This is a genomic window from Desulfobulbus oralis, assembly GCF_002952055.1.
GTDB classification, from domain to species: domain Bacteria; phylum Desulfobacterota; class Desulfobulbia; order Desulfobulbales; family Desulfobulbaceae; genus Desulfobulbus; species Desulfobulbus oralis.
On the sequence record NZ_CP021255.1, the window covers coordinates 403,046 to 518,388 of the forward strand.

The 115,343-nt window shown below is 59.7% G+C and carries 88 protein-coding genes, 4 tRNA genes, 1 other RNA gene, 10 pseudogenes and 2 riboswitches (2 of these 105 running past the window's edge); of the genes and pseudogenes, 55 read left to right on the forward strand and 48 right to left on the reverse strand.

The window, feature by feature from the left end; translation table 11 throughout:
- Positions 1–2,286, forward strand: partial view of an MFS transporter gene (locus CAY53_RS01610; RefSeq protein WP_104935661.1) — the 3' portion only. Its footprint begins 1,683 nt before the window's first position; 2,286 of the gene's 3,969 nt are visible here — the last part of the coding sequence; the start codon falls outside the window, past its left edge; its stop codon occupies positions 2,284–2,286.
- Positions 2,287–2,520: 234 nt separating this feature from the next.
- Here CAY53_RS01610 and CAY53_RS01615 read toward each other — a convergent pair whose 3' ends face one another.
- The 5 genes from CAY53_RS01615 to galE all read right to left on the reverse strand — a co-directional run bounded on the left by CAY53_RS01615 (position 2,521) and on the right by galE (position 6,976).
- The gene (locus tag CAY53_RS01615; RefSeq protein ID WP_146106364.1) at positions 2,521–3,534 is read right to left on the reverse strand and encodes a hypothetical protein; all 1,014 of its coding nucleotides are present in this window, start codon (positions 3,532–3,534) and stop codon (positions 2,521–2,523) included.
- Positions 3,535–3,624: 90 nt separating this feature from the next.
- Positions 3,625–4,638: a hypothetical protein gene (locus CAY53_RS01620; protein ID WP_104935663.1), complete on the reverse strand. Its 1,014-nt coding sequence runs from the start codon at positions 4,636–4,638 to the stop codon at positions 3,625–3,627.
- 197 nt (positions 4,639–4,835) lie between these two features.
- Positions 4,836–5,033 carry a hypothetical protein gene (locus tag CAY53_RS01625; protein ID WP_104935664.1) on the reverse strand — a complete coding sequence of 66 codons (198 nt, stop codon included), beginning with the start codon at positions 5,031–5,033 and terminating at the stop codon, positions 4,836–4,838.
- Between the two features lie 19 nt (positions 5,034–5,052).
- Positions 5,053–5,940 (reverse strand): bifunctional 5,10-methylenetetrahydrofolate dehydrogenase/5,10-methenyltetrahydrofolate cyclohydrolase, encoded by an 888-nt coding sequence (locus tag CAY53_RS01630; RefSeq protein WP_104935665.1) that lies wholly within the window; start codon positions 5,938–5,940, stop codon positions 5,053–5,055.
- A gap of 16 nt (positions 5,941–5,956) precedes the next feature.
- Entirely contained in the window at positions 5,957–6,976 is a 1,020-nt protein-coding gene (galE, locus tag CAY53_RS01635) for a UDP-glucose 4-epimerase GalE (protein ID WP_104935666.1), read from the reverse strand.
- A 149-nt stretch (positions 6,977–7,125) separates the two neighbouring features.
- On the opposite strand from galE, the gene CAY53_RS01640 reads away from it, so the two are divergent.
- The 5 genes from CAY53_RS01640 (at position 7,126) to xseA (ending at position 11,409) form a co-directional block, all read left to right on the forward strand.
- Positions 7,126–7,311 (forward strand): tautomerase family protein, encoded by a 186-nt coding sequence (locus CAY53_RS01640; RefSeq protein WP_104935667.1) that lies wholly within the window; start codon positions 7,126–7,128, stop codon positions 7,309–7,311.
- On the forward strand, positions 7,301–9,346 hold the full coding sequence (ligA, locus tag CAY53_RS01645) for an NAD-dependent DNA ligase LigA (RefSeq protein WP_104935668.1): 2,046 nt from the start codon (positions 7,301–7,303) through the stop codon (positions 9,344–9,346). Before CAY53_RS01640 ends, ligA begins: the two co-directional genes overlap by 11 nt.
- A complete protein-coding gene (locus CAY53_RS01650) occupies positions 9,336–9,623 on the forward strand; it encodes an acylphosphatase (protein WP_104935669.1) in 288 nt (95 codons plus the stop codon). The genes ligA and CAY53_RS01650 overlap by 11 nt, the downstream gene beginning before the upstream one ends.
- 60 nt (positions 9,624–9,683) lie before the next feature.
- Positions 9,684–9,968: a hypothetical protein gene (locus CAY53_RS01655; RefSeq protein ID WP_245874834.1), complete on the forward strand. Its 285-nt coding sequence runs from the start codon at positions 9,684–9,686 to the stop codon at positions 9,966–9,968.
- A gap of 88 nt (positions 9,969–10,056) precedes the next feature.
- On the forward strand, positions 10,057–11,409 hold the full coding sequence (xseA, locus tag CAY53_RS01660; RefSeq protein ID WP_104937390.1) for an exodeoxyribonuclease VII large subunit: 1,353 nt from the start codon (positions 10,057–10,059) through the stop codon (positions 11,407–11,409).
- A 104-nt stretch (positions 11,410–11,513) separates the two neighbouring features.
- Here xseA and CAY53_RS01665 read toward each other — a convergent pair whose 3' ends face one another.
- The 6 genes from CAY53_RS01665 to CAY53_RS01685 all read right to left on the reverse strand — a co-directional run bounded on the left by CAY53_RS01665 (position 11,514) and on the right by CAY53_RS01685 (position 15,452).
- Positions 11,514–12,320, reverse strand: coding sequence for a hypothetical protein (locus CAY53_RS01665; RefSeq protein ID WP_104935670.1), 807 nt, complete (start codon positions 12,318–12,320; stop codon positions 11,514–11,516).
- A gap of 22 nt (positions 12,321–12,342) precedes the next feature.
- Positions 12,343–12,756 (reverse strand): pyridoxamine 5'-phosphate oxidase family protein, encoded by a 414-nt coding sequence (locus tag CAY53_RS01670; RefSeq protein ID WP_104935671.1) that lies wholly within the window; start codon positions 12,754–12,756, stop codon positions 12,343–12,345.
- Positions 12,757–12,947: 191 nt separating this feature from the next.
- Positions 12,948–14,204 carry an ISL3 family transposase gene (locus tag CAY53_RS01675; protein WP_104935672.1) on the reverse strand — a complete coding sequence of 419 codons (1,257 nt, stop codon included), beginning with the start codon at positions 14,202–14,204 and terminating at the stop codon, positions 12,948–12,950.
- A gap of 100 nt (positions 14,205–14,304) precedes the next feature.
- Positions 14,305–14,493: a MarR family transcriptional regulator gene (locus CAY53_RS13840; RefSeq protein WP_342752455.1), complete on the reverse strand. Its 189-nt coding sequence runs from the start codon at positions 14,491–14,493 to the stop codon at positions 14,305–14,307.
- Positions 14,494–14,522: 29 nt separating this feature from the next.
- On the reverse strand, positions 14,523–14,657 hold the full coding sequence (locus CAY53_RS13670) for a hypothetical protein (protein ID WP_281261038.1): 135 nt from the start codon (positions 14,655–14,657) through the stop codon (positions 14,523–14,525).
- A gap of 28 nt (positions 14,658–14,685) precedes the next feature.
- A protein-coding gene (locus CAY53_RS01685) for an IS5 family transposase (RefSeq protein ID WP_245874835.1) occupies positions 14,686–15,452 on the reverse strand; the annotation gives its coding sequence in 2 pieces (ribosomal slippage) (positions 14,686–15,119 and positions 15,119–15,452; 768 coding nt in all).
- Positions 15,453–16,086: 634 nt separating this feature from the next.
- Between CAY53_RS01685 and nadC the strand changes: the two genes are divergently transcribed.
- Positions 16,087–16,923 (forward strand): carboxylating nicotinate-nucleotide diphosphorylase, encoded by an 837-nt coding sequence (gene nadC, locus CAY53_RS01695; protein WP_104935674.1) that lies wholly within the window; start codon positions 16,087–16,089, stop codon positions 16,921–16,923.
- 273 nt (positions 16,924–17,196) lie between these two features.
- Positions 17,197–17,832 (forward strand): RNA 2',3'-cyclic phosphodiesterase, encoded by a 636-nt coding sequence (thpR, locus tag CAY53_RS01700; RefSeq protein ID WP_104935675.1) that lies wholly within the window; start codon positions 17,197–17,199, stop codon positions 17,830–17,832.
- On the opposite strand, the gene CAY53_RS01705 is transcribed toward thpR, so the two are convergent.
- Positions 17,811–17,885 (reverse strand) — tRNA-Cys (locus tag CAY53_RS01705). The two genes, thpR and CAY53_RS01705, sit on opposite strands and share 22 nt — an antisense overlap.
- 60 nt (positions 17,886–17,945) lie before the next feature.
- Here CAY53_RS01705 and rnc point away from each other — a divergent pair.
- Positions 17,946–18,677, forward strand: coding sequence for a ribonuclease III (gene rnc / locus CAY53_RS01710; RefSeq protein ID WP_104935676.1), 732 nt, complete (start codon positions 17,946–17,948; stop codon positions 18,675–18,677).
- 39 nt (positions 18,678–18,716) lie between these two features.
- Here the strand turns inward: rnc and CAY53_RS01715 are convergent, their stop codons facing one another.
- The 6 genes from CAY53_RS01715 to CAY53_RS01740 form a co-directional block, all read right to left on the reverse strand.
- Complete coding sequence (locus CAY53_RS01715) at positions 18,717–19,982, reverse strand: NCS2 family permease (protein WP_181040359.1); 1,266 nt, start codon at positions 19,980–19,982, stop codon at positions 18,717–18,719.
- A gap of 249 nt (positions 19,983–20,231) precedes the next feature.
- The gene (locus CAY53_RS01720; RefSeq protein WP_104937391.1) at positions 20,232–20,888 is read right to left on the reverse strand and encodes a Dph6-related ATP pyrophosphatase; all 657 of its coding nucleotides are present in this window, start codon (positions 20,886–20,888) and stop codon (positions 20,232–20,234) included.
- 121 nt (positions 20,889–21,009) lie between these two features.
- A riboswitch (cobalamin riboswitch) is annotated at positions 21,010–21,192 on the reverse strand.
- 172 nt (positions 21,193–21,364) lie between these two features.
- Positions 21,365–21,883, reverse strand: coding sequence for a FecCD family ABC transporter permease (locus CAY53_RS01725; RefSeq protein ID WP_104935678.1), 519 nt, complete (start codon positions 21,881–21,883; stop codon positions 21,365–21,367).
- The gene (locus tag CAY53_RS01730; RefSeq protein ID WP_104935679.1) at positions 21,814–22,560 is read right to left on the reverse strand and encodes an ABC transporter substrate-binding protein; all 747 of its coding nucleotides are present in this window, start codon (positions 22,558–22,560) and stop codon (positions 21,814–21,816) included. The genes CAY53_RS01725 and CAY53_RS01730 overlap by 70 nt, the downstream gene beginning before the upstream one ends.
- A gap of 69 nt (positions 22,561–22,629) precedes the next feature.
- Positions 22,630–22,773 carry a helix-turn-helix domain-containing protein gene (locus CAY53_RS01735; RefSeq protein ID WP_104935680.1) on the reverse strand — a complete coding sequence of 48 codons (144 nt, stop codon included), beginning with the start codon at positions 22,771–22,773 and terminating at the stop codon, positions 22,630–22,632.
- A gap of 36 nt (positions 22,774–22,809) precedes the next feature.
- Positions 22,810–24,279: a sigma-54 interaction domain-containing protein gene (locus tag CAY53_RS01740; RefSeq protein WP_104935681.1), complete on the reverse strand. Its 1,470-nt coding sequence runs from the start codon at positions 24,277–24,279 to the stop codon at positions 22,810–22,812.
- Between the two features lie 188 nt (positions 24,280–24,467).
- Positions 24,468–24,661, reverse strand: a riboswitch (cobalamin riboswitch).
- Here CAY53_RS01740 and CAY53_RS01745 point away from each other — a divergent pair.
- A complete protein-coding gene (locus tag CAY53_RS01745; RefSeq protein WP_104935682.1) occupies positions 24,654–25,175 on the forward strand; it encodes a VWA domain-containing protein in 522 nt (173 codons plus the stop codon). Its footprint overlaps the riboswitch before it by 8 nt.
- A gap of 14 nt (positions 25,176–25,189) precedes the next feature.
- Here CAY53_RS01745 and CAY53_RS01750 read toward each other — a convergent pair whose 3' ends face one another.
- Together CAY53_RS01750 and CAY53_RS01755 are read right to left on the reverse strand one after the other, a co-directional pair.
- On the reverse strand, positions 25,190–25,852 hold the full coding sequence (locus tag CAY53_RS01750) for a hypothetical protein (protein ID WP_219842702.1): 663 nt from the start codon (positions 25,850–25,852) through the stop codon (positions 25,190–25,192).
- Between the two features lie 19 nt (positions 25,853–25,871).
- On the reverse strand, positions 25,872–26,540 hold the full coding sequence (locus tag CAY53_RS01755) for a vitamin B12 dependent-methionine synthase activation domain-containing protein (RefSeq protein ID WP_104935683.1): 669 nt from the start codon (positions 26,538–26,540) through the stop codon (positions 25,872–25,874).
- A gap of 524 nt (positions 26,541–27,064) precedes the next feature.
- On the opposite strand from CAY53_RS01755, the gene CAY53_RS01760 reads away from it, so the two are divergent.
- From CAY53_RS01760 to cbiR, 6 genes and pseudogenes are all read left to right on the forward strand, one after another.
- On the forward strand, positions 27,065–29,689 hold the full coding sequence (locus CAY53_RS01760) for a cobyric acid synthase (protein ID WP_104935684.1): 2,625 nt from the start codon (positions 27,065–27,067) through the stop codon (positions 29,687–29,689).
- Positions 29,686–30,690: an adenosylcobinamide-phosphate synthase CbiB gene (gene cbiB, locus CAY53_RS01765; protein ID WP_104935685.1), complete on the forward strand. Its 1,005-nt coding sequence runs from the start codon at positions 29,686–29,688 to the stop codon at positions 30,688–30,690. The genes CAY53_RS01760 and cbiB overlap by 4 nt, the downstream gene beginning before the upstream one ends.
- 131 nt (positions 30,691–30,821) lie before the next feature.
- Positions 30,822–31,451 (forward strand): annotated as a pseudogene (locus tag CAY53_RS13845) (nicotinate-nucleotide--dimethylbenzimidazole phosphoribosyltransferase); the annotation flags it as partial.
- A gap of 68 nt (positions 31,452–31,519) precedes the next feature.
- Positions 31,520–31,861: a nicotinate-nucleotide--dimethylbenzimidazole phosphoribosyltransferase gene (locus CAY53_RS13675; protein WP_219842703.1), complete on the forward strand. Its 342-nt coding sequence runs from the start codon at positions 31,520–31,522 to the stop codon at positions 31,859–31,861.
- Positions 31,861–32,592 (forward strand): adenosylcobinamide-GDP ribazoletransferase, encoded by a 732-nt coding sequence (cobS, locus tag CAY53_RS01775; RefSeq protein WP_219842704.1) that lies wholly within the window; start codon positions 31,861–31,863, stop codon positions 32,590–32,592. The genes CAY53_RS13675 and cobS overlap by 1 nt, the downstream gene beginning before the upstream one ends.
- 10 nt (positions 32,593–32,602) lie before the next feature.
- A complete protein-coding gene (gene cbiR, locus CAY53_RS01780; protein ID WP_104935687.1) occupies positions 32,603–33,517 on the forward strand; it encodes a cobamide remodeling phosphodiesterase CbiR in 915 nt (304 codons plus the stop codon).
- A 278-nt stretch (positions 33,518–33,795) separates the two neighbouring features.
- Here cbiR and CAY53_RS01785 read toward each other — a convergent pair whose 3' ends face one another.
- A complete protein-coding gene (locus CAY53_RS01785) occupies positions 33,796–34,218 on the reverse strand; it encodes a universal stress protein (RefSeq protein WP_104935688.1) in 423 nt (140 codons plus the stop codon).
- Positions 34,219–34,753: 535 nt separating this feature from the next.
- Here CAY53_RS01785 and CAY53_RS01790 point away from each other — a divergent pair.
- The 5 genes from CAY53_RS01790 (at position 34,754) to CAY53_RS13310 (ending at position 41,753) form a co-directional block, all read left to right on the forward strand.
- Positions 34,754–35,095: a hypothetical protein gene (locus tag CAY53_RS01790; RefSeq protein WP_104935689.1), complete on the forward strand. Its 342-nt coding sequence runs from the start codon at positions 34,754–34,756 to the stop codon at positions 35,093–35,095.
- 2 nt (positions 35,096–35,097) lie between these two features.
- Positions 35,098–39,303, forward strand: a complete 4,206-nt coding sequence (locus CAY53_RS01795; RefSeq protein ID WP_104935690.1) for an acyl-CoA dehydratase activase-related protein — start codon at positions 35,098–35,100, stop codon at positions 39,301–39,303.
- Positions 39,304–39,432: 129 nt separating this feature from the next.
- Positions 39,433–40,065, forward strand: coding sequence for a YkgJ family cysteine cluster protein (locus tag CAY53_RS01800; protein WP_104935691.1), 633 nt, complete (start codon positions 39,433–39,435; stop codon positions 40,063–40,065).
- A gap of 192 nt (positions 40,066–40,257) precedes the next feature.
- Complete coding sequence (locus tag CAY53_RS01805) at positions 40,258–40,572, forward strand: hypothetical protein (RefSeq protein ID WP_104935692.1); 315 nt, start codon at positions 40,258–40,260, stop codon at positions 40,570–40,572.
- Complete coding sequence (locus tag CAY53_RS13310; RefSeq protein ID WP_104935693.1) at positions 40,569–41,753, forward strand: aminotransferase class I/II-fold pyridoxal phosphate-dependent enzyme; 1,185 nt, start codon at positions 40,569–40,571, stop codon at positions 41,751–41,753. The genes CAY53_RS01805 and CAY53_RS13310 overlap by 4 nt, the downstream gene beginning before the upstream one ends.
- Positions 41,754–41,773: 20 nt before the next feature.
- Here CAY53_RS13310 and CAY53_RS13850 read toward each other — a convergent pair.
- Positions 41,774–42,124, reverse strand: a pseudogene (locus CAY53_RS13850) (DUF4194 domain-containing protein); the annotation flags it as partial.
- Positions 42,027–43,130 (reverse strand): annotated as a pseudogene (locus CAY53_RS13855) (DUF3375 domain-containing protein); the annotation flags it as partial. The pseudogenes CAY53_RS13855 and CAY53_RS13850, both read right to left, overlap by 98 nt.
- Positions 43,131–43,188: 58 nt before the next feature.
- Here CAY53_RS13855 and CAY53_RS01825 point away from each other — a divergent pair.
- A pseudogene (locus CAY53_RS01825) lies at positions 43,189–43,617 on the forward strand (Fic family protein); the annotation flags it as partial.
- Positions 43,618–43,917: 300 nt separating this feature from the next.
- Positions 43,918–44,657 (forward strand): IS5 family transposase gene (locus CAY53_RS01830; protein WP_245874840.1). Its coding sequence is split into 2 segments (ribosomal slippage): positions 43,918–44,251 and positions 44,251–44,657, totalling 741 coding nucleotides; the frame shifts between segments, so codons are not numbered across the junction.
- Between the two features lie 271 nt (positions 44,658–44,928).
- Here CAY53_RS01830 and CAY53_RS01835 read toward each other — a convergent pair.
- The 3 genes from CAY53_RS01835 to CAY53_RS01845 all read right to left on the reverse strand — a co-directional run bounded on the left by CAY53_RS01835 (position 44,929) and on the right by CAY53_RS01845 (position 47,096).
- A complete protein-coding gene (locus tag CAY53_RS01835; protein WP_104935672.1) occupies positions 44,929–46,185 on the reverse strand; it encodes an ISL3 family transposase in 1,257 nt (418 codons plus the stop codon).
- Positions 46,186–46,372: 187 nt separating this feature from the next.
- On the reverse strand, positions 46,373–46,606 hold the full coding sequence (locus tag CAY53_RS01840; RefSeq protein ID WP_011369119.1) for a DUF2188 domain-containing protein: 234 nt from the start codon (positions 46,604–46,606) through the stop codon (positions 46,373–46,375).
- 55 nt (positions 46,607–46,661) lie between these two features.
- Positions 46,662–47,096 (reverse strand): hypothetical protein, encoded by a 435-nt coding sequence (locus CAY53_RS01845; RefSeq protein WP_104935695.1) that lies wholly within the window; start codon positions 47,094–47,096, stop codon positions 46,662–46,664.
- A gap of 150 nt (positions 47,097–47,246) precedes the next feature.
- Between CAY53_RS01845 and CAY53_RS01850 the strand changes: the two are divergent.
- A pseudogene (locus CAY53_RS01850) lies at positions 47,247–48,012 on the forward strand (IS5 family transposase).
- A gap of 196 nt (positions 48,013–48,208) precedes the next feature.
- On the opposite strand, the gene CAY53_RS01855 reads toward CAY53_RS01850, so the two are convergent.
- The 3 genes from CAY53_RS01855 to CAY53_RS01865 are packed head-to-tail and all read right to left on the reverse strand — an operon-like array spanning position 48,209 to position 54,487.
- Positions 48,209–51,445, reverse strand: a complete 3,237-nt coding sequence (locus tag CAY53_RS01855; RefSeq protein ID WP_104935696.1) for a DEAD/DEAH box helicase — start codon at positions 51,443–51,445, stop codon at positions 48,209–48,211.
- Positions 51,438–53,264 (reverse strand): phospholipase D family protein, encoded by a 1,827-nt coding sequence (locus CAY53_RS01860; RefSeq protein WP_104935697.1) that lies wholly within the window; start codon positions 53,262–53,264, stop codon positions 51,438–51,440. The genes CAY53_RS01855 and CAY53_RS01860 overlap by 8 nt, the downstream gene beginning before the upstream one ends.
- Positions 53,258–54,487 (reverse strand): DUF6361 family protein, encoded by a 1,230-nt coding sequence (locus CAY53_RS01865; protein WP_104935698.1) that lies wholly within the window; start codon positions 54,485–54,487, stop codon positions 53,258–53,260. The genes CAY53_RS01860 and CAY53_RS01865 overlap by 7 nt, the downstream gene beginning before the upstream one ends.
- A 461-nt stretch (positions 54,488–54,948) precedes the next feature.
- Between CAY53_RS01865 and CAY53_RS14030 the strand changes: the two are divergent.
- Both CAY53_RS14030 and CAY53_RS14035 read left to right on the forward strand, forming a co-directional pair.
- Positions 54,949–55,046: pseudogene (locus CAY53_RS14030) on the forward strand (IS30 family transposase); the annotation flags it as partial.
- Positions 55,047–55,265: 219 nt separating this feature from the next.
- A complete protein-coding gene (locus CAY53_RS14035; protein ID WP_425430773.1) occupies positions 55,266–55,565 on the forward strand; it encodes a transposase in 300 nt (99 codons plus the stop codon).
- Between the two features lie 17 nt (positions 55,566–55,582).
- On the opposite strand, the gene ssrA is transcribed toward CAY53_RS14035, so the two are convergent.
- From ssrA to htpG, 6 genes are all read right to left on the reverse strand, one after another.
- Positions 55,583–55,942, reverse strand: a transfer-messenger RNA (tmRNA) gene (ssrA, locus tag CAY53_RS01875).
- A 13-nt stretch (positions 55,943–55,955) separates the two neighbouring features.
- Positions 55,956–56,417 carry an SsrA-binding protein SmpB gene (gene smpB / locus CAY53_RS01880; protein ID WP_017865518.1) on the reverse strand — a complete coding sequence of 154 codons (462 nt, stop codon included), beginning with the start codon at positions 56,415–56,417 and terminating at the stop codon, positions 55,956–55,958.
- A 1-nt stretch (position 56,418) separates the two neighbouring features.
- Entirely contained in the window at positions 56,419–58,245 is a 1,827-nt protein-coding gene (locus tag CAY53_RS01885; RefSeq protein ID WP_017865519.1) for a GspE/PulE family protein, read from the reverse strand.
- An 81-nt stretch (positions 58,246–58,326) separates the two neighbouring features.
- On the reverse strand, positions 58,327–58,947 hold the full coding sequence (locus tag CAY53_RS01890; protein WP_017865520.1) for a protein-L-isoaspartate(D-aspartate) O-methyltransferase: 621 nt from the start codon (positions 58,945–58,947) through the stop codon (positions 58,327–58,329).
- Between the two features lie 45 nt (positions 58,948–58,992).
- Positions 58,993–59,370, reverse strand: a complete 378-nt coding sequence (locus CAY53_RS01895; protein ID WP_017865521.1) for a hypothetical protein — start codon at positions 59,368–59,370, stop codon at positions 58,993–58,995.
- Positions 59,371–59,446: 76 nt separating this feature from the next.
- Positions 59,447–61,324 carry a molecular chaperone HtpG gene (htpG, locus tag CAY53_RS01900; RefSeq protein WP_104935700.1) on the reverse strand — a complete coding sequence of 626 codons (1,878 nt, stop codon included), beginning with the start codon at positions 61,322–61,324 and terminating at the stop codon, positions 59,447–59,449.
- 169 nt (positions 61,325–61,493) lie between these two features.
- Between htpG and hemG the strand changes: the two genes are divergently transcribed.
- Both hemG and CAY53_RS01910 read left to right on the forward strand, forming a co-directional pair.
- A complete protein-coding gene (gene hemG, locus CAY53_RS01905; RefSeq protein WP_245874842.1) occupies positions 61,494–62,900 on the forward strand; it encodes a protoporphyrinogen oxidase in 1,407 nt (468 codons plus the stop codon).
- A gap of 12 nt (positions 62,901–62,912) precedes the next feature.
- The gene (locus tag CAY53_RS01910; protein ID WP_104935701.1) at positions 62,913–63,599 is read left to right on the forward strand and encodes a CBS and ACT domain-containing protein; all 687 of its coding nucleotides are present in this window, start codon (positions 62,913–62,915) and stop codon (positions 63,597–63,599) included.
- Positions 63,600–63,681: 82 nt separating this feature from the next.
- Here CAY53_RS01910 and CAY53_RS01915 read toward each other — a convergent pair whose 3' ends face one another.
- The 4 genes from CAY53_RS01915 to CAY53_RS01930 form a co-directional block, all read right to left on the reverse strand.
- On the reverse strand, positions 63,682–65,856 hold the full coding sequence (locus CAY53_RS01915; RefSeq protein WP_104935702.1) for an adenosylcobalamin-dependent ribonucleoside-diphosphate reductase: 2,175 nt from the start codon (positions 65,854–65,856) through the stop codon (positions 63,682–63,684).
- A gap of 150 nt (positions 65,857–66,006) precedes the next feature.
- Positions 66,007–67,488 (reverse strand): LPS export ABC transporter permease LptF, encoded by a 1,482-nt coding sequence (lptF, locus tag CAY53_RS01920; RefSeq protein ID WP_104935703.1) that lies wholly within the window; start codon positions 67,486–67,488, stop codon positions 66,007–66,009.
- Positions 67,481–68,848: a M23 family metallopeptidase gene (locus CAY53_RS01925; protein ID WP_104935704.1), complete on the reverse strand. Its 1,368-nt coding sequence runs from the start codon at positions 68,846–68,848 to the stop codon at positions 67,481–67,483. The genes lptF and CAY53_RS01925 overlap by 8 nt, the downstream gene beginning before the upstream one ends.
- A 20-nt stretch (positions 68,849–68,868) precedes the next feature.
- A complete protein-coding gene (locus CAY53_RS01930) occupies positions 68,869–70,374 on the reverse strand; it encodes an Rne/Rng family ribonuclease (RefSeq protein ID WP_104935705.1) in 1,506 nt (501 codons plus the stop codon).
- Between the two features lie 318 nt (positions 70,375–70,692).
- Here CAY53_RS01930 and recC point away from each other — a divergent pair, with 318 nt between their 5' ends.
- From recC to CAY53_RS01955, 5 genes are all read left to right on the forward strand, one after another.
- On the forward strand, positions 70,693–73,938 hold the full coding sequence (recC, locus tag CAY53_RS01935; protein WP_104935706.1) for an exodeoxyribonuclease V subunit gamma: 3,246 nt from the start codon (positions 70,693–70,695) through the stop codon (positions 73,936–73,938).
- Positions 73,925–77,446, forward strand: coding sequence for an exodeoxyribonuclease V subunit beta (gene recB / locus CAY53_RS01940; protein WP_104935707.1), 3,522 nt, complete (start codon positions 73,925–73,927; stop codon positions 77,444–77,446). The genes recC and recB overlap by 14 nt, the downstream gene beginning before the upstream one ends.
- Positions 77,433–79,283 carry an exodeoxyribonuclease V subunit alpha gene (recD, locus tag CAY53_RS01945; protein WP_181040361.1) on the forward strand — a complete coding sequence of 617 codons (1,851 nt, stop codon included), beginning with the start codon at positions 77,433–77,435 and terminating at the stop codon, positions 79,281–79,283. Before recB ends, recD begins: the two co-directional genes overlap by 14 nt.
- A gap of 24 nt (positions 79,284–79,307) precedes the next feature.
- Positions 79,308–79,383, forward strand: a tRNA-Lys gene (locus CAY53_RS01950).
- Positions 79,384–79,395: 12 nt separating this feature from the next.
- Positions 79,396–79,473 (forward strand) — tRNA-Glu (locus CAY53_RS01955).
- Positions 79,474–79,702: 229 nt separating this feature from the next.
- Here CAY53_RS01955 and CAY53_RS12855 read toward each other — a convergent pair.
- Complete coding sequence (locus CAY53_RS12855) at positions 79,703–80,158, reverse strand: hypothetical protein (RefSeq protein ID WP_181040362.1); 456 nt, start codon at positions 80,156–80,158, stop codon at positions 79,703–79,705.
- A 567-nt stretch (positions 80,159–80,725) separates the two neighbouring features.
- Here CAY53_RS12855 and CAY53_RS12415 point away from each other — a divergent pair.
- Positions 80,726–81,184: a hypothetical protein gene (locus CAY53_RS12415; RefSeq protein ID WP_146106365.1), complete on the forward strand. Its 459-nt coding sequence runs from the start codon at positions 80,726–80,728 to the stop codon at positions 81,182–81,184.
- 41 nt (positions 81,185–81,225) lie between these two features.
- Here CAY53_RS12415 and CAY53_RS13335 read toward each other — a convergent pair.
- Positions 81,226–81,444 (reverse strand): annotated as a pseudogene (locus CAY53_RS13335) (IS4 family transposase); the annotation flags it as partial.
- A gap of 65 nt (positions 81,445–81,509) precedes the next feature.
- Between CAY53_RS13335 and CAY53_RS01970 the strand changes: the two are divergent.
- Positions 81,510–82,276 (forward strand): IS5 family transposase gene (locus CAY53_RS01970; RefSeq protein WP_245874843.1). Its coding sequence is split into 2 segments (ribosomal slippage): positions 81,510–81,843 and positions 81,843–82,276, totalling 768 coding nucleotides; the frame shifts between segments, so codons are not numbered across the junction.
- A gap of 14 nt (positions 82,277–82,290) precedes the next feature.
- Here CAY53_RS01970 and CAY53_RS13340 read toward each other — a convergent pair.
- Together CAY53_RS13340 and CAY53_RS01985 are read right to left on the reverse strand one after the other, a co-directional pair.
- Positions 82,291–83,216, reverse strand: a pseudogene (locus tag CAY53_RS13340) (IS4 family transposase); the annotation flags it as partial.
- 267 nt (positions 83,217–83,483) lie between these two features.
- A protein-coding gene (locus CAY53_RS01985) for an IS3 family transposase (RefSeq protein ID WP_104935711.1) occupies positions 83,484–84,652 on the reverse strand; the annotation gives its coding sequence in 2 pieces (ribosomal slippage) (positions 83,484–84,379 and positions 84,379–84,652; 1,170 coding nt in all).
- Between the two features lie 182 nt (positions 84,653–84,834).
- Here CAY53_RS01985 and CAY53_RS01990 point away from each other — a divergent pair.
- The 6 genes and pseudogenes from CAY53_RS01990 to CAY53_RS14040 all read left to right on the forward strand — a co-directional run.
- Positions 84,835–85,254: a hypothetical protein gene (locus CAY53_RS01990; protein WP_104935712.1), complete on the forward strand. Its 420-nt coding sequence runs from the start codon at positions 84,835–84,837 to the stop codon at positions 85,252–85,254.
- A 120-nt stretch (positions 85,255–85,374) separates the two neighbouring features.
- Positions 85,375–90,396: a sacsin N-terminal ATP-binding-like domain-containing protein gene (locus CAY53_RS01995; protein ID WP_104935713.1), complete on the forward strand. Its 5,022-nt coding sequence runs from the start codon at positions 85,375–85,377 to the stop codon at positions 90,394–90,396.
- Positions 90,397–90,460: 64 nt separating this feature from the next.
- Positions 90,461–91,030: a hypothetical protein gene (locus CAY53_RS02000; protein ID WP_181040364.1), complete on the forward strand. Its 570-nt coding sequence runs from the start codon at positions 90,461–90,463 to the stop codon at positions 91,028–91,030.
- The gene (locus CAY53_RS02005) at positions 90,928–93,126 is read left to right on the forward strand and encodes a hypothetical protein (RefSeq protein ID WP_181040365.1); all 2,199 of its coding nucleotides are present in this window, start codon (positions 90,928–90,930) and stop codon (positions 93,124–93,126) included. Before CAY53_RS02000 ends, CAY53_RS02005 begins: the two co-directional genes overlap by 103 nt.
- A 9-nt stretch (positions 93,127–93,135) precedes the next feature.
- Positions 93,136–95,811 carry a DEAD/DEAH box helicase gene (locus tag CAY53_RS02010; RefSeq protein ID WP_104935716.1) on the forward strand — a complete coding sequence of 892 codons (2,676 nt, stop codon included), beginning with the start codon at positions 93,136–93,138 and terminating at the stop codon, positions 95,809–95,811.
- A 29-nt stretch (positions 95,812–95,840) separates the two neighbouring features.
- Positions 95,841–96,026, forward strand: a pseudogene (locus CAY53_RS14040) (hypothetical protein); the annotation flags it as partial.
- A gap of 247 nt (positions 96,027–96,273) precedes the next feature.
- Here the strand turns inward: CAY53_RS14040 and CAY53_RS02015 are convergent.
- A pseudogene (locus CAY53_RS02015) lies at positions 96,274–96,837 on the reverse strand (DUF4113 domain-containing protein).
- A 398-nt stretch (positions 96,838–97,235) separates the two neighbouring features.
- On the opposite strand from CAY53_RS02015, the gene CAY53_RS02020 reads away from it, so the two are divergent.
- Positions 97,236–97,982: a 16S rRNA (uracil(1498)-N(3))-methyltransferase gene (locus CAY53_RS02020; protein ID WP_104935717.1), complete on the forward strand. Its 747-nt coding sequence runs from the start codon at positions 97,236–97,238 to the stop codon at positions 97,980–97,982.
- Here the strand turns inward: CAY53_RS02020 and murJ are convergent.
- Positions 97,955–99,568 (reverse strand): murein biosynthesis integral membrane protein MurJ, encoded by a 1,614-nt coding sequence (gene murJ, locus CAY53_RS02025; RefSeq protein ID WP_104935718.1) that lies wholly within the window; start codon positions 99,566–99,568, stop codon positions 97,955–97,957. The two genes, CAY53_RS02020 and murJ, sit on opposite strands and share 28 nt — an antisense overlap.
- A gap of 163 nt (positions 99,569–99,731) precedes the next feature.
- On the opposite strand from murJ, the gene fusA reads away from it, so the two are divergent.
- The 5 genes from fusA (at position 99,732) to CAY53_RS12430 (ending at position 106,794) form a co-directional block, all read left to right on the forward strand.
- On the forward strand, positions 99,732–101,804 hold the full coding sequence (fusA, locus tag CAY53_RS02030; protein ID WP_104935719.1) for an elongation factor G: 2,073 nt from the start codon (positions 99,732–99,734) through the stop codon (positions 101,802–101,804).
- A gap of 421 nt (positions 101,805–102,225) precedes the next feature.
- On the forward strand, positions 102,226–103,464 hold the full coding sequence (locus CAY53_RS02035; RefSeq protein ID WP_104935720.1) for a hypothetical protein: 1,239 nt from the start codon (positions 102,226–102,228) through the stop codon (positions 103,462–103,464).
- Positions 103,465–103,723: 259 nt separating this feature from the next.
- On the forward strand, positions 103,724–105,193 hold the full coding sequence (locus CAY53_RS02040; protein WP_104935721.1) for a hypothetical protein: 1,470 nt from the start codon (positions 103,724–103,726) through the stop codon (positions 105,191–105,193).
- A gap of 1 nt (position 105,194) precedes the next feature.
- Entirely contained in the window at positions 105,195–106,097 is a 903-nt protein-coding gene (locus CAY53_RS02045) for a phosphoadenosine phosphosulfate reductase family protein (protein WP_104935722.1), read from the forward strand.
- Between the two features lie 61 nt (positions 106,098–106,158).
- A complete protein-coding gene (locus CAY53_RS12430; RefSeq protein ID WP_146106368.1) occupies positions 106,159–106,794 on the forward strand; it encodes a hypothetical protein in 636 nt (211 codons plus the stop codon).
- A gap of 273 nt (positions 106,795–107,067) precedes the next feature.
- Here CAY53_RS12430 and tnpA read toward each other — a convergent pair whose 3' ends face one another.
- Positions 107,068–107,511 carry an IS200/IS605 family transposase gene (gene tnpA, locus CAY53_RS02050; RefSeq protein ID WP_104935618.1) on the reverse strand — a complete coding sequence of 148 codons (444 nt, stop codon included), beginning with the start codon at positions 107,509–107,511 and terminating at the stop codon, positions 107,068–107,070.
- Positions 107,512–107,974: 463 nt separating this feature from the next.
- Between tnpA and CAY53_RS02055 the strand changes: the two genes are divergently transcribed.
- A protein-coding gene (locus tag CAY53_RS02055; protein WP_245874844.1) for an IS5 family transposase occupies positions 107,975–108,714 on the forward strand; the annotation gives its coding sequence in 2 pieces (ribosomal slippage) (positions 107,975–108,308 and positions 108,308–108,714; 741 coding nt in all).
- A gap of 423 nt (positions 108,715–109,137) precedes the next feature.
- The gene (locus CAY53_RS02060; RefSeq protein ID WP_104935672.1) at positions 109,138–110,394 is read left to right on the forward strand and encodes an ISL3 family transposase; all 1,257 of its coding nucleotides are present in this window, start codon (positions 109,138–109,140) and stop codon (positions 110,392–110,394) included.
- A gap of 33 nt (positions 110,395–110,427) precedes the next feature.
- On the opposite strand, the gene CAY53_RS02065 is transcribed toward CAY53_RS02060, so the two are convergent.
- Positions 110,428–110,504: transfer RNA gene (locus CAY53_RS02065), tRNA-Asp, on the reverse strand.
- Positions 110,505–110,689: 185 nt separating this feature from the next.
- On the opposite strand from CAY53_RS02065, the gene CAY53_RS13345 reads away from it, so the two are divergent.
- The 6 genes from CAY53_RS13345 to traI all read left to right on the forward strand — a co-directional run bounded on the left by CAY53_RS13345 (position 110,690) and on the right by traI (position 115,092).
- Positions 110,690–111,085, forward strand: coding sequence for a hypothetical protein (locus tag CAY53_RS13345; RefSeq protein ID WP_245874845.1), 396 nt, complete (start codon positions 110,690–110,692; stop codon positions 111,083–111,085).
- Positions 111,055–111,546, forward strand: coding sequence for a site-specific integrase (locus CAY53_RS13350; RefSeq protein WP_245874846.1), 492 nt, complete (start codon positions 111,055–111,057; stop codon positions 111,544–111,546). The genes CAY53_RS13345 and CAY53_RS13350 overlap by 31 nt, the downstream gene beginning before the upstream one ends.
- Before the next feature lie 372 nt (positions 111,547–111,918).
- Positions 111,919–112,143, forward strand: coding sequence for a type II toxin-antitoxin system RelB family antitoxin (relB, locus tag CAY53_RS02080; protein WP_104935723.1), 225 nt, complete (start codon positions 111,919–111,921; stop codon positions 112,141–112,143).
- Entirely contained in the window at positions 112,127–112,396 is a 270-nt protein-coding gene (locus CAY53_RS02085; RefSeq protein WP_104935724.1) for a type II toxin-antitoxin system RelE family toxin, read from the forward strand. The genes relB and CAY53_RS02085 overlap by 17 nt, the downstream gene beginning before the upstream one ends.
- Before the next feature lie 36 nt (positions 112,397–112,432).
- Positions 112,433–112,786 carry a plasmid mobilization protein gene (locus CAY53_RS02090; RefSeq protein ID WP_104935725.1) on the forward strand — a complete coding sequence of 118 codons (354 nt, stop codon included), beginning with the start codon at positions 112,433–112,435 and terminating at the stop codon, positions 112,784–112,786.
- A complete protein-coding gene (gene traI / locus CAY53_RS02095) occupies positions 112,783–115,092 on the forward strand; it encodes a TraI/MobA(P) family conjugative relaxase (RefSeq protein ID WP_104935726.1) in 2,310 nt (769 codons plus the stop codon). The genes CAY53_RS02090 and traI overlap by 4 nt, the downstream gene beginning before the upstream one ends.
- A gap of 67 nt (positions 115,093–115,159) precedes the next feature.
- On the opposite strand, the gene CAY53_RS12440 is transcribed toward traI, so the two are convergent.
- Positions 115,160–115,343, reverse strand: the end of a protein-coding gene (locus CAY53_RS12440; protein ID WP_146106369.1) for a hypothetical protein. It continues 230 nt past the right edge of the window; the window shows 184 of its 414 coding nt (coding positions 231–414); its start codon lies off the right edge, out of view — the gene reads right to left on this strand; it ends in the stop codon at positions 115,160–115,162.

Below are 115,343 nucleotides of genomic sequence, written 5' to 3' on the forward strand. Positions count from 1 at the left end.
GGCAACAGCGGCGTGCTGCGGCTTTTGCGGGCCGCGCCCGAGTGCCGGGTGGTGCTGGTGCGCACGCGGGGCCTCTGGGGTTCGTCCTTCAGCTATGCCACCGGCCGGCCGGATACCCTGAAGGGCCTGGCCAAAGGCGCCCTGCGGCTCTTGGCGAACGGCCTGTTCTTCATGCCCCGCCGTCCGGTGCAGATCAGCTTTACCGAAGTGGCTCGGGAAACGCTGCCCCAGGACAATGCAAAAGCCCTGAACCAGGCGCTGGAAAGCTGGTACGAGGCGGAACCGGAAATTGGCGTCAGGATTCCGTACTACTTCTGGCAGGGGAGTCGGGCCCAGCCGCTGCCCCAAAGGCCGGCAGGCGCTCCCGCGGCGGCGGCCGAGGCGCCGGAGGCTGTGCGGCAGCAGGTGTACAGGCTCGTTGCCGCATGCGTGGACGGAGCCCCGCCGCTGTCGCCGGAAACCCGGCTTGCCGCGGATCTGGGTATAGACAGCCTGAGCCTGACCGAGCTCGCCATGCAACTGGAGGAGCTGGCGGGCCACAGCGTGACCCGGCTGGACCTGCTGGTTACGGTGGCAGACTGCGTGCGTGCCGCGACCGGGCAACTCTCCGGTGACGAGCCCGCGCCGGAGGCGCCCCCCGCCTGGTTTGCCACGGCCCGGGGCACGGCCCGGCGGCTCGATGTGCCAGAGGCCGGCAACCTGCCGCAGGCCATCTTGCGACAGGCACGCCGCAATCCGGCAGGACTCGTGCTCGCGGATGCCGACAGTGCCATGAGCTGGCGCGGTTTCTGGCTGAAGGCCACGGCCATGGCGCTTTTGCTCCGCCGTGAGTGCGCCCGGGAGGAGCGCGTGGGGCTGCTCCTGCCCGCCTCGACTGCTGCCACGCTTGTGTGGCTGGCCGTGCTCCTGGCCGGCAAGACGCCGGTCATGCTCAACTGGACGACCGGCCCGGCCAACCTGCGCCACTGCGTGCGGCTGGCCGGTCTGCAGACAATCCTCAGCGCCCGCCGGCTGCTGGACAGGCTGGCAGACCAGGGCTTTGACGAAATGAGCGACCTGGGCGCCCGCCTGCTCTGTCTCGAAGACGCGGCCAAAGGCCTGAGTCTCCCGCTCAAGGTCTCGGCCTTTGTCCGCAGCCGCCTGGCGCTTCTGGGGATCGAATCTCTGGTGCTGCCGTCCCGGATGCCGGAAAGCGCAGCCATTCTCTTCACCTCCGGTTCCGAATCCGCGCCGAAGGGCGTGCCGCTTTCCCACGAAAACATTCTGGCCAACTGCCGGGACATTGCGCAGGTCCTCGTCATCACCAGTCACGATCGGATGCTGGCCATGCTGCCGCCCTTTCACTCGCTGGGGCTCACAGTCAACATGGTGCTGCCGCTCTGCTTCGGCCTGCCTGTAGTGCTGCACCCGAACCCGACCGAAGCCGCCCGGCTGGACCGCATCTGCCGGCGCTGGCGGCCCAGCATCACCGTGGCGCCGCCCAGCTTTCTGGACGCCATGCTGCAAAAGGCAGAGGCAGGCGACCTCGAGTCCCTGCGGCTGGGTGTCGTGGGAGCGGAAGCCTGCCCGGCCAGACTCCATGCGGCCTTTGCCGAAAAGACGGGGGGCGTGCTGGTCGAGGGTTACGGGGTCACCGAATGCGCGCCGGTCATCAGCGTGAACCGGCCTGAAGATCCGCAGTGCGGCACCATTGGCCTGCCGCTGCCTTCCGTGAGCACCGCCATCGTCACCACCGAAGGGGCCATGCGCCGGGTGAAGCCGGGCGAGACCGGAATGCTGCTGGTACGCGGTCCGAACGTCTTTGCCGGCTATCTGAGCGCAGCGGGCCTGCCTGCGCCGGCTTCGCCCTTTGTGCTCTTCGAGGGCCAAAGCTGGTACCGCAGCGGCGATCTAGTGCGGGAGGACGGGCATGGCTGCCTGAGCTTCGCCGGCCGCCTGGGCCGCTTTGTCAAAGTGGGCGGCGAGATGATTTCGCTCCCGCAAATGGAGCGGGTCTTGCTGGATTTTGTGGCTGCCTGGCAGGCCGGCAGGCTGAGCGAGGCTGCACACGAGGGCGCCGGCCCATTGCTGGCCGTGGAAGCGGTGGAGCGGGACGGACAGCCGGAAATCGTGCTCTGCACGGCCCTGCCGGTGAGCGTGGCAGAGGCCAACCAGGCCCTGCGCGCCGCAGGACTTTCGGCCCTGTACAGTGTACGCCGTGTGCTGCAGGTGGCAGCGCTCCCTGTGCTCGGCAGTGGCAAAACCGATTACCGGACAGTCAGGCGACTGATTGCCGGGCAGGCTTGAAGCACAAGGCGCCGCTCATGTGCCCGGAACGCATGTTCCGGGCATGGACTTCCGGCGCTCGAGGGCCATGTGGGTGAAGCTGAATACAGTGCCACAGGCAAAATCACCATGCCCACCTGAATTTATTTTCTCTTTCTCCTCTTTACGCCAGGTCTGCACAAAACCATGAACATCAAATAAGGATGGGGCATTCATTCTGGTTACCTTGCACTTTGCCATATCATCCTCACTGAATTATTTACCCATATGTCCACTGAGTATTTTAATAGCAAAACTCCGTCCTTTCTGCACTGACCGTATGCTTGGCATAAAGCTGTACCATACAGGTTCTTTCTCTATAAATCCTTTATATCCATATCCAGTAAAAAATGTATTACACCAAACGGATTCGTAAACATTTGGATCTAATCCAAAATCATAGTGTCTGAATAATTTGTCATCACGCAATATATCAATATCTCCAGCATAATGTATACGAAGCGCTTCTTCAAATTTTAAAGTTGTTCGTTCTTCCTCATCTGTCATACGTATGCCCAAGCCAAATCCATAATTTGTTGCAAGTTCCATAAACATGTCAAAACGCTCAAGCCAGGATGGAATCTGGAAGCCGGGTCGTTCAGCAGAAAGAATTGACTTTTGTGTATCTTGCTCTTTGGAATTAAGTAGATTGTTCCATCCTGCCATCCCGCTTCGTTGCTGGCGTCTTAAAGAAAAGGCATAACGATAGGGCTTTTTCGCTCGAATCCGCGGGTAGAAATCAAAATAGGCAAACCTGGATTTGAATAAACCGCCATATTCAATGTTTACCGAATAGGTGGGCCCGTAGCCCGTGCCTACAGGTGCAGGCGCAAACCCGGTGAACTCTTCAAAGCGAATGGTCTTGTAGTGCACGTTGTCGTGTCGTATTTCGATCTCTCCGGTCACATTTTCCCGTAGTTCACGCTCAAAGTCTGCAATGGGCGTATCTCCAGGCTGAAAGGCCAGGATGATATTGTACCTGCCTTCCTTTTCAAAGCGTAAGGCTATCATCTCAAACTGCACGGGGAAGACGGCATCCCTCCTGCCCTGGGCTGCCTTCTCTGCCCGTATCTTTACCCATTTCTCCTTTTCAGCCTGTTCCTGCATACTTTCCTCTGCAGTCGGGCCTTTTGTCGGCACAACAGGGTCAGCAGAACCAGGGACATATGCACAGCCATTTGCAAAAACAAAAGGCAAGAGCATGAACAGAGCAATCATCAGTTTGCGCATAGCCTCTCCCGCGCTTTTATCAGCCCGCTAAAGAAAGCGACAACGCCCACAGCGTATAGCTAAATTGAATCCTATGTCATCCGCCTTGCATCATTTACCCATATGTCCGCTAACTATTTGAATACCAAAGCTCCGTCCTTTCTGCACTGACCGTATGCTTGGCATAAAGCTGTACCATACAGGTTCTTTCTCTATAAATCCTTTGTATCCATATCCAGTAAAATATGTATTGCTCCAAACGGATTCGTAAGCAGTTGGATCTAATCCAAAATCATAGCGTCTGAATAAATGGTCATCACGTAATATGTCGATATCTCCAGCATAATGTACACGAAGCGCTTCTTTAAATTTTAATTCCACTTCTCTTTCCTCATCTGTCATACGCATTCCCAAGGCAAAGCCATAATTTGTTGCAATCTCCATAAACATGTCAAAACACTCAAGCCTGGCTGGAATCTGAAAGCCAGGTCGTTCAGCAGAAGGAATCGGGTTTCGTATATCCGGCTCTTTGGAATGTGATAGTTTGTGCCATCCTGCCATCCCGCTTCGTTGCTGGCGTCTTAAAGAAAAGGCGTAACGATAGGGCTTTTTCGCTCGAATTCGCGGGTAGAAATCAAAATAGGCAAACCTGGATTTGAATAAACCGCCATATTCAATGTTTACCGAATAGGTGGGGCCATAGCCCGTGCCCACAGGTGCAGGCGCAAACCCGGTGAACTCTTCAAAGCGAATGGTCTTGTAGTGCACGTTGTCGTGTCGTATTTCGATCTCTCCGGTCACATTTTCCCGTAGTTCACGCTCAAAGTCTGCAATGGGCGTATCCCCAGGCTGAAAGGCCAGGATGATATTGTACCTGCCTTCCTTTTCAAGGCGTAAGGCTATCATCTCAAACTGCACGGGAAAGACGGCATCCCTCCTGCCCTGGGCTGCCTTTTCTGCCCGTATCTTTGCCCATTTCTCCTTTTCAGCCTGCGCCTGCATAATTTCTTCCGCAGTCGGGCCTTTTGCCGGCACGACACGAGTAGCCAAATCAAGGACATATACGCAGCCATTTGTAAAAACCAAAAGCAAGAGCATGAACAGAGCAATCATCAGTTTGCGCATAGCCTCTCCCGCTCTTTTTATTTATGGCAAGCGCTCGGGGGCAGTCATCGCCGCGCCGGGCTCCTGTTCTGGAAAAGCCCTGAGCCTGGGACCGCCTCACCTGGCTTTGGCTGTTGTGCGCGGACAGGCCCCGGATACGCTGCACTGCCGCGCTCCCGGCGAACAATCGCGAATGCCCCCGCCTGCCGCTGTCCCGTTCAGGCGGCAGAGGATTCACCCCTGTCCTCCGCCCTGCCCGCTTCCGGCTCCTCATCCTCCAGCACATAGCCAAAACCGCAGCAAAAGGGACATTCCTCGTGAGTCAGCATGAAGCGGCTCTCGCCATGAAAGGTGCTGAGATTGCCGCTGCCGCCGCAGTTGGGGCACAGCTTTCTTGCCCTGTCCGCTGTATCCATATCCGCCTCCCCGGGGCTTCTATTCCGCCAGACCATGGGCCCGCTCGGCTGCCAGCACCGTGTTCACCATCAGCATGGTAATGGTCATGGGGCCGACGCCGCCTGGCACCGGCGTAATGGCTCCGGCCTTTTCCACCACTGCCTCGAAATCCACATCGCCTGCCAGGATGGCCCTGCCGTTCTCGCGCACACCGATGCGGTTCACGCCCACGTCGATCACCACGGCGTTTTCCCTGACCATATCGGCGGTAATCATCTTCGGCCGGCCGGCAGCCACAATGAGAATATCCGCCCGCCGGGTGTGGGCCGCCATATCTCTGGTTGCCGTGTGGCACAGGGTCACGGTTGCATTGCCGCCCGGGCCCTTCTGCATGAGCAGTGCAGCCACCGGCTTGCCCACGATGTTCGAACGGCCCACCACCACCACTTCGGCGCCCGCGGTTGCCACCCCGCTGCGCTGCAGCATTGCAACGATGCCGTGTGGCGTGCAGGGCAGAAAGCAGGGCTCGCCCAAAAGCATCCTGCCCACATTCACCGGGTGGAAGCCGTCCACGTCCTTGGCCGGATCGATGTGCGCCAGGACCCGGCTTTCGCTGATGTGGCGCGGCAGGGGCAACTGCACCAGGATGCCGTTCAGGGCCGGATTGGCGCTGCAGGCGGCGATGAGCGCCAGAAGCCCGGCCTCGGTGGTTGCAGCGGGCAGATTGTGCTGCTCGGAATGAATGCCCAAATCGTGGGCTGTTTTGTTTTTGGCCCGCACGTAGGACTGGGAGGCGGGATCCTCTCCCACCAGAATGGTGGCCAGCCCCGGCACAATGCCCTGCGCTTTCAGCGCCCGTACCCTGGCGGCCAGCTCTTCCCGAATCTCTGCGGCAATCTCCGTGCCGCGAATCAGTCTTGCAGTCATCTTCCCCCCGTCAGCGTCAGCGGGCCGGATAGCCCTCCGGGTTGTTTTTCTGCCAGTTCCAGGCATGGCGGCACATGTCTTCAAGGCCATATTCGCTCTGCCAGCCCAGCTCCCTGCGCGCCAAAGCGGCATCGGCATAGCAGACGGCCACATCGCCCGGCCGGCGCGGGGCGATGTGGTAGGGAATCTCGATGCCCGTGGCTGCCATGAAGGTCTGCACCATGTCCAGCACCGAATGCCCCCTGCCGGTGCCCAGATTGTACACGGCAACGCCGGGCCGGCCGGCGGTGTGCTCCAGCGCGCAGACATGCCCCCTGGCCAGATCCACCACGTGCAGGTAATCGCGGATACAGGTGCCGTCCGGCGTGGGATAGTCGCCTCCGAACACCGCCAGTTCCTTCAGCCGGCCGGCCGCCACCTGGGTGATGAAGGGCATGAGGTTGTTGGGAATGCCCCGGGGGTCTTCCCCGATGCGGCCGCTTTCATGGGCGCCCACCGGATTGAAATAGCGCAGCAGCACCATCTGCCAGCGCGGCTCGCTTGCGTGCAGATCCTGCAGAATCTCCTCGATCATCAGCTTGGTGCGGCCATAGGGACTGGCAGCCGAAGTGGGGAAATTTTCCAGAATGGGCAGGCGCTCCGGCGTGCCGTACACCGTGGCGGAGGACGAAAAGACCAGATGCCAGACCCCGCAGGCCGCCATGACCTCGCAGAGATTCAGGGTGGCGATCAGGTTGTTCTGATAGTAGAGCAGCGGCTTGCGCACCGACTCGCCCACTGCCTTCAGCCCGGCGAAGTGGATGACCGCATCCATGTCCGGGTTCTGCGCAAAAAGCCTGCGCAGACCGGGCTTGTCCAGAAGATCCAGCTCGACAAAGCCCAGACTCCGGCCCGCCAGCTCCTGCACCCGCTCCAGGGCCACCCGGCTCGAATTGCAGAGGTTGTCCACCACCGTCACCCGGCAGCCGGAGTGCAACAGTTCCAGGCAGGTGTGACTGCCGATATACCCGGCTCCGCCGGTCACAAGCACATGCATGATTCACTCCTCGTTCATCCGCCCGCCGGACAAGAAGGCATCGACGTGCAGGTGAAATATGGTGTATATAGGGCACAGGCCCAGAGTACAGAGGGAAACGGGCTTTGTCTTCAAAATTGTACAGCGGGCACCCGCTGGAGGAGGATTGTATGCCGTACGTCAGCATCCGGGTCGCCGGGACCCTGACCAGAGAACAGAAGGCCCAGATCGCCAGCGAGGTGACCGAGACCATCCACCGCGTGGCGAACAAGCCCAAGGAAAACATCATGATCATGATCGATGAACTGAGCCGGGAAAACATTGCCAAGGAAGGCAAGCTGCTCGATGGCAAATAGGGCCCCGGATTCCGGCCGCGAGGCGGCGGCGCAGCGTCTGGCCACGTTGCGCCGCGAACTCCACCGGCATGCCCACCACTACTATGTGCTGGACGATCCGCTGATCAGCGACGGCGAATACGACCAGCTGTTCCGGGAGCTTCTGGACCTCGAAGCCGGGTTTCCGGAGCTGGTCACCCCGGATTCGCCCAGTCACCGCGTGGGCGGCGCTCCCCTGACCGCTTTCCGGCAGGTCGTGCACAAGAGCCCGCTTTTGAGCCTGGACAATATCTTCAACGAGATGGAGCTGGCCGATTTTGCCGGCCGGATGCGGCGTGCCCTGCCTGCCGCCACACTCGGGTTCATGGCGGAACCCAAGCTGGACGGTCTGGCCGTAGAGCTGGTCTACGAGCAGGGGCTGCTGGTATCCGGCTCCACCCGGGGCGACGGCGTGACCGGTGAAGACATCACGGCGCAGCTCAAAACCGTGCGCGGCATTCCCCTGAAATTGCAGGGGCCCGGCGAGCGCTTGCCCGAACTCCAGGTGCGGGGCGAGGTTTTTTTGTCCAAGAAGGGCTTTGCCGAACTGAACCGCCAGCGCGGTCAGGCGGGGGAGCCGCTTTTTGCGAACACGAGGAATGCGGCTGCCGGTTCCCTGCGCCAGCTCGATCCGGCGGTCACAGCCAAAAGGCCGCTGGCCTTTTATGTCTACGGCGCGGGCAACCCGGAAGCCCTGCAGGTGGATTCCCAGGAAGCGCTTCTGCAGGCCCTGGGCCGCTGCGGCTTTCCGGTGAATCCGCTGGTGGCCCTCTGCGACACGGAAGGGGCAATGGCGGCCCATTACCGCAAACTGCAGGATCTCAGGCCCAGCCTGGACTACGACATTGACGGCATGGTCGTCAAGGTGAACGCCTACGCCCAGCAGGAACGTCTGGGCGCAACCGCCCGCGCGCCCCGCTGGGCCGTGGCCTGGAAATTTCCGCCCAGCCAGATGACCACGACGGTCGAGGCCGTGGAATTTCAGGTGGGCCGCACCGGCGTGATTACGCCCGTGGCCGTGCTGACGCCGGTCAGGATCGAGGGCGCCATGGTGCGCAGGGCCACCCTGCACAATCAGGACGAGATGGCGCGCAAGGACATCCGCCTGGGGGACAGGGTGTTGGTGCAGCGGGCAGGCGATGTCATTCCCGAAGTGGTCAAGGTCATGGCCGAGGCGCGGGACGGCAGCGAAAAGGCGGTGGCCTTCCCCACGCTCTGCCCGGCCTGCGGGCAGGCGCTCGAACGCAGGGCAGACGAGGCTGCGGTGCGCTGCGTCAACCCGGAATGCGGCGGCCGGCTTTTGCAGCGGCTCATCCACTTTGCCGGCAAGAGCGGCATGGACTTCGAGGGTCTGGGCAAAAAGCAGGTGGAGCTTCTGCTGAACAAGGGGCTCCTGACGGACGCGCCCGGCTTCTTCACGCTGGACATGCAGGCCCTCGCCGCTCTCGAGGGCTGGGGCGAAAAATCCGCGGCCAAGGTCCTGGCCGCCATTGAACGGCGGAGGACAGTGCCACTCGCCCGTTTTCTCATGGCCCTGGGCATCAGACATGTGGGCGCCAGCACGGCGGAACTCCTGGCCGATCGCTTTCCCACGCTGGAGGCGCTGCAGGCCGCCAGCACCGCGGATCTGCTGGATCTGGACGGCATCGGCGAGGAGGTGGCGGCCTCGGTGCACGCCGCCTTCCATGATCCGGCCATGCTGGCGCTCCTGAAACGCTTTCACGCAGCGGGCCTGCGCATCGCCGGGCAGGAGTCGGGCACCAACACAGCGGCCAGGGCCCTGGCGGGCCGGGTCTTTCTCTTTACCGGCACACTCCCGAGCCTCAGCCGCGATCAGGCCAGGCAGATGGCCAAAGCCGCAGGGGCGCAGGTGGCCACTGCCATCAGCCGGCGCGTTACCGATCTGGTGGCAGGAGCGAAGGCGGGCGGCAAGCTCGCGGAAGCCGGGCGGCTGGGCATCCCCGTGCTGGACGAAGCCGCCTTTCTCGAACTGGTGGAGGGCCAGCATGGCGAATAAGCGCATACATGCCAGCGTAACAGGCCGGGTGCAGGGCGTATGTTTCCGCTATGCCACCCGGGAAGAGGCGCTGCGACTGGGGCTCAGGGGCTGGGTTCGCAACCGGGCCGACGGCTCGGTGGAACTGGAAAGCGAAGGCGAAGCGGCAGCAGTGGACGAACTGCTGGCCTGGCTGCATCACGGGCCGGCCACGGCCCTGGTCTGGCAGGTGAGCTGCCGGGAAATAACGAGTGCCCAGCCCAAGGAGCTGGATTTTCAGATACGGCCTACTGTATAATAGTGCTGACGCACTTTTGGCCGCAAAAATGCGATCTCAACCTTTGTGCAAGGGAATGGCATGACTCAGCTCGAAAAAAACAAGACAGCCCAGGTGCGCAGGATCCGCCGGCCCGTGGGAGAACCGCTGGGAAAAATAAGCTGTCCACGCTGTGGCAACAGCACCCGCTTTGTGGAACAGCTCGAAAGCGTCCTGGTCACCACCACCTATCTGCAAAACGATGACGGCTCCTTTACGCCCCTGGAACAGAACAGCGACGCCGAAGGAGAACTCAGCTTCCTCTGCGGCGAATGCGGCTACGACATGACCCCCTTTCACGGGCATTTCAGGGAAATGGTCTTCTGAACCGGCTCCCGGCCCAACTGCAAAAAGGCCCCTGCCTGTGCCGGGCAGGGGCTTTTTTGGCGCCCTGCCCCAATCCCCTGGAATCCGCATGGACGACAGCCTGGTACTCTCGGTCAGCGCCCTGACCAGGAACCTCAAAAGCCTTGTGGAAGGCCGCTTTGCCTTTGTCCGCGTGGCGGGTGAAATCTCGAACCTGAGCCGCCCGGCTTCGGGCCACCTGTACTTCACCCTGAAGGACGAGCAGGCCCAGTTGAAGGTGGTGCTCTTTCGGATGCAGCGCCGCTATCTGGCCCACGACCTGCAAAACGGCCAGGAGGTGCTGTGCGCGGGCCGGCTCTCCGTGTATGAGCCGCGGGGCGACTATCAGCTCATTGCCGATACCGTCAGCTTCCGGGGGGCTGGCAATCTGGCCCAGGCCTTTCAGACCCTCAAGGCCCGGCTCGCGGCCGAGGGGCTTTTTGATGCGGCCGTCAAACGGCCCCTGCCCTTTCTGCCCCGGCACATCACGCTCGTCACCTCGCCCGAGGGCGCGGCCCTGCACGATTTTATCCGCATCGCCCGCCGCCGCTTTCCCGGCCTGCACATTGCCGTCTATCCGGTGCCGGTGCAGGGCGAACAGGCCGCCCCGGCCATGATCACCGCGCTGACGCGCATCCGCAGACAGATACAGACGGATGTGATCGTCCTCTGCCGTGGTGGCGGCTCCACGGAAGACCTGTGGGCCTTCAACGACGAGGCGCTGGCCCGGGCCATCCGCGAGGCTGCGGTGCCCGTGGTTTCGGCGGTGGGCCACGAGATAGATTTTACCATTGCCGATTTCGCGGCCGACCTGCGTGCGCCTACGCCCAGCGCGGCCGCGGAGCTGCTGGTGCCGGAACAGGCGGCGCTGGTCAAGGCCGTGGCCCTGCACCACTCGCGCCTGCTGCGGCTGATGACGCAGCGACTGGATGCCTGGGAGGCGCGGCTGCGGCTCTTCCGGCAGCGGCTTTTCACCATGCCGCATCCGGTGGAGCGTCTGCAACTCGAAGTGGCACGACTCAAAGCCCGCATGGAGCGCAGTCTGGGTCGCCTGCTGGCGGAGCATGACCACCGCCTGCGCGAGGTGGTCCAGCGCCTGCAGCGCTGCGATCCACGCCTCGCCCTGGCCCGGCAGGAACAGCGCCTGAGGCTGGCGCATAACCGGCTCTGGGCTGCCGGCCGCAAGACGCTTGTGGACAAGGAACAGCGGCTGGGGCGCGCCGCAGCGGTCCTGCAGGCCGTGAGTCCGCTGGCCACCCTCTCCCGTGGCTATGCCATCGCCAGACGGCTTGGGGGACAGCGCATCATCAGAAGCGCCCGCGAAACCCAGCCCGGCGATACCCTGGAGCTGCTTCTGGCCCATGGCGCCCTCCAGTGCCGGGTAGAGGCACTGCGGCCGGTTCGGGACCCCGGGGCCGCCTGAACGCGGGCAGCCCCGCATGCATCCTTCCGCACCCTGTCGCGCTCTGGCCGCAGGCCCAGTTTGCCGTTTTCGCCGGGCTTTGGTGGGAGCATCCCACGTTACGCTTACGGAAACAAGGATCCGGCTGTCATATCCAGGTAGTTCAGGCCGGCGTAATCGGGATACGCTTCCTTCACTTTCGCCACAAAATCATCCCTGCCGGAGCTGTGCGCCGCCAATTCCCGTACTTTTTTTACATAGGCGATCTTGGCAGCCACATCGGCCTGGACTTCCGGCCTATGGTGGCTCGACAATATCAACTGGTACCCTTTGGCCTGCATGTTTTGCAGGGAGGCAAGCACGGCGTCCATGTGATCCTGCCCCGCGAGGATGGAATGGGTATCGGCTCCCAGCATGTGCGTATATATGGCGTTGATGGCCTCTATTTCGATATCGTAGCTGTCTCCCGCGTCGATGATTTCAAAGATTATGCCGCCCACGGTGTTGGCGCCCGGTTCGAGGGTGGCGTCTATGGGCGGTATTTCCCTATTGAAGCCGGGGCCGAACGCCTGTCCCAGTTGCTCGGTGAGCGCCTTGGTGGCGCCGTTGGTGATGGCCTGGATGGCGCCGCTGGTGGCGTGGCTTTTTGCGTCGCCGTACCACTTGCCGCCGCTTGGGTGGGCGGAAATCAAAACATCCGTCAACGGCTTGCCGAGAGTACCGATATATTGCTTCCATTCCGCGATGTTGACGTCAAAGGCCGGGGACTCGATGGCGACAAGGTTCTTTCCGGTTTCCAGCACAAAGCATTCATCCGCCATTGCATCGGCAGTCTGGTAGGCGTGAAGTTTCATTGTGCCGAAATCGTAAATCTGGACAAAGCCGTGCTCCAGCTCCTTGTCGCTGAGCGTGTACGTTTTCAGATCTTTCATTTTGCGATCTCCGCTTCCTGGGTTAAAAAGAGCCGCTGCGGGGCGGTTTGCCGGAAAAATCGGCAATGGTGTAGGCGCCGTGCTCAATGCAGAACGTCGTGAAGTCCGGGTTGTCGGCCGTGCCGTAAAGGCTTTTGATCAACGGCCGCTCAGACAGGATGCGCTCTTTCACGGCGCGGTTGTCCTCAAGGGAGACTTTGCCGCTTACACGCAGCCAGGTCATATCCTGCCTGACCGCGCATACTTGAACGGCAGGGTTGGCCTGAAGCTGCCTGAACACGTCTTTGCTTCTGGCCGTGCAGAACCACAGCTTGCCGTCCTGCTCGAACTGATACTGAAACGCCCTCACGCGCGGTTCGTTACCGCTGACCGTGGCGACAAAGCACATGGGAGTTTCTGCCAGAATACCGGTGATTTCTTTTACCGCATCGTTCATAAGTACCTCTCTTGTCATGGTGGACGAGTCAGTCCTGCTGCAAATTCCGTAAAACCGCCTCCAGACTTCGGACACAGGCGGCCTGCTCCGCTGCACTCATACTGCCCCAGACTTTCCGCAGCAACCCGGCGGAAACCTCCTCCTGAATCCGGCGCATGGCTGCCCCTTTTTCAGTAAGAAAAACCGGCTCCTCAGCAGAATCTGTGGGTAGCTTTTGGGACAGGTAAGTCACCAATTCCGTGATACAATGCTATTTCTAAGCCATCATACGTCCGAAAACCATAGGATTGTTTTGTGATCACTTTGGCCTTGTTGTTCAAACCCTCCACACACCCGAGAGCGATCTCGCCTTGTGCTTGAAACCAGTTGAGCAAAAGAGGGCGATGAACCCTCAACATTTTGGCGACCTTCTTCATAGAGTTGAGCCTGGAGCGCATGGTTCTTGTGCACCAGGCATCAAGAAATTTGCCGGCCCAGGCCGGGGAACTGTACGCCCAGAATCGCTGAAAATCTTCCTTAAGCAGGTAAGCGCGGACGGTTCTGAGGTTGCAGGCAAGCAGTTCTCCGAGTTTGTCCACCTGGGTGTCGGTCAGGTTTTCAGGCCGTTTCAACAGACACCAGCGGCTTTTGGCCAGGAGCGGTTCTTTTCCTTGGCTTTTCAACTCGTTGGCCTCATGCGCCCTGATCTCGTCAATGGCCTTGCTCAGGTGGGACATGATATGGAAACGGTCAAGAACGTTGAGCGCATCAGGAGCTTTCTCCGCAATGACCCGCAGGTAGGGCTTCCACATATCGCTGCAAATAAACCGCAAGTGTTGACAGCTCTGTGGCCCGAACCAGTCGAAAAATCCCCGGAAGGTCTTGGTGGTACGGTCGCGGCCGATCCAGAGCAGCCGCCTTTTCCCCTGGTCAAGCTGATAGACCAGGGTGACAAACTTATCCTTGCGTCGGCGCCAGCAGATCTCGTCGGCGCCGATGGCCAGGACATTCGTCAAATCGCGATGCGCCAGCCCCCACTCCACGGCCATCCTGACCGAGCGGAAAACATTCTCCCACGAGGTGTGGAAGGCCCTTGCAAGCTCCAGCCAGGAAAGACGCTTCGCCCATCCGGCGAGGAACCACGCATAGGTGGTGGTCAGGTGGCTTTTCCCCTTTGCCCAGGGAACCCGCTCGATCTTGACGCCGCAATCGGGGCAGTTGACTCGTCTCATGGCATAGAGGAAGAAGACCGCGATTCCCCACAGGGGGACAAACTCAAACCGGCGCTGGGCCTGGGTATCGTAGCCAGGACAAACTTTGCCACAGCCGGAGCAGACTGGCCGGCTCCCTTTGCGTGGCCGGATCTCCAATTCCAGCATCAGCCGCCCTGCCAGCTCATGCAAGCTGGCAGGGCCATACACAAAACCTTTGTGGACCTGGATCCGATTCAGTATAGTTTTGATTTGCATCCCGTTTCTCCTCCCTTGGCTTTGGGAATATTCGTCGATCTCCACAATGCCAAAAAGGGAAACGGGATGCTCTCTTTTCAGGTTCCGTCAGGGAATATTTTCAGCCACCCAACAGCCTCATCGGCCCTGACGGGAACCCACAGATTCTGCTGAGGAGCCGAAAAACCAACTGCGCCCGCGCATCATCCGGGTCTGGTGCGCGGCGACAATAGCCCCGTTCTTCCAGGGTGCTGATCAGCCCGGTCACAGTATTCTTCTTCCTGTCGATGCGTTCTGCCAGCCTGTTCATCTGCAGCGGGCTTTCTTTGAACAGGGCATTCAGGACAGCGCCGTGAGCCGGCAGAACGTCTGTGATGCCTCGGCGGCCAGGGCATTGAGAATAAACGTGTTGGCCTGTTCGCGTATGGCCGAGGCAAGAGCTATAATGGCGTCAGGCTTGTAATGGCTTTGCATGTGCGCCCCTATTTAGGCTCAGGCCTCATTAATCGAGATAGAATATGACGGAAGCCGCGAGGCATAGAGCTGAAAAGAAGGTATGTGCGCAGCGGTCATAACGCATGGCTATTCTCCGCCAGTCCTTGATCCTGCCAAACATGATCTCGATCTTGTGCCGCTGTTTATACAGATCTTGATCGTACGAGCAGGGTCGCTTCCGGCTCCTTCTGGGCGGGATGCAGGGCGTAATGCCTCTGGCACGCAGGGCATCACGGAACCAGTCGGCGTCATAACCACGGTCCGCCAGCAGCGCCCTGACCTCGGGCAAAGCATCTATGGCATCCATAAGCAGGGCGGCTCCTTTGTAGTCGCTTACCTGGCCTGCCGTGAGCTTCATGGCCAGGGGCCTGCCGTGGCCGTCGCAAAGGGCATGGAGTTTGGAGTTCAGCCCGCCCTTTGTGCGGCCGATGCAGCGGGAAAGAGCCCTTTTTTGAGCAAACTGGCGGCGGTACGATGCGCCTTGAGGTGGGTCGCATCGATCATCACCTGGCCATCCTGTCCCGCTGTTTTTGCCAATTCGGTAAAAATGTTGTTGAAGATGCCCATCTGGCTCCAGCGCAAAAAACGATTGTAGAGCGTCTTGTACGGGCCATACTCGCGCGGCGCATCTTTCCACTGCAGGCCATGCTTGATGACATAAATGATGCCGCTGATGACTTTCCGGTCATCGACCCGCGGAATACCATGTGAACGTGGGAAGAAGGGCTTGATACGTTCGAGTTGTTCGGCAGAAAGGTAGAAAAGTTGGCTCATGGCGTCCTCCTTGAGCACAACTAACCAACTTTTCTGCTTTTTGGCAATTAATGAGGCCTGAGCCTAGTTCGATGGCGAACAAAACCGTTTCGCTTCATTTAGGTCGCCCACGAACAAATGTCAAGCGCAAAAATTATTCTGGGTCCAGTGCCCCGCGGAAAAAGCCGCAGCAATACGCATTCCAGGCCCCGCAATACGCCTCCATACGGCCCGCCCGGCAGTACATTTCCGGGCGGGGTGCCGCCGCCGGACAAACCTGCATGGCCGATGCCGCCCGGGCTGTCATACCCGGCAAAGTGTTTGTGCCGTATGGGCATGCGCTGCGGGCTTCGGCAACAAAAGCCCCGCATGCAGAGGAAGCGGAGTCTGACCGCGCAACGCGCCAGGGGCCTGGCGCGGGAAAATGCTTAGAATTTGCCCGGAAACTGTGCTACAATGGGGTCCTGATATGGATCTCGCTGTTTTTAATAAACTTTTTTCAAAGCCTCTCTCCTGCCCAGATGATTTTCTGAGTGCCCGGGGCAACACAAAAAAGAGCCTGACAGCGCCGGCTTCTTCCCTTTCTTTTGACGGTTGCGGCAAATTGGGAAAAACAACCTGCCCCCGCAGCCTGTTTTGGCTTCCACAATCTCCTATGGATACCCTGTTACTCGACCCGATTTTACGGCATTTTCTTACAGAAGACCTGGAGCACGGCGACATCACCACTGACGCCATCTTTGGCGAGGCCGACACGGCCAGCGCCAGCTTCATGGCCCGTCACGACATGGTGGCCTGCGGCATGGCCAGCATAGCCCCCCGCGTGTTCGCGCTCGTGGACAGCGGCGTGCGATGCACGGGCGCCGTGGCCGACGGCGCTCTGGCGCGCCAGGGTGATGTGCTGCTCCGGATCAGCGGTCCCACCCGCGCCATGCTGAAGGGCGAGCGGGTGGCGCTCAATCTGGTGCAGCGCATGAGCGGCATTGCCACCCGCACCCGCTCCTTTGTGGACAAAATTCAGGGCTGCAGGGCTGCCATTGTTGATACCCGCAAGACCACGCCCGGCCTGCGCATGCTGGAAAAATACGCCGTGCTGGCGGGCGGGGGCCGCAACCATCGCTACAGCCTGAGCGACGGCGCTTTGATCAAGGACAACCACATCGCCGCCTGCGGCTCCATCAGCGAGGCGGTGCGGCGGGTGCGGCAGACCGTGCCCCACACCATCAATATCGAGGTGGAGACCACGACCCTGGCTGAAGTGGCGGAATGTTTGCGCCTGAATGTGGGGCTTATCATGCTGGACAATATGGCGCCCGCGCTGATGCGGGAGGCGGTGCAGATGATTGCGGGCCGGGCGCTGGTCGAGGCCTCGGGCGGGGTCAATCTGGACAATGTGCGGGCCATTGCGGAAAGCGGCGTGGACATCATCTCCATCGGCGGGCTGACCCATTCGGCCCCGGCCTGCGATATCGGCATGGACTGGGATGCGTAGAGGCCGCGCGCAAGCGCTCAGTCCGCATTCATAAACTTTCAAAAATGCTCTTGCCGTCCATCTGTGGGAACAGGCCCTGCGCTGCCATGGTCAACCTGATCGGCAGGACCGTTGTGGATCCTGACGAGGTCCTGGCGGGGGGATTTGCCAGGTTGCCCCCTAGGAAGGAACATCCCGGGCCAGCCCATCCGTCCACTCGTTGCGCCAGGCTCGCCGTATCCCTGCCGCCGGGGCAGAGGCCCTGACGCGACACATGCCCTGCCTTTTCCGCCCATGCAAAAACGACTCTTCATAGCCCTGGACATGCCCACGGCCCCGCGTGCCGAGCTGGCCCGGCTGTGTACCGGCCTGCCCGGCGCACGCTGGACGCCGGAAAACCAGATGCATCTGACGCTCTGCTTTCTGGGCGAAACCGAAGGCAGCGCCTTTCTGGATCTCCGTGAAGCGCTCGCAGACATCAGGGCACAGGCCTTCTCGTTAGGCCTGCGGGGTCTGGGCTTTTTCCCGCCCCGGGGGACGCCGCGGGTGCTGTGGGCAGGCATCGAGGCCAATCCCGCCCTGCTGCACCTGCAGGCAAGGGTCCTCGCCTGTGTGCGGCGCCTCGGTCTGCCGCTGGAACAACGGAAATTTCTGCCGCATATCACCCTGGCACGCCTGAGCGAGGCCAGCCTGCCCAAACTGCAGGGCTACCTGTCCACATACGCGCTTTTTTCCGTGCCAGCCTTTCCGATGCAGAGCTTCTGCCTCTACTCCAGCCTCTTGGGCAGGGCCGGCGCCACCCACCTTGTGGAGGCCGAATACGAACTGGGCCCGGCCTGCTCTGCGACCGACCCTGACAGAAACAAAAAAAGCGGTCTCCGTACGAATACGAAGACCGCTGAATCCGCTGGAGGCGACGAGCGGAATTGAACCGCTGAATAAAGGTTTTGCAGACCTTCGCCTTACCGCTTGGCTACGTCGCCAGAATCATGGCCGGAACCATAAACAATTGACTTCCATTTGACAAGCAAAAAGAAAATCCCATGCCCAGTACCCAGACAGCCCTGCTGCAGGATCATGAAACCAGCCTGAACACGCTGCAGGCGCGCATCAGCTACCACTTTGCCGACCAGCAACTCCTCTTGCGCGCACTCATTCACAGCTCCTTCGCCTTTGAACATCTCTACGTGGGCCAGCACAACGAAACCCTGGAATTTCTGGGTGATTCGGTGCTGGATCTGACTCTTGGCTCCATGCTCATCACCCGCTACCCCGAATTGCGCGAGGGCAAGCTCACCCGCATCCGGGCCGCAATGGTGAACGAGCACTGGCTGGCCGGCATGGCAAAAGACATCCAACTGGACCGGCACCTGCTCCTGGGCCGGGGCGAGGAAAGCAGCGGGGGCCGGGAAAAATCCTCCATTCTGTCCAGCGCCTATGAGGCGCTCCTGGGCGCCATGTACCTGGACGGCGGTTACGATACGGCCCTGGCCTTTGTGCGCCGCCAGTTCGAGGGGCATCTCAATACCCAGAGGGACAACCTCCTCATGAGCGATCCGAAAAGCGCCTTGCAGGAATTCCTGCAGGACCGCCACAACGAGGGGCCGGTTTATACCCTGTTGACTCAGGACGGGCCGGCCCATGCCCGCGTGTTCACGGTCTGCGCCGCCTTCCACGGCGAGGAGCTGGGTCGTGGCCAGGCGGGCAGCAAAAAGGCGGCGGAGCAACTGGCTGCCCGAAGCGCGCTGGCCAGGCTGCTCGGTACCGGGCAGTGAGGCCGGGCCGGGCGCCGCCGGGTGATCCCGCAGGCTCTCCTACCCTGGAACAAAGATGTAGCGCAGGACGAACACAAGTGTCAGGACGTACATCCCCGGTTTCAGTTTTCCAGTGTTGCCGCGCAGCAGGTTGAGCAGAACGTAGCTGATAAGCCCAAGCTGAATGCCGTCGGAGATGCTGTAGGCCAGGGGAATAAAGGCCATGCACAAAAAGGCTGGAATGGCTTCGGCGTCGTCTTGCAGATCGATGCCTTTTATGGATCTGAGCGCATACAGGCCAACGATGACCAGGGCCGGACAGGTCGCCGCTCCGGGAATGGCCAGAAAAAGCGGCGCGAAAAAGAGCGCGAACATGAAGCCGGCGGCCGCTGTCAGGGCGGTCAGGCCGCTGCGTCCGCCCGCGGCAATGCCCGAGGCGCTTTCCAGGTATGAAGTCACGGTGCTGGAACCGAAGACCGCGCCCACTGTCGTACCGATGGCGTCTGCCATGAGCGCCCTGTTGATGCCCCTGATGCGCCCGTCGGGCAGGAGCAGGCCGGCCTGCGGCGCAAGGCTCATAATCATGCCCAGGGTGTCGAACAGGTCGATAAAGAGCAGGGTAAAGACCACGACCGCCATGTCGAGGGAAAATATCAGGGGCAGCTCCGTTTCCATCTGGCAGAAAATGGGCGCGATGGAGGGCGGGCCGCTCAGGATGCCGCTGAATCTGGTGATGCCCAGCGGAACGCCCGCCAGGGCCGTGCCCAGCAGACCCAGCAGGAGCGCGCCCGGAACCTTCCAGAGGAGCAGGAGTCCGGTCAGCACAATGCCCAGCAGCGAAAGCAGGCCCGGCCCGCTGGTGATGTTGCCGAGCATGACCAGCGTCGCCTCGCGGGACACGATAACCCCGCCGTTTTGCAGCCCGATAAAGGCCAGATAAAGACCGATGCCCCCGCCAATGGCGCAGCGCAGCGAGGGCGGCAGGGAGTTGACAATCGCCTCCCGCAGATTGGTGACGGTCAGGATGATGAACAGCAGGCCCTCGATAAAAACCGCGCTCAGCGCGAAGCGCCAACTGTAGCCCATGCCCAGGCAGATGGTGTAGGCGAAAACGGCATTCAGCCCCATGCCCGGGGCCAGGGCAAATGGCATTTTGGCGTACACGGCCATGACCAGCGTGGCGATAATGGAGACCAGAGCCGTCGTGGTGAACAGCGCCCCCCTGTCCATGCCCGTGCTGCTCATGACAGATGGATTGACGGCCAGAATATAGGACATGGTCAGAAAGGTCGTCAGCCCGGCCAGTATTTCCGTCCGGACTTGCATGGTCTTCCGGTCAAAGCCAAACAGTTTGTGCAGAAAGGTGTCCACGGCAGCGAAAGGTGTGCATACTTTGTTGAGGGATATGGGCTTTGCAGGGCCCTGCCTGTTGCTCTGTGATCTGACCCGCGTCCCCGCTCTGGCGGCGCTGTCGCCGGATGGGGCGGCCCTGCGCGGGCAGCGGCAGGCCTATGACCAGGCCCTGCAGGTTGCGTGCATTACCGCAACTCGAAGGCCACAGGAACCAGCGCCTTCTCACAGCCGCACAGGCAGCACGCTGCACGCCCCCTGCCTGAACGGCCGCCCCAAACGGGGCACAAGCGGGTAGCGGAACAGCGGGCCGTCATACACAAAGCTGTGATACTCGCCGTTTTCACCGCAGATATCAGCGCCCCTGCGGGCGATTTCGTCGGCCAGCGCGCGGGAAAGCGTCCGCCCCAAAAAGCTCTCATCCAACTGCGAGCGCCTGATCACGGTGATGGCGGCCTTGAAACCGCTGTCCACGAATTCGTACACCACACGCTTCCGGCTTTCCCGCCACAGGGGAAAGACACTCTCGATGCCGGCGTCCCGGCACAGGGCGTCGCACCAGTCATAATGCTCCTGGATGTCAATATCGCCAAAAGCGCAGCTCTCCACGCCTGCCCGCCGAAAATCCCGCAGTGCAGCCAGCATGTCCTGCCTGTACCCGTCGCCCTCTCCAACCGGGACCAGCCTGAGCGGGATGGCCATGGCCTCCGCAACCCGCTTAAGGATGTCGGGCTTCAGCCCGTGAAACCAGGAACAGCCCAAAGCCGCCCGGTAGGTGGTCAGCAGGGCGGCAGGCTGGCAACCCCGCCGAATCATACGGTACAGGGCCAGCGCGCAGTCCTTGCCGCCACTGTACGACATGACAAAGCGTTTTTCACTCATGCTCCGGCCAACTGGTTCTGGTTGCAGGAAAGGGCAGCCACTTGCATTGCGGCCGGCCTGAAGCCCTCCCGGCTTTTTTACGGCCTCGCGGGCCGGCATGGCCAGCAAAACCCTGCGCCCCACCCACAGGCTTGAGGAGATCGGTCTTCCGACTTCCGGGTCCGTCTGCCTTCCGCGCCTGCCCACAGAAAGGCAGTGGCTGTTTTGCAGAGTTCTTCCCCGGTTCCGGCGGCGCTTCCGTACCGGATTCAGGTCGGCTTCCCCGGGCCTGAACGAAGCCCCCATCCCATGCTGTCCTGCAGCAGCGGCGCGCAGGCTCAACCATGCAAATGGCGTACCACGCCAGGCACCCGTCCCGCGCCTTACACAGGCTGTCCGGGCCGCATCATGCCTGTCTTTGCGACGCACAGGCCAAAGCGGAACGCAGGCGACCGGTTGCCGCCCGCCCTGTCCCCGGAGGGTGGCCCACCAAGCCCCTACAGCAGCTCGCCGCTGCTGTTGCTCCGGAACAGGGTCCACAAAAAAAAGGGCCCGCCCACCATGGCCGTGATGATGCCGATGGGCAGTTCCGCCGGGGCCAAGATGCTGCGCGATACGAGGTCGCAGACAACCAGGAAACAGCCGCCCAGCATAAAGGCGTTGGGCAACAGGATGCGGTGGCTCCAGCCAAACCAGAGGCGGCAGAGATGCGGCGCCATCATGCCTACGAAACCAATGGGCCCGGTCACCGACACGATGGCCCCGACCATGATGGAGGAGACCGCAAAGGCCGCAATCTTGGTTTGGCGCACCGCCACCCCCCGGCTCGCGGCCAGCTCCTCGCCCGCAGTCAGCAGATCCAGCTCCGACGTCATGGCGCGGATGAGGAGGAGGGCGGCCATGACGATAAAGGCCAGATCCGCTATGCGGGCAGGCTCCACCCCGGTCAGGGAACCCATGAGCCAGCGCATGATGCGCTGGGCGTCATGGGCGTCGCTCCAGTACTGGATAAACATGACCAGACTGGAAAAGACAGTCTGGGAAAGGCGAGTTGGCCCTTGTACACGTTTTCGCCGCCCGCCGCCTCGATGAGTTCATTATAGAAGCCGTCACGCCCGATGATGTGGATTTCCATGATGGCACCCAGGTCCTGATACGAGTGCATGACGGCAAAGAGCACGCGGGGGCGTCTTTTGCCTGCGGCCTTTGCCCGCGCCGTCTTCAGCGCCTCGTCAAAGCGGCCGAGGATCGCTTCCGCCTTGGCCTCCTGCCCGGTTGCCGCGCCCAAATCGGCAATGGCCCGGAGCAGACCCGGCAGGGAGCGCGTGTCCAGCAGCAGCACCGGGATGCCCAGTTGCTCCAGAAGAGCTTTGATCGTGGTCTTGTCCACGGGCAGCACGGCCAGATCGGGCCGGATGCGCACGACCGCCTCGAGGTTGACATCGCCAAAGCCGCCCACATGGGGCTTTGCCGCTGCCTCGGGCGGATACCGGCAAAACTGGGTGACGCCCGCCACCTTTGGCCCCAGGCCCAGGGCATAGAGGCTCTCTGTGACGCTCGGGGCGAGCGACACAATGCGTTCGGGCGCGGCAGGCGGAGCGGGCGGCGTGAAGGCGCGCACCAGGGCCTGACGAGCCAGACCCGTCAGCAGCAGCAGGGCCGAAAGGCAAAAGCAGAGAAGCGGTTTGCGCATGTCTGCCTCGGAGCGTCGTGGGCGCCGGTCAAAGGAGGGCCTGCCGCCATGAAGAGCGTCCCTGCGCCGTCACTGCGCGTTTTCCCGGGGCTCTTTTTCGTGACCAGAAAACAGGCCGCGCTCCCGCAGTTTGCGGTAGAGCTTGCTGCGGGAGATGCCCAAGGCCTTGGCGGTCTTGACCTTGTTGCTCGGAGCGCCGTGGGCGCCGGTCAAAGGGGGCCTGCCGCCATGAAGAGCGTCCCTGCGCCGTCACTGCGCGTTTTCCCGGGGCTCTTTTTCGTGACCAGAAAACAGGCCGCGCTCCCGCAGTTTGCGGTAGAGCTTGCTGCGGGAGATGCCCAGGGCCTTGGCGGTCTTGACCTTGTTGTATTGAAAAGTCTCCAGGGTATCCTGCAAAATCTTCCGTTCCGCATGCGCCCCGGCCTCGGCAAGCATGCCCGACACGCCTCCGGCGCCGCCTTGCACCGCTTCCCCGGCCGCGCCGCTTCCCTGGATCTCGCGCACAAAACGTACAGGCAGATGCCGCATGGTCAGGATGTTTTCCCCCTCTTCCAGCGCGTAGACCCCGTAGGTCAGGACATTCTTGAGTTCGCGCACGTTGCCGCGCCAGAAATTCTGCTGGAAGGCCCGCAGCACCTCGTCGTCAAGATAGATGCCGCGCGCCCGCTCCTTGCCCACGCACTGGGAAATGCAGTGGTGCACCAGCATGGGCAGATCGTGAATACGCTCGCGCAGGGGCGGCACGACCAGCTCAAAAACACTCAGACGATGGTAGAGATCCTCACGGAACAGGTGCTGCATCACCATGGCCCGCAAATCCCGGTTGGTCGCGCAGAGCAGCCGGAAATCCGAACGCAGCGCGCCCCTGTGGGCGATCTTCTGGATTTCGCCGCTTTCCAGCACCCGCAGCAGCTTGGCCTGCACCGGCAAGGGCTGCTCGCCGATTTCGTCCAGGAAAATGGTGCCCGTATCGGCCAGCTCAAATTTGCCCTTCATGCCCTCGGCCCTGGCCCCGGTGAAGGCGCCCTTGTCGTAACCGAACAGCTCGGATTCCATGAGTTCATGTGGAATGGCCGCGCAGTTCACGGAGATGAAGGGCCTGTCGGCCCGGGGACTGGCCATGTGCAGGGACTGGGCCACGAGTTCCTTGCCCGTGCCGGACTCGCCGGCAATCAGAATCGGCTCCTGGCTGAGGGCGAAGCGCCGCCCGAGGCGGCGCAGGTTTTTCATGGCCGCGGAACCGCCCACCATGCATTCAAAGGTGCACAGCCCGTTAACGCCCAACTTGCATTGACCGGACCAGGTATTCAGCGTCTGGGCCGCATCCATCAGGGCCAAAACCGCGTCCCGGCCCATCCGGGGCGAAAGGCTGAGCACGAGCACCCCCCGCAGATCGCCTGTACGGCTGACCAAAGGGTAACGCAGGGACACGCCCAACCTGCTGGTGTTCGTCACGCTGGGGCAAATCACCATTTCCTGGGCGCGCAGGCACTCCATCACGCCCCGGTAACCGGTCAGAAAATAGTCGGAGACATGGCGGCCCGCCACATCCTCCGGCAGATCGAACATATCGAGATAGGCCTTGTTGCAGTAGATAAAACGGCCGTTGATGGAGAACAGGGCCAAACCAATGGGCAGGACATGAAAAAAGGGATTGGATTTGGCGCTCTCTATAAAGGTGATGACATCCACGTCACAGATAATGGGCGAGTCTTGCATGACGCCTCCTGTGTCAAGGTTGCAGCCGCCATGAAGGCTCCAGGCACCTGGTATAAACGGCGCACGGCAAAGGCTCGGCGGGCGCTTCCAACTCTCGAAGAGCAAACAAAAAAAGCGGTCTCTCTCCCTGAAAGAGCCCGCTCTCCGTTTTTTTCGCCAGGCTGTTCCAGCCCATCCCTGCAGGCCGGAAAAGATCCTATGACAAGGCAGGTCTTCTGGCTTCCGGATCGATATCCTGCCCGCGTCTGCCCATTTCAGCCGGAACAGTGACTGATGCAATCGTGCGGGTGTATTCCCCGGTTACAGCGGCGGTTCCGCGACGGTTTTACACCGTCTTCCCTTTTCAGCCCCTCTGCAAGGCGCCTTGTGCCTTTATGTTTAACTGGCTGACCGCTGTCTGGCAAGCCTCATTTCAAAAAAGCGCCCTGCGGCACAGGCCCCCCGGGCAGCGGTGGAGCGCCCTGAACCTGCTCCTGCAGGTCATCGGCTTTTTCGACAACAATATCGTGGAGATCCTCCGCAGGCACGACCGGGTGTCGCCGCGCATCAGAATCGTTAGCAATGGCGGCACCCTGTGCGGCAACGCGGTGCAGTACGCCATGCAGCAGTTCACCGGGTCCCGGTCGTCGCGCAAGATCATCATGATGATCACCGACGGCGATGCCAACGACACCGAGGAGTTTCACGATGCCATCGTGCGGGCAAAGCAAGCGGGCCTGGAATTTCTGGGTCTGGGCATTCTGGACGAACACATCACCCGCTACCTCGATGAGGAGGAGTGCTGCGTCATCGAGGACCTGCGCCGGCTCGCGCCGGAAATCTTCCGGATGCTGCGCGCCAGGCTCTGCGGCGGGACGGGGTGGAACCCTTCCGGCACGAACAAGTTCCGGACCTGAAGCCAGCCCTGTCCTCAGCCGCCCCGATAGGCGGCCTGGCGGCCCCGACAGGCCGGCTGCGGACAGAGGCGGCAGTTGTAAAACTTTTTCTCTGTCTCAAAGAAAACGCCCGACTCGCTGTACTCCGGCTTCATCATGAAGCTGGGCAGGAGTGCCACGCCGAGCCTCTCGGGCACCGGGGCCAGGAGCCGGAACAGCTCGCCCTGCTGCTCGATGGGCCAGGCGGCCAGCGAGCCCGGGCTCATGAGCGAGAGCTGCCGCATGCCGTATTCCTGCAGCAGTTTCTCCTCCAGAAGCTTCAGGTACTGGGCGGGCGCAATTTCCCGCAGGAAGGCGGAAACCACCACATCGAACCGGGATTCCAGCCCCAGGGCCCATTCGTGGAGTTCCCTGCCCTCCGTCACCAGATAGGGAAAGACGCGGCCCAGGCCAGCCATATGCTGCACCATGAGCGGACTGGTCAAAATGACGTGGTCCATGCGCATGCGGTCCGCATCCAGGGCCTTGAGCGCGGAGAGTCGGGCCGCCGCCTTCGGGCGGGCCACGTCGACTGCCGCTGCCGCCAGCCTCTCCAAACGCCTGATCAGGGCTGTTTTGCCCTCGAGCTTCAGCTCCTTGACAAGTGCAGGCATATCAAGGCCAAGGGGCACGCCTGCAACGCTTACGATCTGTGCCACGCGCCCGTCCTCCACGCTCTCAGCCCGCCTGACAGGCCGCCTTGCGGTTGCGGCAGTTTGCCTGCGGGCAGAGCCGGCAGTTGTAGTACTTCTGCTCCGTCTCGAAAAAGATGCCGGAGACGCTGTACTCGGGCTTCATCAGGAAGGCGGAACTCAGCGTCAGCTGCAGTTCATCCGGAACCGGGGCCATGAGTTCGAAGAGTTCCGCCTGCTGCTCGATGGGCCAGAGCGCCAGCGAGCCCGGGCTCATAGCGGAAAGCTGCCTGATGCCGTACTGCTCCAGCACCCTGGCCTCCAGGGCGTCCCTGTACTGCAGGACGGTCTTTTCCCGCAACGCGCTGGCCAGCATCCGATCGAAGACCGAGCCGAGCGCCTCGCTCCAGGCGGCCAGCTCCGGCCCTTCCGTGGCCAGATACGGGAAGGCCCGGGCCAACTGCCCCATGTTTCTGACCATAAGCGCACTGGTAAAAATCACATCGCCGATCTTCGTATGCTCACCGTCCACCACAGCCAGCGGAAACAGCCTGGCCACGCCCTGCGGCCTGGCCAGGGACCTGACTTCCCCGGCCAGCTTTTCCAGGCGCTTCATAAAGGCCGGCCTGCTGTCGATACGCAGGCTCCTGCCGAGAGCGGGCAGGTCAAAGCTCAGCGGCAGCCCTGCCACCACAACACTGTCCTGCAAGGCCATCTTCAGTCCTCCCTGGCGGTATCGAGCTTTAAGGAGCAGCTCTGGAATCCTGTATGCAATATCCATACAAAGCAGGCGCGCAACGCAGGTGCGGGCATCATCCGGCACTGTCAACAATACGGAGAAAAGAGGCGCCAATGCGCTGCCTTCGGGCCTGGTTCCGGCGCGCATGGGGCCGGAACCAGCCGCTGCACACAGGGATACCCAGAGTGTAATCGTTTGGCGACATGTTTTTTCAAGGGCCTCGATACAGTACAATTGCCCGTAACTTCCGGATAAAAAGGCAGAGCGCCCGGAACAGGCGGCCTTCGGCACCGGGACAGTGCGTCCGGAAATGAAACACAATGTCTCTTCTGTCCCGATCCAGAGACAGGCCGCCGGACAGCCAAAAGCATCGCCGCTCCGGCGACTGGCGCTGGCAAAGAGCGCATCCGGCGGGTATGGTAGAGCGCAGCCGGGCCGGGAGCCCGGCATACAATGGCGTCACGAGCAAACGCCGGACAGCCCTGAGCATGAGGACGGCTATGAACCCAGAAGAGCACGGCGGCGATTTACGTGGCATGGCAGCCATCTCCGGGAGGGAACCAGGGGCATTGCTGGATTTCAGCGTGAACATCCGGCCCGAGGGCCCGCCGGAATTCCTGTTTGCGGCCATGCTGAGGGCGCGTGCCACCCTGAGCGCCTATCCCTCGCCCCACGCCGAGGAGGCCCTGGAGGCCGCCGCGCACCATCACGGCATTCCGGCCGCCCGTTTTCTTTTCGGCAACGGCAGCAACGAACTCATCCATGCCTGTGCCCGCATGCTCAAAAAACGGGGCGTGCCCGCTGTCTGCATCGTGGAACCGGCCTTCAGCGAGTACGCACTGGCCTGCCGCCGCGCCGGACTGGAACTCTGCCACGTCTGGGGCGGTCTCGCCCGGGCCAAAGGCTCAGGCCCTGCCAACGAAGATGGGGGACTCGCCCGGCTGCTCGCCAGTGCACCGTCCGGGGCAGCGGTCTTTCTCGCCAACCCCGGCAACCCCTCGGGCATCTTCCGCAATCCGGACGAATATCTGGCCTGCATGCGCCGGCGCCCGGATCTGCTCTGGATTGTGGACGAAGCCTTTGTCGAGTACGCCGGGCCAGAGGCAGACTGTTCCCTTGTGCGCCGGGCGCCGGAAAACAGCCTGGTGCTGCGCTCCTTGACCAAGTTCTACGCCGTGCCGGGTCTGCGTATCGGCTATCTGGCCGCTGCCCCGGAACTGATCGCGGCCCTGCGCGCCGAAATCCCCATCTGGAACCTCAACGCCTTTGCCCTTGCCGCAGCCGTCGCGGCCCTGACGGACCGCTCCGGTTTTGCGGAGCAGTGCCGCCGGGAGAACGCCGCCCGCCGCGACGATCTCGCCAGGCGTCTGGCCGCCTTGCGCGGCGCCGAGGTTTTTCCTTCCGCAGCCAATTACCTGCTCTTCCGCCTGCCAAAAGCGCCCCGGGATCTGCGCGAGCTCCTGCTCCGCCGCTTTGGCATCGCCCTGCGGGCCTGCGCCAACTATCACGGACTGGAAGACGGCACCTGGTTTCGCGCCGCCGTCCGCCTCCCCGAGGAGCACCTGCGCCTGGTCAGCGCCCTGCGCGCGGTTCTCTCCGGCAGGGCCAGCGTGCGTCCCGCGCCCGCCGGAGCAGCCGTTCCCGCCCTCATGCTGCAGGGCACGACTTCGGATGCAGGCAAAAGCGTTCTGGCCGCCGCGTACTGCCGCATTTTTCTGCAGGACGGCTACAGCGTCTGCCCCTTCAAGGCGCAGAACATGGCGCTCAATTCCGGGGTCAGCCCGGCGGGCGAGGAGATGGGCCGCGCCCAGTTGCTGCAGGCCCAGGCCGCCCGCGTCACCCCGGACGCGCGCATGAACCCCATCCTGATCAAGCCGCACGGCGGCGGCATGGCGCAGCTCGTCGTGCGCGGGGTCTCCACCGGCCACATGCCCATTCTGGAATACGGCAGCAAAACGGACGAACTCTGGCGCACGGTCACCAGGGCCTACGACGAACTCGCCCATGGCCGCGACCTCATGGTGCTGGAGGGCGCGGGCGGCGCCGGCGAGGTCAACCTGAAAAAACACGATATCGTGAACATGCGCATGGCCCGCTATGCAGGGGCACGGGTGCTGCTCGTGGGCGACATCGAGCGCGGCGGCGTATACGCCTCCCTGCTCGGCACCTGGATGACCTTCACCGATGCCGAGCGCCGTCAGCTCCTGGGCTATATCGTCAACCGCTTCCGGGGCACGCCTTCGGTCCTGGGCCCGGCACACGACTACCTCCTGGAGCATACCGGACTGCCCGTTCTGGGCGTCATTCCCTATCTGAGCGATCTCGTGCTGCCAAAAGAAGACACGGCCAGCCTGTCCCGGCAGGAAAACGGCGCTGCGGCCGGGCCGGAAACCCTGGACATCGCTGTGCTCATGCTGTCCGGCATCTCCAATTTCACGGATTTCCAGCCCTTCGAGACGGAACCCAACCTGCGCCTGCGCTACATCCGCAGCCTGCAGGACTGGGGCGCGCCGCACGTGGTCATGCTGCCCGGCTCCAAGAGCGTGATGCGCGGGCTCGAGGAACTGCGCGAATCCGGGCTGGCGGACAAACTGCTGGCCCATGCCCGCGGCGGCGGCTGGGTCTTTGGCATCTGCGGCGGCCTGCAGATGCTGGGCAGGGCCGTGTTCGACCCGGAGGCGGTGGAATCGCCCCGGTCCGAAGCGCCGGGCCTGGGTCTCATGGATCTGCGCAGCACCTTTGCCGCCAAAAAGACACTCATCCGCGTGGAACGGGCGCAGACCCCCCTTGGCCTGGCCTCTGGCGGCTATGAGATCCACCACGGGGTCACGGAAAACGGCCCGGAGGCCCTGCCGCTCTTCCGGCGACACGACGCCTCCGGGGCGGACAGAGGCATCTGCGGCTATGTGACCGGCCGCTGCTGGGCCACGTATCTGCACGGCATTTTTGACGATGACGCCTTTCGCCATGCCTGGATCGAGCATGTCCGCGCCAGTCTGGGCCTGCCCGCCCTGAGTGGCCAGGCCGGCGTCTACAGCCTGGAAAAGGCGCTGGACCGGCTGGCGGACACGGTCCGCGAACACTGCGACCTGCAGAGCATCTACCGCGCGCTGGGGTTGAAATGACGCTGGCCGCGACGCTGCTGCTCCCCGCCGCGCTGGCGCTGGACCGGCTCCTGGGCGAGGCGCCCGCCCGCATCCACCCCGTCTGCCTGATGGGCGCCCTGGCCAGCCGCCTGGAGGCCCTGCTGAGACACGGCCCCAACAGTGGGCGCATGTTCTGGGCCGGAGTGGCGGCCGGCACGCTTGTCGTCCTGCCCGCGGCCGGGGCGGCGGCAGCCCTGGTTCTGCTGGCGGAAAGGTATGGCGGCGCGCCGGGGGGCTGGGGCGCGGCGGCTTTTGCGGTCTATATCTGCCTGGCGCCGCGCTGTCTGCAGGAAAGCGCCCTGCGCGTTGCAGGGCACCTGGAACAAAAGGATCTCGGCGCCGCGCGCGAGGCCCTGGGCTGGATTGTGGGCCGCCAGACTGCAGAGCTCGACGCGCACGGCGTGGCCCGGGCCTGCGTGGAGAGCGTGGCGGAAAACCTGACCGACGCGGTGCTGTCCACCCTGTTCTGGGCCGGCATCGGCCTGGCGCTCCTGGGCTATCCGGGCGCTGCGGCCCTGGCCCTGGCGCACCGTGCCTGCAACATGCTGGATGCCATGTGGGGCAGGAAGAATGACCAATACATCCGTTTCGGCACCTTCGCGGCCCGCATGGACGACGCCCTGAATTGCATCCCGGCCCGGCTGGCGCTGCCCTGTATCGCCCTGGCCGCGCGCTTCAGCCCGGAGCTGCGTCCGGCGGAGAGTCTGCGCGTGGGCTGGCAAGACCGGCACGGCCACGAAAGCCCCAATTCCGCATGGAGCGAAGCCCCCTTTGCGGGCGCCCTCGGCCTGAAGCTGGGCGGCCCCGCCATCTATGGCGGCATGACCACCCAGCATCCCTGGATTGGCGAGGGCACACCGGATGCGACGGCCGGCCATATCCGCCTGGCCGTCCGCCTGATGTGGCATGCCGCCCTGACCTTTGCCGCATTCGCGGTGCTGGCGCTGGGCGCTGTCTCCCTGATTGGAGCCTCAGGCTGACAGGATGCCGACAACCCGGCGCCGAAAGGCAGGCGCAGGACGGCTCCGGCGGGTCTGGCACATAACTTGCTATTTTCCAAAGAGCAAGCAAACCCGCTTTTCCGCGTTGCACTCCGAAGGAGCGTGCCCCCATGCATAACCTGGTCATCCCGCCCTTTTCCGAAGAGGCCGCACAGGCCGCCCAAAAACGTCTCGACGCGCTGGCCAAGGTGCCCCGCAGCCTCGGGCGGCTGGAAGAGCTGGCCGTGCGGCTGGCCGGCATCACGAACAGGGAGCGCCCCTCCTTTGCCGGCAAGGGCCTTGTGCTCTTCGCCGCGGACCACGACATCACCCTCCAGGGCGTGAGCGCCTCGGGTTCGGAAGTCACGGAAATCCAGGTCCGCAACTTTCTGCAGGGCGGCGGCGCCATCAACGCCTTCTGCCGCAGCGCCGGGGCCAGCCTGACCGTGGTGGACGTGGGCGTAAAAGGCGAGCTGGAGGGCGCCGAAGGCCTGGTCCGGCGCAAAGTCGTGCATGCGGCCCGCGATTTCAGCATGGGCCCGGCCATGAGCCCCGGGGAGGCGCTGGCCTGTCTGCAGGTGGGCATCGACATGGCCCGCGAGGAGGCAAAAAAAGGCAAAACCCTGCTCGCCGCAGGCGAAATGGGGGTGGGCAACACCTCGCCCTCATCGGCCATTACCGCGGTGCTCACCGGCGCCGGCGTCGAGGTGGCGACCGGTGTCGGCTCAGGCATCCCCTCGGAGCGGGTGCGCAAAAAGGCCGAACTGATCAGGCAGGGCATCGAGCTGAACCGTCCGGACCCAGGCGATGCCCTTGACGTGCGGCCAAGGTGGGCGGCCCGGAAATCGGCGCCATGGCGGGCTTCATGCTGGGCGGCGCGTCGCTGCGCATTCCGGTGGTGGTGGACGGCTTCATCGCCGGGGCGGCAGCGGCCATTGCCATCGGCCTCAGACCCGCTGTCCGCGACATGCTCGTGGGCTCGCACGCCTCCTCCGAGCCCGGGCACCGCGTGCTCATGGACTTTCTCGGGATCCCCTCCTATTTCGATTTCGGCCTGCGTCTGGGCGAGGGCACGGGCGCGGTCCTGCTCTTTCCCATCATCGATGCCTCGACCCGCATCCTCTCTGAAATGCCGACGCTGCACGAACTGGCCATCCGGAGGTATTACTGATGTTCCGCGACGCACTGTGCTTTTTCACCCGCCTGCCCCTGGGTGCGCCCTCCGCCACCGCATCGTTTCAGGGTGTCGTGGCCTGGATGCCCGCCGTGGGCCTGATCGTGGGCCTGATCATGGCCGGCACGCTGTGGCTGTGCGCGACGCTGCTGCCCACGCCGCTCTGCGGCCTGAGTGCCTGCCTGGTCTGGATTGCCGTCACCGGGGGGCTGCATCTGGATGGCGTAGCCGACTGCGGCGACGGCCTCTTTGTCGAAGCGTTGCGGGAACGGCGGCTCGAAATCATGCAGGATTCGCGGCTGGGCGCCTTCGGCGTCATCGCGCTGTTTTTCGTGCTGGCGCTCAAAAGCACTGCCCTGGCCCTTCTGGGCTCGGGCTTTGTCCAGGGCGCATACGGCTTCTGGACGCTGCTTGCCGTCTGCGCTCTGGCCGCGACCCTGGGCCGTTGCGCGGTTTTCGCGGCGGCGCGGCTGCCTTCGGCCCGGCCCGGGGGCATGGGCGCCGCAGCCAGCGCGGGCATAAGCCGGCGACACGAGCGGATCGCGCTGGCCGTGGTGCTGGCCCTGTGCCTCGTCACCCCCAGGGGTTTCAGGGCCCTGCTCGCCGCGCTGCTCGTGGCCTGCTGCCTGCTCCTTGTCGCGAAAAGGCGTCTGGGCGGGGTCACGGGCGACGTCTTCGGCTGCCTCGTCGAAATCACGGAGTGCGCCACGCTGCTGGCTTGCGTCTGAAGGCGGCTGCATGGAAAAATACACCCTTCCCCACATCAGGCTGGGCGGCACCTCCTTTCTGCTCCACGAGGAATACGTTCCAGCACTGCGCTTTGCCGCCGCGCGCTGCGAAGACATTGCCCTGCTCCTGCTTCAGGCCGGCCAGGACGGAGAACTGCTGCCCGGCCCGGAGGAGATCCGGGAAATCGGCAGGATCTGCGCGGGCGAAGGCACGAGCCTGCACGTCCACCTGCCCACCGACGTGGATTTCAGCACCGCCCAAGGTACTCGCCACGCGGTCAGGAAAGTGCAGATCGCCATCGAGCGCGCCGCGCCGCTCGCTCCGCACAGCTTTGTCCTGCACGTCGCTCCGGTCACGCAACAAGACGCAGCCAGGGCATGGGGCATGCGGCCGAACGCGGTGCCGGAGGCGCAGCGGCAGTGGATCGCCCGGGCCCTGGCCGGGATTGCGGCTTCGCTGCCCGCGCCGGAAATGCTGGCCATTGAAAATCTCGAGACCTTCCAGCCGGACTTCTGGGACTGCTGGCTGGAAGACAGGCCCTACTCGCGCTGCCTGGATGTCGGGCATCTCTGGAAAGACGGCCAGGACCCAGCACCCATACTGCAGGCCTGGTTTTCCCGGGTGCGGGTCATACACCTGCACGGCCTGAAACCGGAAAAGGGCCCGACCGCCGCCGCAGCGCCGGCCTGCGCAGCGGTAACCCTAAACGGGCGGTTCCGGCGCCTCTTCGGGCCCCATCCAAGGGACCACAGTTCCCTGCGGCTCATGCCGGCGGATGCCATCGACGCCTGCATGCATCCGCTCTGGAAAAACGGCTATGCGGGCACGCTGGTGCTGGAGGTCTTCGACTTCGAGGCATTCAAGGCCTCGCACGCTGTCCTGCTGCAATCATGGGAACGCTATGCGGCCCAGCCCCGGCAATAGGGGCGCGCGATTTCGATCAGGCCGGGCCCCGTGCACAGGGCCCTGACCATCCGGCAATGCGGGCCTGGCGCAGCGAACCGGCGCGGGTCTCAACAACCTGGGCCGTATTGGCAAGGAGCGCGGTCAAAGCGAGAGCAGGGATGCGCGCTCCGGCCTACAGGACAGCCGTATGCATGCGGCGGAAGCCTCCGGGCGACCATGGGGCCACGAAGGCCAAGGCACGGGCCCAAAAGGGCATGAACGCAACAGATCATGCCCTTTAACGTGCTGTCAGGCCGCTATCTCCGGACGACGAGCAGGGGGATGTCCGTCTCGCGCAGCACGCGCTCGGTGATGGAGCCAAACAACATGTCCTCCAGACCGTCCCGGCCATCGGTGAACATGACGATGAGGTCAACCTTTTCCTCGTGCGCCACCTTGACGATGACGGTCGCAACGACGCCGAAGTCGATGCGGGTGTGGTGCCTGATGCCGGCCTCGTCCAGCTTTTCGAGCAGGGGGGCCAGCGCTGCCCGGCCCGCGCTTGTCTCTTCGTCGACAAGCTCCTTGCGGGCTGCTCCCCCCACAAGGGAGGGCACGGGATTGGTGATGTGCAGAAGCACGATCTCGCCATCGCAGATCCCCATGGCGTGGGCCAGAGCCTTGTGGGTCCGGTCGCCGCTGTGCTTCATGCTGACTGGCACGAGAATTTTCTTGTACATGATGCTTTCTCCCCTTGAATTGACTGATACCGCGGCTTCGCGCTATGTGCTTCCATGCCGCAGCCACGGCCGGTCTGGACAAAAGAATTTCTACAGTGACGAGCGGGCGGCGCCATGTTCCAGGCGCCCGGACAAAGCCGCCAGGGCAACATAGCATGAAAGCCTTCATTTGACCAGAGCGGGGAAAGGAACGCAAGGCAGCCACCCGGCGGATTCCCGTTGCCAATGCCCCAAAGGGGGCTGAAAGGGCTGGGGGCAAAGAGCGGAGTTCCGGCGGCCTGGACAGTGTCAACGGGCCCTGGGCCGGAAAGATCCGCGCATCCCGCACCACCGTACACAGGCAGTATGCATCGACATCGAAGCGTTGGCGGGCATGCCCTCTTTTGGGCGGAGCGGCAGGCGGAAAGGCCCGGAATTTTTTTCCCGCCGGATCGGAAATGTGCTTGGGCGGCAGCCCCCGAGTGGGATATATTCCATCCTCTAGGCTCCCTGTCCGGGGCCTTTAACAAGCAATGGAAACAGGAGTCCCGCCGCCATGCGTGCCCGCATCGTCAGGTATGACAAATATATCTCCGGCCTGCTCGAGGCAGACAGTACGGAAACCAGTTGGCAGCAGGTTCGTGAAGACCTGCTGGTCCAGATTGGCTTCTTCCAGCACGAGCGGCTGATTCATCTGCTGGTGACCATCTGCTTCGCCCTTCTGGCCATGATGGGCCTTTTCCTGCTCCTCATCCACAACAGTCTTGCCAGCATCCTCCTCCTGCTCCTCTTCATGGTGCTCCTGCTGCCCTATATCAACCACTATTACATCCTCGAAAACAGGACCCAGAAGCTCTACGAATATTACGACGCCATCAGTAAAAAAATACAACAGTGACCATGTCGCAACCGCATTTTCACGTTGGTCTTGATATCGGCTCCACCACGGTCAAGGCCGTGGTGCTGGACGACGCCGAGGCGATCGTGTTCAGCGAATATACCCGGCACAATTCCGCAGTGCGGCCCTGCGCCACCGGGATTCTGGAAAAGATTGCGGATTTCGTGGACAGCGCTCCGGCCAGCATGAGCATCACCGGTTCCGGCGGTCTCTCGCTGGCCGGCGAACTTGGCCTGCCGCTCATTCAGGAGGTGCTGGCCTCCAACCTGGCCATCCGCAAGGAGATTCCCGACGCCGATGTCATCATCGAACTGGGCGGGGAAGACGCCAAAATCACCTTCCTCACCGGCGGGCTGGAACAGCGCATGAACGAAACCTGCGCCGGCGGCACCGGGGCCTTTATCGACCAGATGGGCGCCTTCATCGGTACGGATGCGGCCGGATTGAACGCGCTGGCCCTGCGCTACGGCACGATTTACCCCATTGCCTCCCGCTGCGGCGTGTTCGCCAAAACCGACATCCTGCCGCTGCTGAACGAGGGCTGCGCGCGCGAGGACATTGCCGCCTCCATCATGCAGGCCGTGGTCAATCAGACCATCAGCGGTCTGGCGCATGGACGGGCGATCCGGGGCAAGGTCGTCTTTCTCGGCGGCCCCCTGTTTTTTTTATCCTTTCTGCGCGAGCGCTTCCAGGCCACGCTGAAGGAGATGCGCGAGGCCGTGTTCCCGGACAGCGGCCAGTATTTCGTGGCCCTGGGCGCCGCCTATTACGCCAAAAACGGCGCCTCCGGCCCGCTGAACCTGGAACACTGTCTGACCCGGCTGAAGCACGCCGCCCCGGGCGGCGGCACGGGCCGGCTGGCCCCGCTCTTCGTGACAGGAGAGGAACGGGAGGCCTTCACCGCCCGCCACGCAAAGAGCGCCGTGGTCAGGCGGCCGCTCTCCGAGGCCTCGGGCAGGGCCTGGCTGGGCTTCGATTCCGGCTCCACCACCATCAAGGCCGTGCTCCTGGACGACGAGGGCCATCTGCTCTACTCCTTCTACGATGCCAACCGGGGCGATCCGCTCAAGGCCGCGCTGGCCATTCTGGAGGAGATCTACCGCAGGATGCCGGCCGGCCTCAGCATCGGCGGCGCGGCGGCCACCGGCTATGGCAGCGCGCTCCTGACCGCGGCCCTGCATCTGGACGTGGACGAGGTGGAGACCGTGGCCCATTTCACGGCGGCGCGCTTCTTCGAACCGGAAGTCTCCTTCGTGCTGGATATCGGCGGCCAGGACATCAAGTGCATGCACGTCAAGGGCGGCTTTATCGACAGGATCAGCCTGAACGAGGCCTGCTCGGCCGGCTGCGGTTCCTTTATCGAAAACTTCGCGGAATCCTTGCATATTCCGCTGCAGGACTTCGTGGAGGCGGCGCTCGCCGCACCGGCGCCCGTGGATCTGGGCACGCGCTGCACGGTCTTCATGAATTCCAAGGTCAAGCAGGCCCAGAAGGATGGCGCGGAACTCGGCGACATTGCCGCCGGGCTCTCCTACGCGGTGGTGCGCAACGCCTGCTTCAAGGTCATCAAGCTGACCAGTACTGCCGAAATGGGAGAACACGTGGTGGCCCAGGGCGGGGCCTTTGCCAACGACGCGCTCCTGCGCGCCCTGGAGCTGGAGCTGGGCCGGCCCGTGCTCAGACCCGCGATCTCCGGCCTCATGGGCGCTTTCGGCGTGGCCCTGGTCGCCAGGGCGCGGGCTGCGGAGTGGGGCAGGAGCGCCGTCCTCGGGCCGGAGGAGCTGGCCGCCTTTTCCATGCGCACGAATGTGGCGCGCTGCCACCGCTGCACCAATGCCTGCCTGCTCACCGTCACCACCTTTGCCGACAGGCGGCGTTTTGTTTCAGGCAACCGCTGCGAACGCGGCGCGGGCGTGGCCAAGGTTGCGAGTCCCAACCTCTACGCCTACAAGGCGCAACGGCTCTTCGAACCCTACACGCCGCTGGAGGGCGCGCCCCGGGGCCCGATCGGCATTCCCCGGGCGCTGAACATGTTCGAGGACTATCCGCTCTGGTTCACCCTGCTCACCAGGCTGGGCTACCAGGTGCTGCTCTCCAGCCCATCGTCCAGAGACATCTACTACAAGGGTTACGACACCATTCCTTCGCAGACGGTCTGTTATCCGGCCAAGCTCTCCCACGGCCACGTGCTGGACCTGATCGAGCGGGGGGTGAAGGCCATCTTTTTCCCCTGCCTGCCCCGGGAGCAGAAGAATCCGGACAGCGCGGCCGGCACCTTCAACTGCCCCGTGGTTGCCGGCTACCCCGAGCTTTTGCAGCGCAATATCGGCCAGTTGGAAGAACAGGGCGTGACCTTTGTCTGCCCTTTCCTGCCGCTGGACCGCAAAATGCTGGCCCGCCGCCTGCACGGAATCGACTTTTTCTCAAAAATTCCCCTGGCCGAGCTGGAGGCGGCCGTGGCGGCAGGCTTCGCCGCCCTGGACGCCTTCCATGCGGACATGCGGGCGGCTGGCGAGGCCGTGCTCCGGCAGTTGGACGAGCAGGGCAAAATGGGCGTGGTGCTGGCCGGGCATCCCTATCACATCGATCCCGAGGTGCATCACGGGGTGGCCGAGCTGGTGGCCTCCTGCGGTCTGGCCGTGCTGACCGAGGATTCCGTGGCCCACCTGATGCCCGATCCCGGACCGCTTCGGGTCGTGGATCAGTGGGCCTACCACTCCCGCCTCTACCGGGCCGGGGCCTATGCCGCCAGCGTGGACAATCTGGCGGTGCTGCAACTCCTGTCCTTTGGCTGCGGACTGGATGCCATCACCTCGGACCAGCTCGAGGAAATCCTGACCCGCAACGGCCGGCTCTACTCCCAGATCAAGGTGGACGAGGGCACCAACCTGGGGCCGGCGCGCATTCGCGTGCGCTCCCTGTTGGCCGCCATGCGCGAGCGCCACCACAAGCATCCGGCCTGTGCGCCCGGCAGCCTGCCGGATATGGGTCTGCCGGCCTTCACCCAGGAGATGCGCAAGACCCACACCCTGCTCATTCCCCAGATGTCGCCCTTGCACTTCCAGTTTACCGAGGCGCTCTTCGCGGCCGAGGGTTACAGGGCCGTGCAGTTGCCCCACGTGGACCGGGCCGCCATCGATCTGGGCCTGCGCTACGTCAACAACGACGCCTGCTTTCCGGCCATCGTGGTCATTGGCCAGCTCCTGCAGGCAGTGCAGAGCGGCAGGTATGATCCGAACCGGGTGGCCCTGGTCATCACCCAGACCGGCGGCGGCTGCCGGGCCACCAACTATTTGGGTTTCCTGCGGCGGGCTCTGGTGCATGCCGGCCTGGGGCAGGTGCCGGTGGTCCCCCTGGCCATGGGCACCCGGGGCCCGGGTCTGCGCATGAGCGGCTCCATGCTGCGCCGCTTCATCATGGCCGGTCATTACGGCGACGCTCTGGCCAGGATGATTTACCGGGTGCGGCCCTACGAGCGGGAGCCGGGTGCAACGGACCGGCTGGCAGCCAAATGGGCCAAGCGGGCGAGCGCGAACATCCTTTCGGGCAATTTCCTGCGCTTCGAGCTGAACATGGTGCGCATGATCCGCGAGTTCGACCGTCTGCCCCTGCGCGAGACGCCGCGGCGGCCCCGGGTCGGCCTGGTGGGCGAGATTCTGCTGAAATACCACCCGGACGCCAACAACAACGCCGCCGGCATTGTCGAGGCCGAAGGCGGCGAGGTGGTGAGCACCGACATCATGGATTTTATTTTCTACTGTTTTTACGACAACATCTTCGACTACCGGCATCTGGCCGGGCAGCGGAAGGATTCGCTGGAGGCCCTGGCCAGCATCGCCTTTCTGGAACTCACCCGCATGGGCCTGCGTCTGGCCTTTGCCCTCAGCACCCGCTTCAGCGCGCCGCTCAGTTTCAAACAACTGCGGAGCAAGACCCGGGATCTGATTTCCCATGGCCACCAGTCCGGCGAGGGCTGGCTTTTGGCGGCCGAAATGGTGCGCATGCTGGAGTCGGGCATCCGCAACATCCTCTGCATGCAGCCCTTTGGCTGTCTGCCCAACCATATCGTGGGCAAGGGGCTGATCCGGGAGCTGAAACGGCGCTACCCCGACGCGACCATCACCGCTCTGGATTACGATCCGGGAACCAGCGAGACCAACCAGATCAACCGCATCAAGCTGATGATGCGCTCGGGACAGTTGCGCTGAGGCCATGGCGCGGGCCAGAACAGGGGCAGCGCCAGGCAGATGCTGGCCTGGCGGAGAAAATGCGGCAAGGCCGGACATCAAGCGGCAGCCGTTCCGCCCCACACGCCTTTTTGAGGATCGCTCTGCAGAATGAATGACTCGCCCGACCTGAACAGTGATGTCCTTTTTTACCGCGATCTATGGCACCGCCGTTTCCGGGAGCCCAGGCCGCTTACCTTGCAAAACGGCGTGCTGAAGAATGCCTATTGCCCGGACTGCGGCTTTTGCTGTGGCCCCCAGCCCGAAACCGAGCCCTTTCCCATGGCCCTTCTGGAGAGCCAGATTTCTGCACGTACGGCAAACGATTTTTACCTGCTGGACCGCCACACCGCCTCTCTTGACCAGCGCGGCTGCAAGTCGCTGGGGCCGGCGGGCTGCCGTCTGCCCCAGGAACTCCGTCCTGTGGCCTGCAACATCTTTCCGGTCGTGCTGGTGCAGGAAGGTCTCTATCTGTACCGCATCTGCCCGGCCGTGACCCTGAACCCCAAGGCGGAGCTGCGGGCCATGGCCCGCAGCGTCCAGGTCTGGCTGAATGCCCTGCCCCAGGCGGCAATCCGCCGCATCGCCATATCCCGAACGGCCGCGGAGCTTGCGGGCAAGTACCTGGATCTGCGGCTCAGGGTGCAGGGCAGCTCATGCCTGCCGGCAGCCCCGGCGGCAGAGCCGGCAGGCCCCAAAGACTCCCCCGGCCCCGGGGCGGGCGCCCCTGCCATTTTACCATGAGCGCCGCTGATCTGCCCCGCTCTGCCCCGCATTGCCTGTTGCCCGCCCTGCTCCCTGCAGAGACTGCGTCTTGCAGAGTATGCGGCGGTCTTCTATAGTAGCAGCATACCGGCCCAAAGCGGCCAACCTTCCTCTCTGACCTTTGGAGCGACACAAATGCGCATCGACTGGGCGTATCTGCGCAAGGGCTGAGTGTCCTGCAGCCGGGCACAGGCTGTGCTGGACGCATACGGAGCGGCAATCGGGGCATACGCCGACGCAGGCAGGGAGGCGCTGGCAGGAGATGCGGCGTGGCTGCTGATGGCAGAGGCCAGCGAGATTCTCGTGGCCAAGGGCAAAAAGGTGCTGCGCCTGGAGCCGCAGGCAGGCAGAGAGACGGTTCTGGCCGCGGTGCTGGGCCGCAGCGGCACCCTGCGCGCGCCCACGCTGCGCCTGGGGAAGCGCTTTCTGGTCGGCTGGAGCGAAGCGCTGTACCGGGAATATCTGGCGGCCGAACAACAACAATGAAGGATTTTTCAACGGATCTGGCGGCTCGACTGGAGGCTCTGCGGCGCGATGGCCAACTGCGTTCTCTCGTGACGGTCGAGCATCAGTTTGGCGGCCTGAAGGCCGGCGGCCGGACATATGTGAATCTCGCGGGCAACGACTACCTGGGGCTGGCCACCAATGCCGACTTTTGCCGGGCCTTTTATGAAGCAGTCCAAGCCGGTGACCGGCTCGCCAGTTTCGCTCTGGGCAGCACGGCCAGCCGCCTGATGACCGGCAACACGGCCTCCTGCACCCGTTTCGAGGAAGAGCTGGCCCGCTTTTACGACCGCGAGGCCGCGCTGTTCTTCAACTCCGGCTATCACATCAACCTGGGCATTCTGCCCGCGCTTGCCGGCAGAAACGATCTGATTGTGGCCGACAAGCTCTGCCATGCCAGCCTGATTGACGGCATGCGCCTCTCCCGGGCCAGGGTATTGCGCTATCCGCACCTGGACTATGCCGCGATCGAACGCATCCTTGCCCGTGAGCGGGCCGCCCATGATCACGCCTTTCTGGTCACGGAATCCATCTTCAGCATGGACGGCGACTGTGCCCGTCTCCCCGAGCTGGTCCGCCTGAAAGAAAAGTGGAACGCCTTGCTGTATGTGGACGAGGCCCACGGCGTGGGCATCCGCGGGCCCAAGGGCCTGGGTCTGGCCGAGGAACAGCACGCTCTCGACGGCATCGATCTCCTGATCGGCACCTGCGGCAAGGCCTACGGCGGCATGGGCGCCTTTGTCTGTGCAAAGCGGGTCATCATCGACTACCTGATCAACACTGCCAGGCCGCAGATTTTCAGCACCAGCCTGCCGCCCGTGAATCTGGAATGGCTGCGCTTTGTCCTCAAACGCCTGCCCGAACTGAACACGGCGCGAAAGCGGGTGGCGGACATGGCGGCGCGGCTGCGGGAGGCCCTGGGCGGCCTGGGCCTGAGGACCGCAGGCGCAAGCAATATCGTGCCGGTCATCATCGGCGACGCGGGCCGGGCCGTGGCCGTGGCGGAGGCGCTACGGGAGGCGGGCTACTGGGTGAGCGCGGTGCGCCCCCCCACAGTGCCGCAGGGCACGTCCCGGCTCCGGCTTTCCCTCAACGCCGCCATGAGCTGGGAAACGCTGGCTCCGCTGCCCAAGCTCATCGCCCAGGCGCTCAGCACCGCATAATTCCAATTCCACATCAGTGGAATCAAACGCGTATCGCCGCCGCCAGCGTCGAACTCGACCAGTTTTTTCCGCAAGAGCGCCAGCAGCAAACTGACCGGATAGGAGAGCTGCCGCCGGACAACCAGGCGCAGCATGACAGCCTGAGCGTCTTCATCCTCATCCTGCCGGGAACGCAAAAAAGCGTAGCCTTCCGCCTCGTCGAGCATCAGATCCAGACCAAGAACCGCGACATAATCCCGAACGCTTGCCTGCAAACTCAGCAGCGAGCCCCAGATAGAGAGGCCGTTCCAGGGGGAGTTCAACCGTTGCGGAGGTCTCGGCCAACGGTATGAAATCCCCCGATGGAAACTCCTCGCGCAACGCCAGTGCATGGTTTTCGATGCTGTGCAGGATGTCCATGATGCGGCGATTCTCCAGCCAGGCCTGATCATCGAGAAAGCGCCGCAGTTGCTCGGATAGCTTGGCCACGGTGCGCTGGGTGTGTTCCCCTGCTTCGAGCCAGTCGTAATGTATGCGTTGCAAACGGGTTTCAGGACGCATGGCGAGGATCGGCGGAAGGGACAAAACCTGTTCCAGCAGGCGGGTCAACTCTTCCTGGCGGGACTGGGACATCAGAAAATCCCAGAAGGCGCGAAAGCTCTTCCCCTGATCGGAATCGGCGATGGCATCGCGCTCACCCATGATCTCTGCGAGCAGCGCCCCTTTGGCACATCCCAAAGAGCAATGCGTTCGCGCACCCGTCGGTCAAGCGTGCGAAAATTATGCTCCTCCTCGCGAAAGTCGGTCAGCAGCTCCCGAGCCAACTGCAAAAACTGTTGAAAGCGATCCTTCAGACCGGTGTCGTCCAGAAGCGGAATATCACCCGCCAGAATGCGGGCGATCTCCCCGTCGATATCGTTGCGGCGCTTTTGCAGTTCTCCGATGCGCACTTGCGGATCGCTCTGCCTCCCTTCGCTCATCTGCCGCAGCAGCTCGAACAGGGTCAGCAGACGGGGATTCCGTGCCGACAAAGGCGCGTTCGGTCAGCCCCTCCAGCCAGACCAAGGCCTTCTCCGTCGCGGGAGTCAGGTCAAAGTGCGGTTCGTCCGTCCCGGAAGGATAGAATTTGCGCAGCCACCCCTTGTCGTTTTCGGCCCAGTCATTGAGATAGCCTTGCGCGGTTCCGGGAAAGGCTTCAGCGCCCAACTGCTCACGCAGCGCGAACAGCTCATCCACCAAGGCCTCGACCAGGTCTGCCTGAGACACATTGCGGACATTGGGCACGATGAACACCCGATGGAGAAAAGCGGCCACCAGCGGCGCGTGATGTGCGCACAGCAAACGCCACGCGGGGTGGTTCTGGCGGAGCTGCTCTAACGTGGCGTAGTCCAGTGCCATATCTTCTCCCCGGTTTTATCCATAGCCATGCTGCGCCAAGCACTGCCGCCCCTTGTCGGTCAAGCGGTTCCTGGAGGGCAAGCGGGTCATGGCCCCGCCCCGCGAGGTGCAGGAGGTAAAGAGCGCCCTGGTCGCCTATGACCGGTTCAACAGACGGCAGCCCGAGGCGGAAGAGGACCTGTTGGTGGCCCATCGGATACTCATGTCCGGCCTGCTCGACGAGGCAGGGCTGTATCGGCACGGCGGCGTGGGAGTCATGGCAGACCAGCAGGTGATCCACATGGCTCCGCCCGCCAACCGGGTGCGGCATCTGATGGCTGACCGCCACCGACGCGCCCCGCTCATCGCCAGTTCGGTCTTTCATTATGAGTTCGAATGTATCCACCCATTTGCTGACGGCAACGGCCGCATGGGGCGGTTGTGGCAAAGCCTGATTCTGGCCCGCTGGCATCTCCTGTTTGCCGACATCCCTGTGGAAAGCCTCATTTTGCCATAAAGGCAAGGCACGCTGAATGTTTGTTTTTACCGGCCGATAGCCCTGACTTGGGTCCCAGCGAAAAGATGTGAAGCAAGGTGCAGCAGCTACTGCGGGGGAGAAAGGCCGGAACCAACGAAGACCTGGTTACGGGAACGGGGAAAGCCCTGGACCGCGTTGCTGCAAACGATGCCCAGGGCTGGTTCAGATCTTGCGGCTGTATACAATCGTAAAGGTGCAATGCTCTAGGCTCAGGCCTCATTAATTGCCAAAAAGCAGAACATCTGGTTAGTTGTGCTCAAGGAGGACGCCATGAGCCAACTGTTCTCCCTTTCTGCCGAGCAACTCGAACGTATCAAGCCCTTCTTTCCACGTTCACATGGTATTCCGCGGGTCGATGACCGGAAGGTCATCAGCGGCATCATTTATGTCATCAAGCATGGCCTGCAGTGGAAGGATGCGCCGCGCGAGTATGGCCCGTACAAGACGCTCTACAATCGTTTTTTGCGCTGGAGCCGGATGGGCGTCTTCAACAACATTTTTACCGAATTGGCAAAAACAGCGGGACAGGATGGCCAGGTGATGATCGATGCGACCCACCTCAAGGCGCATCGTACCGCCGCCAGTTTGCTCAAAAAAGGGCTCTTTCCCGCTGCATCGGCCGCACAAAGGGCGGGCTGAACTCCAAAACCATGCCCTTTGCGACGCTCACGGCAGGCCAGGTAAGCGACTGCAAAGGAGCCGCCCTGCTTATGGATGCCATAGATGCTTTGCCTGAGGCCAGGGAGCTGCTGGCGGACCGTGGTTATGACGCCGACTGGTTCCGTGATGCCCTGCGTGCCAGAGGCATTACGCCCTGCGTCCCGCCCGGAAGGAGCCGAAAGAGACCCTGCCCGTACGATCAAAATCTGTATAAACAGCGGCATAAGATCGAGATCATGTTTGGCAGGATCAAGGACTGGCGGAGAATAGCCATGCGTTATGACCGCTGCGCACATACCTTCTTTTCAGCTCTGTGCCTCGCGGCTTCCATCATATGCTATCTCGATTAATGAGGCCTGAGCCTAAATGGTGGAGGGAATGACGACCTACCGCAAATCAGTCTCAAAGCCCGCGCTCCTCGTAACTCCTTGATAATAAACGCCGAAGTCATCTCCCACAACCACTTCCCGACAACCCGACCAGAGAAACGATTTTCTCCCCTGATTTCCCGGCACCGGACGAGGGTGACGGGTTTGCAGTAAAAACGGATACCTGGCGTCGAGCCGCAACAACTTCGAATCCGGTTTTCGGACGCCGGTTTGGTTCCCAAAATGGGGCTCCTCAGCAGAATCTGTGGGTAGCTTTTGGGACAGGTAAGTCACCAATTCCGTGATACAATGCTATTTCTAAGCCATCATACGTCCGAAAACCATAGGATTGTTTTGTGATCACTTTGGCCTTGTTGTTCAAACCCTCCACACACCCGAGAGCGATCTCGCCTTGTGCTTGAAACCAGTTGAGCAAAAGAGGGCGATGAACCCTCAACATTTTGGCGACCTTCTTCATAGAGTTGAGCCTGGAGCGCATGGTTCTTGTGCACCAGGCATCAAGAAATTTGCCGGCCCAGGCCGGGGAACTGTACGCCCAGAATCGCTGAAAATCTTCCTTAAGCAGGTAAGCGCGGACGGTTCTGAGGTTGCAGGCAAGCAGTTCTCCGAGTTTGTCCACCTGGGTGTCGGTCAGGTTTTCAGGCCGTTTCAACAGACACCAGCGGCTTTTGGCCAGGAGCGGTTCTTTTCCTTGGCTTTTCAACTCGTTGGCCTCATGCGCCCTGATCTCGTCAATGGCCTTGCTCAGGTGGGACATGATATGGAAACGGTCAAGAACGTTGAGCGCATCAGGAGCTTTCTCCGCAATGACCCGCAGGTAGGGCTTCCACATATCGCTGCAAATAAACCGCAAGTGTTGACAGCTCTGTGGCCCGAACCAGTCGAAAAATCCCCGGAAGGTCTTGGTGGTACGGTCGCGGCCGATCCAGAGCAGCCGCCTTTTCCCCTGGTCAAGCTGATAGACCAGGGTGACAAACTTATCCTTGCGTCGGCGCCAGCAGATCTCGTCGGCGCCGATGGCCAGGACATTCGTCAAATCGCGATGCGCCAGCCCCCACTCCACGGCCATCCTGACCGAGCGGAAAACATTCTCCCACGAGGTGTGGAAGGCCCTTGCAAGCTCCAGCCAGGAAAGACGCTTCGCCCATCCGGCGAGGAACCACGCATAGGTGGTGGTCAGGTGGCTTTTCCCCTTTGCCCAGGGAACCCGCTCGATCTTGACGCCGCAATCGGGGCAGTTGACTCGTCTCATGGCATAGAGGAAGAAGACCGCGATTCCCCACAGGGGGACAAACTCAAACCGGCGCTGGGCCTGGGTATCGTAGCCAGGACAAACTTTGCCACAGCCGGAGCAGACTGGCCGGCTCCCTTTGCGTGGCCGGATCTCCAATTCCAGCATCAGCCGCCCTGCCAGCTCATGCAAGCTGGCAGGGCCATACACAAAACCTTTGTGGACCTGGATCCGATTCAGTATAGTTTTGATTTGCATCCCGTTTCTCCTCCCTTGGCTTTGGGAATATTCGTCGATCTCCACAATGCCAAAAAGGGAAACGGGATGCTCTCTTTTCAGGTTCCGTCAGGGAATATTTTCAGCCACCCAACAGCCTCATCGGCCCTGACGGGAACCCACAGATTCTGCTGAGGAGCCGAAAATGGGAATCGAATTGGCCAGAGCGTCAGCCCTTCGGCGGATACGGATCGTTCCCGTGGCTGTCCTTGTTCTGGATCTTTCCATCCTTGCCGTGGATGTAGAACTCGGTGCCTTGGTTCTGGCTGATCTTCCGCCCGGCATCGACGGCATCCTGCTTCTTGTCAAAGTGGCCGCTGCTACGGGTTGCGCCGTCTTTCTTGACGTCCCAGCCGCCATCGGCATTTGGGACTACATGATGTGATCCTGGTTTCTTTGGCATGGTCGCCTCCTGTTTCATGGTTTCCATTTGTACGAGTTACTCCAACCGTTCTCCGCTACGATTGGATCAGCATCCGCTCCTCAGCATGGTCAACGCACCACTCCTTGCCTCGGTCATCGGTCATGATTGCGGTGAAAACTGACCTGCCAATCGAGGCAGAACAGCCGTCCTCCGAATAGTCATCAATCCCGAAGTGGGCAGAGAGAACCGCCGAAGCCACAGCGCCAGGAGGTGCCAGTTGCCCAGCGTTTCGGAGGAGCGTTTTCTGACACATCCCGGCAAGAATCCGGTTCCGCTTAATGTCGAATTCAGCGGGTTCGATTCGCAGTTCAAAGAGGTCAATTGTCACCGTCGGTATCTGGTGCTGATACGCCAGCCAGGCATAATGCTGGGCCGAACAGGAAAACATATGGGCGATGCCGCTGGCAAAGCCCTTAATGTGTTTCCGACCCAATTTATTCGGCCCAAAGGGCGTATCTGCCGTTTCCACTGATCAATCCCCGCGCTTCGACTTGTTAACCTCGCCAATCATAATATGGTGTAATTTTTCAAGGTTTTTCTGGGTTAGGTCTTTTAGGCTCAGGCCTCATTAATTGCCAAAAAGCAGCAAATCTGGTTAGTTGTGCTCAAGGAGGACGCCATGAGCCAACTTTTCTACCTTTCTGCCGAACAACTCGAACGTATCAAGCCCTTCTTCCCACGTTCACATGGTATTCCGCGGGTCGATGACCGGAAGGTCATCAGCGGCATCATTTATGTCATCAAGCATGGCCTGCAGTGGAAAGATGCGCCGCGCGAGTATGGCCCGTACAAGACGCTCTACAATCGTTTTTTGCGCTGGAGCCAGATGGGCATCTTCAACAACATTTTTACCGAATTGGCAAAAACAGCGGGACAGGATGGCCAGGTGATGATCGATGCGACCCACCTCAAGGCGCATCGTACCGCCGCCAGTTTGCTCAAAAAAGGGCTCTTTCCCGCTGCATCGGCCGCACAAAGGGCGGGCTGAACTCCAAAACCATGCCCTTTGCGATGGCCACGGCAGGCCCCTGGCCATGAAGCTCACGGCAGGCCAGGTAAGCGACTACAAAGGAGCCACCCTGCTTATGGATGCCATAGATGCTTTGCCCGAGGCCAGGGCGCTGCTGGCGGACCGTGGTTATGACGCCGACTGGTTCCGTGATGCCCTGCGTGCCAGAGGCATTACGCCCTGCATCCCGCCCAGAAGGAGCCGGAAGCGACCCTGCTCGTACGATCAAAATCTGTATAAACAGCGGCACAAGATCGAGATCATGTTTGGCAGGATCAAGGACTGGCGGAGAATAGCCATGCGTTATGACCGCTGCGCACATACCTTCTTTTCAGCTCTATGCCTCGCGGCTTCCGTCATATTCTATCTCGATTAATGAGGCCTGAGCCTAGAAATAGCATTGTATCACGGAATTGGTGACTTACCTGTCCCAAAAGCTACCCACAGATTCTGCTGAGGAGCCGGTTTCCCAAACCCTGTCAGAAATATCATGTCGTCGATGTGCGTACATAGCCTCTCCCGTTATGAATGACATGAAGAAGCGTTACCATATTATTCATAGTTTGACGACACTATCTAATGCCCTGAGCGGACTTTGCCGGGGGCAGGATCAGGGTGTTTTCCTCGGCCGATTCATCATTCAAAACAGTTTCCGGGGGCTGAAGCGAAATCAGCCAGTCGGCCAAATCCGCTGACTCATGGTTACCGTTCTGGCTAAGGCTGAACAGCAGATCTTCCTGGCGGGGTTGACCGAAAACCATCCGATAGAGGGCCAAGCCTTGCTTCAGCCGTTTGAGTTTTCCAATCTCCTTGCTGTACGGGAGCAGAGGAATGCGGCGCTCCACCCAGGCGGAACCATCCTCGAAGATCCAATACGGGATGAGATCGGAGCACCCATTGGGCTTTCGCTGGGCCGCAATCTGAAAAAGGGTCTGCCACGGATCGCCGCCCCTATGCACCTCGGAGAGAGCAGCCAGACCGTATCGTTTCGCGATATTCTTTCTGACCGCATGGCCTTTATAACGATGAACCCGACCTTCGCGTTGTTCAAGATCAACGGGATTGGCAGGCAGGTTCCAATGGACCACGGCATGGCACCAATTGTGGAAGTCCAACCCTTCCTGACCTATTGAGGTCGACGCCAGAACGAAGGGACGAAACGGCGAGTTGAAGGCATCACGAACCGAGTCTGCGCGAACGAGAGCCTGGTTGTTGTCGTCTCGAATATCCCCGAACCGGAGCGCGAAACGACAGCGGGTGTTGAAATCATCAAGAGTAAAGCTGTCGCCCGACATCTTTATTTCGTCGATTCGAATCTGCGCGGTCCGCAGTGACAACACCGATTGGATGCACTTGGCTATGCCAGACACCTGGTCTTCCGGTGAGTGCTCTTGGAGACCCAAAGACTCTCGAAGGACATGCACATATTCGTCGAGCACTGATTGGAGATTGCCGTCGATACCGTACTGAAGCGTCAACCGCCAATAAGTGTCCTCGCCGGAGCCTCGCAGCATGGCAATCGTCTCCGGCATATTGAAAAGAGATCGGAAACCGGATGCGATTCTGGCTGCGGCTGACAGAAGGTTCGGATCGGCAGCGTCGATTCCGGCACCGATACGGCGAAGTGCTCGCAAGGCACACACGCCAGGACCGGCAAGAGCCAGATCGCAAAGTACATCGACCAGATCATCCGGTTGGGGACCGAGGGGAATGTTACCCTCCGCCATGCTGACCAGCAGGTCGATGTGATCTTTGAAACGGGTGCCTGATTCATGGTCTGGCGTAGCGGATCCCCATCCCGTCTTACACCAGTTCAACAACCCATTACGGGAATCGAGAAGAATGGGAGCCGCCCAATACCATCGCTCATCAGCCTGTGTCCCTTTCCCTGCATCAGGCAGTTCCTTGACCAAACGGCGGCAAATAGCTTTGACCTCGTCCCTCAGCTCCTGGACCTTCAGTGGCCCGCTGCCACGGCGCAGAGCAATCTCGAGTGGGTCAATCTCGGTGGCAAGGGTTGGGGACGGCAGCAACCAGGCAATAACCGGCATACCAGTCAGGCGGTTATCGTTTGAGGCCACCGCAAACCGCAGCAATGGCCTGATCTTGTCATAGAGTTCGCTGTGGGAAACCGATGTCCCGGCGATCATCTTTCGTTCGGCTTCGTAGGAACAGATCGACGCAATCGCGTCCGGAACAGCACTCCAGGAGGAAAACACAAGGGCCTTGGTCAAGACATCCTTGTCCTGGTATACGCCGCCGGGCTCGCTATACGGCATGGAAGGCGGCATCCATAAAAGCTGCCACATGCCCTTATCAATCGTGTCTTCAAAAAGTACGCGCATCCTTGGATTGGCAGGATCGAGAGCCTGATAGCCTTCAAAGCTGCTCTTCGTCAGCAACTGCCCATTTGCTGATGAAAGAATTCCGCGAAGTTTGTCTGAAGGGGCATTCAACTGGGCATCCAGCTTATACCGCAACTCATAATGCTTCAGAAAGTTGATCAGGTAAGGCGCAGACTTCCAGTATTCGATTGGCTCCCCGGCCTTGACACAGGTTGCCACTGCGTCAACCGTCTTGGCATGCTGAAGATCCGCTGGCGTAAGGGGAGCCATCCGCTTCGGCGGGATCTCGCGCAGCATTGAGTTATGATCACGAGTCGTCGCGACCCGTTCTGTTCGGCACATGACCTTCAGAAGCGCTCGTTCAAGTTCGGCCTTTTTTCCCGGTTGACATACCGACCCCTTCGCGCAGGCGTGGAGCGCTGTTCGATGCTCTGACAAGAGATTCTTGACCGTATCGACCTTGCCGGAATCATTGAAGAGAAAGTTCAGCGTCCTGATAAAATCTGGATAGTGGTCGTCCTCGTCATTCTCCTGGTCGAGGGTGAACATCTTGTAGGGCGTTGCGGACAGCAGGAGAACGCGAACGTCGGGATGTTCAAAGAGCGCGGTCGCCAGCATGGAGGCTTCGTCATCGCCATCCAACAGGTGCTTGAATCGTTGGAACTCATCAAGGATGACCAGATCGGGCTCAAGCGCGGAAAGGCACACTGAAGCCAGCTTACTTCTGAGTTTTCCGATCAGGTCGTAGCGAAGTTCGGAGTCCTCCCAGGGGATTCTGCTGTAGTCCCGGTAACGAGCAAAGCGTTCACAGCCTTCCTTAAGGGCCGCATACAGTTCGGCATCCTCAATAACTGCCCGGCGGAAGGCCTTGGAAAGGTCTACATCCAGATCCTCTGCTGGGAGGTTTTTGGCCTTGGCTCGCCAGTTGTCCTTACCTGCTGTCGCCTGAAGAATGTTGAGGAGGCCTACGCGCAGCCGTCTGCATCGTTCATTTTGCGCCAGGGGCAAGTCGTACAGCATCCGATAGAGGATAGCCCGTTCGTCGGCATGCCCCCCTCGACTGCGGGCATGGTCGAAGGCGGTGCCGGGCGTCAGGCTGATGAAATTTACCTTGTTCTTTCGTAGTGACCGCACTTGTCTGGGCAGGTAAGTCAGCCGCGTGGCGATTGAAAAACCATCTGTGTCGCTGACATTGAGCCGATTGACATTCTGGGTCGCGATGGCGGCATTGGAGCAGATGTAGATTACATCGACCCGATCCACCTCGTCCTGAAGGTGCTCCAAGGTCTTGGCGATGATTCCCCGGGCGACTAGCGTTTTTCCAAGTCCAACTTCATCGGCGATCAGAAAACGGGAAGTTGGGTCATTGCCATAGAGCCGCTTGAAGACGTACTCTACGGTCTTCCTCTGGAAATCTTTCAGACCGGCCAAGGCGGGGGCTGATAAAAAGCGGTTGCTATGCATCACGCCCTCCGATAGCCGATTCAAAAACTGTCCAGAGGTTCAAAAAATCCTCGGGGATAATCGCATTCTGGCTTCCCTGGGACAGATCACGAACCAGCCCCGAGATTTCCGATAGTCGCTCCGGGTGTCGGCTGTACGTGCGGGTCAGCTCTTCCAGTAGCGGGATATCTTCACCGTCGGCCAACCGGGCCAAGCATTTGGCAAACCCGGAGCCACTACCGGGATCAAGTCCGGATACCTTATCATCACCCAGCAAGAGCAGGAGATAACGCAGGAATCCCTCCTGATTGCTGATCACGGTCTGCAGGATGGCAGAGTTACGTTCTTCAGGAACGCCGGTAACGGGAACATTCAGAACGAACCGGGCCGAAACATCCGGATGGTTGGTCTTAAGTTCAAACGCGATGAGGCCCGTTACAGAAGAGGCGGAGAACTCTCCGAGGCCGATCCCACCGTGAGCATCACTGTCTAGGATGTTCACAGCAAAGTCCCGAGTAACGGTTATCGGCCATGCAATAGCACTGACGATCCCCTCAAGGGATGGGATTTTGCCCGTCAACACCAATGCCCACAGACCGTCCTTCGATCCCGGACGGCATTCGATGGACAGAGCTGTTTCAGATATCCGGGAGCGAGCCCTCTCAATGGATTCCTCAGCCGCCTGCCGGAGCGCATCAATCTCTGCTTCCTTGCTCGTGTCAAAGTCGACAAGATATTCACCTAATCCGTCAGCGCCAAGAAGCTCGTCGATTCCGCCGACTCTGCTCTTCCGGCCAACTAGCCCGACCAGAATCTCGACATTCTTCGAAGCATTCAGCGCCGCGTTGGTTGCATTCGCAGACCCCATGATCACATGGGTGTAATCTGAATAGTACCTGGTCTCAAACAGATAGACCTTTGCATGGAGGCCGGTCGCAAGCGGCTGTTCGGTGGCTTCTTCTTCCTCGCCATCCTCGGTTTCCGCCGCGTCGTCCAGATGAAGACATTGCGTGAAGAGCTCAAGAGTCTCCTTCTTCAGGGCTGCCAATGACTCAGGGCGTGAGATGAGAGCATCAGCCGCCTTGGTTTTTTTCGTCAGTGCCCGCAGGGCTTCGTCAGAACAGAACGGCGAGATGACGGCCATCCGATTTGCCACGGGAGGCTCCCAGTCAAACCCTTTCGTTCCCGGAAGATAGAAGCTCAGCTCGTCAAAGCCGTCGGGGAGTTCCCACTGGACTCGATGTAGCTCGTCCGCGAATCTGAGAGCTTGCTCGATCCTGCCCGTTTCTGTTTTTCCGGTGGCCAGATCAGGAAGCGTCTTGAAGAAATGCGCCAGCGGTTTATTTGATTTGGACTTCCGGTCTGCAATCGTGCCTTCGAGCTGAAGTGACAGGTCCCAGGACTGATCGGTGGTCATATTCCTCGTCAGGATCACCAGACGGTACATCGCGTTGTTTTGATCAGGATTTTGATCAGGGCTGACAAAACGGATTGCCCAGACTTTCGGATGGAAAACTCCTCCGCCAGGGGCCGTTACCTCGACGACCATTTCCTCCAGAAGCCCAAACAAGGGGTTGGGCTTGGCAATCTGGGGCACTTGAATCCGTCCTCGTTGCACATAGACAGTGATGCGTTTCGAGTACCTGCGGATGGCTTCAAGCACAGACAAGGGGTCAGGATCGGTCTGACCATCCGCCGCCATTAACGCCAGATAAACAGGTGCCTCAAGCAGCAGGGCTGGGTCCATCGAAAAGGTAGTCGCAATAGCCTCGTCGAAAATCATCCCCGGCGGTGGGGTCAATGCAGAGGTATAAAGGCTGCGGGAGTTTGGGTTCAGCATTGCTCCTCCCGGCTCATCCCCTGGTACAGGTCGTTCAAAAGCACCTTCACATTCGGCCAGCGATAGACAAGTCTGCCGACGCCGGAGTACCCGCCCCACTGCTCGAGCGCCCTTTGATTCCTGAATCGGGAACGCGTGCCCTTGAGTTTCCTTTCCCTGCTTTCAATCAGGTTGAGCGCATCTGCGTTAGAAAGGAGGTCATTGGGGGACCTCCGGGTATGGTCGATCCACTGCTGAACGAAAAATCTTGTTTGCGGGGTGATGGTGTGGCCATGATCCATGGTCAACTCCCAGAGGCGGCTCACCGACCAGGAGCGAATTTCCTCCAGGGGAAGATTTGCGATCCATTTATCGAAACTTGCCTGATGCTTGGCGACAAGGCCTTCATGGTCTCGAAGTCTGGCGAGCTGAACGTTATACGAGAGCGCCGCTCCATGCATCACCTCCGAGAACAGCCGCGCGTGGGTCAGGAGTTCTTTATGCTGTTCGGAAAAGCGGCCGTAGTCCGGATGTTCCCATGGAGCTTGGGTGTCGGCGGGTTCGCAGTGCAGTGCCAAGAACGAGAGGAGACTGTTGGGGCAAGCGACCTGGATGCGATCCCGAATAAATTCGGCTTCTTCCCTGGATAAAGCGAAGTTCACCGCCCCCGGAAAATCTTCCGGAGGTGCTGGCAATCGAGGATGCCAACTGAGAGCGGCCATCCGCTGCTCAACGTCGATGTCGTCACCCCGTACCTTTGCGTCTTTCTCAAGAGCCTTCAGGGCATCCCGACGACGGTAAGTTTCGTCGATGCGCCTGTGATATTCGTCCTGCGAGAATGGCGTAATGCGTATTCCCCAGACACCGAGGCCGGCCCAGTAGACGGAGCTGGGCAACCGTTTGAGCCTCTTTCCTGCGGTTTTTCCAAATACGCCAGCCTGATCATCGGACTCCATCAATGGCTGAACCAGGTCTCTTTCCAGCTTGTCAGCCTGGATCGAAAAACTCTTCGCAGGCACTCGCTTCTCTTCCAGCGAATGGTAAATCCATGGCACGAAAAGCATGTAGCGAAGGCGCGTCTGGATTGTGCTTGTTCCTGGGAACAACTGATCGGCAAAGCTGTCCCGCACGGAGCCAAGCCCAAGCTCGTCACGACTTTCCTTTTCCTGGAAAAGGGAAAGGATACGAAGCGTGCGTTCCCTCGCTTTCGAATCATGGTCAATCCATGCAAGGACGGAAGGCATCGTTCAGTACCCCCTCCCTACAGCCACAAATGGATCGGCGTTGATTGCATCAAACTCCATTCTCATCTCTCCCTCTCATTTGCATCTCCTGGTCGACAGCGCGCCGCGCTCAAAGAACGGTAGGTTCTCATTGCCAATGCAGCACTCGGTCAGGGGGAGAAAAGGTGAAAAGGACAGGGCAGGATTCTGGTCGAGGTGGCAGTGTCAAACACCAAGCGACCAGAAGGAACCCGCCATTTCCCGTGTCCATCTTATCCTGGAAGAACGCATCGGCATCGAAATATTTGTAGCCATGGAAGGAGTTGCCGAAAATCGCCACGTATCTTGACCCAAAGCCATACAAGCCTTTGCCGGGAGCCAGGGCAGCCCCAAATCCGGCTATTGTGCCTGGGCTGCTGATGGCCGGGCCCGAAAAAGACGAAAGGCGCCGCGCCGCTACCGCTGCATGAGCCGCTCCGATCTGGTCGCCTGAGCAAATTGCGGGGCGTATTCGCCTGGACTATCCAAAGGACCAAACCATGCGCATCAGAGGGAGACCATCTACCGCTGGATTTACGCTGCTGCCAGGCTTGGCGATACCAGTTGCAGCCATTCACAAGATCACGGAAGAACTGCTCAGGAACGGAGCATAACGGCTGAATAAGCGGCTTCACAAATGGTTATACTACCAGACTCCCGCTGAAGTTTTTAACCAGGCAATCACCAGTGCACTTGCAACTTGAATGCACCCGTGGGGGGGGCTGTGGAGGGCAAGATGTCTGATGCATATGTCTGGAGCATGCGGGCCCCTGCTCTGCGACCCGGTGATGTCGTGATTATGGACAATCTTTCCGTGCATAAATCACAGGCTGCCTGTGATGCCATAAAGGCAAGGCACGCTGAATATTTGTTGTTACCGGCCTATAGCCCTGACCTGGGTCCCAGCGAAAAGATGTGGAGCAAGGTGCAGCAGCTACTGCGGGGGATAACGGCCGGAACCAACGAAGACCTGGTTACGGGAACGGGGAAAGCCCTGGACCACGTTGCTGCAAACGATGCCCAGGGCTGGTTCAGATCTTGCGGCTGTATACAATCGTAAAGGTGCAATGCTCTAAATGGTGGAGGCGGCGGGAGTTGAACCCGCGTCCGGAAATTCTCCCCTTCTGTCTCTACATGCGTAGTTCCGGGTCATAATCTCGCAGCGGGCGCTCACCCGAAACAGGAGAAACCGCTGCCAGTCTGAAAAAATCTCGCCTGTTGCAGTTCAGACACCCGCTTCAGGCCAGCCCACCAAGTCGACGCTCCGAATCCGGCCCAGTGGGCGAGGGCCGGTGGAACGGCGTCAGCCGCGGTCAAGCGGCGAGCGCGTAGTTATAATCGTCTGCGATTATATTTAGTTCCGCCAGTTTTACGAGACGGCAGCAACTCGGCATGCAACATCAGCTTCAATATCCCCGTCGAATCCTTTTCGCCCCCATCACCATATTTTTTACTCTTCCCGGCCGCGGCGCATGGAGCGCTCGATTTCGCGGTTGGACTCCTTCTCTTTCAGTGCAGCGCGCTTGTCGTAGAGCTTTTTGCCACGGGCCAGACCCAGTTCCACCTTGGCCTTGCCGTTGTCCCCAAAATATATCTGAAGCGGGATCAGGGCAATGCCTTTTTCGTGCAATTGGCCGATGAGCTTGCGGATTTCCCGACGGTGCAGCAAAAGCTTGCGCGGCCGCAGCGGATCCTGCGGCACGTAGGTGGCAAAGCTGTAGGCCGAAATGTGCACGTTATAAAGAAAAAGCTCGCCGTTTTTGAGCTGGGCATAGCCGTCCTTCAGATTGGCCTTGCCGGCGCGCAGCGATTTCACCTCCGGCCCGGTGAGCGCCATGCCCGCCTCCAGCGTGTCTTCGATGCTGTAGTCGTGGAAGGCCTTTTTGTTCCTGCTAACGATTTTTCGCGCCATTTTACGCCTCGCTCGTGACCCGGAGGGCCTCTTCCACGGTGGTCAGACCGGCCCGCACCTTGCGCCAGGCGTCTTCCCGCAGCGTGGTCATGCCTTCCCTGATGGCGATCTGCCGAAGTTCGTTGTCGTTCGCCCGGGTGGCAATCAGCTTTTTCAGCTGCGCGGACATGGGAAAGATCTCGAAAATGCCCAGTCGGCCCAGGTAGCCGGTGTTCCGGCACTGGGGGCAGCCCTTGCCCCGGGCCAGCTCGACGCTGTCCCTGCCAGACACCGGAAAGCCCAGTCTGGCCAGACTTTCGCCGCTCACCCGATACCTTTCCAGACAATGCGGGCAGATGCGCCGGACCAGCCGCTGCGCCAGAGCCCCCCGCATGGTGGAGGCGATGAGGAAGGGCTCCAGCCCCAGATCCTCAAGACGAAGCACCGAGGAAATGGCGTCATTGGTGTGCAGGGTGGAGAAAACCAGATGCCCGGTCAGGGCCGCCTGCACCGCGTAGCTGGCGGTTTCCAGGTCGCGGATCTCGCCGATCATGATGATGTCCGGATCCTGCCGCAGAATGTTGCGCAAGATGTTGGAAAAGGTCACCTCGATTTGCGGCTGCACCGCAATCTGGTTGAATTCCTCATAGACCATTTCCACCGGATCTTCCACGGTGACGATATTTTTCTCCGGCGTGGCGACCTGCTTCAGGGTCGAGTACAGGGTGGTCGACTTGCCGCTGCCTGTGGGACCGGTGACAAAGACCAGACCATTCGGAGCGCTCATGAAGCCGTTGTACACCGCCCGGTCGCGCCGCGAAAAGCCCAGGCCATCCAGATTCTGGAACATAATCTCCGGATTCAGGATGCGCAGCACCGTTTTTTCGCCAAAGGCCACGGGCACCGTGGAGACGCGCAGTTCCACATCCAGGGCATTGTCGTCGCCGCGGCCGATTTTTATGCGGCCGTCCTGGGGCCGGCGCTTTTCCGCAATGTCCATGCGCGCCAAGCTTTTGATGCGCGAGGTAATGGCCGAATGCACGGCCTTGGGCAGGGTATGGATGGTGTGCAGCACGCCGTCGATACGGTAGCGAACCGTACAGGCGTCACGCTTGGGCTCGATATGGATGTCGCTGGCCCGCTGTTCCAGGGCATAGCGGAAGAGATGATTCACTGCCGCCTTGATGTGCTGGTCCGTGGAGCTGAGTTCCTGGGTCGTGGACAGCCGGACGTACTGCTCCAGATTGCCGATGTCCACGGAAGAGGCGCCGCTGTCTGCCGCGCCGAACTGGGATTCCGCCGCACTGATGGAGTGCTGGAAGCCGAAAAACTCGGCCAGGATCTGTTTGATGTCCTGCTTGGTGGCCAAAAACTGCTCCACCTTAAGCTGGGTAACCCGTTCCACATCCTCCAGGACCTGCTGGTTGTCCGGAAAATAGCTGGCGACCTGCAGCACACCGTCCTTCACGGCAAGGGGCAGGAGCAGATGGCGGATGGCAAAGGTCTTGGAGATGTACTTGGTGACCACCTCCATATCCAGCTTGAGCGGATCCAGATTGGTAAAGGGAATGCCCAGCTCGCGGCCGACCGCCTTGAGAATCATCTCTTCGGTCAGCGGTTCCGGCTTGGGACCCGGGGTCTGCATGCCCAGGGAAAGGATGATATCCACCAGATCGGGAAAGCCGAGCGGCAGTTTGACGGTATCGTCACGCCGGCGGCCGCCGAACTGACGGATCAGGTGCTGCGCCTGTTTGTCCCTGTTTTCGAGGATGAAGCGCTGCTGGGCCGGGCTCAACAGGCGCACTTGCACCAGCAGTTCCAGCAGGGCGTTACTGTTGAGATAGGTCATGATGGCTACCGGAAAAGAACCTTCCGCCTCGGAAAATACGGTTGATGCGCAGGAGGACTCGATGCGGCCCCGGCTTGTGGCTCAGCCGGCGGCAGACCAGCCATGGGCGCCGATCAGGTCGACAAAGCGGACCCGGGCCAGCTCCTGGACCTTGTATTCGCCCTGCACCAGCTCCACCAGCTCCAGGATCTGCCCGCTCCGGTCGCCCACAGGCATGACCAGAAGACCGGGATCGGCCAGTTGTGCGAGCAAGGGTTCGGGCACTTCGGGGCAGGCGGCGGTGACGATGATGCGGTCAAAGGGCGCTTCGGCCGGCCAGCCCTCGGTGCCGTCGGCCAGACGGGAGAGGATGTTGTGGCAACGCAGGCGGTCGAAATTGCGGCGGGCGCGGTTTAAAAGCGATTCAACGCGCTCCACGGTGCAGACCCGGGCGCAGAGCTGGGACAGCACCACGGCCTGATACCCCGAGCCGGTGCCGACTTCCAGCGCCTTTTCCCGACCGCTCAGGGCCAGGGCTTCGGTCATCAGGGCCACGATATAGGGTTGGGAAATGGTTTGGCCGCCGCCGATGGGCAGGGGAAAATCGCCGTAGGCCTGCTCCTGCATGGCGTCTTCCACGAAGAGGTGCCGGGGCACTGCCCGCATGGCAGCAAGCACCTGCGGATCGCGGATGCCGCGGCCCACAAGCTGCTCGGCGACCATCCGGTCGCGATTGATGGCAAAGGCAGACGACGACAGCACTTGGATTTATTTCCAGTTATAGTCTTTGACCCATTCCTGGTCTTTTTCGCTGAATTTGCGGAATACGACGTTCTGCACCACGTCTTCCCTGATGGTCACGATCAGCATCTCGTAGCCGTTGGCATCGGCAAAGCGGCCCACAAGCGGCATCTCGCCCCAAAAGCTGAAAGTGTCTTCCGAGTAGACATACTCTTTGACGCCTGCCGACACGTTGCGCACGCCCTTTGGCTCGCCCAGATACTGGTGCAGCTCGGTGATCGTGGTCTGCCCCGGTCGGAGCAGCGCGGCGTCGGAGGCCAGATGACGCACCGGCGTGGCCGGTGCACAGGCACTGAGAACAAGGACAAGCAGCAGGGCTGGCAGGAATTGGCGACTGTGATTCATGGCGTTCGGCAACAAAAAAAAGGATGTGTTCCTATATACCGGACACATCCTTTTTTCAAGATTAACCGCCCGGGCCTCAGTGGCCGGCCGCCTTGTCCAGAATGCGGTAGCTGCGCTGCACCATGGCCAGCGGGTCGACATCCAGCCCGGCCTGGATACGGGCGTTGTCGTGCATCTGCCAGGCCAGATCGGCGGCAAAGTCCCGGTCGCTGTCCTTCAGCGCTGCGAGCTTCTTGATCAGCGGGCTGGCCCCGTTGATCTCCATGTCCTTTTTGCCGCCCATGCTCATGGGGTCGCCCTGACCGGAGGCCTTGAGCAGGCGCTCCATGGAGGAGGTCATGAAGCCGCCCACGTTCACAATCATGGCCGGGCTGTCCACCAGCCGGGCCGAGGGTTTGACCGCCTCCACCCGGTCGCCCAGCACTTCCTTCATCCAGGCGCAGAGGGCGTTGAGCGCATCCTGGGAGAGCGGCTCCTCCTTTGGCGTTTCAGGCGGCTCCGCCTGCGGCGTACCCGTGGTTTTGGAAAGATCCAGGTCTTCCCGGTCGGCGGAGACCAGTTTCCTGTCCCGGTATTTGCCCAGATGGTTCAAAACAAAGTCGTCCACCGGCTCCAGGGTATACAGAATCTCCACCCCCTTTTGGCGGAACATTTCCACGTAGGGACCGTGTTCCACTGCCGCGCGGCTGGGCCCATTGATGTAGTAAATGGCATCCTGGCCCTGGGCCATGCGGTTGACATAGGTGTCCAGGGAGATCATTTCGCCTGCTTCGGTGGCCGAGGATTCGAAGCGCAGGAGCTTGCCCAGATCGTCCCTGTACTCGAAGTCCGAGGTCACGCCTTCCTTGATGAAGATGCCGAAGGTACGCCAGAACTCCTGATATTTCTTCGGGTCGCTGTCTGCCTCCTCGCCGAGGAACTTGATGAGCCGCTTGGTCAGCACCCGTTTCAGTTTGAGCACCAGGCTGCTGTCCTGCAGGGCCTGACGGGAAATATTGAGCGGCAGGTCTTCGGAATCCACCACGCCTTTGAGAAAACGCAGCCACTCGGGCAGGATGTTCTTGCTGTGCTGGTCGATCAGTACCTTCTGACAGTAGAGATTGACGCCCGGCTCCATCCGGCCCATGCCCAAAACCTCGAAGTTGTCCTTGGGCACATACAGCAGCGCCTGAATGGCCAGGGGCGCGTCGGCGCTGAAGTGGAAACGGTAGAGCGCCTCATCCGAAGTGCCGCCGATGAACTTGTAAAATTCGTTGTACTCGGCATCCGTGATTTCGCTTTTCGGCCGCGCCCAGATGGCCTGCACGGTGTTGACCGTCTTGCCTTCGACCTTGACCGGGAAGGGAATGAAGGTGGAGTACTGCTGAATGATGCGCTCGATGGTGAACTTGCTGGCGTACTCCTGGGCATCTTCCTTCAGTTCGATGATGATTCTGGTGCCGCGGTGCAGACCGGGACAGGGGCCGATGGTGTAGGTGCCGGCGCCGTCGGAACTCCACTCGTGCCCTTCCTCGCCGCTCGCCGGCCGGCTCTGCACCCGCACCTTTTTTGCCGCCATGAAGACCGAATAGAAGCCCACGCCGAATTGGCCGATCAGACTCAGATCCTTTTTCGCCGCCTCGGCCAGCTGCTCCACAAAATTGCCGGAACCGGAATGGGCAATGGTGCCCAGATTGGTCTCCAGCTCGGCCTTGCTCATGCCGATCCCGGTATCGGTGATGGTCAGCGTATGGTTCTTGTCATCGCAGTCGATGACAATCTCCAGCGGTACGTGCTCGTCAAAGGCAGGCTTTTCGGCAATGCTCTGGTAGCGGAATTTCTCCAACGCGTCGGCGGCGTTGGAGACCAGCTCCCGCACGAAGATATCCCGCTCCGTGTACAGCGAGTTGATGACAATATCCAGCATCTTCCGGGTTTCCGCCTGGAATTCCCGGGTTTCCACTTCTGCACTCATGTGTTCCTCTCCTAAAAAAACACAAAAACAGGCCGGCGCCGCCAAAGCTTATGGCCAGCGGCTTGCGGGCGACATTGCTTTCATTTACCGGCACAAGATGGTAAACAGAGTCCCGTTTCTGTCAAGATTCCAGGCCGCTTGCGGCCCCATCTTCCCTTGGTCCGGTTTTATGCTGCAAACAGATATTTGCATTGTCGGCGGCGGCATCAGCGGTCTGGCCCTGGCGGCCTTTCTGCTTCGGGAACGCCCGGGGCTGCCGCTTGTGGTGCTGGAACAGGCCGCGCGGCCCGGCGGTATTGTCAAAAGTTTCCGGCAGGACGGCTGGCTGGCCGAATGGGGACCGCATGGCTTTCTGGACAACTGCCCGGAAGGCCGCGAGCTGGTGGCCCTGGCCGGGCTGGAACAGGATCTGGTGCGCGCGCCGCTCGGCCGCTTCGTGCGCTATCTGTGCCTGGGCGGCAAACTGGCGCCAGTGCCGCAAACGCCGGCAAAGATCCTCATGGCCCCGCTCATGCGTTGGCAGGACAAGTTCGGCCTGGCCTGGCGGGATCTGACCAGACCCTTCATGACCGGTGAACCGACTGTGGCGGAATGGATCCGCTACCGCTTTGGCCCGGCCATGCTGCCCTTTGCCGATGCGGCTTATACCGGCACCTATGCGGGTGATCTGGAGAAACTCCGCATCGACGGGGTGATGCCCTCCCTGCGCGCCCTGGAAAAGGAATACGGTTCCATCATCCGGGCGCTTTTCGCCAGGCTGCGCGCAAAAGCGCGGGAGCGCAGGAAGACCGGCGCCGGGAAACTGGCCCTGCCTGCCATGCAGAGTTTCCGGCAGGGCATGGAACAACTGCCTCTGGCCTTGGCGGCGCAACTGCAGGCTGAGGGCCTGTTACATCTGGAAACCAGGGTACAGGGGCTGAGGCCGGATGAGGATGCAAAGGGCTGGCTGGTGCAGACCGATGGGACCGGGTACCGGTGCCGCGAGCTGGTGTTGGCCCTGCCGGCGAACACGGCGCTTCAGCTTTTGCCGGAGGGCATGGAGCCGCCTGCAGCGGGGCTGCCCGAGGCGCGACTGGCCAGCGTTATCCTCGGTTTCGGCCCGGAAGCGCGCATTCCCTTCGGCTTTGGCTACCTGGCGCCGGAGCGGGAGCAGCGCTTCGCCATGGGCACGCTCTTTTCTTCCCACATGTTTCCGGAACGCGCACCGGCAGACGGCCAACTGCTGGAAGTGCTGGTGGGCGGCCGGCGGCACCCGGAACGGCTGGAGCTGGAAGACAATGAAATGATCCGGGAGACGCTGGCAGACCTGAGGCAGCTCATCCATCTGCCCGCAGCCCCCCGTTTTGCCACGGTCCTGCGCGGCGAGGCCGGGATTCCCCAGGCCGAGCAGCAGTATCTGCAGCTTTTGTCCTGGCGCGAGCAGAGCGCCCGCAGCAGCCCGCATCTGCACCTTCTGGGCTTTGGCTGGCAGGGCATAGGCCTGAACGAGATGATCCGGGAAGCCAAAAATCTGGCGCTCCGCCTTCTCAGGCGGCCATCAGCATCACAAAACGAAATCAAAGGCGTTTACATGTAAGGAGAGGCCCCGATGTATATTGGCAGCATCATGCGTACGGACCTGATCACGGTTGCTCCGAAAACCACGCTGGTGGAGGCGAAGGAGCTTTTGGAGAAACACCGCATCGACCATCTGCTGGTGGTGAAGAGCGGCAAGCTGGCGGGCGTGGTGTCTGACCGCGATCTCAGGCAGAACTGGGCTTCGCCTGCCACGGCCCTGAGCGCCCACGAGCTTTCCTACCTGCTCAACACGGTGACCCTGGGCATGATCATGGTAAAAACCGTGGTCACGGCCGGGCCGGACACCACCATCGAGCGGGCCGCCTGGATCATGCAGGTGAACAACATCAACAGTCTGCCCGTCATGGCGGACGGCGAGCTGGTGGGCATTGTCACCAGCACCGATGTCATGGCCGTGCTGCTGAACGCCATTGGCATGAGTGAGGACAGCCGCAGGCTCGGTCTCTTTGTGGAGGATCAAATCGGCCGGCTGGCCACGGTGACGGCAGCGCTCCGGGACGCGGAAGTCAATATCCAGAGCTTTTTCTGCTATCCGGTGCCGGGTCACCGGAAGCTCAGCCAACTGGTCATCCGCGTGCACCGGGCCGACGGCGAACGTGCCGCCGCAGCGCTGGAAAAGGTGGGTTTCCGCGTCATGACCCATTACAGCAAGGATATTACGCCCTTTCTGCCGGAGGGCTGTCAGCGCTGCAGTTGAGTGCGTCTGTATCGAAAAGCCTCCGGACGCCGCCCCATGAAAAGGGGCGGAAAAAGCGCCGCGGTTCGGGCCGGTCCTCTGTTTATGCGCACTTGGAGTAGCCGCAGTCCAGGCAGTGTTCACAGCCCTCTTCAAACACCAGACTGCCGCCGCATTCGGGGCAGGACGAGGCGAAGCCGAAGCGGGTGCCGGCCATGAAGGACTTGAGCAGCCGGCTGAGCTGGGCGGGCAAATCCAGGCGGTGGCCGCTGGACCGGTCGAGCTGTTTGATGATTTCGCCCATGGGAATCTGGTAGCGGAGGGCCAGGGACACCAGCCGGCAGGTCGTGGTCCACATGGTGGACTTGTCCTTCAGATCGACCCGGTTGTCAAAGGGGAACTTGGCGAAGACCTCCATCGGGTTTTCTTCCTCGTCAAAGCAGACAATCAGGTAAATGGTGCTCTGGTTGACGTCTTTCAGGCGGTAGCGCTTGGCGTTCAGCACATCCGGCAGCATGGCCTTTTCCTGCAGGCCGGCGGTTGAAACCACCGCGCTCTTTTCGTCCTTGCTCCTGTTGCCCGCGTTCAGCACCTGACCTTCGCGGGAGCCGTCCCGGTACACGGTAATGCCCTTGCAACCCAACTCATGGGCCAGCAGGTAGCCACGGCGCACATCCTCCCTGGTGGCGCTGTTCGGCATATTGATAGTCTTGCTGATGGAGGAATCCACACCGCTTTTCTGGAGCGCGCCCTGCATCCGGATATGGTCTTCCGGGGCGATGTCCTGGGCGGTGCGGAAAATCTCCTGCCATTTCTCCGGAATCTCCTGCTGCCCGACAACCGAACCGCTCGCCGCCACCTTTTCCATGAGCCGGGGCGAATAAAAGCCCTCGCGCCGGGCCACCTGCTCGAAGAGCCTGTTCACCATCGGCAGCCGGTCGCCATCCATCACGTGCTTGATCATGACGATGGAGAAATAGGGCTCGCAGCCCGAGGCGCAGTCGGCAATCATGGACACCGTGCCGGTGGGCTGAATGGAGGTGAGGGCCGCGTTGCGGCGGGCCGGATATTTGTTGTACTGCGGGTCATACGCCGGAAACGCGCCCTTGAGTTTGGCCAGGGCGATCGACGCCTGCTCCGCTTCCGCATGGATGAAGTTCATGACCTCGGCGGCCGCTTTCCGGCCTTCCTGACTGGCATAGGGCAGCTCCAGCTGAATCAGCATGTCGTGCAGGCCCATGATGCCCAGGCCCACCTTGCGGGTCTTCTGGGTCATGGCCGCGATTTCCGGGATGGGAAAGCGGTTGCAGTCGATGACGTTGTCCAGAAAGCGCACCGCAAGGCGCACCGTGGCAGCCAGCCGGGTCGAGTCCACCTTGCCGCCGGTCACAAAGCGGCCCAGATTGATGGAACCCAGATTGCAGGATTCGTAGGGCAAAAGCCACTGCTCGCCGCAGGGATTGGTGGCCTCGAAGTCGCCCAGTTGCGGGGTGGCGTTGTCGCGGTTGGCCGCGTCGATGAAGAGCACGCCCGGCTCGCCCGTATGCCAGGCCCGGTCGATGATCTCCTCGAAGACCTGCCGGGCGGGCAGGCTGTCGCTCACCGCCCCGGTGGCCGGATTGACAAGGTCGTAGCTGGCGTCGTCCTTTACGGCCTGCATGAAGGCATCGGTGATGGCCACACTGAAGTTGAAGTTGTTGTAGCGGCTCTGGTCTTCCTTGGCGCTGATAAAGGCGAGAATGTCCGGATGATCCACGCGCAGAACACCCATGTTCGCGCCCCGGCGCTTGCCGCCCTGCTTGATGGTCTCGGTGGCGGCGTCGAACACCGCGGCAAAGCTGAGCGGGCCGGAGGCCACGCCCTGGGTGGATTTCACCGCCGCGTTTTTGGGCCTGAGGCGGGAAAAGGAATAGCCGGTGCCGCCGCCGGTCTTGTGCACCAGAGCGCCGTTTCTGATCGAGGTGAAGATGCCGTCCATGGAATCTTCCACCGGCAGGACGAAGCAGGCGGAGAGCTGACCCAGGTCGGTGCCCGCGTTCATCAGGCAGGGCGAGTTGGGCAGAAAATCCAGGGAATGCATCATGGTGTAAAATTGCCCGGCCAGCTCTTCCGCATCCGGCTGACCGGCATCCACCGCCGCCACGGCCTTGGCCACCCGCCGGCAGAGGATATCCCAGTTTTCGAGAACCTTGCCGTTCTCGTCTTTCAGGTAATAGCGGCGTTGCAAAACGGTTTCCGCGGTTTCAGTCAGGGCAGATTGGGGCTTGGACTCGCTCATGTCGTGTGCTGTGTCGGCTGTGGTAGCGGCCTGCCAGGCGGTTTGCCGGGCAGGCCCGAAATCCGGAAAAGGGCAAAGTAGCCCAGGATACAAGAGAATGACAAAAAAAACACTCCATACGCAGGAAGGCTTTGGCGTGGGGCGGCTTGTTCAGCGCCTTTTCCTGTCCAGCAGGGTGGCGCAAAAACCGCAGGGATGGAAGCCTGCCTCCCTGGCGACCCGGGCGTCCTTGAATTCGATCCGGCACTGCGGAGAATCGTACTGGGCGCATTCCGGAAAATGGAAGGCGCGGGTGTGCACATTGGCGTGGATCAGCAAACCCGCACCCGCATCCAGCCCGCCCTGGCTCTGCTGCGCCGGGCGGCCCAGAAAACGTACCAGCAGGGCGCGGCCCCAGCTCCGGACAGCGAGCAAAACCGGGCGTAGATAGCGGTCATAGCGCAGAACCAGGGCCACGTGCACCCGTTCCGGCAAAAGCGGCCGTTCCTGGTCCACCCGCCACAGAAAGTAGAGCGCAAAGAGCAGGAACAGGGCATTGGGCAGCCACATGCCCAGGGCCATGGGCAGGATGCGGCTTTCGCACAGCACCTTGGCCAGGGTAAAGGCAATGTAATAGCCCACAAAGACGGCGAGCCCCAGGGGGATGCCCACCGCGCGCCGGCCCGGTCCAGCCTGCAGGGCCAGCGGCAGACCGATCAGACTCAGGATGAAACAGCCCACCGGCATGCTCAGGCGGTGATGAAAGGTCGAACGGTAGCTGAGACCCTCCTTGCTGTGCCGGCCCACCTGTTTCGCAGCGGCCAAAAGCTGGCTCTGGGTCATGGCGCCGCGTCCCTGTTTGCCAAGCCCTCCGCCCGGCGTTTGCAGGGGGATCTGCAACTGGTAGCGCTTGAAGCGCAGCACCTGGTTGTCCTGCCGGAGGTAGTCCTTGTGCACCAAGGTATTGTCCACATTGTGCAGCGTGCCGTTTTCCAGCACCACCACGGCCTGCATGTGCTCCACATCCGAGCGCAGTTGGCCGGACCTGGCCACGGTGATGAGCGGCTGCACGCGGCCACGGGAGTCGGACACGTAGACGCCGTGCCAGTTCTGCTGCTCGTCGATATCCTCCACATAGACCACTATATCGCCCAGGGCCTCGGTGAATTCCCGTTCCTTCAGGCCCTTGTCTATTTTTTCCTTGGCGAGCTGGAACATAAGCTGCTTCATCGACTGCTCGCCCCGGGGGATCAGCTTGACGGAAAAATAGCCGGTGACCGCGGCGATGACCGCCGAAACCACGAGCACCGGCGGCAGCATCTGCCGGAGACTGATGCCGCAGGCCTTGAAGGCCAGAATCTCCCGGTCGTTCGCGAGGCGGGAAAAGCAGATGATCACCCCGATCATGCTGGCCATGGGGATGATGTAGAGCAGCATATGGGGGAAGAGGTAGGCGTTCAGACGGATGAAGTCCGCAATGCCGATGCGCAGGACCAGCACCACATCCAGAAGCGGAATGAGCTGCACCAGAAAAAAGATGCCGTAGAGCAGAACAAAGCTCGCAAAAAAGGGCGCCAGCAGTTCCGCCGCTATGTAGCTGTAGAGCAGAAAAGGCGGCCGCCCTGACCAGAGGGATCGGACAGGATTATTCATTCAGCAGGGGCCTGATGTTGATATCGATCCAGCGCTGGTCCCACCACTCGACCGGCGTGACAAAGACGCCATGCACCAGCATGGCATAGTGGAGATGGTCGCCGCCGGCCATGCCGGTCATTCCGGAATGGCCCAGGAGCTGGTTCTGCTCCAGCATGGCGCCCACCTGGGTGTCGATGCTCGTCAGATGCGCGTAAAGGCTGAACAGGCCCTGACCGTGATCCAGCATGACCACATTGCCGAAAATGCCCAGATTTTCAGCCAAAACCACCTTGCCGCGGTTGGCCGCCCGGACATCGGCCTGGGCCACGGAGGCGATATCCACGCCCAGATGGGTCTGCGCATCCACCACCCGCCCCTGATACAGATAGGTGCGCTGATCGGCAAAGGTGGCCCGGATCGCGCCCGGCATCCGCATGAAGTGGCCCTGCCAAAGCTGCTCGGACGCCGTGACCGCGCAGAGTTCGGCGACCCTGGCCTCGTTCTGCCGCCGCACCTCGCCGTTCACGTAGAGATACTGCGTCAGCAGATCGCCCTGCATCTCGGGATAGTGCTGTTTGAACTCCGGCAGCTTCCACTGCAGAAAGGCATCGCTTAAGGTGATGGTGTCCTGCTTTTTCTTCAGCGGCCTGAAGGTCGCGATAAAGTTGGTCTGCGCCCTGTTGCCGGCCGCGTCCCAGGCGCACACCGAGGCGGAGCCCACGGCTTTGGCATCCCAGGGCAGGGCGAAATAGGCGATGTAGGTATCCGGCTTTTTGGTGGGCTGGCCAGGGAAAAAATGGTCGTCCAACATGACGCCGTGGCGGACCGGCTGTTCCGAGACCGTATAGATCAGGGCTGCGCTGCCTCCGGGCTGCAGGTAGATCTTCGAGGTCTTCATGCGGACCAGGGGCGGCGTGGTGTCCACGGTGACCGGCAGCGTGATCGTCTGGCTGTTGCCGCGGAAAAAGCCCATGAGCGACTGGTCGCGGGCCTCGATGACCAGTTCCGCCGGCCCCTCCCTGAAACCCGCCTCCCCGACATCCAGGGACACCCTGGCGGAAAATGCCCTGGGGCCGGCGTTGTTGAACCAGCTCTGCCGGGGAAAAGTCTTCAGAAAGAACGTCTTGTCGGTCTCGCCCTGTTTCAGCCTCACGCTGACGAGTGAGAGACCGCTTTTCTGATCGCTGGCCCTGAGCGGCACTTCGACATGTCCGCCCAAAAGGGCCGGCTTGGATTCCAGCTCCAGCCCGGGCTTTTCGATTTCAAAGGCGAACCATGCGGCCACCAGAGCAGCGACCGTAATCAGGATCAGAATCTTATAAAAAATGCCGCGCAGAAAGCCGCCGGGTGCTGCGCCATAGCGCCGGTGTTTTGCCATAAGCCTGCTGTTGGAAAAATTTATTCGTTCCAGATGATGTCGTATCGTTTGACGTACATCTCCGGTACGGGAATGATGGTGAAGCGCTTGCCGGTTGCGTCTTCCAGATACCGGATGCTGTGCGCTTCTTCATGCAAAAGCATGTCCGCCACCTTGGGATTGACCTTAATGGTGAGGCTGGTGCCGCCGATTTTCGAGGCATCCCGGCTGATTTTACGGAAAATTTCGTGGGCAATGGTCCGCCGGGATTTCAGGCGGCCATCCCCGCCGCAGTAACAGCAGGGTTCGCACATGGCCTGGGTGATGCTCTCGGAAAGCCGCTTCCTGGTCATCTGCACCAGGCCGAATTCCGAGATCTTCAGGATATTGATCCTGCTCTTGTCGTCCTTCATGGCCTCTTCCAGCGCCCGGCCCAGCGCCTCGCGCTCATCCTCGCTCTCCATATCGATAAAGTCGATGATGATGATGCCGCCGATGTTGCGCAGCCTGAGCTGGTGGGCGATTTCCCGCACCGCCTCCATGTTGGTGCGGAAGATGGTGGCCGCCAGATCGCTCGCATGCACGTAGCGGCCCGTGTTCACATCGATGACCGTCAGCGCCTCGGTGGGCTCGATAACGATATAGCCGCCGGAACGCAGCCATACCTTTTTTTCCAAAGCGCTGTTGATGTCCGATTCGATGCCGTACTGCTCGAAGAGCGGCAGATCGCCGTCATGGAAGCTGATCTTGGTTTCCAGATGGGGAATGAAGCTCCGGGCGTAGGAAATCAACTGTTCGCACACGGCCCGGTTATCGGTCACCACCTCGTTCACGTCGTCGGTAAAAAAGTCCCGCACCGTGCGCAGAATGAGGTTCAGGTCTTCGTAGATACGCTCCGGTTCGGCCGCCTTTTTCGATTTGGCCAGAATTTCGTCCCAGAGCTGGAGCAGAAAGGCCATGTCCGCCTTCAGCTCCTCATTGCAGGTGTTTTCCGCCACCGTGCGCATGATGAAGCCGGCTCCGGGCGGCCGGAGTTCTTCCAGCCGGTCGCGCAGGAGCTGGCGCGTGGCTTCGTCCTCGATCTTGCGGGAAATGCCGATGTGGTCGGTCAGCGGCATGTACACCAGATTGCGGCAGGGCAGCGTGATGTTGCAGGTCAGCCGGGCGCCCTTGGAGCCGATCGGCTCCTTGGCGATCTGCACCAGAATGCACTGCCCCTCTTCCAGGATCCGGTCTATGGTGAGGTTGGTCGGGAACTCGGCGGACACCCCGAACAAGTCCCGGGAGCCGGAATGGAGGTGGCGGTAGCAGCTCGAGAGCGAATGGACCGCCTCGTCCACGTAGAGAAAGCCGGTCCGCTCCAGGCCGATGTCGATAAAGGCCGCGTCAATACCCGGCAAAACCCGCACAACCCGGCCCAGGTAGATATTGCCGATCAGACCTTTCTGCTCCGGCCGGTCAATATAGAACTCCTTGAGTACGCCATTTTCCATCAGGGCGATGCGGTTCTCGTAGGGCGTGGCGTTGATGAGAATATCGGTAAACATGCTGTCTGGCTGCAAGGAAAGGCTGCGCGGAACGCTGTGGGAAAAAGGCAAAATGTCCAGATTTTGCAGCGCAGCCGGAACGTGTCACTATAGCATGTCCGCCGGCGATCGACAGCCAAAATCGTAGCTGCGCAATGTAATTTGTTATTCTTCCATAAAATCCATATCAGTTTCCTGACAGAAAAGACAAATGGTCAGCCGGCCGGAGCAAAGGCCAATCCCCTGTGTCTTCCGTAGTCCTTTCCGTGTATACTGCACGCACCCTGTGGCAGCACAGGCCATTGCCGCAAGGCTGTCGCTTCTATCCGGAAAACCGCCATGCATCTCTACCAATCCAACCGCCTGGAATACCTGCTTGCCCTGCTGGTCGAGATCTGCACCGCCCAGCCGCTCGCCGATCCCCTGGCCACGGAAATCATCGTGGTGCAGCACCCGGGCATGGGCCGCTGGCTGGCCCGCGAATGGGCGCTGAAAACCGGCATTGCCGGGCTCCTGTCCTTTCCCCTGCCCGCAAGGGCCCTGGGTGATCTCTACCGGCTCCTGCGGCCGGAAGCCGCCCCTGAGGCGGTGTGGCAACGTTCGGTGCTGCGCTGGCGCATCCTGGCCCTGCTGCCGGCATATGCCGCAGAGGCTGGAAGCGCTGGAGTCTTCGCCCCGCTCGCCCCATATCTCGGGGCAGCAAGCGATGGCACGGCCCTGTTCCAACTGGCCGGTCGCATCGCAGAGGTCTTTGACCGGTATCAGGTGTACCGGCCGGAGCTGCTCCTGCGCTGGGAAGCAGGCGAGGATGCGGACAAGTGGCAGGCCCGGTTGTGGCGCCGGCTCTGCGCGGGCCAGACGCCACACCGGGCCTGGCTCTATGCCGACTGCCGGCGCCGGCTGATGGCGCCGCCGCCCATCCTGCCGGAGCGGCTGCACCTCTTCGGCATGAGCAGTCTGGCGCCAGTCTATTGGCAACTCTTTCAGCAACTGGGCAGGCACATGGCGGTGCACTGCTTCCAGCTCAGTCCCTGCCGCGGCTTCTGGCACGACCTCAAGCCGAAATGGCGGCAGGCGCGGGAGCAGGAGGCAGACGCCCTGCTGGCCATGAAGGCCCTGCCCAAAGAGCCCAACGCGCTCCTGGTGCAGTTCGGGCAGGCGGGCCGGGAATTTGCCTGCCAGATTCTGGAAGGCGGGCCGGACAATCCGGTGGAACTGTACGGGGAACCGGAAGGCGACACGCTGCTGGCCAGAGTGCAAAGTCATCTGCTCAACATGCAGGCGATGCCGCAGCGGCCGGAAGAGCGGGAGTTCATGGATGAAAACGACCTTTCACTGCAGTTTCACGACTGCTCTTCGGAGCTGCGCGAGGTGCAGGTGCTGCACGACTATCTTCTGGACTGTTGCCAACGCGATCCAGAGCTGACACCCGGCGACATACTGGTGGCTGCACCGGACATCGGCCGCTATGCGGCAGCGGTGCAGGCGGTTTTCGGCGAAGCCCCGCCGGAGCGCTTCATGCCCTTTGCCCTGGCCGACCAGCCCCTCGCGGCGGCCATCCGCCTGCCCCGGGTGTTTCTGGAACTCATTGCCTGCCTGCAGAGCCGCTGCACCAGCACGGAGCTGCTGGCGCTCCTGGAGGAGCCGGCCCTGCACCGGCGTTTCGGACTCGAGGCCGGCCATCTGCCCACAGCCTGCAAACTCCTGCGGCAGGCCGGCATCTGCTGGGGTCTGGACGCCGAACACCGCCTTGACCTCGATTGCGGCCCGGCGTCCGGGGAGGCCCACAGCTTCCGCCACGGGCTGGACCGGCTGCTGCTGGGCTTTGCCATGGGCGAGGCCGACGCGCTGCACGCCGGTCTCTACCCCAGCGTGCCGGCAGGCGACGAGGCCATGGTCGTGCTCCAGGCCCTCCTGGCCCTCCACGACAGGCTGGCGGCATGGCGGAAGATCTGGCAACGGCAGCGACCGGCCGCGGAATGGCCACCCTTGCTCCTCAGAATGCAGGAGGATTTCTTCGCCCCGGCCGGCGGGGCGGAAGGCGTGCAGCGGCTGCGCGAGGCCATTCACGAGCTGTCAGAGGAGCTGGCCCTTTCGGGCTATTCGGCCCCGCTTGCTCCAAAAAGCCTGACACTTCGCCTCGAAGAGAGCCTGAACGCCATGGACAATGGCCAGGCCTTTCTTTCCGGCCGCGTCACCTTCTGCAACATGGTGCCCATGCGCTCCCTGCCCTTTCAGATCATCTGCCTGCTCGGCATGAACGACGGCATGTTCCCGCGGCAGCAGCGCCCGGTGGGTTTTGACGAAATGGCGAAGCATCCCCGGCTGGGCGACCGCAAACGCCGGGAAGACGACCTCTATCTCTTTCTGGAGGCCATGCTGTCGGCCAGGAAGGCCCTGTATCTGTCGTGGCTTGGCCACAGCCAGCAGGACGGCACCGAACGGCCCCCTTCTCTGGCCCTCAGCGCGCTCGCCGATTATCTGGATGCAGCCTTTCAAATCAAAGGCCAGCCGGAAAAACGGCCGAGCCAGGCCCAGAGCGTTCAGCACCCCTTCCAGCCCTTCAGCCCGAAAAACTATGGCCGCGCTCTGGAAGGCTGCGGCCTGGCCTGGCCTGCCAGCTTCGATCCGGCCTGGCTGCCGGCCACAGGGCCCGGAGCAGCCCCGGCCTTTCTGGACGGCCCCCTGCCGCTGGAAGCGCCGGTCGGGGCCATCGAGCTGTCCGCACTCCTGCGCTTCTGGCGTCATCCGGCCGCCTATTTTCTGCAGTACAGGCTGGGCATGGCCCTGCACCGGGAAGAGGATATGCCGGCCGAGGCCGAGCCCTTCACGCTGGACGGCCTGGACAACTACCTGCTGCGCGAAGCTGTCGTGGAGCGGCTTCTGGCCGGACAGGACGAAGCCCATATCGGTGCGGTGCTGCGCGCGCAGGGTTGCCTGCCGGAAGGGCAGTTCGCCGCCCTGGCCCTGCGCGGCCCGGCGGAGGAAGGTGCCAGCCTGGCCAAAGCCCTGCTGCCGCTGCTGGCCGAACCGGCAGAACCGCAGGAACTGCAGCTTACTGTGGAGGGATACCAGGTGTCCGGCAGGGTGGACAGACTCTACCGTGCCGGTCGGGTGCTCTGGACCGCCGGGCAGGCCACGAGCGGCCGGCTGACCGATGTCTGGCTCTGCCATCTGGCGCTGGCCGCCAGCGGCAGGCCGTGCAGCAGCACCCTGGTGTTTCGGAACAAGGACACTGCCGTGCAAATCTGGACATGGCCGGAGCTGGCGCAGGACGAGGCGGCAGCGCTTCTGGCCCCGTGGCTGCGCGGCTATGCGGAAGGCCAGGAAACGGCGCTGCCCTTTTTCCCGAAAAGTTCCCTGGCCTGGGCCGAAAGCATGCAGAAAACAGACGACGAGGGCATTGCCCTGAGCAGGGCCGGGCAGCGCTGGCAGGGCAGCCACACCGGGGCCGAACGGGACGAAGCGGTCTTTGCCCTGCTCTTCTCCGGAAAAAACCCCTTTGACGATACCTTCATCCGCCTGGCCGGGCTGCTACAGTCCCTGCTGGCCAGGAAAGCGGAGGCAGCCAATGCAGGCGCTTGATCCCCTTCGTCTGCCCCTCGCCGGCCGCTTGCTCCTGGAGGCCAGCGCCGGCACGGGCAAAACATGGACGCTGAGTCTGCTGGTTCTGCGCCTGGTCGTGGAGCGGTCTCTGGAGATTGACCACATTCTGGTGCTCACCTACACCCGCGCCGCCACCGCCGAACTGAAGAGCCGCATCCGTGCCCGGCTGCGGCAGGCGCAGCGTTTCTGGCAAAGCGGGCAGGACGCCGCGGCAGCGGGTCTGGATGCGGAAACGGCGCAGGTCCTGAACCAGATCCTGGCCCAGGGCCCCCCAGGAGCCGGCCGGCGCCTCGACGCGGCGGTCAGCCGCATGGACGAGGCGGCCATCACCACCATTCACGGCTTTTGCCAGAAGGTGCTGCAGGAGCAGGCCTTTGAAGCCGGCCTGCCCTTTGATCAGGATCTGCTGGTCGATGAAAGCGGCCTGCGTGAAGAGATCATGGCCGATTTCTGGCGCAGCCGATTTTACCCGCTGGGGCCCGAGGAAAGCGCCATGGTGGCCTCGTGGTGGGACGGGCCGCAGGCGCTGCTGCGGGAGCTTGAGCGCTCACTGGCCGTGGCGGATGCCGACATTCGGCCGCAGCTCGCCCCGGATGCGCGGGAGCGAAGCCTGACAGCCGTGCGGGAGAGCCACGCCTCTGTCGCCGCGAAATGGCAAAAACAGGGCGGCGAGGTACGTGCGTTTCTGGCGGGCAACAAGGCATTGAGCCGCGACAGGACGCTCTACCGCCAGGACAATGTGGCACGGCTTGTGGCCGACATGGAGGCGCTGGCCGCAAACAACGACTTTCCCCGCCTGCTGCCGGAACGGCTGAAACTGCTGGATGCCGGGTTCATGCACCGCCATCTGCGCAAAAACCATGATCCGGACTGGCAGGCCCCTCCCTTTTGCAAGGACTTTGCGGTCTTCTGGCAGGCCTATCAGGAACTGATGCACACATGGCGGCTGGGCTGGCTCCTTGCGGCCCGGCATGACCTGAAAGACGGGCTGGCCCGCAAAAAACAGGAACAGCGCCGCTTTGGCTACGACGACCTGCTGATCCGGGTGGAGCAAGCCCTGCGCCAGCCGGCCCTGGCCGCAGCCCTGGGCGAGCGCTTTCCCGCGGTACTGGTGGATGAATTTCAGGACACCGACCCGGTGCAGTACCGCATCTTTACAGCCATCGGCAGCACTCCGGAGCACCAGCTCTTCTGCATGATCGGCGATCCCAAGCAGGCCATCTATTCCTTCCGCGGCGGCGACATCTTCACCTATCTCCGGGCCAAACAGGACACCGAAAAAAGCGTGGCAGGCGCCTGCCGCACCATGAACACCAATTACCGCTCCGCACCCGGCGCGATTGCCCTGGTCAATACCCTTTTCGGCCGGAACGAGAGGCCCTTTGGCTTCTCCGGCATGGACTTTTATCCGGTAGAGCCGGCAGGCAGGGCGCAGGATGCCGACCTGCAGGTGCAGGGTACGGCGTTTCTGCCGCTGAACCTTTTACTCCTGCCCAATGCGGGACAGAAAGCACTCACCAAGACGGAGGCTGCCGTGGCCGCGGCGCAGCGCTGTGCAGCGCTCATCCGGCGGCTTCTGGCACCGGGCGGGGTATGCATCAAAAACCGGCCGCTCGCCAGCGGAGACATCGCGGTACTGGTGCAGAGCCACCGGCAGGCAGAGCAGATGAAGGCCGCCCTCATGGCAGAGGGACTGGCCAGCGTCTACGCCTTGAAGCAGTCGGTATTCACAAGCCCTGAGGCTGAAGAACTATCGACCCTGCTTGCAGCCCTCATGGATCCGGCCGACCGGGCCCTGGCTGTGGCAGCCTTTGCCACCAGCCTCTTCGGCAGCACAGCCAGGGAGCTGTATGCCGCCCGCCAACAGAGCGCCCTGGCCGACGAGGGGGCCCGCAAGCTGCACGAATACCGGATTCGCTGGCAGCAGTACGGCGTAGGCCCCATGCTGTACCGGCTCTTTGCCCAGGAAAAACTGAGCGCCCGACTGGGTTCTCCTGCAAAGGGCGAACGCCGGCTCACCAATTTTCTGCATCTGGCCGAACTGCTGCACGAGGCGGAATGCGCCGCACCCGGCATGGAACGACTGCTGCGCTGGCTTGGCCGGGAACGACAGGAGGCAGGGAACAGCGAAAGCCGGGACGAACGGCTCATGCGGCTGGAAAGCGACGAGCATCTGGTCCGCATCAGCACCTGGCACAGCGCCAAGGGCCTGGAATATCCGATTGTCTTTCTGCCCTTTCTGTGGGACGCCAGAGGCAGAACACGGGCTGACGCGACCCTAAGCGCCCTGTTCCACGACCGCAAGACCCTGCGTGCCAGTCTGAGTTTTCATGCCACTTCAGCCGAACAGGACCTGGCACAGGAGGAAGAGGACTCCGAGCAGATGCGGCTTCTGTATGTGGCCCTGACCCGTGCCATCTACTGCACCTTTGCCTGCTGGGGCCGGATTTCGGACATGGAACAGACAGCCATGGCCCGGCTTTTACACCAAGACAGGAAGCCCGACGACGACAGCGCCCTGATGACGGACTGCAACAGGCTGAACGCTACGGAGGCGGGGCAACTCGTGCGCTGCATCCGGCCGGAGGAGGCGCTGCTGGCCGAAGGGGCAGGGGCCAACGAGATCAGCGCCGAAGCGGCCCCGCTTGCCGCCCGCCCCTTTACCGGCGTAATCGGCCTGGGCTACCTCAACTGCAGCTATTCGGGCATGGTGGCCGGCCTGGACGCGCTGGCCGCGGGTGACAGGGACGAAGTGCCGCTGCCCGAGACGAGTCCGGGCCCGGAGGCCCAGGATTTTATCCATATCGACACATTCCCGCGTGGGCCCCAGGCCGGCTCCTGCCTGCACAGTCTGTTGGAACAGCTCGATTTCACCCGCCCTGCCGCGGCGCAGGCCGAAGTGCTGGGCCAGGTGCTGGAGCGCTTCGGCGTTGACCCGCGCTGGGCCGGGGCCCTGCCCGGCTGGCTGGACGGGGTTCTGGCCACCCATCTGCCTGACAGCCGGATGCTGGCCGGCCTGCCCCCACAGGACAGTTGGCGGGAACTGAAGTTCTGGTTCCCGGTGCAGGCCTACCCACGCCTTTGCACGGTCCTCGGTCTGCCGCACATGGGCGGGCGCCATGCGCAGGGCCTGATGACCGGCGCCATGGATCTGGTCTTTCGCCACGAGGGGCGTTTTTACATTGTAGACTACAAGTCCAATCACCTGGGCGGGCAGACCGCCTACACGGCCGCGGCCATGCAGGCCAGTATGACGCAGCACCAGTATCAGGTGCAGTACCGGATCTACACGCTCGCCCTGCACCGCCTGCTGCGCTCGCGGCTTGCGGGCTACGCCTACGAGCGCGACTTCGGCGGAGTGTACTACCTCTTTGTGCGCGGGATGCGGCCCGGCAGCGGACAGGGCATTTTCCATGTCCGGCCAGAGATCGGGGACATCGCGCGGCTGGACGCGCTCTGCGGGGAGGCTGGCCATGAGCGGCGTTGAAACCCGGATTGCACATTGGCGCCGGCAGGGCTGGCTGAACGAGGTGGATGGTCATCTGGCCAGGATGCTGGCCCGGCGGCATCCGGCGATGGGTGTCGGGGCGGCGCTGGCTGCGGCGCTGCTCAGTCAGGCTCTGGAAGAGGGCCACACCTGCCTGCCGCTGGCGCAGATTGCAGCAACGCTCACAGCCCGGGGCGAGGCGACTTCGGTCCAGGGCCTGCAAGACCAGCTTTGGGCCAGCGCTGCGGTGGTGGCTCCGGAACATGCGGCAGAGCGTCCGGCCCCAATGGTGCTGGATGCAGCCCAGCGTTTGGCGCTTTTGCGCTGGCACCGGGCGGAAAGCCGCATTGCCGCAGAGCTGGTCCGGCGGGCCGGGGCCTTGACAGAGGTGGACGAGGAGCGGGCGCAACAGATGCTGGCGCGCCTTTTTCCCGAAAGTCCGGATGCGCCAAACCTGCAAAAAACCGCAGCCGCCCTGGCGCTGTGCAAGCGGCTGCTCATCCTGTGCGGCGGCCCGGGCACAGGCAAAACCTGGACCCTGGCCCGCATGCTGGCCCTGTGCTCGGCGCTGACAGCGGGGCAGCTCAGGGTGGCGCTGGCCGCACCCACTGGCCGGGCAGCCATGCGCTTGGGCGAGGCCATTCGCGAGGCCGCAGCCGCCATGTCGGAGGACATCGGCCGGCAGGCCCTGCCTGAAGCGGAAACCCTGCACCGGCTCCTGGGCTATCAACCGCAAACGGGACGCTTCCGCAGAAACGCGGACAACCCGCTGCCAGCCGATCTGGTGATTGTGGACGAAGCCTCCATGGTGGACGATCTCCTGCTGGATGCCCTGCTGGCCGCAGCGCCCGCAGGCTGCCGGCTGGTGCTCTGCGGCGATCCGGGGCAACTGCCGCCGGTTGCCCCCGGGTCGCTGCTGCACAGTCTGGCCGGCTTGGGCACGCCCGGGTATGCACCGGCCTTGCGGGCGGCCTGCGCACGGCTCTGCGGCCGGGATATGCCGGAACCCCCTGATGCTGCGGCCGCAAACCTGCTGAATGAATGTCGGATCACGCTGAAAAAAGCGCACCGCTTTGATGAAACAAGCGGCATTTCCGCTCTGGCTGCCGCCCTGCAACACGCAGATCCTGCAGCAGAACTGAAGCGGGTTCTGAGCCGGAGCTGGCCGGATATTACGCTGCTTGGGACCGAAACGGCGCGCTCCGGGCTGCCGGCGATTCTCCTGGAGATGTTCAGGCCCCTGTACCGCGCGGTTACGGCCGCAGAGGCGATGGCCGCCTTTGCCCGTTGCCGCGTGCTTTGTGCGCTTCGGGAAGGCCCCTGGGGCGTCGCGGGGATCAACCGCCTTTGCCGGGAACTGCTGCGCAGGCAGGGCCTCGTTCCGGCCCGGCAGGAATGGTACCGGGGTCTGCCCGTGCTCATTCAGCACAATGCGCACGACCTGCGTCTCTACAACGGCGATACCGGTATGCTCTGGCCGGATGAAAACGCTGTACTCAGGGCCTGGTTCGCCGCAGAAGGGGGCCTGCGTCCCTTCCCGCCGGCCGCCCTGCCCGCCTGGCAGCCGGCCTGGGCCATCACCGTGCACAAGGCCCAGGGAGCGGAATTCGACGATGTGGTGCTGGTCCTGCCGGAAGGCGACAACCCGCTCCTGACCCGGGAGCTGCTCTACACCGCCGTGACCCGGGCCAGAAAAAGACTGGTACTGGTGGCCGGGCCGGAGGCGCTGGAACGCAGCGCCGTCCGCCAGTTGCAGCGTTACAGCGCACTTGGCGATTTGCTTTCGGCTTTTGGCAAGCCCCCAATTTTTATTGACAGTACTTCACCGAACGAGTAGATAAGGGGACTCTCTGGTTGGGAAGGGTCGTTAACTCAGTCGGTAGAGTATCTGCCTTTTAAGCAGAGAGTCGCGCGTTCGAGTCGCGCACGACCCACCATGGGCCACATTCGTCCTCATCGTCTAGTCCGGTCCAGGACACCGGCCTTTCACGCCGGCAACACCGGTTCAAATCCGGTTGGGGACGCCAATATAATTTCAGCTGGTTAGCTGACTGTCATCAGATAAGCCTCCATGGAACGGAAGTTCCGAGGGGGCTTTTCCGTTATACCCCTCTGCCAGGCCGCTTTATGGCGCAGCCCGGCGCGGACAAAAAGAGCCCTCATGCAACCTTCCGAAGGGCATTTCAGTTCTGCTGGCCGCAGGGAGCACCTGTCCCGGATCGGGACGCCTGCCCTGAAGCCCGCAAACGATCCATTTCAGCCGGAATTCAGGCCGTAAAAATCAGAAAGGCCGACAGGGTCGGTCGCTTTTTCGACCCTCTGTGCAGTCTTGAGGCTTCTGTAGTGGATTAAGTGCTTATCTACGAACAAATCACTTGCAAATACAGGGTGTTTTCCTGATAGTCCGTTGGAAGATCCATACAAACACCGAGCAAGCATGCCGCATATCAACACCTGGGGATTTCTGATGAATTTTGGCAGCCTGTCGAAGCATTGATTCCAACAAACTGCCGGGATGCTGGCCAAACCTACATCCAAAAGCCTGGAAGAGGAAGGAAACGCAACTATTCGCATCGCCTGTATTTTGCCGCTATAGTCTCTGTGCTTCCTACCGGAATTATCTGGAATGCCTTGTCCAGAGAAAATTTGAAGGGCCTGGTTCTGCGATGGTTCGCCCTGAATTCCGGCAGTGGCCAGGCTGGTGTGTTTCAAAATATCCGAAGAGGCTTCTGGCCGAATACGATGCCCCTACAGGGATTGGCTGGCATTGGCAAGCGGCTGACGGCACGCATATTGAAGCCCCGCCTGCGCAGGAATCCATCGGCCCAAACCCGAAGGAACCCGGAAAAAATGGCTGCAAAAGGCGTGTGCTGGCAGGCGGGCACGGCGTCCTTTGTCACTTGCCGTCAGCGGCGCCAACCGGCGTGAGAGCCTGCCGCTCGATCCCTTGCTCAAGGCCGGACTGATTGAGCCGGAGCAAGGGGAATGGCGTTTCAAATCTTTGCCTTGGTGCAGTATATCTGGGCGAAGAAGCGGTAGTCAAATTCAAGGGCTCCATGCCCCGTATCCAGCCAGGAGCTGAGAAAACACTTGATCAGGAAAGATCCACTATTCAATGCCAGCAGGTGGATGATTGAGTTAAGTCATTCATGGCTCAAGCGTTTCAAAAACTACTGCAATACTACGAAAAGACCGATTAGTCCTATATTGCTTTTAGAGCATTGGCTGATGCTATGATCATCTTGAATAAATTGAAATATATTTATAGGTAAACTCTTGATGAATGAAAAACAATTTGCAATAATTTGTGGCGCATTCGGCATACTTGTTGCTACACTGTTATCCCCAATGGATCAACTTTTTTCAGAGAGTGTGCTTTTTTGGGGGAATCTGCTTGCGTTTTGGGGGCCGCATTTGTTGATTCTCGTTCTGGCACTCGCGTTATGTTTGCGGGGCGCATATATCGCTGGCATTCTATTTGCATTGGCCTTGTATCTTTCTTTATACGGTATATGGGTTTTTTTCTACGCGAGCCCGAGTGATAGTTTAATATGGCTTGGCTATTGGTTTTCAATGCCAGGTGCTGTTATAGGCGAAATTCTGTTGGCAATATTTGTTAATAAAAAACGTACATATAACGCCTGGGTCGCATGGCTGATAGCGTTGACCGTTATCTCTATATGTATTGCCATGAATCAATTCATACTTTGCAAAACACTCCTGCATTGTGGAATATGAATATACCACTGCTGTCTCATAAAATTTTCACTGCTGTCCCACTAACTTTGGAATAGCGATAACTGGTTGTTATTTAATGGTATTTTTTGTTTTTCCTGACAAAAAAGTTCGTCTAAATCTCGCCGTTCAAACAGGTTGAGCTGAAGAAGCCGCAAAATCTGCAAGATAGACTGCCCCAAGCGGCTCTGAAATTTGGTGAACGCCACCAGAAGATACGCGCACAAGGCAATCCACAGTTGCGTCCGAACCGCGTTCATGCTAGGTTCAGGCCTCATTAATTGCCAAAAAGCAGAAAATCTGGTTAGTTGTGCTCAGGGAGGACGCCATGAGCCAACTGTTCTACCTTTCTGCCGAGCAACTCGAACGTATCAAGCCCTTCTTTCCACGTTCACATGGTATTCCGCGGGTCGATGACCGGAAGGTCATCAGCGGCATCATTTATGTCATCAAACATGGCTTGCAGTGGAAGGACGCGCCGCGCGAGTATGGCCCTTATAAAACGCTCTACAATCGTTTTTTGCGTTGGAGCCAGATGGGCATCTTCAACAACATTTTTACCGAATTGGCAAAAACAGCGGGACAGGATGGCCAGGTGATGATCGATGCGACCCACCTCAAGGCGCATCGTACCGCCGCCAGTTTGCTCAAAAAAGGGCTCTTTCCCGCTGCATCGGCCGCACAAAGGGCGGGCTGAACTCCAAACTCCATGCCCTTTGCGACGCTCACGGCAGGCCCCTGGCCATGACGCTCACGGCAGGCCAGGTAAGCGACTACAAAGGAGCCGCCCTGCTTATGGATGCCATAGATGCTTTGCCTGAGGCCAGGGCGCTGCTGGCGGACCGTGGTTATGACGCCGACTGGTTCCGTGATGCCCTGCGTACCAGAGGCATTACGCCCTGCATCCCGCCCAGAAGGAGCCGAAAGAGACCCTGCTCGTACGATCAAAATCTGTATAAACAGCGGCATAAGATCGAGATCATGTTTGGCAGGATCAAGGACTGGCGGAGAATAGCCATGCGTTATGACCGCTGCGCACATACCTTCTTTTCAGCTCTGTGCCTCGCGGCTTCCGTCATATTCTATCTCGATTAATGAGGCCTGAGCCTAGTGCCCACGAAGCTCTTCACTTTCAGGTGTTGCTTGATCCACTTGAAAAAGAGTTCCACCTGCCACCGCTCCTTGTACAGCGCCGCCACTGTGGTAGCCGGAATCCCAGGCGCATTGGGCAGAAACTCGTATTCCTCGCCTGTAGACCCATCCAGAAAGCGCACCTTGCACAACGTGCCTTTCACGCCTTTGAGCTGGATTTTCCTGTCTTCCAGTACGCCAGGACTTTTGCGCCCCCGGCGTTTCGCGCCAGGATGAATCACTGCCCCGTGCTTCAGCCGCGTCACGAAACGAACGCCTTCTTCCGTCAGTTCCTGGTACCACTGGCAGTCCGTGTAGCCGCGATCAAAGACCACCCATGAGCCTCGGGGCAGACTCAGTTTTCGGGCCATGTTGATCTCATGAACCTTCCCTGTCGTCATGTCCACAAAATCGGGAAGCTAGCCGTCCGCGGAGACACCCACCTGCATTTTCACCGCGTCTTTGCCGGTGCGGCAGCTGGCCCGGGAGAACAGCGACAGCGACAGTTCAATCACCGTGGCGTCAAGCAGATAGACCTTGCCTCCGTCCTTGAAGTGGAACTTTTGCCTGGGTGGAGCGAAGGCCTGACAACGGGCCAAAAGCGCCTGAAACACTTTCTCAAAGAGCTCCGGGGAGTGCCTTCGCTGGCCCGTGCCAGGCTGGAACGGCTGAATGAGTCCAGGCCCAGGTGGTAGAGTTTGTGGAGTTGTGGCGAGAAAGTAGCCATTATGCCGCGCAAGCTGTCGCGCCCGGTGAGTTGCCCTGTCATCATGACCACAAACTGTGTCCAAACGGAAACTGCCCGGCGATGCACTTTGGGCAACACCGCTCGACGGACTTGCTCAAACTCATGTCTCGGAAAAACTCTAAGCACTTGGCTCAAAATCGTGTTACAATGCTCCATGGCTTGGATCTCCTTGGTTTTAATGAACTTTTTGTAAATCCATTATAACACACCAGGGATTCCAAGCCTTCATTTTCTCCAGAAATCATTGATATTTTGCGGGGCAGCAGTGGAGTGCGTTGAAAGAGTTGCTGAAAGAAGCGTTCGGACTGGACAAGAAACAAAGAGAGAGGGCTGCGGAAATTACCCGCCAGCTTCGCGAGGGAGAGAGGTGGTTCCCTTTTTCAGACAGTTTGGCGGCAAGTTTAAGGTGGGCTTGTGTCATAGTTAAGCCACCAAGACAAGTTCCCGCTCTCCGGCATAGCCGGGCAGAGGAAGTTGCCAATATGCCTCATCCGGGGTACGGCTGTCCAGCGAGGAATGAGGACGTTTGCTGTTGTAGTAATCAATCCAATGTTTCAACCCTTGCCTGAGTTCCCTGCCGTCAGCAAAGGCATGCAGATACACGCATTCGTATTTCAGGGAACGCCACAAGCGCTCTATCATCACATTGTCGCGCCAGCTTCCCTTGCCGTCCATGGAAATGCGAACTCCGGCAGCCTGCAGGGTGCCAACGAAGTCATCGCTCGTAAACTGGCTGCCCTGATCCGTATTAAAAATATCTGGCGCGCCATAACGGTCCAGGGCTTCTTCAAGCGCCTCAATACAAAAATCAGCCTCCAGAGTGTTGGACAAACGCCAGGACAAAACCTTGCGGCTGGCCCAGTCCATCACGGCTACCAGGTAAAAAAAGCCGCGCTGCATTGGAATGTAACTGATATCCGCAGTCCATACCTGGCCGGACCGATTGATCTGCAGGCCGCGCAACAGATAGGGAAATACCCTGTGGTGCGGATGCGGTCTGGAAGTGTTGGCCTTCTGGTAGATGGCTCTCAGGCCCATCAATCCCATCAGACGGCGGATTCGTTTACGGCCAACCCGATAGCCTGCACGCCGTAAATGACGCATCATCTGCCGGGCTCCATACCAGGCCGTGTGCAGATATTGTTCGTCGATGAGTCGCATCAGGCGCAGGTTCTCCTCGCTTTCTCCAGTCGGGCGATGGTACCAGCCCGAGCGTGACAGGGCCAGCAAACGGCATTGCCTGGAAATGCTGAGCTGTTCATGGTTTGGATCAACCAGTTTTTTCCTTCTCTCGCAGCTCAGCGACAGCGCTCGAAGGCATTGGCCAAAAAATCACGTTCCACCGTGAGTTGGCCAATTTTGGCATGAAGCTCCTTGATCTGCGCCTCTGAGGTCTTGCTTTTGCGTTCGCTGGCGCCAGCAAAGGCAGCGGCCATATTGTCCATGGCCTGACGCTTCCAGCTGGTGATCAGGTTGGGATGGAGTTCGTAGCGGCTGGCCAGTTCGGCAATGGTCTGCCCGCCACGAATCGCCTCCAGAGCAATCTTAGCCTTGAACTCGGCTGAAAAGCGTCTGCGTCGTGTGGTACTCATGGGTGTCGCTCCTGATTTGGGATGTGCAACCCACCTTAACACTCTGTCCAATTTTCAGGGGCCACCTCTGAGTATTGAATTTCCGAGAGATGCGCGAGGTGGAATTCTGAAATGAGACGCGACGTCGACGCCGCGTCCGCTGCCGCTGCGAGTGGGAAATGTCAACATGCAAGGAGGCAACTATGCACGAGGTTGAAAATGCACGTCCCACGCGGGACTACATTGAGTGCTTTGTGTCCGCCGGAAACCATCTGCAAGGTGTTTTGCGGCAATGCGGCATCGTCTACAGATGGCTCAAAGCGGAGCCACCGCTTGGCCCCTGCCTGGAGCATCTGTCCTTCATTTTGGGCAATCAGGCGTTTTTCGTGCGGCTGTGGGATGTGGACGAGCGCCACGCCTTCCTCGGCACAGACCGGGGGCTTGCCCGCATTGCCGAAGGTTACGCTGGGCACGCTTGCGTCATGCCCATGCGCCGGGTCACCACCGGCCTGACCAACGGCCTTCCGCAGGCGAACGAACACGGCTTCGGCGTCCATGTGACGAACATCAAGAGGGAATGGCGTCCGGCCGCGCCCGGCTGGGGGCTGGTCGCGCTGAAGTGAATACGAGGCAGCTATTGTGCGCGGGAGAAATACACCCCTCGTCCTTTTTATCCCTGTCTCGCAAAATCGCTCCGACAGGTAATATGCATTTCCGCACTTCACCCGCCCAAGGAGAACGCCATGGCCGGATTCAGCCAAGACCCCCTGCAATTCATCCGCCTCATTGCCGATAACCTGCGCGACCGCTACGAAAGCGGCTTTCCGGTGCTCAAGGAAATCATCCAGAACGCGGATGACGCCGGCTCCGAAAATGCATCCTGCGTATCCGTTCAACTGGACTTCGGCCTGTCTCCGGGCATTCGGAACGCCCAACACTCCTTGCTCCAAGGCCCGGCCCTTTACTTCATCAACGATGGCGACTTCACCGAACAGGACAACCGGGCCATTCACTCCTTTGGACTGAACAGCAAGGCGGCGGAAGACGGGTCCATCGGCAAGTTCGGTCTCGGCATGAAGAGCGTGTTCCACTTCTGCGAGGCCTTTTTCTTTCAGGCCAAAGGCAGGGAACCCGACAAGGAGTATGCCGAAATCCTGAACCCCTGGTCATCCGGAAGCGACGATTTCGAGCGGCTGCACGCTGATTGGGACGATTTTTCCGCAGCCGACGCCAAACGGATGCGGGACCATTTGAGCGCTGTTTTGGGCTGGGAAAAACGCGCTACCTGTTTCCTCCTATGGTTGCCCCTGCGGCAAAGGAAGCATTTGCAGCTTCCGAACGGGCAAACTGCGGGCGAAATCATCGCCTCGTTTCCCGGAGACGAGGGGGAGGACAACAAAAAACAGCTCGCCTTCCTCCATGAACCGGACCTGCCTCAGCGCCTGGCCGCGCTCTTCCCGCTTCTGCGGCGCATGACCCGGATTTGTTTTTGGGAAACCCCGGACGCCCCGGAAGCCGCTTTTACCGTCGAACTTGATGAAAGGCCAAACCGGATAAGCAGGAATCTGGAGGATACCCCCGAGGAGAGCTCGCTGCGGGGATTGGTCCGCATCAGTCCTGACGGAAGCGGGAAAGGCACGGCGACGGTCTTTGCCGGCAAGCAGCATCTGGTTGACGACGCCCGGCTTCTTGCTCTGAAGGAAAGCCCGTTCTGGCCGAAAAGCTATACCCGTAACCCGTTGGGGCAAAGCGAACTCGCGCCGGACAAGACCAGGGGGCACTGCGCCGCAGTGTTTTCAGTCGGCTCGTCCGGCAAGTCGGGCGGCGAGTGTGTCGTCAACTGGGCCGTTTTCCTGCCTGTCGGAGACGAGTTGAGCGAGCAACACGAATGCCGTGGCTCCAACAAGACCTTTCGCCTGACCCTACATGGCTACTTCTTTGTGGATGCGGGCCGTGCCGGCATAGAGGGTTTTCCACGCAAGGAGGGTCTGGCCCCGCTGGACGAGCAGCCCGCCGACGAGACGGCCTTGCGCCGCCTGTGGAACAGCCATCTGGCCCGCTTGGGCGTTTTGCCGCTGATTCTGCCCTCCTTGAAAGACTTTGCCGCAGAATGCCTCGGCAAGGAAGGCCCCGCCAAACTGACAGACGAAGATTTGTGGAACTTGAGCCGGGGGCTGGCTGATTCAAAAACCTTTCGACAATACCAGAGCATCATTTGCGCCGAATTCTATTGGGTGCGCCGGTTGACCCGGAAGGCCAGAGGCTGGCAGCGAGTCCGGGCTCGGGGGGCTCTGTTGCGGGTTTTGCCGCCACCGCCCAAGAGCACCCCTGAGCGCCCTTGGGTCACTTTTCCCCACCTTTCCGAATTTGAAAAAAGCGGCGTGGTCTTTGTGGAAAAGGATGCGCCGCACCTTGTCGCAACCCCGCTTCCCCAGTGGAATGTGGCGGATTTGTTGGAGGGGCTGCAAATCGACGCACAAACAGTCTTCGCCGACCGCGTTCTGCTGGAATACCTGACGCAATTCCTTGATATGGATGAGGTTCATCCTTGCACCAAGACCGGAGAAATCCAGGCGCGGTTGCGGGAAATTTTCAGAAGGGCATTTCATGCGCATGGCAGCGCTTTGAGCCGACACCGCGAAAAGGTGCGCACGTTTACGTCTTTCATCCTACCGGAAAACCGCTTTCGGCTCAATGCGTCCGACGAAGTTGTGCAGGCGCTCCAGGATGCGGTGCCTGCCAAGCTGCTGCTGCACCAGGACTTTGATGCTCAAGACAATCCGGGAACCGCCAGATTCACGCCGGACGAAACCCTGTCGTTGCTACGCAAACTGCATGAACTGATTGTCAGGAATGTGGACGCCGATACTTGCCGAGGAATCGCTCGTGATCTGGTGAAGGCCTTACCGGATGATGACAGACGCTCTGTTCTGAATCAGGCCAAGGAATTGAAAATCCTCTCCGGGCACGACTGCCTTCGTGGCAAGCAAGTTGCTCTGTCAATCAGGGAACTGGAGGACTGCCGGAACCAAGGACTGCTTTTCCGCTTTTCTGCAGGAATACAGTTGAGCCAACAATTGAATGTCGCTCCATTATTGCAAGCGCTCATTCAGGAAAGGGTTCTCTTGGTGAACAACGCAACCTTTGGTTTGGCTTTCAATAATAACGACCAAGTTCCCCCATGCGATGCGAGCGCGGCGCTCGCGGCATTGGGTAACGCTCCCTTCGACTTGCAGGGACTGCCTCAACGCAGAGCTTTGCTCCAGGCGACAGCGACCGCCACTCTGCAAAGTCGCGAACAGATGCGCGGTCTCCGTTATCTGCTCCACGGCGAACCACAACACTTTGGCTACCAGGATACCCTTTGGGTTCCTGAAGATGGCGCGGGCGGCGTGTGGGGCAAAATTTGGGCGCATTTGCAAAGGGACGCCTCCAACAGTTGGACGCTGCTTGACAGGCAACTGGTGGGCTTCATCGCGCCGAACAATTGGAATGCCTTGGGCCTCAAGCCGGTCAACATCATCGGTATTCTGGATGAATTGCGGTCGCGAGAGGCGGATACTTTACACGGCATAGCCTTGAGCGTGCCGGAGCGTGAAACCGTATTGCTTGCAGCGGCAGCCGACCAAACCTTGTGGCAGAAATTGCCGCTTCATGAAACCGAGGACGAAAGGCTGGTGAGCATCCGCGATGGACAAGCGTATCTGCGAAGCGATACGCTTCAGTTGCCGGATGGATTGGCTACCGCCATTGACCTCATTGTCCCTTCCGATAACCGCCAAGTTCGGGACTGGCAAGACAAATGGATTGCCCCCATCAATCCGGAAAACATTCTGCGCATTGCCCTGAAGCAACCCGACCCGCACAGATTCTGTTCCCTGATCCTGGATCAACTTGGCGACATAGGCCCAGCGCGGCTTGATGAACTGGTTCGCCAGATTCCGGATTATCTGCTCAAAAAACGTTGGCTGCTGGATGCCGACCGCAATCCGGTCAAGCCCGAGGACGTAATTGACCTGCCCGAAATAGCCGATGAGGTGAACCGATTGGTGGCGGAAGCCAAAGGTGTGTATTCCTCGCCCGAAAACCTGTCGAACGACGTTCGCAGGCATGAGAATTTTGCCCTGCTTCGGAGCCGTACTTTTTCCCAAGATGAGCACGGGTTGGAAAAACTCGCTTTGCTGCTTTCGGACACTCCTGCGTATAGGATCGGCAAAATCAGCCTGCCGGATAACACGCATGAACTTGGCAAAATCGCTCAAGTCGCTCAAAGCCTGCCCGACGCGGCGCGACTGCGGGGGTGGGGCTTGCTGGCGCAGGTCTTGGATCGCTACCCGGATCATTGGAGAACACCCGCCAATGAGTTATGCCGGGAAATCCCTTCAAAAAAAACAAGAAATGTTCTTTATGAACTCCAGAAGAAGCACGAGTCGGCGAACAGGGTATCCGCCAACGCCATAATCGCATGTTTCAATCTCTACCTTGCGACCTTTGCGGCGCAGGCCGGAAAAGCCGGTCTTGAAAATTTGATGCTGCTCAATCGGGAAGGGCAGTGGCGGCAAAGCGCCGAACTCTGCACGGACGCTATAGACGTTGCCGACAGCCACCTGTTGGATGATCGACAGCGGGATATTTTGTACGCCGTCATCGATCACGCCAATCAGCCGCCGCTGGTTGGTATGGATGGGCCCGTCCCTCAAGAACCGGACGATTTGCAAGCACAACTTGACGATTCAAGAAACGTTTTGCGCTCTTTCTTCAGAGACTGGCGTGATCTGGTTCCGGCGGAGGAAATGATCTGCGCCTTTTTGTTGATCTTGGGCAAAAGCATGGAGGAAGTGGCCGACGAATTCAAAGGCAAAGGCTCGCTCGACGGAATACTGAATCAGATTCCCTGGGAAACGCATTACAGGAGGGATGCCGCCGGAAGACAAGAATGGCTGTACGGCATCGACAAGGATGCCGCTTTCAATATGTTCGATTTTCTGGTCTCTGTCACCGACAGGACTGCGAATATTCAAGTGACCTCCATTCTCGGCGACCGGATTTCTGTGCCGCAACAGGCCGATTTCGAGTCGTTGATTGCCGGAGCCCCTTTTTACATTCTTCTGAAAAAGGAGCGATACGCCATCAAGCTCACCCTACGCAAACCGGATCAACAGGCAACCCCGAACGAGCTTTCCGGCTACCTACGCGATGCCGCCGAATACTTGCTGCGGGAGGTGTATAACCAGCAACACGTGAATTTGAGCAGCCTTTGGGCGGAACTGGACAAGTACGATCAGCTGGACATCAACGTGGCGCAAACCCTGATTTTGAAGCATTTGCCGTCGCTTTTTCGTCAGTTGGGGGGAGTACACAGGCATGTTTCTCTTCGGGACGAATTCAAAAAATGGGAAGAGGCGCAACGGAGCGCGGTGGAATTTCGCGAAGATGAGGGAGAGAGGAAGAATTACGAGGCTAAGGAAGCGGAGCATCTTCAAGAGATACAACGGCGTGTGCTTTCGGACGGCACGGTGCAGGAAGCGCTGCTTGCGGCTGTTCGCGCCAAGATGAAGGAATTTCAATACACTCCCGAGCGTATCCCGTTTGAACTGTTCCAGAATGCGGACGACGCAGTGGTGGAATACCTCACCATGCAATGTCACCCCCATCCCCTGCCGGATGACGATGGCGCCTTTCTTGTCGCGTCCAACCGCCGCGTTGTCGTCGCCCAGGCGGACGACACAGTATATTTTCGCGCATTGGGGCCGCTGGATCAATGAGGTTGGGGTTGCCCCATTTCCGGGGCGGGAACGCGGTTTTCACTGCGACCTGGAAAAGATGCTCATGCTTTCCGCCTCCGATAAGGCGGAAGTCGGTAGCGTGACCGGCAAATTCGGCCTCGGCTTCAAAAGCGTTTTTCTGGTGAGCGCCAAGCCCAAATTGGTCAGCGGCCGCCTGGCGGCGGAAATCGTCGGCGGCTTGTGCCCCAAACCACTGGAGGATGCCCAATACTATCGGGACTTGCTCCACAAGCTGACCCTGAAGGGCGAAAAACGGCCCGGAACGCTGATCGCTTTACCCCTTGATGAGCAAAACCCCGACAACCTGACCCGCGACTTTATCCAGCGTGCCGGATTGCTGTGCATCTTTGCCAAGCGGATTCGCCGCATTGATCTTGAAGGAATAGCGGCAAGCGAGGCGCAGTGGCAACCCGACGCCCGTCTCACCGGCGGCGCGAGTCGGCGAAACCACTGCGCAGAGAGGCATTGTCGCGGTGGCAACCCGACGCCCGTCTCACCGGCGGCGCGAGGTTGGAATTTGGAGAAGCCACGCTCAACAGCGACGCGGGCAAGCGGCAGGGGGCGCTGTATTTCCGCTTTCCCGAAGGTAAAGGGGGTGTGCTTTTCGGTATGAGCGCCAAAGGGTTCTGCGCGTTGCCCAAAGATGTGCCTGGGATTTGGGTGGTCGCGCCCACAGAGGATGCGCCCGGGCTCGGTTTGGCTGTCAACGGTTGCTTTGAACTCGACGCCGGACGGAGGCTCCTGGCCGCCAAAAACGATGGCAATGCCGCCCAGGCGGACGAGCTTGGCCGGAGCTTCGCCGATGCCCTGGCAGGGCTGCATGAGGCGAGTTTGGAGGTGGAGAATTGGCCCGATCTGCGGAACTGGCTGGGTCTTGCAGGAGATGTGACCCAATATGATTTCTGGCACTCGTTGTGGAACGTTCTGGCTGGGGCGGTAAAAGGCAAGGAAGGGGCCGGACATGAGGTGGTCAGGCGGATTGTCGCGGGAGCAAATGGCTTCGGAGCCCTGCTCGACCGGGCGGATGCCCTGCCCAACGGTCTATGGGGTGATTTCCAATGTCTGACCAGGCCGGACAGCATCAAAAAGGTGGTGAAGGGCGTCCTGGCGGAGGAAGGCTTTTTCAGGACTATTTGTGGGTGGGGATTCTTCAAGGAGTATCTTGGCGCACCCGATGAAGTGACGTCTGAACGCATCGTCGCGCAAGGAAAACGTCTCGTCTCCAAATTTGGAAGCGCCGATTTTCGATACACTCCGGTCAGGCTTTCCGCTGTGTTGCATGAGTTCGGCAACATAAACCGCCAAATCGAGCCGGAAGCGGCAGCCGACCTCGGCGCTTTGCTCAAAGGGCTTGAGAAAGACGAACGTTTCGCCAACGAACAAGGCGAGATCAAAGGTGAATTGAAGGCATTCCTCTTCAGGGGCGAGGACGGCAATTTCCACGAAAGCGGCGAGTTGCTGATTGCGGACAGCGGGGCATCCGCAAAGAGCGAGGCAAGCAGACTGGCGGCCTTTGCGCCGGATGAAGCGCTTCTCGCTTCGGAATACCAGGATGACGCATTGACCTTTTTCAAAATATGCCGGGGCGGCTTCACTGCTGATATTGACGACATGACCGAATGGTTGCTTGCCGCAGACACGCCCAACAAACAAAGCGCCGCCCTGCGTTATTTGCTTGAAGGCAACCAAGGGGATGAACTTGCGGAACGGGTGCGCAAGGAAAAAAGCGGCAAATGGGTAGAAGGATTGGATTGGAATTCCCAATGCTTCAGCGGATGGGACTTTAAAGACCAAGCGGAAATACTGCTTCGCCGCCTGCCTACTTTGGCCCAATTGCAACGTGGGGTTTCACCGCCACCACCTCCGCCACTTGCACGGACGCAGATCTCACCCAAAGACGCCTTGAAAAGGATTTATGACTGGTGGAAGGCGGAACAAGGGGGCTGGATTCAAGACTACGAACGACGCACCTATCCAGGGTTACGCCCATCTTTCAACTTGGAAGAGGAAGATGTCGGACGATTTGACCGCAGTTCCTGGCTTGCTCTCTTTCTATTGGGGCATTTTCACACGATGGGTCGCCAACGGAATGTCCAACACAGAGCCTTCATCGACGACTGTGTTGAGGAAGGATGGTGGGATATTTTCTCCAAAGCAAACCCGGAAAAGCGCTCTGATGAATGGATGGGAATTTTGGAAACATATATTTCAAATCAAGTGGATTCCAGCCAGTATGAAGTATGGATGAATCATTATGTGAGCATCTACAAACTTTCCCGTCATCTTGACTCTTATCGCGAAGCCTTCTTGAGCATTGATAGCCATGACCACATGCCGAATCTTGACGGCATCTTGAAGACATTGACCAATCCTGTATTTCAGGGAGGCGGCATTGCCGCGCCCCCGATTGACAAAACCCTTGGCTTAGGTGCCTGTTTCGTGGTGCGGGAATTGCGGCGTAAAGGTATTTTGAAAAACGCGCAGGTTGATCCCTTCTGCTACGTGCCGGTCGGCCGCGTCCGGGAATTGTGCTCCAGTTTGGGATGCTCCGGTCTCAATGCGCAAGGCAGCATCAATGACTCAAAAATCATTTACGATTTCCTCGGTGGGCATCTCCGCCAAGACCGGGTCACTTTCGACGGGTGTTACGACATCCCCTTGCAGATTCTGGCTGAAAAAGACGATCAACGCCAACGGATACTGAATTGAGAGCACACCATGAACGAGTTGATCACCGGACAAACCGTCGTCCATGAGCGTTTCGGCAGAGGGCAGGTCGAATTTCCCAGGGGCGAAACCGCCTTTGTGCGGTTCAAGCACGGCATAGAGGAATGCGCCGTCTCCTCCCTTCAGGTACAAACCGGCATCGAAGACCTGATCCGGGCTGGGCGGATCGCGCTGCAACCGGAGGCCATCTGCCGCACGCAGGCCGAGGCCATCCTGTCGGTCAACGATACCTGGGGCGTGTTTTCCAAGTCACGCATCGCCTTGTTACCGCACCAGTTGTGGGTGTGCCATCGGGTGCTGCGCAACTGGCCTACCCAGTTCCTGGTGGCCGATGACGTGGGCCTCGGCAAAACCATCGAGGCCGGACTCATCCTCTGGCCCCTGCTGACGCGGGGGCTGGTCAAACGGCTTTTGATCATCTGCCCGGCATCCCTGGTCGGACAATGGCAATACCGCCTGCGCGAGATGTTCGACATCCGCCTGAACCAGTACCTGCCCCCGGCCGACACCGACAAGTCGGATTTCTGGAACACCAACAATCAGGTCGTCGCCTCCCTGCAAACGCTTCGGGACGATCACAACAAGCGGCATGAACGCCTGCTCGCCGCCGAGCCCTGGGACTTGCTGATTGTGGACGAGGCCCACCACCTCAATGCGGACAAGGATACCGGAGCCACCCTGGGCTATCGCCTGGTGGACAAGTTGTTGAAAAAGAATCTGGTCAAGGCCCGGCTCTTTTTTACCGGCACACCGCACCGGGGCAAGGATTACGGCTTCTTCGCACTGCTGCATCTGCTCCGGCCCGATTTGTTCTCCCCCAAAGCCATGCCGGACGCGCAAATCCCCCATTTGCGGGAAGTGCTGATCCGCAACAACAAGCAGAACGTGACGGACATGGCGGGCAACAAGCTGTTCAAGCCGGTCGTCAACCATCCGGAGACCTATGCGTATTCGGAAGAGGAAGCCGAATTTTACGACCTGCTGACAAACTTCATCGCGGACGGCAGGGCCTATGCCTCCACCCTGTCCGAAAACGAGCAACGGGCAGTCATGCTGGTGTTGATCGCCATGCAGAAACTGGCATCCAGTTCCATCGCCGCCATACGCCGGGCGCTGATCCGACGCTTGGAACGCCTGCGCAAAAAAGAGGACGAGCTGAATCAGGCGAAAGAACGGAAAAAAATGATACAGGAAATGCTGGAGCGCTCCGACGATCCCGCATCATACCTGTCCGATGATCTCCAAAAGTACGAGGAGGAGATTATAGCGCTGTCTTCGGCGCTGAAGCTGGTCAAGGATGAAATACCCGCCCTGGAGAAGCTGATCGAAATGACGGCCGCCATCCGGGAGGAAACCAAGATCAGCGCCATTCTCGACGTGCTGGACGACCGCTATTCGGGGCGAAACGTATTGTTCTTTACCGAGTACAAGGCCACCCAGGCCCTGCTCATGTCGGCCCTGATGTGTAAATTCGGCGCGGATTGCGTCACCTTCATCAATGGCGACGAACGCATCGAGGGTCTTGTCGGGCCGGACGGCCGGGCGCGGGAGATAGCGCTGAAGCGGGAAGACGCTGCGGAACAGTTCAACGCGGGCAAGGTGCGTTTTCTTGTGTCCACGGAGGCGGCCGGTGAAGGCATAGACTTGCAGGAATCCTGCCACACCCTGATTCATGTTGACCTGCCCTGGAACCCCATGCGCCTGCATCAACGGGTGGGCCGCCTGAACCGTTACGGCCAGAAGCACCCCGTCGAGGTCGTCACCCTGCGCAACCCGGCCACTGTGGAATCCCGGATTTGGGACAAGCTCAACACGAAGATTGAAACCATCATGCACGCGCTGGGCAGCGCAATGGACGACCCGGAAGATTTGCTGCAACTGGTTCTGGGCATGACCTCCCCCGGCTTTTTCAACAACCTCTTCGCCGAGGGAACCGCCGTCGCGCCGGAGCGACTGTCCTCCTGGTTCGACAACAAAGCCAAAACCTTCGGCGGCCGTGACGTGATCGAAACGGTGCAAACCCTTCTCGGCAACAGCGCCCGCTTCGACTTGAGCGATCTGAAGCAAATACCGCCCAAGGACTTGAAGGACTTGCAGCCCTTTTTCGAAACCATGCTGTCACTGAACAACCGCCGAATTTTGCGCGAGGAGGACGGCCTTGCCTTCAAGACGCCGGATGCCTGGACAAAGGACGCCCCTGGTGTGCGCTCACGATATGAAGGGCTGGTCTTTTCACGCGATTTGCGGGGCAAGGACGCCGCCCTGCGGATTGTCGGCGTCGGCCACCAGGCGTTTGACAAGGCCATCCGGCAGGCGAGCGAATTCGAGCATCAGCTTTCCCTGCTGCCCGGTCTGGAGCAGCCCCTCGCGGTCTGGGCTGCATTCGACAGAATCACCTCGCAGGAGGGCTACATTCACCAGATGGTCATCGGCATATCCGAAGAACGATTGTTCAAAGACTGGGAAGTGATCGATCTCCTGAACAAGGCCCTGCCCATGAAACCCTTGGAAGCGGCAACGGTCGGACACTGCGACGCGGACCAGTTGCTCCGCTTCCTCGACAAGGCCAGAACGACCCTCCAGACGAAATTGCCCGAAATGAAGCTCCCCTTTGATGTGCCGGAAATCAGGCTTCTCTGCCTGCTTGCGCCAACCGGGTCAACCTGACCCCGCAATCCGGCGACCATGGCGCGGACGTGGCGCTTCTGGACGCGCCCGGCGGGCGCAAAATGGTCACCCAGTGCAAGACTGCCCAAAACGCCTTCGGCGAGGGCAACACGGCCGCCGAAGCGCAGAGCGCGGGCGTGGAATACGGCAAACGCTTCGGCGGAAAGTGCCGGGCCGTGCTGGCCGTCAACCTGCCTTCGGTGCAAGAGAAAGTGCGTGATCGGGCAAAGACCTTGAACGTCGAAATCTGGGACAGGCCCATTCTGGAACGCTTGCTGAACAAACGCCGGACGCTTTACCGCGACCTCGGCGACCTGCTCGCCCAACCCCGGCTGGAGCGGGTTGTAGGAGCGGCTGTAGGTTCGGCACACGCCGATCTTGAGGCTGAAGCGCAAAAAATGTCCGACTGTTGGGAGAACGTGCGGCGACGGACGCGGCTTGATGAACTGATGACTGTGCCGCCTAATCGCACCGCGCCTTCGCCAATTCGCCCCATTCGGTTGTGGCACGTGGCGATGTCCTCTCCTGCCGCATCTTTCACGGCGCATCGCCAATCCCCATCGAGGCCAGTTGCACCGTGTTCCCGCCCATCTTCCGGTTCACGGCGTCGAGCGCGGCCATCAGGGTGTCCCGCCGTTCCTGCTCCTTCGGCGTAACGACGGGAAAGAGCGAGTATTGGTTCCGGCTGCGCCTTGAAGTCAGGTCAAACAACATGACGCCCGCTTTGGCATACGCCGGACCTTCCCTGTAAATCCCCTCCAGAATTTTCAGCGCCGCCTTGTTCATCGTGAAGCTGTCGGAAGTGGCTTGCGGAAAGCTGAACTGACCCGTCGCCTCGTGATACTGACCCGCCGCAAAGGACGAAGTGCGGATGAAGACCATGATGCCGCCCGCCAAAAGCTGTTTCTGCCTTGCCGTCTGCGGCATCGGTGGGCGCGGCGCAAATGACGGCAACTGGTATCGCCAGGCTGTGCGGCGGCAGAGATCCAGCGGGAGATGGTCTCCCACTGATGCGCGTGCCTGCATCCTCTGGATAGTCCAGCAGCAGACGACCCGCAATCTGTTCGGGCGAGCAGGTCGGAGCGGCTCATGCAGCGCTCATGGCGCGGCAATCAGCAGTCCGGGCGCAGGAGCCGGGTTTGGCCGGAGTTGGCACTGCCCTGGTGCAGCTTGCTGGAAATGGTACTGTGGTGGCGGGCCAGGGCAGGCGGCAATTGTTCGGCAATCATGCCCATGTGTGCAAAATACTTCGATGCCGATCCGTTCTTCCAGGGTAAGATGGGCGCGGGACATGCCGGGCTCCTGCCGGCTGCCAGGTGCTTGACGCTGTCAACTCGACCAGAATCCCGTCCTGTCCTTTCATCTTTTCACATCCTGACCGAGCTGCGCATTGGCAATGAGCATCTAGCGGGGAGCAAGGCATTATGAATCTTTTGCTGGTCGAGGCTGAGGAAATCTGCCGGGGCCAGGTGCTGCTGGAGGGGCGCCGGGCTGCGCATGTACGGGCAGTCCTGCAGGCCCGGCCCGGCGACACGCTCAGGGTTGGCGTGGTGGGCGGCTGTCAGGGCAGGGGCAGGGTGCTGGCTGTTGACGAGGCCGCCGTGCGGCTGGAACTGGCACTGGATGGGCCGCCGCCCGCACCACCGCCTCTGGAGCTCATTCTGGCCCTGCCACGGCCGATCATGCTGCAGCGCATCCTCAAGCAGGCCACGGTCATGGGTATGCGGCGTCTTCATCTGGTGAAAAGCCAGAAGGTGGAAAAATCCTATTTCGCAAGTCCGGTGCTGGCCCCGGACAAAGTGCGGAGTCTTCTGCTGGCAGGCATGGAGCAGGCCCGAGACACCTGGCTTCCGGAAGTGCGCATATACCGGCAGTTCAGGCCCTTTGTCGAGGATGTGCTGCCCGGTCTGTCCGGGCCTGGTCTGCTCGCCCATCCGGAGGCGGACAGGACGCTTTCTGAAGTCTTTGTCCTGCCCACAGCCACTGCGCCGCTCAGGCTGGCGATTGGCCCGGAAGGCGGCTGGAGCGACTACGAACTCGGGATGTTCGCGCAAGCCGGCTTTGCCCGTTTTTCCATGGGCAGCCGCATCCTGCACGTGGATACGGCCGTAGTGGCCCTGATGGCGCAGATCGATCTGCTCTGTCAGCTCGGGCGGCGGGCGAAGCGCTGACGGAATTTTTTGGTGATCAATGTGTATTCAGGCAGCCGCAGGAGCTGCAGCAGGCTGCCGTAGCTCAGCACCGCAACCAGCACGATGGCCGCAATGGCCAGGATCTGCTGAAGGAGCATGCCGGCGAGCCATGGGGCCAGGAGCTGCCTCATGCCCCAGGTCACGGCCAGCATGAGCCCAGAGGCGCAGAAGATTTTGCCCAGACCCGTGACCAGATGCCACAGCGGATAGCCGTGCAGCTTGCGGTAGAGCACGACGCTTAGGAATACGAAGTTCAGCATCATGGCGCAGGAGGTCGAAAAGGCGATGCCCCGGTGGCCCATGGTGGCAATCACCAGATTGATGACCGCCAGATTGGCCGCCACTCCCAGAAAACTGCCGATGACCGGGTAGCGGGTGTTGCCGGTGGCGTAAAAGACCGGCACCATGACCTTGTTGGCCGCATAGGCAAAGAGACCCACGCTGTACCAGCAGAGCGCCTGCGCGGTGGCCTGGGTGTCTGTCGCGGTGAAGGCGCCGTGCTCGAAGATCAGCCGGATGATGGGTTCGGCCAGCAGCACCAGTCCGGCCGTGGCCGGCAAGGCCAGCGCCAGCACCAGAACAAGGGAAGAGGTGAAGGTCTGTTTCAGGCTGTTCAGGTCCCTCTCTGCCGCCTCTCTGGCCAAAACCGGCATGATTGCGATGGAGAGCGCCACGCCGAAAACGCCGATCGGCAGTTGTACGAGCCGGAAGGCATAGTTCAGCCAGGACACCGCCCCCTGGCCGCAGGAGGCGGCGAAGTTGGTATTGATGAAGATGTTGAGCTGGGTCGCCGAAAGGCCGATGGTGGCGGGCAGCATCAGGAGCAGTATGCGCCTGAGTCCGCTGTCCCGGGGCGCGAAGACGAAGTGGAAGCGGAAACCGGTTTTGCCGAGGGTCGGCACCTGGATCAGGAGCTGGAGCGCCCCGCCCAACAGCGTAGCCCAGGCCATGCCGACAATGGCAGGCAGGCCGAAGCGCGGCAGCAGCCAGGCGAGTGTCAGGCCGCCCACAATGGAACCCAGATTGAAGAAGCTGGACGACAGCGCGGGCACGAAAAATTTGCCCTTGGTGTTCAGCATGCCCATGACCACGGCGGAGAGCGACACGAAGAGCAGAAAGGGCAGCATGATGCGGGTGAGCGTGGCGGTCAGCTCCGTCTTGCCGGCCACCAACTGGAAATCGGGGGCCAACAGGTGCACGATGGGTTCGGCGCAGAGCAGCGCGATCAGGGTGAGGCCGCTCACAAAGACCGCGAAGAAAACGAGGACATTGCTTGCCAGCCGCCAGGTCTCCTGTTGGCTTTTGTTGGTGTTGTATTCGGAAAAGACGGTGACAAAGGCCGCGGACAGCGCCCCCTCGCCGAAGAGGTCGCGCAAAAGGTTGGGAATGCGGAAGGCAACGACAAAGGCGTCGTAGGCCAGGCCGGCGCCAAAGAGGCCGGCAAAGACCTGCTCCCGAACCAGACCCAGGAGGCGACTGCACATAACGGCAATGCTGACGGCTCCTGCGGAACGGGCGATGGTGGCAGTGGTTTGGGCTGCTTGGGCGGATTCTCGTGGGGCCATGATCTCGCTGTGGGCTTGTTCTTGTTGCGTTGTGAAGCGCCAGCGAATATATAACAAATTTCCACTATTGCACAAGACACAGGGCGGCAGGCACGGGTCGCTGGCGCCTTGAAATGGAGAACCGTCGTCACCGCTCTCTCCCTTACCATATACGGAGGCTTTTATGCAGGACGTGCAACAGATCAGGAATATCGTCATTCTTGGCCATGGCAACAGCGGCAAAACCACGCTTGCCGAGGCCCTGCTGTTCACGGGCGGCGCGATCAAGCGCCAGGGCAGGGTGGATGACGGCAACAGCAGCATGGATTTTGAGCCCGAAGAGGCCAAACGTCATATCAGCATCAGCACGGCTTTCGCCCAGATCGGCTGGAAGAAGCACGAGATTTTTCTGGCCGACACGCCGGGCGACGATAACTTCGTGAATGAAACCCGCTTTGCCGCCCAGGTGGCGGACGCCGCCATTCTTACCGTGGGTGCGGTGACCGGAGTCCGCAGCCAGACGGAAAAATTTATCGACCTGATTCTGGACAACAAGCTGCCCTCTCTCATCTGTGTCTGCAAAATGGACAAGGAGCGGGCCGATTTCCAGAAAACCCTGGCCGGGCTGCGGGAAAAGGCCGGGCTCTCTCCGGTTGTGCTCTATCTGCCGATCGGCGCGGAAGACAAGTTCAGGGGCGTGGTGGACATCGTGGCCGGCAAGGCCCTGCTCTTTGGCGAGAACGGGACGTTGAGCGAAACCGGCATTCCTGCCGATCTGGCTGCGGAGGCCGCCCGCCTGCGGGAAGTGTTGATGGAGCATGTGGCTGAAACCGATGATGCGCTTATCGAAAAATTTCTGGAAGAGGGTGCGCTTTCGGATGAAGAGCTGATGGGCGGGCTGAAGGCGGCCATCCGCACTGCGGCCATTGCCCCGGTCTGCCCCTGCGCGGCTCTGGCCAACAAGGGCATGGCCCCGATTCTGGATACCCTGGTTGGCCTTTTGCCCTCACCTGCGGAGCTGCCTGCCCGTGCGGGCATCGATCCCAAAAACGGCGAGGTGATCGAGCGGACAGGGCAGGCGGACGCGCCCTTTTCGGCGCAGGTTTTCAAGACCATGGCCGATCCCTTTGCCGGCCGGCTCACCATTTTCCGTGTTTTCTCCGGAACCTTGAAGGGGGACAGCTTCTACAATGCCTCAAAGGACGAGACCGAACGCTTTGGCCAGCTTTTCGTGATGTGCGGCAAGGAACAGCGGCCCGTGGCAGCGGCGGTGCCGGGCATGATCGTGGCGGTGGCCAAACTGAAAAGCACTGCCACCGGCGATACGCTTGCGGAGATGGCCAATCCCATCGTCTATCCCGCTCTGGAGCCGCTGCCCGCGGTCATCGCCTACGCGGTCAGCACCAAAAAGGGCGAGGAGGACAAGCTCTTCTCTTCCATTAGCCGGCTTCTGGATGAAGACCTGACCCTGAAGCTGAACCGGGAGCCCCAGACCCGGCAGACGCTTTTGTCCGGCGTGGGTCAGGTGCACCTGGAAGTGACCGGCGAGAAAATCAAGCGCAAGTTCGGTGTGGAACTGGAGCTGGAGCTGCCCAAGGTGCCGTACCGCGAGACCATCAGAGGGCGGTCAACGGTGCAGGGCAAGCACAAGAAGCAGTCCGGCGGCCGGGGACAGTTCGGCGACTGCACCATCGAGATGGAGCCGCTTGAAAGAGGCGGTCATTTCGAGTTCGTGGACAAAATCGTGGGCGGCGTGATTCCCCAGCAGTACCGGCCCGCCGTGGAAAAGGGCATTCTGGAGGCCATGGAGAAAGGCGTCATCGCAGGCTACCCCTTTGTCGATGTGCGCATCAACCTGATCGACGGCTCCGCTCACACTGTGGATTCGTCGGAAATAGCGTTCAAAATTGCAGGTTCCCTGGCATTCAAGAAGGGCGTCCTGGAGGCCCAGCCGGTGCTGTTGGAGCCGATCATGAATGTGGAAGTCCGCGTGCCCAAGGACTGCGTGGGCGATGTCATGGGCGATTTGAACAGCCGGCGCGGCCGGGTTTTGGGTATGGATTCCACGGCCAGAGCCGAGGTGATCAACGCACAGGTGCCCCAGGCCGAGATCCTGCAGTACGCTCTGGATCTGACCTCTATGACCGGGGGGCGCGGCGCTTTTACTGTGGCTTTCGACCACTACGAGGAAGTGCCGTCCCACATCGCCGAGAAGATCATTGCCGCGTATCAGGACCCGGAGGGCAGCACAGACTGAATGCAGATCACCCTTGATCCGGCACATGGAAAAGACTTTCTGCCCAAAGCCCGGGAGGTATTGGCCCAAGCACGCGCAGTGAAAGAACTTTGTCAGGCCCAGTCGGTCATTTTGCCGCTGGAGTTCGGTTTTCCCTGGAACAGGAGGCTGTGATCAATAAAATAGCCAAAGGATAGGTCTGTCAGGTGCGCAACCGGTTCATCCGTGCCGCAGGCCTGCCGGATCCGGCTCCCTGAAGCCTGCCATTTCCGAACCATTATCAAGGGTCAGCGTCTCGGTTGGATCGCAGGCACGAAGTGCTTGTAAGACCCCGGGCAGGCATCGCCAAAAAATTTTCCATCTTGGCCTTGTCCTTGTACATGGTGAAACCACTAAGGAAATTTGGGCGGATGCGGGGAAATTCTTTCTGGAGGATGCGCACATGGCACGGATTGCCATGAACAGGGTCGTGGCATGGTTGGTGACACAGACCTATTCCCGAGGCACTCTGTACAGTGAAACACTGGCGCGCCAGTATATGGGGGCTGTTGCCCAAGCGCCTGAACGTTTGGGTCTGCCAAGCGATTTGGCCAAGGTCAGCGCCTTTGAACAGTGCAGTGCGGCGGAACTGGAGCGGTTATGGCAGGTATGGAAAACCGCGCCGAACTATACCGAACGGAACAGGCAAACGGGCAATGCCTTGTCCGCTGGCATGGGCTGTTTGTTGCAATATCTGCGCTACCGGGAAAGCCAATCTCTACGGGTACGTCGAGTTCCCCGCCAGGACACCAACCCGCCAGCAGCGGACGAGCAGGATAATCAGCCTGCCTCTTCCAACTCTTCGGATACTCCTGAGCAGCCCATACGCCTTTTGCGCCAATTTGCTTTGGAGTACATAGATAAGCGTCCCAAAGGCGGAGTTCTATGGGTTATAGGTGATCAAAGGCTGGCTGATACAATGGAACAGCTACGTCAGGTAGGCTTTCCCTTCACATTCAAGCCACGTGGCGGCATAGCCAGCGGTTGGCGCGACGCCTGGTGGCTCAAAGAACAAGACAGTATTACCCTCCCCCGAAATACCGAAACCGAAATTAAACTCACGCGCGAACCGGATCCTGACACAGTCGCGGCTTGGTTGCTCACCCAGACCGATGCCGAGGGCGAGCGGTATCAGGCGGCTGACGCGCAACTCTACATGTGGGCCTTGCGCACCACGCCCGCCAAGCTGGATTTGCCCCCCGCAGTTATCCAAAAAAGCGTTTTCTCCTGCCGCACTCCCGAAGAGCTGAAGCAACATTGGGAGCTTCTCAAAACCGCGCTCAACTATCAGCAGCTCCGCGCTTACACGAGCATTTTTGATATTGGCGTCCAATGCCTCCTGCGCTATCTGGAATCCCATCCGGCCAACGCCGGGCAAATAACCGCAGCGGCAGCGGCAAACATAGCCGAGCCTGACCCCAAGTGGATTCCTGATGCGGAAGCCAAAAACGGCTCGGACATTGACCCTGATGCAGTTGTAGCTTGGCTGGTCACCCAGCCCAACGCCAACGGCACGCTGTATCTGAAAAGAGTCGTGCGAACCTACATGTCTGCGTTAACGTACCACTCCCGCAAAATTGGATTTACCCCCCTCACTCTCACAAAAAAGCGTTTTCTCTTGCCACACGCCAGAAGAGCTTGACCAACACTTGCAACTCCTGCAAACAGCGCCGAATTACCGGCAAGTGAATTACGATATCCTTCACGGTCAGTTTTCTGCTGGGATTGCGTGCTTCCGCCGCTACTTGGAAGCCCATCCAGCCCGCATGGCAGGCGCTCCTAGCCTCTCAGCCCGCTTCTCCGCCCCCATAACAGCAAAAAACGAAAGTATCAATTGTATGGAGGCCAGCCCACCTCCACCGCTCCCTGCCCCGCCGATCCCACCCGCACCGCAGCCCGCCATGACCACTGCGAAACCGGCAAGTCCTTACCGCCCGCAAACCGCTGCGTCCCAAGTCCCCGCCTGGCTTGTTGAAATCCTGAGCGGCGTCCTGCAACGCCATTTCAGTAACGGCTTTCCCCTCAACGACGGCATTGAACTGCTCCGCTTCCGGGAATTCACCTATCAGGACGTCGGCAAGCCCATTCGGGAAAGCGTGGACGACGCGAAACTCACTTATTGCATCCGCGCCTGCGGCCCGGTCTTTCAGAACCGGGTCTATCCCGTGCCGCCCGAGGCTGTGGAGCGGCTTTACTCGCTCGTGGCAAGCTGCCTTGAGGAGGGCGCGGCCATCATCTTTTATGACCAGTTCTACCAAAACCATGAAACCTGGCTCTTTGACGCCTGCATCGTCTCGCCAGAGATGCTCCGTTTTCTCCTGCAAAAGCGTTTCCCCCGGCTCACCTTCACGGACAGCTATTGCGGCCAGGGCATCAGCACCATTCCCCAGACCGTGTCCCAGGAGGTCCAGCGGGTTTGGGGCGACGTGGCGGTGCATACTTATGAGGAACTGGCGGAACTGCTTCCCTATATTCCCTTTCAGCGCATTAAAACCGCGCTGGTGCAAAATCCGGTTTTCACCCTGAACGCGGACGGAGCCTATGCCAATCTGGATTTGGTGGAGATTGAGGACGAGGAGCGGGAAAAATTTGTCTGCATAATGACTGAAAGCTGTGAGCAGGAGGGCTATGCGTCCCTCTCGGAGCTGAATTTGGACGATCTTCAGGAACGCAACTACGAGCTTTCGGAAAACGCCCTGGCCGCCGCCGTGTTCCAGCTCTGCCTCTCGGATCGCTTTGAGCGTAACCGCAATATCATCACGCCCAAGGGCGCATCCCAGGATATCCGCGCCATTCTGGAGCGCCATTTAAGCCAGCTTGAACGCTGCGGTCTGGATGAATTGACCGGGTTTGCCGAGAACATCAACGGCAGCGCACCGGCCCCGCAAACCATCCTGGAGGCGGCCCACAGCGTGATGGTGCGCATAGACAAAGACACATTCCTCAGCGAAGCGCTGCTGCATTTTGACGTGGAGGGCACGGACGAGGCCATTGCCCTCGCCCTGGAAGGGACGGACGGTGAAACCAAAGCCTTCGCGCCCCTGCAAGCCTTCACCACTTTCGCCGCCTTCCCGGACTGTGGCCAGGCCTGGAATCTTTTTGTGCTGGAGAGCTATTGCCGTCGTTTCAGCCAGCGCTTCCGCTTTGCCGCGCACACCGCCAATTCCACCAATTGCGGCGCGGTAATCAGGAAAGAAAACAGCCAGAGCTACAACAGTCTTTTGGTGGAGGCGGCCTTGCAGGCGGGGCTTCCGGCCAAGGAAAACGAGGTGGGCGAATTTCTGATCGCCCAGGGCTATCTGGCCCGCAAAACCGTGAAAATCAGGGAGATCGTGTCCGCGCTCCGCACCCTGAAAGCGAGGCGGGCCTGAAATGTATTCCTACACCTACGATCCCGAAACCGGCGGACTTCTGCTCAACGCCTCGCCCGCCCCATTCTCCCGCGAACCCCGCCCGGTGTACGCGCCCGAGCTTGACCTTTTGGGCTTTGACCGCTTCTGGCGCTACGACAGACAGACGGACGCGCCCTATATGTGGGCCGAGGCCAACCAATACTTCTATCGCGGCAGGCTGGTGGCCAGGCTCAAGGGTGGTAACGCCTTCACCGCGCCGGAGATCATCATTCCCGAGGAGGAAAACGGCCAGCCTGTGCGCCCCGAGCCTGACGGCGGCAAGCTCCGGCCCGTTGATCTGGCCGCGATGGTGGCGGCCAACCGGGAGCTTTTGGAGATTCTGGAACGCACCACGGTGCGGCGCATCGTGGACGCCTACGCCCGCCACCGCAAACGGCTGGACTGCTTCCATGTGGCCTTTTCCGGGGGCAAGGACAGTTGCGTTCTGCTGGATCTGGTGAAAAAGGCCCTGCCCAAAGGCAGCTTTGTGGTGGTCTTTGGCGACACGGGCATGGAGTTCCCAGACACCTACGAAGTGGTGCGCCAAACCCAGGCCCAATGCCAGGCGGAGGAAATTCCCTTTTATATAGCCCGCTCCCACTTCAAGCCCGAAGAGTCGTGGCAGCTCTTTGGCCCGCCCTCGCGGGTGCTGCGCTGGTGCTGTTCGGTGCACAAAAGCGCACCGCAAACCCTGAAGTTGCGAGAAATCACAGGGAAAACAGATTACACCGGGTTGGCGTTTGTTGGAGTTCGAGCACACGAAAGCGCAACACGAGCAAAATACGAATACGAAAATTTTGGAAAAAAACAAAGAGGACAATACAGCAATAACCCTATACTTGAATGGACATCTGCTGAAATTTGGCTGTATATATATCAATAATATAATTATAAATAATGCATACAAAATAGGAAGCGCGCGTGTAGGATGTCTATGTTGTCCAATGGGTGGAGGAAAATCGTGCTATATTGAATATAAAAACTATACGGAGGAAATTAAATTATTTCATACAATAATAGAAAAATTCAATAGCAGAAAAAATATAAATTTATCAGATAAAATATCAAAAGGAATGTGGAGTGCAAGAAAAAATGGAAGAGATTTACTTGGAAATCAAAATAAATACTTAGAAACACGTAAAGAATCTTATATACAAGTAGATATAATCAATACAATACAAATATTTAATGAATGGAATAAAACTTTAAATACCGAACACAACACTATTAATGTTGAAGAAAATAAAAATGGATTTTCTGTAAAATTCAATAATTATATTATAAGTAATAATCCATTTTTAAGCAAGTCTATACACTTTTTACTTCACAAATCTGCCTATTGTGTAGGATGCAAGGTATGCGAAGCAAATTGTACAACAGGAGCGATTAAATTTGTTAATAATACAATCACTATAAATAACTGTATTCATTGTAAAAAATGTTACGAGATAGACAGTGGATGTTTATTATATCATTCATTACGTTTCCCATCAGGAGGAGGAAGTAATATGAAAAGCATTAATACTTTATCAAATCATGCACCAAAAAGTGAATGGCTTAATGACCTCTTTGAAAAATGACATATATTTTTTGATGAACATGGTCTTGGCCCTGAACAGATTTCATTCTTCAAACGCTTCCTTAAAGATGCAGAAATCATAATAAATAATGAAACTACAAATTTATTTGATATAACCAAAAAAATCAATGGGATTCTACTTCTTCTTTGGGAATTATATTAATAAATCTTGTAAATAACAATCCGCAAATTTGTTGGTATGTTGTTAATTTTGAAGTGAATTCTCTACCGCCTAAAGGCGGTAGCTTCGAACCATTGCCGCCTGCAAGGCGGCTTACGGAGCCAGGGTAAAATCGTCATCGTGGGCTCGCTCCTCCAAGTCCTGCTCTGCAATATATTGCATGATGACATCGTCTGTGACATTGCCTGAACTGGCGGCAAAATATCCGCGACCCCACAGATGACGGCCCCAAAATTGCCCGGACAAACGTCGGTTTTCTGCAAGCAGCTTGCGTGAGGTTTTCCCTTTTATGCGGCCAACCAATTTACTCACAGAAATCTGTGGAGGAAGCGAAACAAACAGATGTACATGATCTTTGGAGACGTGCCCTTTCAAAATATCTATATCCATGGATCGGCATATTTCTCGTATCAGATCCTGTAAACGCACGGCCACGTCTCCAAAGAGAACCGGTTTGCGATACTTGGTAATCCATACAATATGGACCTTGAGGGAATAAATTGAATGCGAGCCTTTGCGATACGCATAGTCATCCATAGTATCGCAAACCTACTGAAGTCTTCGCCTCAAGGCGAGGGATTTTCTCCCATTCCCAGAAAGAGACATTAAGGGCGAACCACCGCAGAACCAGGCCCTTCAAATTTTCTCTGGGCAAGGCATTCCAGATAATTCCGGTAGGAAGCACAGAGACGAGAGCGGCAAAATACAGGCGATGCGAATAGTTGCGTCTCCTTCCTCTTCCAGGCTTTTGGATGTAGGTTTGGCCAGCATCCCGGCAGTCTGTGGAATCAATGCTTCGACAGTCTGCCAAAATTCATCAGAAATCCCCAAGTATTGATATGCGGCATGCTTGCTCGGTGTTTGTATGGATCTTCCAACGGACTATCAGGAAAACACCCTGTATTTGCAAGTGATTTGTTCGTAGATAAGCACTTAGGCTCAGGCCTCATTAATTGCCAAAAAGCAGAAAATCTGGTTAGTTGTGCTCAGGGAGGACGCCATGAGCCAACTGTTCTCCCTTTCTGCCGAGCAACTCGAACGTATCAAGCCCTTCTTTCCACGGTCACATGGTATTCCGCGGGTCGATGACCGGAAAGTCATCAGCGGCATCATTTATGTCATCAAACATGGCTTGCAGTGGAAGGATGCGCCGCGCGAGTATGGCCCTTATAAAACGCTCTACAATCGTTTTTTGCGCTGGAGCCAGATGGGCATCTTCAACAACATTTTTACCGAATTGGCAAAAACAGCGGGACAGGATGGCCAGGTGATGATCGATGCGACCCACCTCAAGGCGCATCGTACCGCCGCCAGTTTGCTCAAAAAAGGGCTCTTTCCCGCTGCATCGGACGCACAAAGGGCGGGCTGAACTCCAAAACTATGCCCTTTGCGACGCTCACGGCAGGCCAGGTAAGCGACTACAAGGGAGCCGCCCTGCTTATGGATGCCATAGATGCTTTGCCCGAGGCCAGGGAGCTGCTGGCGGACCGTGGTTATGACGCCGACTGGTTCCGTGATGCCCTGCGTACCAGAGGCATTACGCCCTGCATCCTGCCCGGAAGGAGCCGAAAGAGACTCTGCCCGTACGATCAAAATCTGTATAAACAGCGGCACAAGATCGAGATCATGTTTGGCAGGATCAAGGACTGGCGGAGAATAGCCATGCGTTATGACCGCTGCGCACATACCTTCTTTTCAGCTCTGTGCCTCGCGGCTTCCATCATATTCTATCTCGATTAATGAGGCCTGAGCCTAGTTCAGTCCTGGGGCTTGATCACCTGGTCTGAACTGAAAAACCCTTGACCGGCGGAAGGGTGTTCCTTGGATAGGTTGAGAAGTCGCTTCCTTGCCGGCACCAAAACCAACAAGCCTCCCTGGAACATTGGCGTTCCAGGGAGGCTTGTTTCGTCAGGTTGTGGGCTTCGCAATCAAGCGGCCCGACAGGGGAGCGAAACTGAAAAACTCTCTTGGAACAATCGTTCCAAGAGAGTTTGAAAATAATAGGGCTCCTCAGCAGAATCTGTGGGTTCCCGTCAGGGCCGATGAGGCTGTTGGGTGGCTGAAAATATTCCCTGACGGAACCTGAAAAGAGAGCATCCCGTTTCCCTTTTTGGCATTGTGGAGATCGACGAATATTCCCAAAGCCAAGGGAGGAGAAACGGGATGCAAATCAAAACTATACTGAATCGGATCCAGGTCCACAAAGGTTTTGTGTATGGCCCTGCCAGCTTGCATGAGCTGGCAGGGCGGCTGATGCTGGAATTGGAGATCCGGCCACGCAAAGGGAGCCGGCCAGTCTGCTCCGGCTGTGGCAAAGTTTGTCCTGGCTACGATACCCAGGCCCAGCGCCGGTTTGAGTTTGTCCCCCTGTGGGGAATCGCGGTCTTCTTCCTCTATGCCATGAGACGAGTCAACTGCCCCGATTGCGGCGTCAAGATCGAGCGGGTTCCCTGGGCAAAGGGGAAAAGCCACCTGACCACCACCTATGCGTGGTTCCTCGCCGGATGGGCGAAGCGTCTTTCCTGGCTGGAGCTTGCAAGGGCCTTCCACACCTCGTGGGAGAATGTTTTCCGCTCGGTCAGGATGGCCGTGGAGTGGGGGCTGGCGCATCGCGATTTGACGAATGTCCTGGCCATCGGCGCCGACGAGATCTGCTGGCGCCGACGCAAGGATAAGTTTGTCACCCTGGTCTATCAGCTTGACCAGGGGAAAAGGCGGCTGCTCTGGATCGGCCGCGACCGTACCACCAAGACCTTCCGGGGATTTTTCGACTGGTTCGGGCCACAGAGCTGTCAACACTTGCGGTTTATTTGCAGCGATATGTGGAAGCCCTACCTGCGGGTCATTGCGGAGAAAGCTCCTGATGCGCTCAACGTTCTTGACCGTTTCCATATCATGTCCCACCTGAGCAAGGCCATTGACGAGATCAGGGCGCATGAGGCCAACGAGTTGAAAAGCCAAGGAAAAGAACCGCTCCTGGCCAAAAGCCGCTGGTGTCTGTTGAAACGGCCTGAAAACCTGACCGACACCCAGGTGGACAAACTCGGAGAACTGCTTGCCTGCAACCTCAGAACCGTCCGCGCTTACCTGCTTAAGGAAGATTTTCAGCGATTCTGGGCGTACAGTTCCCCGGCCTGGGCCGGCAAATTTCTTGATGCCTGGTGCACAAGAACCATGCGCTCCAGGCTCAACTCTATGAAGAAGGTCGCCAAAATGTTGAGGGTTCATCGCCCTCTTTTGCTCAACTGGTTTCAAGCACAAGGCGAGATCGCTCTCGGGTGTGTGGAGGGTTTGAACAACAAGGCCAAAGTGATCACAAAACAATCCTATGGTTTTCGGACGTATGATGGCTTAGAAATAGCATTGTATCACGGAATTGGTGACTTACCTGTCCCAAAAGCTACCCACAGATTCTGCTGAGGAGCCAATAATAGTTGCTAATCTGCGTCGTTGTGGCGGGGCCGACGAGGCTCGAACTCGCGACCTCTGGCGTGACAGGCCAGCGTTCTAACCAACTGAACTACGACCCCGCATATATCTTCCGTGGTGGGCGAAACAGGGTTCGAACCTGTGACCCTCGGCTTGTAAGGCCGATGCTCTCCCAGCTGAGCTATTATCGGGATCATAACCAGTTTAAAGTTTGAATTTTCTGTACTATATTTTTTAGATGTTGGCAAATATTTTTATGCACAAAGATACATGGAGGAAGAACGCAATGAACCTGGGAGATGCTTGGAATTTGTACAAAATGGCTATTTTAGCATCGACAAAAGAAAAAAGTCAGAAAACAGAAAATGGCAGATGGAGGAACCATATTGCCCCAATTTTAGGGCAGCACGACGTTCGCACAATAACGACACTCGATTGCCTGTTGCTACGGAGAAAATTAGAGGAGACCTATAAATTAAGCCCGCAGACAGTGCACCATTGTTTATCACTTTTAAGGAGAGTACTGAAGAAAGCAGAGGAATGGGAGGGATTCGAAAGTAATATCAAGAACTTCAAAGGAATAATGCCAAAATTTGATAACAAAAGGCAAAGATTTTTAAATAGTGACGAGGTAAAAAAATTTTATATTTTTTGGAGTCAGACAAAAACTGGCATGATATAGTAGTATTTGCACTTAATACAGGTTTAAGAAAAGGAGAAATCTTTAATTTAAATTTTTCAAATATAAATATGAACGAAAGAATTATATTTATTGTCGATAGTAAATCAAATAAGAATAGAATAATTCCAATGAATGATCCTGTATACGATATATTATGCGAAAAAATAAATAAAAGTAGCATCAACGAAAATATATTTTATGGTAAAAATAAGCGGTCATTTATAAATGCTGTAAACAAAGCTGGTTTGAATAATGGAATAACTGATCGTAGGCAAAAGGTTGTATTTCATACGTTACGTCATACTTTTGCAAGCTGGTTGGTTCAGGATGGTGTACCATTAGCGGTTGTAAGTAAATTACTTGGTCATAGTACAATTAATTTAACTATGAGGTATACGCATCTTGCGCCAACCCAATATCGCCAGGCTGTAAACCTTCTAACAATGCATTTAAAGGCATAAAAATAGATAATTTATGCATTACAATGCATGACTGAACGCAATTATACAGAACAATGCATAACTAAGCAGAATAATGCGTCTTCTATTTCAATATGTATAATACCGCATAATACTGTATAATACCGTATAGGATTGGAATGGCAGGATATAAGAAGTACCACTACTCGCTGCGCTCGCAGTGTTCTTCTTGATCCTGCTCTGCGAGGCGGCTTATTCGCCCATGGCTCAACGCGCGTCTCCGGCTGCGCCGGGATATACCCCAAAGAAAAACTATCTGACGAATCAAAGCCTATTTTCCTGATATGACGTGGCCTTGACGGGTACCTGCGTTTATGATATACAAGTATATCATAAACGCAGGAGGAACGAAACATGCTCGCAATCAGACTGCCCGCTGAGATAGAAGCCCGGCTTGACGCCATGGCAAAGGCCACTGGCCGAACCAAAACATTCTATGCCCGGCAAGCCATTCTCGAATACCTGGATGATCTTGAAGACCTGTATCTGGCTGAGCAACGATTGAGCGAGATCAGAACCGGAGCGTCGGAGGTTGTGGCTCTTGAGGAAGTGGTGAAGCGCTATGGGCTGGAAAATTGAGCTTGCCCGCGCTGCAGAACGTGATTTGGATAAACTCGATCCTCAGGTGGCCAGACGTATTCTTGTTTTTCTGCATGGCCGTCTGGCTGAACTGGACGACCCACGCAGTATCGGTGAGCCACTCAAAGGATCGAAGCTGGGTGAATTCTGGAAGTACCGCGTCGGTGATTACAGGGTAATCAGCAGCATCGAGGACAAGGTGCTGACAATCCTCGTTGTGAGAATTGGCAATCGTCGAGAGGTCTACAGATAACATCAGGTCTTCGATACGTCATGTGGAAGATGAGATATGCCCTGTCCCGGTAAAAAAGTCCTCCACGCCTACCTGACGCCGGAAGAATATGAGCAGATGAAATCCCTGTCAGAACAGGCCGGGCTGTCGCTCTCGACCTTTGTCAGGCGTGTCTGCCTGGGACAGGATGTGAAATCCAGGGCAGATCAGGAAGCGGTCCGGGCATTGCTCAAGGCCAATGCCGACCTGGGTCGGCTGGGCGGACTCTTCAAGATGGCGATCACCGAAGGCCGCATCCGGGAGATGCAGTACGCAGAATTCCGACAGATGCTGCGGCGACTGGAGAAAAGCCAGGCCCAGGTGGTGGCATGCTGTCGGGCAGTTGCTGAATCGCTTAAGCACAGGTCATGATCGCCAAACGTCAGGAGCCCAGATCAAAGGGTGAACAGCGACGAAAATTCCGGCACTACGATTACAGGAGACTGGGCAACTATTGTCGTGATGCCGATCACAAGGGCGAAAAATGTCTGATGTCCTGGTTTGCCGGCTGCAACGCTCCGGATTATGATCTGGCGCTGGAGGAGATCAAGGCCACGCAGGCCATGAACACCCGCGTCAGGAGCGATAAGACATATCATCTGGAAGTGAGCTTCCGGCCGGAGGATGAAATCAGGTTGGCACCAGAGGCGTATGAGCGGATTGAACGTGCCTTTGCCGAGGCGCTGGGATTGTCGGAGCATCAACGTGTATGCGGAGTGCACAAGAATACCAACAATCTGCACATGCACATAGCTTACAATCTGATTCACCCGGACAGATTGACCATGGCGACGACGTTGTTTTATGACTATGAAAAGTTGTCCAGGGCCTGTCGCGCTATGGAAAAAGAGTTTGGCTTGACAGCAGACAATGGGTATGAGCAGCGTAACACCCAGAAAGGAAAAATCAGCCAGCACGCTGCTGCCCTGGAGGCGCATACAGGGGAACAATCATTTCAGTCGTATGTATTGAGCCTGAAGAGCGAAATTATGCGCCGGATGAGTACAGCCCGGAACTGGCAGGATGCCCATCAGGCGCTGGCTGAATACGGCATTGCCATCAAGCCGAAGGCGAACGGGTTTGTCCTGGTGCCTCTGAATGACAAGGGCGGCAGCCTGAAGGCAAGCTCCCTGGACAAAAGCATGTCCAGAATGCGCATGGAGCAGCGCTTCGGCACTTTCGTCACTTCAGAAACGCAGCAGCCTTCCCAATCGGGATCGGTGCCGGAACTTCCGCGTGCCGGCGAGCGGGCATTTCGGGATGTTGTTTTGGCCCGAAGGGCGGCAATTACCGCCGATCTGGAACAAGCCCGGAACTGGCAGGATGTCCACGATATTCTTGCGAACCATGGCCTTGAAATAAAACCTTTGGGTGCAGGATTGGTGCTGGCCAGCCAGCACAGCCCGGAAACGCTGAAAGCCAGCGCTTTGGACAGGAATATGTCCAGGATGTATCTGGAGAAGCGATTCGGGAGCTATGCTGCGCCTGAGTCTGGCCAGCGGCAGCAGGAAGCACCGGCGGCGGATGCGAGGCAAACGTCCGGCCGCCGGCAGAAAGAACCGAAGCAGGAGTCCACGGCCGGGAAACGCACGTACCAGAAAAGCCCCAGACAACCCAGGAATCCGGAGAGGGATCGGCTGTACCTGGATTACCAGGCGGCGCTGGCGGAAAAGATCGCCCGCATCGATGCGGAGAAGGCAAGAAATGAGGCATCACGCGAATGGCTGAAGGGGCGGTGGCAGCGAATGAAGGAGCAGCTGTATGCCGAGGTACTGACCCGCCGGACACGGGCCATCCGCATGCGCATGATGCTGAACCTCCACCGGCAGGATGTACTGCAGGAGCGGGCTGGCCACAAGGCGGCAATGGCAGGGATCAGGGCGGATTATCCCTGGTATAACTGGAACGGTTACCTGCAGCACCAGGCAACCCAGGGCAATACCGTCGCCCTGGGGGTGCTGCGCTCCATGGAAGAGCGCAAGGCCGCCCAGGCTGCCATCCGGAATCCGGCCAGGGAAAAGACCTTCCTGGAAGTGCAATTTGACGACCGGCAGGCTGCAAAAGCAGCAGGCGCAAAATGGGATCCCCAGGCAAAGCACTGGTATGCGCCCAGGGGGTCTGATCTGGACAGATTTACTGTCTGGTTGCCAGCCCAGCCTGATGCGGCTCCAACCAAAAGCGAAAACGGGAACTTTGAGCGAGCAGAACCGACTGCACCGGACACGCCAAAAGAAAAGAAAACACCGGGCGAACGGCTAGCGTATCTGGCCTGGCAGGAACGGGAGCGCATCAAAGCCGGCAGCGCAAATAAATCTTTCTTTTCCGGCTGCAGCTACCGGATCGACAACCGTGGCGTTGCGATTATCACCCTGGTGTCAGGCGGCACCATCCGGGATGCCGGCAAGAAACTGCATTTCTCACCGGACGAAGACAGCCGCCAGGCGGCCCGGCTGTACGCCATGGCCAAATTCGGCAAATTTGTCAAAGAAAAGGGGAGCACAATTGAGCAAAGAGAACGAACCGCCAGACTTGCCAGACTATTCGAGCCCCACATTGGCATCCTTAAAGAGTGTGCCCGATACGGCCTGCGCTCGTTGTCCCAACTCGCTGTGGTTTGTGGTCGGCGCAAATCCGAGGTGCTTTTGCAGGGCTATGCACATGATGACCTGGAACGATGAAGAACAGCTCAATATCACTGCCTGTGATGGCGAGTTTTTAGAATGAACGAATTTTGAGCATTCAAAATTACTTGAAGTGAACCGCTATACCCTTGCCAATTCCTTTGCGTTGGGGATTTGTAAATAAGTAGAACATAGGAATAACAACGACTGTTGTTGCATCAACGGTATATTGCATATTTATCAAAGCATCTACCTGGTTTCCATATTTTGCAAAAGCAATTTTTCTGCATAAGTTAAATGTAGCTTTT

What these genes read in the sequence shown, in the direction of transcription:
- CAY53_RS14035 (WP_425430773.1), top strand. Translation starts at nt 55,266, where the DNA reads ATGCGGGCCCCTGCTCTGCGACCCGGTGATGTCGTGATTATGGACAAT.
- CAY53_RS01885 (WP_017865519.1), bottom strand. Translation starts at nt 58,245, where the DNA reads ATGACCTATCTCAACAGTAACGCCCTGCTGGAACTGCTGGTGCAAGTG.
- htpG (WP_104935700.1), bottom strand. Translation starts at nt 61,324, where the DNA reads ATGAGTGCAGAAGTGGAAACCCGGGAATTCCAGGCGGAAACCCGGAAG.
- CAY53_RS01835 (WP_104935672.1), bottom strand. Translation starts at nt 46,185, where the DNA reads ATGCAAATCAAAACTATACTGAATCGGATCCAGGTCCACAAAGGTTTT.
- CAY53_RS01910 (WP_104935701.1), top strand. Translation starts at nt 62,913, where the DNA reads ATGTATATTGGCAGCATCATGCGTACGGACCTGATCACGGTTGCTCCG.
- CAY53_RS01800 (WP_104935691.1), top strand. Translation starts at nt 39,433, where the DNA reads ATGAATGACTCGCCCGACCTGAACAGTGATGTCCTTTTTTACCGCGAT.
- ligA (WP_104935668.1), top strand. Translation starts at nt 7,301, where the DNA reads ATGGCAAATAGGGCCCCGGATTCCGGCCGCGAGGCGGCGGCGCAGCGT.
- CAY53_RS01740 (WP_104935681.1), bottom strand. Translation starts at nt 24,279, where the DNA reads ATGCAAGACTCGCCCATTATCTGTGACGTGGATGTCATCACCTTTATA.
- CAY53_RS01675 (WP_104935672.1), bottom strand. Translation starts at nt 14,204, where the DNA reads ATGCAAATCAAAACTATACTGAATCGGATCCAGGTCCACAAAGGTTTT.
- thpR (WP_104935675.1), top strand. Translation starts at nt 17,197, where the DNA reads ATGCAAAAACGACTCTTCATAGCCCTGGACATGCCCACGGCCCCGCGT.
- CAY53_RS01720 (WP_104937391.1), bottom strand. Translation starts at nt 20,888, where the DNA reads ATGAGTGAAAAACGCTTTGTCATGTCGTACAGTGGCGGCAAGGACTGC.
- recC (WP_104935706.1), top strand. Translation starts at nt 70,693, where the DNA reads ATGCATCTCTACCAATCCAACCGCCTGGAATACCTGCTTGCCCTGCTG.
- cbiR (WP_104935687.1), top strand. Translation starts at nt 32,603, where the DNA reads ATGGAAAAATACACCCTTCCCCACATCAGGCTGGGCGGCACCTCCTTT.
- CAY53_RS01760 (WP_104935684.1), top strand. Translation starts at nt 27,065, where the DNA reads ATGAACCCAGAAGAGCACGGCGGCGATTTACGTGGCATGGCAGCCATC.
- CAY53_RS01620 (WP_104935663.1), bottom strand. Translation starts at nt 4,638, where the DNA reads ATGCGCAAACTGATGATTGCTCTGTTCATGCTCTTGCTTTTGGTTTTT.
- CAY53_RS13840 (WP_342752455.1), bottom strand. Translation starts at nt 14,493, where the DNA reads ATGAACAGGCTGGCAGAACGCATCGACAGGAAGAAGAATACTGTGACC.
- CAY53_RS01890 (WP_017865520.1), bottom strand. Translation starts at nt 58,947, where the DNA reads ATGGTCGCCGAGCAGCTTGTGGGCCGCGGCATCCGCGATCCGCAGGTG.
- CAY53_RS01785 (WP_104935688.1), bottom strand. Translation starts at nt 34,218, where the DNA reads ATGTACAAGAAAATTCTCGTGCCAGTCAGCATGAAGCACAGCGGCGAC.
- CAY53_RS01865 (WP_104935698.1), bottom strand. Translation starts at nt 54,487, where the DNA reads ATGCCTTCCGTCCTTGCATGGATTGACCATGATTCGAAAGCGAGGGAA.
- CAY53_RS01640 (WP_104935667.1), top strand. Translation starts at nt 7,126, where the DNA reads ATGCCGTACGTCAGCATCCGGGTCGCCGGGACCCTGACCAGAGAACAG.
- CAY53_RS13345 (WP_245874845.1), top strand. Translation starts at nt 110,690, where the DNA reads ATGAACCTGGGAGATGCTTGGAATTTGTACAAAATGGCTATTTTAGCA.
- relB (WP_104935723.1), top strand. Translation starts at nt 111,919, where the DNA reads ATGCTCGCAATCAGACTGCCCGCTGAGATAGAAGCCCGGCTTGACGCC.
- CAY53_RS02045 (WP_104935722.1), top strand. Translation starts at nt 105,195, where the DNA reads ATGTATTCCTACACCTACGATCCCGAAACCGGCGGACTTCTGCTCAAC.
- CAY53_RS02090 (WP_104935725.1), top strand. Translation starts at nt 112,433, where the DNA reads ATGCCCTGTCCCGGTAAAAAAGTCCTCCACGCCTACCTGACGCCGGAA.
- CAY53_RS01745 (WP_104935682.1), top strand. Translation starts at nt 24,654, where the DNA reads ATGTTTAACTGGCTGACCGCTGTCTGGCAAGCCTCATTTCAAAAAAGC.
- CAY53_RS01855 (WP_104935696.1), bottom strand. Translation starts at nt 51,445, where the DNA reads ATGCATAGCAACCGCTTTTTATCAGCCCCCGCCTTGGCCGGTCTGAAA.
- CAY53_RS13670 (WP_281261038.1), bottom strand. Translation starts at nt 14,657, where the DNA reads ATGCAAAGCCATTACAAGCCTGACGCCATTATAGCTCTTGCCTCGGCC.
- smpB (WP_017865518.1), bottom strand. Translation starts at nt 56,417, where the DNA reads ATGGCGCGAAAAATCGTTAGCAGGAACAAAAAGGCCTTCCACGACTAC.
- CAY53_RS01995 (WP_104935713.1), top strand. Translation starts at nt 85,375, where the DNA reads ATGGCCGGATTCAGCCAAGACCCCCTGCAATTCATCCGCCTCATTGCC.
- CAY53_RS01990 (WP_104935712.1), top strand. Translation starts at nt 84,835, where the DNA reads ATGCACGAGGTTGAAAATGCACGTCCCACGCGGGACTACATTGAGTGC.
- CAY53_RS02020 (WP_104935717.1), top strand. Translation starts at nt 97,236, where the DNA reads ATGAATCTTTTGCTGGTCGAGGCTGAGGAAATCTGCCGGGGCCAGGTG.
- hemG (WP_245874842.1), top strand. Translation starts at nt 61,494, where the DNA reads ATGCTGCAAACAGATATTTGCATTGTCGGCGGCGGCATCAGCGGTCTG.
- CAY53_RS01615 (WP_146106364.1), bottom strand. Translation starts at nt 3,534, where the DNA reads ATGCGCAAACTGATGATTGCTCTGTTCATGCTCTTGCCTTTTGTTTTT.
- CAY53_RS02040 (WP_104935721.1), top strand. Translation starts at nt 103,724, where the DNA reads ATGACCACTGCGAAACCGGCAAGTCCTTACCGCCCGCAAACCGCTGCG.
- CAY53_RS12430 (WP_146106368.1), top strand. Translation starts at nt 106,159, where the DNA reads ATGGGTGGAGGAAAATCGTGCTATATTGAATATAAAAACTATACGGAG.
- tnpA (WP_104935618.1), bottom strand. Translation starts at nt 107,511, where the DNA reads ATGGATGACTATGCGTATCGCAAAGGCTCGCATTCAATTTATTCCCTC.
- CAY53_RS01670 (WP_104935671.1), bottom strand. Translation starts at nt 12,756, where the DNA reads ATGAACGATGCGGTAAAAGAAATCACCGGTATTCTGGCAGAAACTCCC.
- CAY53_RS01790 (WP_104935689.1), top strand. Translation starts at nt 34,754, where the DNA reads ATGCGTGCCCGCATCGTCAGGTATGACAAATATATCTCCGGCCTGCTC.
- CAY53_RS01630 (WP_104935665.1), bottom strand. Translation starts at nt 5,940, where the DNA reads ATGACTGCAAGACTGATTCGCGGCACGGAGATTGCCGCAGAGATTCGG.
- CAY53_RS01665 (WP_104935670.1), bottom strand. Translation starts at nt 12,320, where the DNA reads ATGAAAGATCTGAAAACGTACACGCTCAGCGACAAGGAGCTGGAGCAC.
- CAY53_RS01930 (WP_104935705.1), bottom strand. Translation starts at nt 70,374, where the DNA reads ATGTTTACCGATATTCTCATCAACGCCACGCCCTACGAGAACCGCATC.
- CAY53_RS01625 (WP_104935664.1), bottom strand. Translation starts at nt 5,033, where the DNA reads ATGGATACAGCGGACAGGGCAAGAAAGCTGTGCCCCAACTGCGGCGGC.
- fusA (WP_104935719.1), top strand. Translation starts at nt 99,732, where the DNA reads ATGCAGGACGTGCAACAGATCAGGAATATCGTCATTCTTGGCCATGGC.
- rnc (WP_104935676.1), top strand. Translation starts at nt 17,946, where the DNA reads ATGCCCAGTACCCAGACAGCCCTGCTGCAGGATCATGAAACCAGCCTG.
- galE (WP_104935666.1), bottom strand. Translation starts at nt 6,976, where the DNA reads ATGCATGTGCTTGTGACCGGCGGAGCCGGGTATATCGGCAGTCACACC.
- recD (WP_181040361.1), top strand. Translation starts at nt 77,433, where the DNA reads ATGAGCGGCGTTGAAACCCGGATTGCACATTGGCGCCGGCAGGGCTGG.
- CAY53_RS01795 (WP_104935690.1), top strand. Translation starts at nt 35,098, where the DNA reads ATGTCGCAACCGCATTTTCACGTTGGTCTTGATATCGGCTCCACCACG.
- CAY53_RS01730 (WP_104935679.1), bottom strand. Translation starts at nt 22,560, where the DNA reads ATGCGCAAACCGCTTCTCTGCTTTTGCCTTTCGGCCCTGCTGCTGCTG.
- CAY53_RS13310 (WP_104935693.1), top strand. Translation starts at nt 40,569, where the DNA reads ATGAAGGATTTTTCAACGGATCTGGCGGCTCGACTGGAGGCTCTGCGG.
- murJ (WP_104935718.1), bottom strand. Translation starts at nt 99,568, where the DNA reads ATGGCCCCACGAGAATCCGCCCAAGCAGCCCAAACCACTGCCACCATC.
- CAY53_RS02035 (WP_104935720.1), top strand. Translation starts at nt 102,226, where the DNA reads ATGGCACGGATTGCCATGAACAGGGTCGTGGCATGGTTGGTGACACAG.
- cobS (WP_219842704.1), top strand. Translation starts at nt 31,861, where the DNA reads ATGTTCCGCGACGCACTGTGCTTTTTCACCCGCCTGCCCCTGGGTGCG.
- CAY53_RS01840 (WP_011369119.1), bottom strand. Translation starts at nt 46,606, where the DNA reads ATGCCAAAGAAACCAGGATCACATCATGTAGTCCCAAATGCCGATGGC.
- CAY53_RS01925 (WP_104935704.1), bottom strand. Translation starts at nt 68,848, where the DNA reads ATGGCAAAACACCGGCGCTATGGCGCAGCACCCGGCGGCTTTCTGCGC.
- CAY53_RS01755 (WP_104935683.1), bottom strand. Translation starts at nt 26,540, where the DNA reads ATGGCCTTGCAGGACAGTGTTGTGGTGGCAGGGCTGCCGCTGAGCTTT.
- cbiB (WP_104935685.1), top strand. Translation starts at nt 29,686, where the DNA reads ATGACGCTGGCCGCGACGCTGCTGCTCCCCGCCGCGCTGGCGCTGGAC.
- CAY53_RS01915 (WP_104935702.1), bottom strand. Translation starts at nt 65,856, where the DNA reads ATGAGCGAGTCCAAGCCCCAATCTGCCCTGACTGAAACCGCGGAAACC.
- lptF (WP_104935703.1), bottom strand. Translation starts at nt 67,488, where the DNA reads ATGAATAATCCTGTCCGATCCCTCTGGTCAGGGCGGCCGCCTTTTCTG.
- nadC (WP_104935674.1), top strand. Translation starts at nt 16,087, where the DNA reads ATGGATACCCTGTTACTCGACCCGATTTTACGGCATTTTCTTACAGAA.
- CAY53_RS12415 (WP_146106365.1), top strand. Translation starts at nt 80,726, where the DNA reads ATGAATGAAAAACAATTTGCAATAATTTGTGGCGCATTCGGCATACTT.
- CAY53_RS01725 (WP_104935678.1), bottom strand. Translation starts at nt 21,883, where the DNA reads ATGTTTATCCAGTACTGGAGCGACGCCCATGACGCCCAGCGCATCATG.
- traI (WP_104935726.1), top strand. Translation starts at nt 112,783, where the DNA reads ATGATCGCCAAACGTCAGGAGCCCAGATCAAAGGGTGAACAGCGACGA.
- recB (WP_104935707.1), top strand. Translation starts at nt 73,925, where the DNA reads ATGCAGGCGCTTGATCCCCTTCGTCTGCCCCTCGCCGGCCGCTTGCTC.
- CAY53_RS02060 (WP_104935672.1), top strand. Translation starts at nt 109,138, where the DNA reads ATGCAAATCAAAACTATACTGAATCGGATCCAGGTCCACAAAGGTTTT.
- CAY53_RS02010 (WP_104935716.1), top strand. Translation starts at nt 93,136, where the DNA reads ATGAACGAGTTGATCACCGGACAAACCGTCGTCCATGAGCGTTTCGGC.
- CAY53_RS02085 (WP_104935724.1), top strand. Translation starts at nt 112,127, where the DNA reads ATGGGCTGGAAAATTGAGCTTGCCCGCGCTGCAGAACGTGATTTGGAT.
- CAY53_RS01715 (WP_181040359.1), bottom strand. Translation starts at nt 19,982, where the DNA reads ATGCAAGTCCGGACGGAAATACTGGCCGGGCTGACGACCTTTCTGACC.
- CAY53_RS01655 (WP_245874834.1), top strand. Translation starts at nt 9,684, where the DNA reads ATGACTCAGCTCGAAAAAAACAAGACAGCCCAGGTGCGCAGGATCCGC.
- xseA (WP_104937390.1), top strand. Translation starts at nt 10,057, where the DNA reads ATGGACGACAGCCTGGTACTCTCGGTCAGCGCCCTGACCAGGAACCTC.
- CAY53_RS01650 (WP_104935669.1), top strand. Translation starts at nt 9,336, where the DNA reads ATGGCGAATAAGCGCATACATGCCAGCGTAACAGGCCGGGTGCAGGGC.
- CAY53_RS02000 (WP_181040364.1), top strand. Translation starts at nt 90,461, where the DNA reads ATGCTTTCCGCCTCCGATAAGGCGGAAGTCGGTAGCGTGACCGGCAAA.
- CAY53_RS01860 (WP_104935697.1), bottom strand. Translation starts at nt 53,264, where the DNA reads ATGCTGAACCCAAACTCCCGCAGCCTTTATACCTCTGCATTGACCCCA.
- CAY53_RS01895 (WP_017865521.1), bottom strand. Translation starts at nt 59,370, where the DNA reads ATGAATCACAGTCGCCAATTCCTGCCAGCCCTGCTGCTTGTCCTTGTT.